Source organism: Nocardia sp. NPDC050408 (assembly GCF_044458905.1).
Lineage (GTDB): Bacteria > Actinomycetota > Actinomycetes > Mycobacteriales > Mycobacteriaceae > Nocardia.
The window spans coordinates 175021-290363 of record NZ_JBITIL010000005.1 but is presented as its reverse complement, the minus strand read 5'-3'; the positions used below and the strand labels follow the sequence as shown (position 1 = coordinate 290363).

The window sequence follows — 115343 nt, the reverse complement described above, 5'->3', positions numbered from 1 at the left end:
ATGAACTGCAGGCCGCCGCGGCCGATCGAGACCATCAGATTGGCGAAATTGCCCAGACCGAATGCGCGGTTGCCGAACAGCGACAGCTGGAACATCGGCTCGGCGACCTTGGTCTCCACCACGCAGAACGCCGCGAGCAGGGCGGTGCCGCCGATCACCGCGCCGAGCACCCAGGGGTTGGACCAACCGGTGGGATGTCCGCCATAGGGCTGGATGCCGTAGGTGATGCCGGTGAGCAGTGCGGTCAGGCCGAGGCCGAAAGTGATGGTGCCCGCCCAGTCGACCTTGCCCTTGGTTCGCGTGCCTACCTCGTGCAGTGAGCGGTAGGACCAGATCGAGCCGATCACCGCGATCGGCACGCTGACCCAGAACACCGCGCGCCAATCCCATTCCGACAGCACGCCACCGATGATCAGGCCGAGGAAGGAGCCCGCCACCGCGGCAACCATATTGATGCCGAGTGCGGTACCGCGCTGTTTGGCCGGGAAGGCGTCGGTGAGGATGGCCGCCGAATTGGCCGTCAGCATTGCGCCGCCGATGCCCTGCAGCACGCGCCAGACGATGATCCACATCGCGCCCGACCCACCGTGGGATGGATCGAACGACAGCGCGACCGAAGTAACCGCGAAGACCGCGAAGCCGAGGTTGTAGATCCGGACGCGCCCGAAGATATCGCCGAGCCGCCCGAACATCACCACCAGCACCGCGGTGACGAGCAGATAGCCCATCAGCATCCACAGCAGATAGCCGACATTGCCCGCTTCCAGCGGATTCAGTCCGATGCCTCGGAAGATCGCGGGCAGCGAGATCAGCACGATCGAGGCGTTGACCGCGCTGAGCAGCACACCGATGGTGGTGTTGGTCAGCGCGATCCATTTGTAGTTCGGATGGTCTCGGTCGTAGCGCAGGCGGCGGCGAATGGTCTGGACATCATCCAGATCGAGATCGGCGGATGGAATCGTCACGGTAGTCCCTTGCTGATTGTTACCTCAGGAAACTATATAGTTAGCCGATGTAACTATCAACTGGCCGCCCCACTCAATGGACTGGTCAGCTCTCCGCGGCCTTGCGGTAGCCGCGAACCGCGAAGGCGCCGAAGACCAGCGCAAGCCCTGCGGACCAGGCGACGGTCTGCAGCAGCGGGGTGGCGATGGGACCGCCGATCGTGCAGCCGCGCATTGCCTCGATGGCGCAGCTCATCGGCTGGACGCGCACCACCGGCTGCAGCCAACCCGGGTAGTTCTCCACTGGCACGAAGCCGGAATTGAAGAACAACCCGAGCAGCACGAGTGCCGAAAACAATTGCACGACCTTGTCGCCCGCCTTGCTGACGGCGACCGTGATCACCATGGTGGCGAAGCCGGGAATCAGCAGCACCGGAACCGCGAGCGCACCGAGCACGCCGGGCCAGCCCTGCTCGAAGCGCAATCCGAGCGCCACGCCGAGGGCGACCACGATGATCGTCGCGATCAGCGTCCGTCCGCATTCGGCGAGCAGTCTGCCGATCAGTCCGGCCGCGCGGTGCACCGGCAGCACCCAGATGCGCCGCAGCAGACCGCTTTCCCGCTCCGCGTACAGCGACAGTCCGGTGCCCATGGCACCGTACATCGCGCCGGTGACCGCGATCATCGGGACGAAACCGTAGATGGCGTCCACGCCGGACGATGCGCTGAGGAATTTGTGGAGCACCAGTTGGTACATCAACAGCAGCAGCACCGGCAGGATCAGCGTCGAGGTCAGCACCTCCTGCTCACGCGGCCAGCGGCGCAGCAGTCGGCCCGTTTCGACGAAGCTCTGGTCGATCAGTGTTTTCACGGCCGCCGCCTTTCCACCAAGACCGAGATCGCGGTGAACGCCATGATCAGACCGAGAATCCAGACCGCCGCTATCGCGACGGCCGAGGTGGATTCGCCATTGGCCAGATCGCGCAGGGCGGCAGCGGCCTGGGACACCGGCTGATTGCGGACGAAGGGCTGGATCCAACCCGGAAACCCCTCGGCCGGAACGAGACCCGTGGACATCATGATGAGCAGAAGTTGCGGTGCCAGCAGCGCGGATGCGCCGATTTCCGGCCTACCGGTGGCGACGCCGAGTGTGTCGGCGCCGATCACCAGTGCCACGGCAAAGGCCAGCGACAGTGCGATGAAGACGAGAGCCGCTGTACCGCTGTGGAATCGGAATCCGAAGATCGCGCCGATGACCAGCGCTCCGGCTAGTCCGGCCAGCGCGCGAACCAGGTTCGCGGACATTCGGGCGGCCAGCGGGACCCAGGATTTGACCGGCATGGATCGCATGCGGGTTCCCATGCCGCTGAAAGTGTCTCGGGCGGCGCGGTCGCCCGCCGACATGGCAGTGAAGAACATGCCCTGCAGCACGATTACCGGCAGCAGGTACTGAGCGTAGTCCGCGCCGGTCTGCTCCATCGACTTGCGCAGTGGGACATAGAAACAGACGAAGAAGATCATCGGCGCGATGAAGCCGAAGGGCAGATCACCCTCGCGGACCGCCGCGCGCACGGTGCGCCCGCTCAGCGCGGTCCATTGCATTCCGGCGGGAATGGTGACTGATTCGGTCATGCGGTCACCAGCCCCGGTTCATCGGTGGTGAGCTTGATGAAGACCTCGTCGAGTGAGGGTCTGCGCAGGGCGATATCGATGAGTTCGATACCGGCTTCGGTAATGCGGCGCAGCGCTTCGGCCAGTGTGGCGGCACCGTCGGGGGCCGGAAGCGAAACCCGGTCCTTGGATTCGGCGACCGTCACCGTGCCGAGGCCGCCCAGCGCGGTTACCACGGCGGGCAAGTCACCGGCATCGACCGGCACGACCTCACAGTAGCTCGAACCCGAACGTGCCTTGAGTTCGTCCGCGGTGCCCTCGGCGATCACGCGGCCCTTATCGATGACGATGATGTTGTCGCTCAACGCATCCGCCTCCTCGAGGTACTGCGTCGTGAGCAGGATTGTCACACCCTGTTCCGCGAGCGAACGCACCAGCGACCAAACCCTCTGTCTACTCACCGGATCCAGGCCGGTGGTGGGTTCGTCGAGAAAGACGACCTTGGGCAGGCGCACCAGGCCGCAGGCGATATCGATGCGCCTGCGCATACCGCCGGAATAGCCGCCGACGCGACGATCGGCCGCCTCGGTGAGATCGAACTGTTCGAGCAGTTCGGTGGCGCGGACCTTGGCCTGCTTCGGACGCAGACCCATCAGACGACCGAAGAGGACGAGGTTCTCCCGACCGGTCAGCACCTCATCGAGCGCCGCGTACTGGCCCGTGAGCATGATAGATGCCCGCACAGCCGCGGCCTCACGCACGACGTCGTGGCCCGCAACCAGGGCGCGGCCCGCATCGGGCTTGGTGAGCGTCGACAGGATGGAGACCGTGGTGGTCTTGCCCGCGCCGTTCGGACCGAGCACGCCGAGCACACTTCCGGCGGGCGCCGAGAAGGTCAGGCCGCGCACGGCATGGACGTCGCCGAAGGACTTGCGAACGTCCTCGACCACGATGGCGTTTTCGATCGCGTTCATCGTTCTCCCGGAGTTGCGCTTGGTATGGCGGCGGCCACTGCGGTAACGCAGCGCTGCCAGATCGTTGCGAAACGGTCGATCTCGGTGGTGTCGAAAAGTGCGTCGCTCCAGCGGAACAGGGTGGCCAGCTGGGGTCCGTCGGCGCCGGGGTAGACGGCGACGACGAGGTCGAGTGCGTAGCGCAGCGGCATTTCCGGTTCGGGGGCGACCGGAAGCCGTTGGTGCAGGGTGAGATCGGTGATCGGGGTCCATGGGCCCGATGTGCCTGCGGCGAGGTCCATTCGCCCCAGGTAGTCGAGCATTACCTGCGGGTCCGTGTGCGGTTCGGTGTCGCCGTAGCGAAGCAGGCCGTAGTCCAAGCCCTTGTTCGGGACGCTGTCCAGCTGTGCTGCGACGGCTTTCAGCAGGCCTGCTGCTTCGGCCGGATCGGATTCGGCGCGGGAGATGTCGAGTGTCGAGCCCGCACCGACGCGCAGTGGATAGACGGTGGTGAACCAGCCGACGGTGCGCGAGGTGTCGACGGTGCGCCAGGTGTCGGCGTTGCCGACGGTGGCATCCTCGCGGCCGTGGCCCTCGAGGGCGACCAGTGTGCCGGTCGAGCCGTCCTGGTTGCGTTGGGCTCGCCAAGTCGTGACCGCGATTGTCAGTGCGGTGAGCAGCAATTCGTGCATGCTGAGGTCGGTTCCGAGGCCGTCGAGGATGCGGCGGGTGATGTTTGTCGGCGTGAACGATGGCGTGAGGCGGTAGGAGGACCAGGTGTCTCGGGTCGGATCCGGGTGCCGCAGTCCGAGTTCTGGATCGGGGCCGGTTAATTGGTTGGTCCAGAAGTCACGTTGTGCTGTTACTTCAGGTGCGGTGCGGCGCTTGTCGAGTAGTTCCGCCCAAGTGCGATACCCAGTGAATTCTGGTGCGACAGTGAGGGTTTGCCCGTCAAGGAGATGCGACCACGCGTCGGCGAGATCCGCGAAGATGATGTGCCAGGAGACCGGGTCCACCGCGAGGTGGTGGATCGACAGCAACAGCACATCTGGGCCTGCGAAGCGGACGGCCTGAATCATGGTGCCCGTCTTCGGATCGATGCGGTCGATCGCCGCTCGCGCATGCTCCTCGAGTGCGGGGCCGAAGTCACCGGAGACCTGAACCTCGTGGAGGATATCAGCGGCGCGCACGCTGCCCTGTGCTCTGGTTTCGAACCTGTCTTCGGTCGTTGACAGTTGGCCGCGCAGCATGTCGTGTCCATCGAGGAGTGCCTGCAGCACCGCTTCCAACCCGACTCGATCCAACTCGGCGGGTAGCGATACCAGTGTGGAGAGTGCGAGCCTGCGGAAGCCGCCGTACTCGTACATCCAGGACATGATCGGTGTCGGGAGCACCGCACCGACCGCGGTTGGCGTGTTCTCCTGCTGTGCCGCACAGGAATCGATGGCGGCCGCCAGATCGCGGACGGTGCGGTTGGTCATGACCATGGCGGGGCTGATCGAGAGTCCCGCGCGTCGCACGGCGTTTACCAGGGAGATGGCGACAATGCTGTCCATGCCGAGTTCGATGAAATCGTCATCGATGCCGGGTGTGGTCCCGCCCAGTGTCTCCGCGAGCGCGCGGCACAGGGTTCGCTCGGTATCGGTGCTCGGCAGGGTGCGCTGAGCCGAACCTTGCAGCGCCTCCAGCCCAAGAGCATGCAGAGCGCGGACATCGAGTTTGCCGTTAGGGGTGACCGGTAGCTCGGGCAGCGAAATGACCCGCGCCGGAACCATATATGCAGGCAGGCGCTCGGCAAGTCCGGCGCGCAAGTTGGCCGAATCAGCACCGACCGCGAAGGCGAGGAGACTCGGGCCACTCGGCCGCCGCACAACCAGTACGGCGCCCGCGCGGACCTGCGGAAGCTGCAGCAAAGCTGTTTCGATATCGCCGATTTCGATCCGGTAGCCGCGAATCTTGACCTGGTCATCGATGCGGCCGCGGTAAGCGAGATCGCCATTCGGCAACTGCCGCACCAGATCACCTGTGCGATACATTCGGGCACCGGGTCGGAATGGGTCGGCGACGAAGCGGCCCGCGGTGATGGCGGCCTTGCCGATATAGCCGCGTGCCACCTGAGCGCCCGACAAATACAGCTCACCGATGACACCGCGCGGCACCGGCCGCAGCATGGCATCGAAGACATAGGCGGACATGCGATCCACCGGTCCGCCGATGGTGGGCTGGGCACTGCCCGACTCGCTGCGACCGGTATTCACCGTCGCGACCACCGCCTCGACCGTGGTCTCGGTGGGGCCGTAGCAGTTGTAGACCGCGGTGCCCGGCAGCGCGCGCAGTTGCTCCCACATGGGCGTACCGATGGCCTCGCCGCCGAGGGCGAGCACGGTCAGCCGCTCACCGTCCACTAGGCCGGCGGCCGAGAGCTGGGTGAACATGGACGGCGAGGTGTCGATCATATCGATCTCGTGCCGGACGATGCCGTCGACGAGGCCCTGCGCATCGCGCATTTCGGTCTCGTCGAACAGGTGGACGGCGTGGCCGTCGAACAGGCCGATCATGGGCTGCCAGGAGGCGTCGAAGCTCAGCGACCAGGCATGTGCGATGCGCAGTCGGCGGCCGAGTCGGGTCAATGCCGGGCGGTAGACGCGGTCGCGGTGGTCGGTGAAGTAGCTGGTCAGAGCGGCGTTCGTGGCGATGACACCCTTGGGTTCGCCGGTTGAGCCGGAGGTGAAGATCAAGTACGCGGCGGTCTGTGGGGGAACCGGGTGGTAGGACGGGATGGGGTGGTTTGCGATTCTTTCGGCTACGGCCGGCTCGTCGAGTACCAGAACGGGACGCGCGGTCTCGCCGAGCAGCGGGGCAGACTCGGCGACCGTCAGTACGAGTTTCGGGTCCGCCTGGCGCAGGATGGATTCGATGCGTGCTGCGGGTGCCGAGATATCCACCGGCACATAGGCTCCGCCGGCTTCCAGTACGGCGAGGATCGCGACGATAGACCTGCCCGATCGCGGTAGCGCAAGGGCGACAACGGTTTCCGGACCGATACCGCCGGCGATCAGCTCATTGGCCAGTTGCCCGGCGGCTGCACGCAATTCACGGTAGGTGTAGCGATCCGAACCGGCGCTCAGGGCGATCGCATCCGGAGTGTCGGCGACCTGGTTCAGGAAGAGCTCGTAAGCCGTCCCATTAGCGTCGACCTGCTTCGCGGCCACGGTAACCTTCTCATCGGCCAGCAGCAGGTCCAGCGAATCAGGGCTCGAATCACCATGATCGGGCAATTGACGCAGCACCGACAGTATCCGCTCGCCGATATCGGCGATCGGGAAGTGCGGCAGGGCTTCGGCAATCGCCTCGAGCATGACGACGAGTGTGCCGTCGTTCAAATGCGACACCACCGAAAGCGGATAGTGCACCAGACTTTCCATCGCCACTGGCAGGAACCGGGTGCCGCTCGCGGTGACGATCGGATCGGTGGCCGCACCGATGGGCGCGTTCTCGAAGACGAACAGCACGTCGAACAGCGCACCGTGACCGGCGGCCCGCTGAATGGTCGACAGGCTCACACATCCCGCATCCCGCATGGCCGCCGATTCGCGCTGTAGCTGCGCGCATTGCTCGGCGACGGTGCGGGTTCGGTCGATGAGGACGCGCGCGGGCACCGTATTGATGAACAGTCCGATCATCGTTTCGACGCCGGGCAGTGCATCCGGACGGCCGGAAATGGTGGTGCCGAAGACGACATCATGTCGATCGGTGAGTCTGCCGAGGACGACGGCCCAGGCGAATTGGACGACCGTGCTCATGGTCAGGCCGTTAGACCGTGCCCATCGCACCAGCCGCGCGGTTTCGGCATTGCCCAGGCTGAATCGGCTGCGGCGTGGAATCGCCGCGCCGATTTCGGTTGCCGCACTACCGGCCAGCATGAGCGGACCGCTCAGCGGCGCAAGGTATTCGGACCAGCGTCGGGTAATGGCCGCGGTGTCCTGCACGGCGAGCCAGCCGATGTAATCGCGGTACGGCCGTGCCGGTGGCAGCGAATCCGCCTGTCCCCCGGCTTCATACACCGCCATCAGCTCGCGGAAGAACACCGCGACCGCCCAGCCGTCCATCAGGATGTGGTGCGCGGTCACGATCATCCGGCGCCGCTCGTCGGGAAGCGTTACCAGCGTGATGCGCAGGGCCGGACCGCGAGAAAGATCGAACCGCCGTTGCCGGTCGGCCGCGGCGATGGTATCGAATTCCGCCGGAAGCGCCGAGATTTCGAACCAGGGCAGATCCACCCAGGTCGGGACGATCTGCACCGGCCTGGGCAGATCTTTATCCCAGAACGCGGCCCGCAGATTGGCGTGCCGCTGCAGGATTGCTTCGCTGCTGCGGCGCAACATCGGCACGTCGATCGGACCGCCGATATCGATGACGAACTGCATGGTGTACAGATCGACCCCGTCGGCGGCCAACCGCGCCAACGCGAACAGCCCCTCCTGTAGTGGGCTGAGCGCGAGCACATCCTCGATTTCGGCCGGGACGCTCCGGTCCACAGTCATCGCAACGCCTTTCGGCCCGAGGTCATCGTATCGCCGCACGTCGGGCCAGCCGCTCGGAAGTAGTCGCCTTTCATTGCGACTGCTTCCAAGCCGCGCCCAAGGCGACCAGCGCGTCCGAACTGAGGCCGGATACGCTCATCGCGGCATGTTGGCGCTGATCAGGTTCTGCTGGTTGGGCCGTATCGGGATGGCCGTCATCGCCGTTCGCGTCGGCTGCCACACCGAAGGTGTCGCCGATGGTCGTGGTCACCCCCGCAGCCACCGCCTCGTCGACCGCGGCCGCGAGTTCGGCGATGGTGAGGTGCTCGAATACCAGCTGTGGAGACAGTGGGAGGCCGAGCTGATTGGCGCGTGCCGACCACTGAATGGAGATCACGCTGTCGCCGCCGAGTGCGAAGAAGCCGTCATCGGCGGCGACATCCTCGATTTCCAGCAACTCCTCGAGGATTGCGATGAGCTGCTGCTCGGTCTCTGTCTGCTCGGCAGCGGAAGATGCTGTACCTGTGGCGGTTTCAACAGTGCCACCGGGCCTGGTCGCGAACACGAGTCGTCCTGCGGTGTCCCAACGCGCCCGCTGTTCGGTGCGGAACAATCGAGCTCCCGGCAGGTACGGGTCGTCGATGAATGCTTTTGCCGAATCCTCGACGTACCCCTCGGCAAGTCCGGCCCCACCGACGTACACGTCGCCGTCGACGCCGGGCGCAACCGGTCGCCGGGCTTGATCCAGCACCAACACCCGCGCACCCGGAATGGGACGCGCACGTCCGCTTCCGTCGACCGCCCCGCGCGCCACCGCGCCCGCGTACTCCGGAATCCGGAAGTCGAAGGTCGCGACCGAACCGGCCGCGAGCGCAGGCAGTAGATCGGGGAGTGCTGGGGGCCAATCGGTTCCGATGACCTCCCAGCTGCGCACCGACGGCAACATGGAGACGCCGGTCTGCACGAACCGCGACAGCGTGATGGGATCGGCAACCACATGGGTTACCGAATGTGCCCCGATCAGCTCGACCAGCGCGACCGGATCTTCGTGTTGCGGTTCGGTGGCGAGGATCAGCGTCGCCCCGTCGGCGAGCGCAGCCAGCAACTCGACCTCGATCTCGGGTCCGGACCAGGGTGCGGCGACCAGTCGAACATCCGCCGAACCCGTTGCCCGATCCAGCGATTCGCTGCGGCGATCAGCGGCGATGGCCCGTCGATCGGCAACCACGGCCGCCACAGCCTCGCGGCCGAGCACAACGTGCGAAACCGCGATAGTTCCATCGGTATTCGCTACCGCGTCCAGTGCGGCAAGCCGTCGCACCACCCCCGCCGCCGAAGCGCCATCGGGCACCTGTGTCACGCCTCGATCGAGCTGTTCGAATAGCTCGCCATAGGTGAGTGTCTCGGTACCGGAGCGCAGAGCGATCCGATCGGCCGGAACACCGCGACCACGCCGGATCAGCTCGGCAAGGCCCGGTACCCAGGTCAGCTCCACACCGGTGGCCCATTCACCGAGGACCCGTTGCCGCTCGGCGGCGGGCATCACGTCGAGTTCGCCGACGGTGCTGTCGGGAGTTTCGGCGAAGGCTGTGAGTACCCGAAGCATGCGCTGCGCGAACAACTCTCCGGTCGCGGGCTCATACAGATCGGTATTCACGATGACACTGGCATCGAAGCCGCCGTCGGATCCCGCGAAGAAATTGATGCTGAGATCCAGCAGCGAGGTGTCGAAATCCAAAGGCAATACCGTCAGTGCGGTGTGCGCGTCCAAACCCTGACCCGCGCCGTCCCAGTTCTCCTCGCGGAAGTGCATCATGGCCTGGAACAGCGGGTTCCTGGACCGGGACCGAGCCGGATTCAGCGCGTCGACCAGGCGTTCCATCGGGATATCCTGGTTGCTGTACGCGCCGAGTGCGGTATCGCGGGAGCGCTTCAGCACGGTCCGCAGCGTCGGCTCGCCGGATAGGTCATTGCGCAGCACCACCATATTGGCGAGCAGTCCGACCAACTCGGCCGCGGCCGGATCGACCCGACCCGCGATCGGCGTGCCGAGCGGAATATCCACACCCGCACCGAGTTTGTGCAGCAGCGTCGCGACAGCGGCCTGGTAGAGCATGAACTCGCTGCCCCCGCTCGCCTCGGCGAGCGCCTTCAGCTTGCCGCGCAGGGCGGCGGGGACCGCGAACGGCACTACATGTCCGTTCTTGCCGAGTATGGCGGGACGCGGGCGGTCCAGGGCGACATTGATCTCGTCCGGCAGGTCGGCGAGTGTGTCGCGCCAGTAATCCACCTGCGCACCGAGCGAATCGACCACATCGCGCTGCCACAGTGCATAGTCGGCGTACTGAATGTCGAGGGGCGTCCAGTCCGGAGCAGCGCCCGCGGTGCGAGCACGGTAGGCGGTGGCGAGATCGTCCAGAATCGTCCGGAACGACCAGTGATCGGCCACCAAATGGTGCACGAGCAGCGAGAGCACGTGAGTCCTGTTGTCCAGCATGAAGACTCGCGGTCGAATCAGCAGCTCGGTATCGACCGCGAAGCAGTGGCCACCGGCTGCGGCGAGTTCTGCGCGCAGTTTTTCCGGATCGTCCAGCTGCGTCACTGGCACAGCTATCGGCCCTGCGGGCAGCACCAATTGATATGGCACGCCGCCGTTCTCGGGAAAAACGGTGCGCAGCACCTCGTGCCGTGCAACGACGTCGGCGAGCGCGGCAGTCAGCGCATCGAGATCCAGCCGACCGTCGACCCGAACCGCGAATGGGATATTGCCGATCGCACTCGGTCCCTCCAGCTTGCGCTGGAACCACAACGCGAGCTGCGAGTACGACAGCGGAATATGATCGGGCCGTTCGCGTTTCAGCAGTGGGCGCACAGCGGCAGTGACCCGCGCCGGTGTAGCTTCGATCTGTGCGGCAAGTCCCGCGACGGTCGGGGTATCGAACGGTGCGCGCACATCGATCTCGACGCCGAATTCGGTGCGAATCCGCACGACCAGGCGGGTGGCAAGCAGCGAATGCCCGCCGAGTTCGAAGAAGGAGTCGTCCGCGCCGATCTGCTCGCGGCCGAAGATCTGCGCGAACAGGCCGGCCAGACGGATTTCGGTGGCGGTGCTCGGCTCCCGGTAGCGGTGGCTGGTGGCGCGTTCCGGATCCGGCAGCGCACGACGGTCGAGTTTGCCGTGTACGGTCAGCGGGATCTCGTCGATCACCGCGAAAGCGCTCGGCACCATGTAATCCGGCAGCGTCGCGGCGGCATGTCCGCGGACCTCGTCCATATCGAGCGTCGACGCCGAAAGCCCGTTGGCCGCAACCACATATGCGGCCAACATCGCACCGACCGCCGCATCCTCGACCGCGATGACGACACAGTGTCCGACACCCGGATACGACGCGATGGCCGCCTCCACCTCGCCGAGTTCGATCCGGAAGCCACGCACCTTGACCTGCTCATCGGCCCGGCCGACGAATTCGATCTCACCATTGGCATTGCGCCGGGCGAGATCTCCGGTCCGATACAGCCGAGCGCCCGGCGCGAACGGATCGGCGACGAAGCGCTCCGCTGTCAACCCACGCCGATTCAGGTAGCCTCGCGCCAATTGCGCTCCGCCCAAATAGATCTCACCGACAACACCCGGTGGCACCAGCTGCAGCGCCGCATCGAGCAGGTACACCGTGACGTTCTGATTCGGCACACCGATCGGCACGATCCGGGTGCCCTGCGGGCCTTCCACATTCATATGCGTCGCGCACACAACTGCCTCGGTCGGGCCGTAATGATTGCGCAGCTCGGCATCGAAGACACCGGCGAACTTGTCGGCCACCTCACCGGGCAGCGCCTCACCACCCACCGGAACATGCCGCAGCGCCCGCCATTCGCTCACCTCCGGCAGCAGCAGGAAGGTGCTCAACATCGACGGCACCATATGCAGCACCGTGACCCCGCAGCGGGTGATCAACTCGGCGACGTAGGGAATATCGCGGAAGGCATCGGGCTTCGGGATGACCAGCCGGGCGCCGAGCGTCAGCGTCACGAAGATATCGAGCAGGGAGGCATCGAAGCTGACCGAAGAGGACTGCAGCAGCCGGTCCTCGGCGGTCATACTCCATTCCGCGACGAAGCCAGCGAGATGTTCGGCGATCGCGGCGTGGGATACCGGGACGCCCTTGGGCTTTCCGGTGGACCCGGAGGTGTAGATGACATACGCGAGATGGCCGGGCAGCAGCGGCCGCACCCGGTCCGCATCGCCAGGATCGGTATCCGGGAGTCCGCCGGCCGCGGCTTCGGCGGTATCCAGTTCGACCCGACCGAGCACCAGTCGGGGTGCGGCGTCCTCGGTCAGGTAGTCGATGCGGTCGTTCGGGTAGGCCGGATCGATCGGTAGATAGGCCGCACCGGCTTTTAGCACGCCCAGCACCGCGACCACGAACTCCACCGAATTCGACAGCCGCAGCCCGACGATGTCTTCGGTACCGAGTCCCTGCCCGATCAGCCAGTGCGCCAAGCGATTGGCGCGCCGATTCAGTTCGGCGTAGGTGAGTTCGGTGTCGCGTTCCGCGGGGGCGACAATGGCGAGCGCATCGGGCGTTGCCGCGACCTGATTTTCGAAGAGCGCGACCATGGTGGTCGGTTCCGCCTCGACAATCGGGCCGTGCGACAGCGCGAGGATCGCGGCGCGATCGGCCGCGCCGAGCATATCGATATCACCGAGCCTGCGATCGGGATTCGCGAGTGCGTTGTCCAGCAACTGCAGGTAGTGGTCGAGCAGCTGTTCCACCAGGGCGCGGTCCAGATCGGCGATCCGGTATTCGGCCTCCAGATAAGCGCCATCGGCTTCCGTGACTACGGTCAGCCCCAGCGGAACCTGCGCCACCGCACTGCCGAGATCGAGCAGTGTCGCCTCGACACCTGCCAGGTCGAATCCCTGTGCGCTCCTGCGCACCCCGAAGCCGAGTCGGACCAGCTGTTCCAACCCGTCCCGGCCACCGATGCGATCCGGATTCGCCTCGCGCACAACGCGATCGATGCCGACATTCTGATGCGCGAAGGCACCGACGCAGGTGTCGCGAATGGTTTCGGTGAAGCGGGCGAAGTTGTCTTCGGCACCGATGGTGGCGCGCAGCAGCAGCGTATTGCCGAAATAGCCGATCAACGAGCCGGCGGCGGCATCGCGGCGCACGGTAACCGGGACCGATACCAGGAAATCCGTGGCCGCGGTGTAGCGATGGATCACCGCGTCATAGGCGGCCAGCCACACCATGAAAGGGGTGGCGCCGTGCGCACGCGCGAAGGCCTCCACGCGGCCGACGAGCTCCCCGGGCAGCGACAGGGTGCACCGGTCGGACTGCTTCGCCGCAGCCGTGGCGACCGTGGCTGGACCGGGGAGTTCCAGGGCTTCCGGTAGCGGGCGCAGGGTTGTACGCCAATAGTCGATATCGGTGTTGTCAGTGAGATCGCCGAAAATCGCGACGTCGACGAATTGCGCACGGTCGGACTGGACGGGCTCGGCACGGTAAGCGGCATTGAGCTCGGTGAAGAAGACAGCCCACGAGTCGTCATCCCAGCTGATGTGATGCGCTACCAGCAGCAAAGCGAATTCATCGGCACCGATGCGCACCAGGCTGACGCGCAACGGCGACTCGGTCGCGAGATCGAACGGTCGGCCGAATTCCCGGCGAGCCAGCACTTCCAGCCTGCGTGACCGGCCGGTCTCCGGCATATCGGTCAGATCGTGTGTCTGCCAAGACAATTCGAGATCCGAGCGGACGGTCTGGTACGGCTCGCCGTTCTCGTCCAACCCGTAGGTGGTGCGCAGAATGTCGTGGGCGTTTACCACGGCCGTGACCGCATCGCGCAGCCGTGCCTCGTCGAGCGCACCCGTCAGCCGATAGGCCACACAGATATTGAGGGTGGTGTCCTCCGGATCACGCGTCTGCAGAAACCACATGCGCCGCTGTCCGGCCGAAAGCGGATGACGTTCACCGGGTTTCGATCTCCGAATGGGCGCGGCCTCGGAAACCGGTGCGGTCAGCCCACTTTCGGCCAAACGCTGGCGCAGCAGCGCCTTCCGGCGGACCAGCACGCTGGCCGGCTCGTTGTTCGACATCGTCAATCCCTCGCCTAGACGTTGCTGTCGGCCATCAGGCGCACGACGTCGTCCAACGACGCGCCGCCCAGAATGGCCGCCACCGGAAGATCGCGGTTCAGTTCGGCCTGCACCCGCTTGCGGAAGTCCAACGCCTGCAGCGAATCCAGACCGAGCGCCACCAGCGGCACCGAGCTGTCGATGGCGTCGAGCCCATCGGCGCCCATCACCTTGCCCAGTTCGATGCGCACCTGATCGGACAGTGAACCGGCGGATGGCACGACCCCCTCCGGCACGACCACGACGGCAGGGGCAGCGACTCTGGGCTCGACCCGCGGCGGTGCCGGTTCCACTTGCGCGAGCACATCGGCGAGCAGCGGACCCCAGCCGACCGCCGAAATGATGTCGTTCAGCTGCGACCAATCGGCCGCCATCACAATGCGATTGCTGGGCCGTCCGATTTCTGCGTACTCGGTGAAACCGACGGCGAGCGCGTCACGCGGGTCCATGGACTGGCCGCCCGCGGCGGCGATCCGATCCACGCCGACCGCATGCAGTGGGCCTTCGAGATCCCAGATACCCCATTGCATCGCAACGGCATTCGTGCCAGCCGCACGCAAACGCATGGCCAGCACATCGAGCATGCGGTTGACCGTGGCGTAGAGAATCTGCCCGCGACCGCCGAAGGTAGCCGCCGCGGACGAGCAGATGACAATCCGGGCGTCAGCGGCCACCGGTAACAGCCGTAGCAGATGGTCGGTGCCGATGATCTTCGATGCCGCCATCTCGAACAGCTTTTCGGCGGTCACATCGGTGAGTTCGGCGCGCACATAGTTGACTGCGGCGTGTACCAGCATGGTCGCCGGTGTGTCGGCCAGCGCGGCGGCGAGCTCGCGCACGCTGGATTCGTCGCCGACATCGCACGCGAGAACCGCGACCGCGGCGGTGCCTACCTGTCGGATAACCCGCAATCGGCCTGCGACGGAATCGGTTTCGCCGGACCGGCTGAGCAGCGTGATCCGCCGCGCACCACGACCGGCGAAGTACTCGGCGAACTTCAGGCCCAGAGTGCCGGTCCCGCCGACGATGACGACGTGCTCGAGCTCCGCATCATCCGGAACTCCGCCAGCCGGTTCGAGTTCCACCTCGAGCCGCTTGGCATAGAGTCCGCCCGCGCGCAATGCCAGCTGCGGTTCGTCCTTGGCATGCAGCGCGCGCACCATCTTGGCGGCCTGCCCCGCATCGGCGGCGTCGAGGTCGAGGTGTCGGAAGGCGGTGCCGATATTCTCCAGTCCGATGCAGCGGAATCCGGCGGAGACCGCGCCGTGGAACAGGTGTGGTGCCGGGTCGTCGGCGACCGCGGCCTCACCGCGGACGGTCACCAGCCAGCAGTCGGTGACCGTGGCATCCAGAGCGGGCAGCCACCGCGCGTCATAGAACCGCGCCAGTTCCGCGATCGCGGCGGGCCCGTCCAGATCGGGCAACTCCGGCAGCAGCACGACGATCGAGTCGTAGTCGGCGGTGTCGGCGGGCCGATCGGGATCGTAAATCGCCGCGCCGCCGCCGTGATTATGAGCCGCGGTGCACAGCGCCGCCGCGAGTTCGGCGCACTGACCGGTGTGATCGACGACGAGCATTGTGCGCGGCGAAATCAGCGAACGACGCTCGAGCCGCACCCAGTGCTCCGCCAGCCGGGTCGCGGTGTGCTCGGGGGCGACCGGCGTCGTCGTCCGGTAGGGAGCCCACAGTCGCTGCGGATTCAGCACGGTATTGGGGAAGTCGCGCAGCGGCAAACGGACCGTGTCCGAATCGGATTCGACCCGCAATGCATCCCATCGGTAGTTCAGGTCGTGCACCGCGACGGTTGCCAGGTTGCGGGTGAACTCACCGAGTCCCGCCGCCGTGCGCAGCGAGGTTCCGATCACCCGGAATTCGCGCTGCGGCCGGGCCGGATCCGGACGCACCGTGCTCAGGTTCTCCTGAATGGCCAACTGCAGCATGGGATGTTCCGACATCTCGACGAAGGTGTCGACGTCGGCGGTGGCCGCCGTGATCGCCCGATCGAACCGGACCCGGTTGCGCAGATTCCAATACCAGTACTGGTCGTGCCGCAAATCGGGCGTAATTGTCGTGCCGAGTGTCGCACCGTAGCAAGGGATTTCGGTCGCGATGAAGTTCGGCCCGCTCATTTCGTCGCCGAGCGCCGCTTCCAGTCCCTTCCGATACTCGCTGACCACCGAGGTGTGCGCCGGATACGCGACGCGGATTTCCTTGGCGAACTGCCCCCGCGCGGTCGCGGTCGCCACCATATCGACGATGGTCTCGCGATCACCCGAAATGGCCAGGATATGTGCCGAATTGACCACCGACAGCTCGGCCCAGCCGGAGTGCCTGGCCAGCAGCGCCTCACACTGATCGCGGTCCATGCCCAGCACCGCCATCGAGTAGCCGCGCGGCGAAAGCTGATCGACGGCCAGGGCCCGATGCGTCACCGCGAGCACCGAATCCCGCAGCGTCATGATTCCCGATACCGCACCGGCGGCCAGCTCGCCCTGACTATGTCCGATCGTCGCGGCGGGTTCGACACCGGCCGCGCGCCACATGGCGGCCAAGGCGTACATCTGGAACATCAACGCAGGCTGGAGCACCCGCACGTGGTCTTCGAACCGATCATCGTCGCCGAGCAGATAGTGCAGCGGCTCCCGGTGACCGAAGCGCTCCTCGAAGATCGCGGTGCATTCATCTACCGCGCGACGGAAGCTCGGGGAGATCTCGTAGAAGAGTTTGCCCATGCCCGGCCGCTGACTGCCCTGTCCAGGGAAAACGAATCCGATGCCGCGCGCGGTGGCGACGCCGGCTGTCACCGCAGGATGTTCGGCGCCAGCGACGATCGCTCGCAACGCGTCGAGGAGGCAGTCGCGGTTGCCGACCATCGCGAGCGCCCGCCGCCGACGTGCCATCCGAGTGCGAAACAGCGTGTCCGCCACCCGCTCCGGGGTCACGCCGGGATGCCGCTGCAGGTATCCCAGAATCGCCGCCGCCTCGCCGCGCAGCCCATCTGCCGTATCGGAGGACAGCAGCACCGGGACGGTTCCGTCCGGAAGTCGGTAATCAGGCATCGATTTCCTCCAGCACGGGCATCGCCAAGATCGCGTGCGCATTGGTGCCCGCGACGCCGAACGAGGAGACGGCGCCGTAGCGGACGCCGTCGGCGGGGTCCCAGGGTTCGAGTTTCGTGGCCAACCGCAGGCTGGTGGCGTCCCAATCGACCTCGGTGGTCGGATTGTCCGCGTAGAGGCTCGGCGCGATCTGACCGTTCGCGCCGCTCAGCAGCATCTTGATCAGGCCGAGCACGCCCGAGGCGGCCTGTGCGTGGCCCATATTCGACTTCACCGAGCCGAGTCGCGGGCCATCGGTGCCGCGGTCGCCGCCGCCGTAGGACCGTGCGAGGGCGGTCAACTCGAGCGGGTCGCCGACCGGTGTTCCCGTGCCGTGTCCTTCGATCAGCCCGATGTCATCCGGCCGAATTTCAGCCGCCGCCAGGGTTTTCTCGATCAGCCGCTGCTGTGCCGCCGCGCTGGGTACCGCGAGCGGTGCCCCCTTGCCGTTGTGGTTGACCCGGGTGGCGAGCACGCGGCCGTAGATGCGGTGGCCGAGTCCGCGTGCGCGCGACTCGTGTTCGACAACGACCACACCGGCCCCCTCAGCCCACAGCGTGCCGGTCGCGTCGGCGGCGTAGGCGCGACAGTGTCCGTCCACGGCGAGCGCGTTGTTCTTGGCGAACTCGAAAAATGCCGCGGGCGAGCCCATGACACAGACGCCACCGGCCAGCGCCCAATCGCATTCACCGGCACGTACGGCATTGGCAGCCAGGTGCAATGCGGTCAGCGATGACGCGCAGGCGGTATCGGTGGTCAGCGAGGGCCCGATCAGTCCGAGACTGTGCGAAATCCGACCGGCCACCGCGCCGAGGGCCGTCCCGGTGGCCCGGTATCCGGAGTACTCGGTGACCACACCGGACTGCGGCCCGTATTCATTGATGGACGCGCCCATATAGCAGCCGACCTCGGCGCCATCCAGCGCCCCCGGATTGATGCCCGCGTTCTCCAGCGCCCGCCAGGCCACCCGCAGCGCGACCCGCTGCTGTGGATCCATCGAAATAGCCTCGCGCGGCGTGATACCGAAGAACATCGGGTCGAATTCGGTTGCCTCCGAGAGGAACCCACCGGCATCGGCGACCCGGCTCCACCCTGCGGTGCGGTGCAGCGCAAGCAACTCCTCGATCGGCCATTCCCGATCGCGCGGGAATGGTCCGATGAGTTCGCGCGATTCGGCAAGCGCCGACCAGAAGTCGGGCAGCGTCTCGATCCCGCCCGGCGCCTCGACGGCCATACCCGAGATGACGATCGGATCCGTTTCCGTACTCATCCGACGCGATCCAGCTCGGGCGCAAGCAATTCCGCGATACCGGCGGCATTGTCGTTCAGATAGAAATGCCCGCCGTCGAAGATGGTGACGTCGATTTCCTGTGCGCTGTGATTGGACCAGCCGTACAGCTCACGCGGCGTGATGAGGTGATCCTCGGCCCCGCCGAGCACGTGAATCTTGGCCTCCACTCGGACATCCACCGGGCAGCTATAGGCATCGAAGGCCCGGTAATCGGCCTTCACCACCGGCAGCGCCATCCGCATCACCTCGCGGCTGCCGAGCACATCCGCGCCGGTGCCCTCCAGCGCGCCGAGGTGGTCGAGGATCTGCTCGTCCTCGGTCGGATGCGGCGGCAAGTCGACCGCCCGACCCGGCGAGACCGCAGCGGACGGCGCGAGTAACCGCACCTCCAGTCCGGCCGCCTCGGCATTGCGCACCAGTTCGAAGGCCACCATCGCGCCCATGCTGTGGCCGAAGACCGTCAGCGGCAGACCGCGATTGTGTTCGGAGCTATGGAATTCCGCGAACGCACCGGCGGCGAGTTCGGGCAGCGTGGCGAGTGCCGCCTCGCGGGCGCGGTCCTGGCGACCCGGGTACTGGAAGATCAGGACGTTGAAGTGTTCGCTGAGCACCTTCGACAACGCGCGATAGGTGGACGCGCCGCTACCCGCGTGCGGGCAGATCAACAATGGCGGGCGTGCTGTGCCGACCTGCGAGCAGCCGCTAGCGGCGAAGCGGGGCTGGTGGAATTGCCGGATCCATCCGAGATTTGCTGGCATTTCTTGACTCCTGCGCTCCCGCCGGACGTCCCGGCGCAATGCTCGCGCCAGGCGTCATTCAATCGGCGGCGTACAACACCCCCCGGCTCGCTGCACTGATCTTTGGTTACTTCTGAACGGTCGCTCGATATTAGTGTAGCCTACCCTAACAAGTCTAGGTCGACTCCCCCTGCGTCACTGATCGGTGAGATACCCACCGCGCGTGAAGAATTCCGCGGCCGAATGGTCGGTGCCGTCCTCGGTGCGAATCCGGGTGAGCACCAAGCCGCGATTGCGCCCGCGATGGGCCTCCGGACCACAAACCACCGCGCCGCCACCCTCCTGCACGATCACCCGGCCGGGCGTCCCGCCGTAGCGCGCCTCGGAAACCGCCGCCTCGAGCACCTCGATCCGCTCGCCGCGGTAGTAGGTGAACGCGCGCGGGTACGGCTCGGACAGTGCGCGCACGAAACGCTCCAGATCGACGGCGGACCAGCTCCAGTCGATGCGGCTGTCCCGCTCGGAACGCTTGTGGAAGTAGGTGCGCTCGGATTTGCGCTGCGGCTTCCATTGCGCGGTACCGAATTCCAGGGCGTGCAGCGCTTCCCGCAGCGCGCCTGGGATGAGTTCCATACCGCGCAGCACCAATTCGGTACCGGTATCGGTGGGGCCGATGGGCAATGCGCGTTGCACCAGGATGTCGCCGGTGTCCAAGCCCTCGTCCATCCGATGCACGGTCAGGCCCGTCTCGGACTCGCCGCTGATCAACGCCCACAGCACCGGCGAGAAGCCGGTGAACTTGGGCAGCAGCGAATCGTGCAGGTTAAGGGTGCCGTGCGGAGGCAGGTTGTAGAGTTCGGCGGGCATCCAGGTGTACCAACTGTTCACCACGATGACGTCCGGTTCGGCCCGCTTCACCAGATCGATGGTCTCGGCATCGGCCCGTTCGGTCAGATGCACCGGAATGCGGTGCTCACGGGCGAGGTCCTCGACCGAATCCGACCAGATCCCCTTGTAGGAGTCGGCACTTGCCGGATGGGTGACCGCGAGCACGACCTCGTGTTCCGAATCGATCAGTGCCTGCAGGGTTTTACGGCCCCAGGTCTGGAAGCCGAACGAGACGATGCGCATGAAAACCTCACGTAGATGTATTTGGGGATATCGAGGCCGAGTCAGCCCAGTCGAGGGGCCGCACCCCGTCGCGCACCGACCACCTGACGCGCCGGCGCCGTACGCAATACCCGATCCGAGAGTTCGCCTAAGCAGCTGAGATTCGGGAACCCGGGCCCCTGCGCGATGGCCGCCATATTCGGCAGATAGAGCTTCGCGTCCAGACCGGAAACCGCCAGGTCGTAGCCGATCGAGGCCTCCAGCCTGGCTTGGGTCAACGGACCGCCGACGGCGAGTTCGAGTAGGTCGGCGGCATCGGAATCGAAGAGCTCCAGGAACCACAGCGGCTGCCCGCCGGTCGCGTCGACCACCAGGTCGAAGTTGTGCACTTGATCCGGACGGCGGTCATTGCGCAGCGTCACCGCCACGCCGTCGCCCTGTTCGGCCACCCGCACGACCCGCCCCTGCAGATGGTGCACGCGGTTGTCGCCGATCACGCTCTCCTGCACGCGAACCGAGAAGACGCCGCGGTCGGTGCGCCGGATGACATCGCGGCGCTCGTCCATGCTCAGCGCGTTCCACTTGGTCGGATCGCTGAAGAGCGCGTTCTCGAAATAGCTTTCACCGCGGGTGTAGATGGTGGCTTTGGGCGTGATCACCGAGATGGTCAGCATGTCGTGCCGGACCAACTCGTCCAGCGCCGAACCCGCGGTTTCGCCGCCGCCGATCACCGCGACCCGCGAGGAGACCGGCAGCGCGCGTTTGCCTGCCAGGTTCCAGAACTCGGCGATGCTGAGCACCCGGGGGTGTTCGGCCAGGGCCCGACCGCTGTTGCCCGGACCTGTGATCATCAGTGCGTCCGTATCGATCTGGGTGATCACAGCAGTGTTGTTTCGAGCGACCTGCGAACAGTCGCTAGCGGCGGCGTCGGTCACCGAAACCAACCACCCATCGGCCGCCGCGGCGACCGAATCCACTGTTCCGAGGACCAATTCGAGATCGATCGCGCGGGCCACCCACTGCAGATATTTGGCCCATACGTGGTGGTGCGGGCTCGGGCGGCCGCGGTCGATCCATTCGGCGTAGGTGCCGTGCTCGACCAGGAACGAGGTCCAGCTGTAGGCCATCATCGCCTCGTCGATGGCCCGGTTGTGCCCGCGCGCCCAGGTCGAGTGGTACGGGAACCCGATGTCCTTCTCCGGACTGGTTCCGAGCCGGTGCTGTCCGTCGGTCCAGCCGCCGCTCGGCAGCCAGTTGCCGCCGACGGCATGCGCCTCGACGACGATCACGCGCGGGGCAGCGAGCCCCAATTTCCGCAGGACGTGCGCTTTTGCCGCCACCGCAAGGGCTTTCGGCCCTGCTCCGACCACCAATAGTGTGTCCACGGTTCTCCTGCGTTCGATCCAGGGGCGGGAGCCAGGGTCACCTAACTTCCAACTTTCAGCTTTGCATAGGCTTACCTTATATTGCACTGTAGTGCCAGTCCCGGACCGGCACACTCCCGGCAAACGAACGATTGGATGATCCGATGCTCAGCACCAGAAATAGGCCGGTGGCACGCCTTGCCACCGCGGCCTTCTCGCTCACCGCGGCCGCCATGGTCGGCGCATTCGGCACCGTCGCCACCGTGGCCCCGGCCATCGCCGCGCCCATCGGCGCGCCGATGCGGACCGCCACCCCCGGCCTGGGCGAGTTGAAGGCCAAGCTGCAACTGGTGCTCAACACCGGCGCTTCGCGCTCCGCCCGCGCGGCCGAGCTCGAGGCGGGCGAGGCCGGTCTGAGCCTGGTCGACCAGGTCGGCGGCGCGATGGCCTCGGCCCCGCCGAGCTTCCGCTGGGATGTCCTCGGCCCGGTCAATGTCTCCGGCGATCTGCTCACCGCCCAGCTGACCACCGCCATCGACGGCTGGGACCCCTGGTACTTCGACCTGTCCTGGAAGCAGATCGATGGCACCTGGAAGCTGACCCGCGAGGCCGAATGCACCATCGCGAGCGTCGCGATGCTGCCCTGCAACCTGTAATCGCCTGCGCCACGCGCGAGTTGGCCCCGAGGTAGCTCACCACCCCGGGGCCACACGGCCATTCGGAGTCGTTTCATCGGACACCCCAGGACATCAGAGTATGTTTAGGCTAACCTTAGCTGCATGGGTAGAGGCTTCGAAGGGTTGCTGCTGAAGGCGTGGCGCGCCGAGGATTACCGGCTCACGGTGACTTCGACCGAGTACATCAGCGACAAATACATGCGGCTCGGATTCGATGCCGGCGGACTGCTCACCGATCATCCGGTGCACCCGACGCAATGGGTGCGGCTGTGGATTCCGAATGATGAGCGCGAGCACCAGCGTGGCTACACGCTGGTCGATCCCGATCCGGCCGGGAACAAATTCTCGATCGAATTCGCGGTGCACCACGGGCCCGCCTCGATGTGGGCGCAGCAGGCGGCCGTCGGCGACCAGATCGACGTCTCGGTGCTCGGCTCGGATTTCCAACTGCCCGAGCCACTCCCGAGCGAGTTCGTCATCTTCGGCGATACCGCATCGCTGCCCGCCATCAATTCGCTGCTCGACGCGATCGGCGATGTGCCTGCCCGGGTCTGGCTGGAATGGCAATACGAATCCGATACCGGGCTCCCGGTGCGCAATAAGCCGCACCACCAGGTGAAATGGGTGCAGCGGATCGATAACGGTCGATTGCTGCGCGAGCAGGCCAACGAAATGCAGTGCCCGAACGACGCTTTCGCCTGGGTCGCGTGTGACGGCCACACCACGCGTTCGATCGTCAAGGCGCTGAAGACCACCCACGGGCTGCCGAAAACCGCCATCAAATACCGCGCTTATTGGAAGTAGTCATCCTCGGGGATGACACCGGACTCGTATCCGATCCGGCGAGCCGTGGCTTCGTCGTACTCGCCATCGACCATCTCTACGAGGTGGCGGTCACCGAACTCGCGAATGGCACCGTCGCGAGCGGCCGCCGGTCACCCGAATATCCACCGCGTGCCCATCCCTTAGAGCGCATCTGGGAACTCGGGGTTCGGTGGCAGGCTGCTCGCCGAGGGCAGCAGTCGATCAGCCAAAAGTCCCTGGAATCGCGGGCAGGTCATGATGTCGTCGTACGGGCATTCGCCCTCGAGCATGTCGAGTGCGGCCTGCGCCCGGGCAATCCGTGCCAGCAGCCGCTCGCGGTGGCGGACCGTCACCTCATGACGGGCCGGTGCGGACCGAGCGGCCAGCATCGTGCGGATATCGGCGAGTCCGAAGCCCGCCTCCTTCGAGATCAGGATCGCCGCCACCCGGTGCAGATCCGCGTCGGTGTAGCGGCGACGGACACCCGCGCGGGCCGGTGTCAGCAGTCCTTCGGCCTCCCAATATCGCAGCACGTGTGTCGGCAAGCCGAACTGAGCCGCCACCTCGCCGATTGACTTCATGTCGACATTAAGTCGCACAATGGCGGCCATGTCCACATTGCTCACTCTGCTCGACACCTTCGATGACCTACCCCAGGTCCGTAACCTGCGAGAACACACCTACGAAGGGCTTGGCGACACCGTTGTCGACGTCGGCTGCGGGAGCGGACGCGCCGTCGGCGAGTTGGCTGCCCGCCGAGTGCGGGCCATCGGCGTCGACCTGGACCCCGCCATGATCGAGATCGCCAGCGAGCGCTGGCCCACAGGTGAGTTCCATATCGCCGACGCCACCGCGTTGCCTCTCGATGACGGCTCGGTCACCGGCTACCGCGCCGACAAGGTCCTGCACACCCTCGACGAGCCCGAGCGAGCCCTCGTCGAGGCCCGCCGGGTCCTGGCCGGCAACGGTCGCGCGGTGCTCATCGGCCAGGACTGGGACACCTTCGTGATCGACTCCGACGAGCCCGAACTCACCCGCACGCTGGTCCACGCTCGCGCGGACGGTATGCCCAACCCGCGAGTCGCCCGCCGATACCGGAACCTCCTGCTGGACAACGGGTTCGTCGAGGTTACCGTCGCTGTCCACACGATCGTGTGGACAGATGCCACGGCCCTGCCGGTGCTCGCCAGCATCGCAGGAGAAGGCACGTGGCTCGAAGACCAAGCCACCAGGGCACGCAACGATCGGCTGTTCGTCGCCGTCCCTATCGTTCTCGCCTCTGGGAGGCGCGGCGATTGAGAACCAGTTCGCCGTCGTCGGCGAAATGGCCTGCCATATCGGGACCCCACCCAGCCATCACCGGAGCAGCCAGTTACGAATTCGCTAGACCGGCGCGGGCTCCAATCGCCAACCGGTGGCTCGCGACCGCTCGTTCCAGAAGTCGGCATAGCGGCCGTCGAGCGCCAAAAGTTCGGCGTGCGTGCCACGTTCGACGATCCGACCACCATCCAGGAACAGAATCTGATCGGCATGCGCGATGGTGGCCAGCCGATGCGCGACGACGATTACCGTTTTATCCCTGCTGAGTTCGTGCATCCCGCGCACCACGACCGCCTCGCTGTGCGGATCCAGCGCACTGGTCGCCTCGTCGAGCAGCACGATCGGCGCATCCTTCAGCAGCGCGCGGGCGATCGAAACCCGTTGCCGCTCACCACCGGATAGCGTCGCGCCGCCCTCACCGACCGCCGTGTCGTAGCCGTCGGGCAGCCGCTCGACGATCTCGTCCACCCTGGCCGCCTCGGCCGCGCGCTGCAGTTCGGCGTCGGTGGCATCGGGGCGGCCGATCCGAATATTGTCCGCCACCGACTGATTGAACAGATAGACGTTCTGGAAGACGAGTGAGAGCTGGTCCAGCAGTGTCTCCGACGGTTGCTCGCGCACATCGTGTTCGCCGACCACGACCCGGCCCGCCTCGACATCGTAGAAACGTGCGGCGAGCCGCAGCAGCGTTGTCTTGCCCGCGCCGCTCGGCCCGACGATGGCGGTGGTGGTCCCGGCGGGCACCTCGAAGCTCAGCTGCGACAACACCGGGTCACCCGGCCGGTAGCCGAAGGAGACATTGTCGAAAACAACGGATGGCGCACCCGGCGTCACCGACGACTTCGCCTCGGGCAGTACGGGTTCGGCGAGCAGTCCGGTGACCCGGTCGGCGGCCGCCGCGGCCGACCGCAGCGCATTGCCCAGCTGCGCGGCCTGGTTCAGCGGTTCGATGAACCGGGAGCTCACCGCGATGAGCGCGATCGCGGCTGCCGCCGAAACGGCGCCGTCGGTAACCCGGCCCACCGCGATGTAGACCAGCACCAGGAACACGGCCTGCACGAACAGCGCGAATACGATCAGACCGGGCACCGATGCGAACATCAATCGGGTAATCGCCGAACGTTGTTGTGCCAGTGCGCTATCGAGTGCACGGTTACCTGGTCCCACCGCGCCGAAGGCTCGCAACACCGGCTGCGCCTGGGCGAATTCCACCACCCGCGAATCGGCTTCGGCCGCCGTCTCGTGCATCCGCGCGTCGGAGCGGGTGTAGGCACGATTGGCCAGTCCATTGACCACGAATAACACCGGTGCGGCGAGCAGCATGGCCAGCGAGATCCGCCAGTCGATGAACAGCATGCCGACCGCGACACCGAGCGGAACCACGATGCTGGTCAGCACCTTGGTCAGCAGATACGCGATGAGGCCCTGGATCTCGCGTACATTCTCGACCACGATCCGCGAGAGCGGTCCAGCACTGTGCGTCTCGAACCAGCCGAGCGGCAAGGCATTCAGATGATCGCCGAGCCTGGTCTGCAGTCCGCGCTGCATGCCGACTCCGATGCGCAGACCGATTACGGCCTGCAGATATCCGAAGACAACGACCCCGGCGACCGCGACCAACATCCACAGCGCCCAGAACCAGGCGCGGCCGAGATCGTTGTCGAACAATGCCTCCAACACCGGCACCAACAGCAGATATGCCACGGCCTGACTCAACGCCTGGGCGATGATGGCCGCCAACAGTTTCGGCGTCAGGTGGGTGAACTCCGCCGGAATCAGCCCGAGCACCTTGCGAATCATCGTGTCACCTCGACATTTTCGATCAGCGCGAGCGCGCCGAGAGCCGCCTCGTTGATTTCCCAGAGCCGCTGATAGGTACCGCCCGCATCGCGCAGACGGGCATGATCCCCCTGCTCGACCAGGGATCCGTTCGCCAGCACGAGAATTTGATCGACACCGGTGATGGTGTGCAGCCGATGCGCGATCACGAGCACCGTCCGACCCGCGACCAGCGCTGCGAGCGCATCCTGCACAGCCGCCTCGGATTCCGGATCCGCGAAGGCGGTCGCTTCGTCGAGGACCAGCACCGGGGTATCCGCGAGCAGCGCGCGGGCAATCGAAAGTCGTTGTGCCTCACCGCCAGATAGCGTCGCATCGACGCCGATCTCGGAGTCATAACCACGCGGCAGCGCCAGAATTCGGTCGTGGATCTGGGCCGCCCGCGCCGCCTGCTCCAGCGCGGCATTATCGGCATCGGGGCGGGCCAGCCGCAGGTTCTCGCGAATGCTGCCGCGGATCATGCGCACATCCTGGAAGACGAATCCGACAGTGCGGTAGAGCTCCTCGGTCGAGAAATCGCGAATATCGCGGCCCGAAATGGTGATTCGCCCGGCGCCGACGTCGTAGCAGCGCGGCAGCAGCTTCGCGAGCGTCGACTTACCCGACCCGCTCGGCCCGACCAGCGCGGTAATCGTGCCCGACCGCAGTTCGAGGTCGATCTCGCGCAGCACCTGATGATCCGCGCGATAGCCGAAGCTCACGCCCTCGAACCGCACCACACCCGCGGTCACCGGTTCGGGAGCCGAAGTTGCCTCGGGCACAGTCAATTCGGGCGTCTGCTGCAGTTCGTACAGTCGCACCGCGGCCGCACCAGCGGCCCGCAGTGCCTGAGATCCGTACCCGAGACCGAGCAGTGCACTACCCAGACCGAGGCCGACGAGCAAGAACGGCAATACATCCAGTGGCGCGACCCAATCCAGCCCCACCGCGGTGAGCCCCGCGATCACCACCACAAGCATCACGGATACCGGCATGACCACGATGTCGGAGGCCGACTGGATGCGAATGATCGGCATCTTCAACCGATTCAGGCTATCGGCCTGGCCGTCCACCGCCTCCTGGAATACCGTGTGCGCCTTACCCGCTTGCCCGAATGCCCGCACCACCTGGATGCCGTCGACGAATTCGATGGTGGCGTCCTGGGTTCGGCGTTCCCAGCGGGTATAGACGGCCATGCGATCGCGGCCTTCCTGGTCCATCATCCGGCTGAACAACACCATGTAGGCGATCAGCGGAATCAGCAGTGCCAGCGTGAGTCGCCAGTCGACGGTGATGAGGTAGCCGAGGGTGACCAGCGGCACGGTGAGCGCGCCGACGAACTCCAGTCGCGCATGCGCGACCAGATAGTGCAGCGCCTCGACATCGTCCTGCAGATACTTCTTCACCTCGCCGGAGGACCGCTCATCGAACCAGCCGAGCGGCACCCTGGTCAGCTTGGCCGCCAATAGTCGACGCAGCGTCAGCTGGTATCCGGCGTCGACCAGATGCGACCAGGTCAGCGCCGCCGCCTGCAGCAGCCCGCGCGCGAGGAGCACCAGCACGGCGATCAGCAGCAGTCGCCACACCCGATCGGTATCCACCTGGTCGGCGAGCAGTTCCCGGCAGGCCGCGACAATCAGCACGAACGGCACCACGGTGCCGACCGAGGCAATGGCCACGATGATGCTGGCGAGCGTCAATGTGGCGCGCACGGGCGCAAGGATCTCCTTGCGCGCCGCGGTTTCCTGCCGCTTTCGCGCCTTCAGCACCGTCTTCGGCGGCCGGTTTCCGGTTTCCTCCACCGTCATCTGCCTTGCCCCTCTCGCCCCTTCGCGGAGCCTCTTGCCGGAATCGGCACCCATCCTCACACAAGATGGGCCGAGAAGATAGGTTAGGCTAAGTTATCTAGTGGTGGTTCCAGCCGAGGTCACGTCCGATCAGCTTCTCGTTCCACGGGCGATAGAACTCGCGTAGCCGGGCCAGCGGGCCACCGCATTGACGTACACGCCGGTGCCGAGCATCGGCACGGATGGCAGCGCGGTCGGTGGCGGCGGCGCGGAGACCACTGAACCCGGCTGTCGAGACACAGACGACGATGCACCCCATCTAGGCGACTTCACTAGACCGCCAACAAGGGATGCGCCAGCCACCGCTGCTCAGCGGTCGAAATCCCGCACCGGGCAGGACACTTGCCGACGAGCTCGATGCGAAGCTCGCACGGTGGGATCTCGCCGCCGGCGCCGATTTCCACGGACACGAGCGGTGGTGAGAAGCGACCGGATCGGATGCTGCGGGAAACCACCCACTACTCAATACCGAATGACCGGTTCTCATAGCGCACTTGGCAACACATTTTCGACGTGCCGGGGAAGCCTGTGTGAACGGCCGACTTTCCCAGCAACTTTCGCGCACGAGCATTACTAGCTTTGGCATCTACACAGATTGCGACTGCGGTTGGAGTTGTGAAAATGTTTGTCACGACAATTATTTCGAATTTCGGCGATTGCTACCGCGACCCCGGCACCTTGTCCGAAGTGCAGGCGCACCGGGCGATGCAGGTGCACTTGTATTGCAGCGTGGACAGCTGCAAGGTCCGCCGCCGCGCCAGGCAGACGCTCGTCGAGTCCCGGCGAATGGTGCTGGACGAACGTGCCGAGCCGTAGTCGCCGTGGCACATCTGCGCCGACGCGGAATCGACTGCACCGCGTCGGCGTTGCGACAGCTATGACCACCACCGAACCCGATCGCTCCGCCACGCCCGTCGTCGACACCGGCACCGCATTCGGTGCCAGGGTCGCCGCCCGCCTGGAACGCGAGAATGTCATCTGGCTGAACACTGTCGGCCGCAGCGGAACACCGCAGCCGAATCCGGTGTGGTTCCAATGGCGCGACGGCGAATTCCTGATCTTCAGCCAGGCCGATAAGTCGAAGTTGCGCAATATCGCCCGCAATCCACGGGTGTCGCTACATCTCAACAGCACCGAGACCGGCGGCGACGTGGTGATTCTCACCGGCACCGCGCGCATCGACGAAGCCGGGCCCACCCCGGCGGAAGTCGCCGCGTTCACCGAGAAATACACCGAGGGACTCGCCTCGCTTCCGATGACCGAGGAACAGTTCCACGCCGAATACTCGGTCGCGGTGCGCGTCACGCCGGATCGGCTGCGTGGATTCTGAGCCCGACCCGGCCGTGAGCTGGGGCTTCGTCGCCGACTAAGGTCATCGGTGATGAGACGCAGGCAGCAGCCGCCGTTGCCCAAGCGGCACGGCCTGGATCCGGCCCGGCTCCGCCTGCCGGAGCAGGGCGATTGGGCGACCATTCGCGACCATTTGGTGGACCGGCTGCCTCGCGTCCCCGCCACGCGGATCGATGAACTGCTGGATGCGGGCGGAATCGTCGATCTATCCGGTCCGGTCGCGCCGGACGCGCCGTATGTGCCGGGCGGCGCGGTCTGGTTCCATCGCGACCTACCGGACGAGACCGAAGTGCCGTTCGATATCCCGATCGTCTACCGCGACGACGATCTGCTCGTCGTCGACAAGCCGCATTTCCTGGCGACGATTCCGCGTGGCCAGCACATCCTGCAGACGGCGTTGGTGCGGCTACGTCGCCAACTCGACCTACCCGATCTGATTCCGGCGCACCGACTCGACCGCGTCACGGCGGGGCTGGTGCTCTTCGTGATCAATCCGGCCCGGCGTGGGGCCTATCAGACGATGTTCCACAAGCGCACGGTGCGCAAGGAGTACGAGGCCATCGCCCCATTCGATCCGGAGCTGACGCTGCCGCGCACGGTACGCAGCCGGATCATCAAGGAGAAGCAGGTGCTCGCCGCACAGGAGGTGGCTGGCGAGCCCAATGCGGAGACCTGGATCGAGTTGCTGGAGCAGCGCGACGGACTAGGTCGCTACCGGCTACGGCCACTGACCGGGCGCACCCATCAGCTGCGGCTACATATGAATGGGCTGGGCATTCCGATCCTCGGCGACGACTTCTACCCGGTACTCACCGACAAGTCTGTGCACGACTTCACTCGGCCCCTGCAACTGCTGGCCACATCGCTCGAATTCACCGACCCGGTCAGCGGCGAACCGCGCCGGTTCGACAGTGCTCGGACGCTGCAGGCATGGGCGGATCCGCAGGGTTGGCGAGGTCGGAATTAACGCCGACGGTGCGTAGCGCGAAACAAGCTACGACCATGTTGATGACGCAAACCCCCGAAGCCGAACCCGTCGCGCCAGTTGCGGGCATCCGTAAACTGGGCCGGGTGCTTCAACAGGACCTCGACGAAGCGGCACCGCCCCGCCACAAACTGCACGCCTATCTCGACGTGGCCGTTGTGGTGATCGTCCTGGCCGGCACGAATCTGATCGCCCACTTCACCACCGCATGGGCGAGCATCCTTACCGTTCCGATCGCCGCTGTGGCGTTGCTCGCGCTCATGCGCCGACGCGGACTCGGCTGGGCCGAACTCGGACTCTCACCGCGGCACTGGCGACGCAGCACGCTCTGGGCGCTCGGTGCGGCCGGCTTGGTGCTCGCCGTGGTCGCGATCGGGGCGCTGCTGCCGATCACCCGGCAGTTCTTCCTCGCCGACCGCTACGCCACCATCTCCGGCGCACTCATCGCATCGATGATCGTCATCCCGCTGCAGACCGCGATTCCGGAAGAACTTGCCTTCCGCGGCGTCCTGCACGGCACGCTCGACCGCGTCTACGGCGTCCGCGGCGTCTTCGCGGCGGGCTCGCTGCTGTTCGGCCTCTGGCATATCGCCTCCTCGCTCGGACTGACTGCCAGCAACCGCGGCCTGACCGGCTTCATCGGCGGTGGCACGGCCGGTCAGATCATCGGCGTCCTGCTCGCCGTTTTCGCCACCGCCGCCGCGGGCGTCGTCTTCACCTGGCTGCGCCGCCGCAGCGGCAGCCTCCTGGCCCCCATCGCGCTACATTGGTCGGTCAATGGCGCAGGCGCATTGGCCGCCGCCATCGTTTGGCACACCACCCTCACCTGAACCCGGATCGAGCGTAAATTCCGAGCATGCCCCTCGGACACCTCGGCATCAACGTCGCCGTCTCACTGCGGCCCGATCCTATTACGACGAGCTGACGCCGCTGCTCGACTACGCGCCGCTGCTCAGTGCGGCCGACCAATTCGCCTACTTGCCCGCCGACAACAGGCCCGGCACGTATATCTTCTTCTACCCCCGACGTCCCCAGCTACGTGCGCACCGCTCCCGGCCTGCAATACATCGCCTTCATGGTCCATACCCGAGCTGCTGTCGACCGCGTACACGCGTGGGCCACCACCCGAGGCGACGAAATCATCCACGCCCCACAAGAATTCCCCCCGTATCGGCCCCCGTACTACGCCCCTTCCTGGACCGGCCCCGATGGCCTCGTGCTCGAGGCGGTCTGCCACACGAACGCATGACGCCGTAGGACGACAGGGCGTCCGATTCGCGCATTTGTTCGAGTTTTCGGAGTGCGCAGCATTGACCTCGGACGGGTAGCGGTTTAATCTCGGTGCGATCACACATATGTTCGAGCATGTAGGTCTGCGTCGGTATGACACCTGCTATGACACCTGCTCCTGGGAAGGCTCGCGATGCGCGACAAACAGTCGACCGGTAGGTCCGAGATTGCCGCATTGGCCGAGCGGGTCGCGAATGCGCGGGGTCGGTTGCCGCTGCAGGATGACGCGGCGCTGGTGCAGGCGTTATCGGATGCCGAGATCGATGCGGAACGTGAACTCGCGCAATGGGTTCGGACGCAACGACGGGGACAGCGGAAACGGGCGGTCCAGGACGAACTCGCGGCGGAGAAGCGTAACCGGCGGACCATGTCCGCCATCCAGCGCGCCGATGACGCGGACGCGCGCTGGCATCGGCGGGCGCTCGCGGCGCGACGGCGGGTCTCGAATCAGGATGCGCGCCTCGCCCAGTTGTACCGCCGGGCCGAATGGTCCTCGCGCGCATTGATCGCCGTCGTGGTGCTCGGCATGGTGTGGGCCGGGGTGAATGTGCAGCACAACCTGGTGCCCAGCGGGAATATGGCAGATCCCCTGTACTGGTTGAGCTATGGCATCGAGGCGATGATCTCGATCCCGATCATCACCATCATGGTGGCCGCGACCACGGCCGCCCGCTGGGGCCGCGAACTCGACCGCGGCAAGGTCGTCTTCTTCGAAACCGCGCTGCTCGGCACGACCATCGCGCTCAACGCGGGCCCGCATCTGGCTGCCGGATCCTTCGGCCAGGCCGCCGAATACGCGATCGCCCCGGTCATGGTCGGCGTCGTTATCTGGTTGCACGCCTGGGTTTCCGCGCGTTACGCCCTGCTCATCGACAGCGTTCCGATGGTCGAGGACGAACCCGACCTGCCGCCCCGGCATCGGGTCACCACCGAACGCGGCGCACCTGTCGACACCTTCCGCGACGAACCCACCGACCGTCGAGAACTGCTCGCCGCCAAGGGTTTCGATCCCCTGCTCGACCAAGCCGGCGTCCGCTTCCCGGTCGATATCGATCCCCACGTCGCCGAGGCGGCGATGCGCGCCGCCCAACCCGACACGGTTCCCGTCTCACGCCTCGATTGCACGGAAACCCTGGTGTACCACGCGCAAAGCACGCGCTCGACCAACGGCCGTCTCACCCAACCGATCCCGAGCGAGGACTACCGGTCCAGGCACTCAGCGCATGGGTCGGATTCGATCCATGACACCGCGCGCACCTTTACCGACGCCAACGGCACACGGCCTGCGCATGCATCGGCCGCTGCCGCGAACACCTTCGACGAAAACGCATTGCACGCCGCCGAAGTCGATCAGCACATTGCACCCGGTGCCGCCGCGAGCGCCAGCCAGCGCTCGCCTCATGGCACCGTGCGTGTCCAGTCAGCGACGGCACAGGTACCCGCTCGCGACGCGCACACGAGCGTTACCCCAGCCGGATTCGATTCAGCGACCGCGGCGACGGCTGCCGACGCGCGTATTGCCCCTGGTGCCACCAGATTCGAGTCCGATACCGCACCTGCTACCACTGCCGATGAGCACACGACTTCCGCCGCCACAGGTTTCGCCCCCCAGACGGCTGCACCGAATGCTGTCAGCACACGCAACGAGCACACGGCCGTTGCCGACACCGCATTCGCCTCCCAGACCGCTGCCGATGAGCGCACAGCTTTCGCTGCCGCAGGCTTCGCCCCCCAGACGGCTGCACCGAATGCTGTCAGCATGCGCGACGAGCACACGACTGTTGCCGCAACCGGATTCGATTCCCAAGCTGCGGTGACTGCTATCGATGAGCGCGCGGCTGCCGCCGATATCGCTACCACGTCCGCGGCTAATGCTTCCGCTGGCGACGAGGTCACGGCCTCCGAGAAAAGCGGCGGCGATGCCCGGACGGCACCTGTGACCGCCGATCACGCGGCTTTTTCTGCCTCAGGCATCGACGTCCGGACCGCGACGGCGGCTGACTCCAGTACTGAGCGGGAGCGCACGCCCCCCGGTGCCACAGGCTTCGAGCGCGATACAACAACAACAGCTTCCGTTCGCGATGAGCGTTCCACTCGCGACGCGAGCACGACAGCTATTGGCGCAGAGGTCGAATCGCAGAAGGCCGCAACACGCCCCGCAGCGCAATCGCAGCTGAGCATCTTCGATACGGCGACTGTCGAGCCAGCACTGCAATCCAGTGATGACACCGCCCACACACCACGGGGCCGCGCACAGGCCGACAAGAGTCGCGCCACGGTTTCACGCACCGCGGCGACAGCAGGCACGGGCACGGGCACGGGCACGGGCACGGGCACGGGCACGGTAGCTGACACTCCCCGCCCCACGAAGTCCAGCATTCGCACCGAAACCCCCACGCGCACAAGTTCACCCGCCGATCCCCAGGGTGCCGCCCGTAGTTCCGTGGCACCCACCCCGGCCGAACGAATCACGCGAGCAATGGAGGTTCCCCTCCCTTCGAGCGCGGGCAACACCGCAACAGATCCCCAGGCGCAGACCGCAGAGGACGAGGCCGAGGTCAGGAAACTCGTTCCGGATGAAGCACCGCGCCGCACCACCAGCGAGGTGATCAGCGAAGTCGTGCAATCACTTTCGGCGGAGGACCTGCTGACCGAGAACCTCGGCTCCGAGAGCGATGATGTCGAGGTATGGTCGGTCGCCCGCGCGATCGCGGGCCGCGGCCTCTCGGTCATCCCGGTGGAACAACTCGCCGAAATCCTCATGCTCGCCGACCAATCATGGACCCCGACCAGCATCGGCGCAGAAGTCGGCCTCTCCCGCACCGCCATCGCCCAAGTCTTGGAATTCGCCCGACGAGTCCGCCGCCCCTACGCGATCAGCAGCTAGCGAGACCCCGCCGCCGCGACCTCGGCGGCGGGTTCGAGCACGTATGCGTGAACGGTGCCCCCGTCGGTAGCGACCGTTCGCGACATGTCGCCTGTCGACACTGCGGGATATTGCGTGTCAACGAAATCACCGATAGCGGCCGATTAAGCACTGCGGCAGACTCGATACCGTCGCCGCCGAGCGCAAGGATCTGCTCGTGTGAGCGCATTGCGGCAGCGCACATTCCGCGACGGCGAGCGAGCAGCGGGTGGTCCGGGGGACTTGGCCTGGCTGTCACATTGACCGAAATGCAGGTGCTCGGGACCCGCGAGATGTCGGACCTCAACTAATTAGCTGACCCACCATCTGGCCGACTGGACTTTCACCGACGTCCGACCCCACCTCACCGCAAACGAACTGATCGGTGAGATACGCGACGAAATCGACCGGCTGAACGAGCGACCGAACTCGACCGGCCGATGCCTCGCCGCACCGACTGGCCGCAGATCCGTGTCGCGGTCATGGCTCGACTGATACGCGCGAAATTCGACCAGCACCCCGAGATCGCCGCCGTCCTTCTCGGCACCGCACCGATCCGATACTCCGACTCGACGTCACCGCACTGGGACGAGCGGGGCCGCGACTGGACCGGTCGACTCCTGGAACTGACCCGTTCCGAGCTGGTAATCATCAGCAATGCATGAGACGAAAGGCCGTCCGACTTGGATATCCCAAGTCGGACGGCCCTGTTCACTCAACGGCTGAACTACCGGCGTTCCCCGGTAGACGCTGCCCCTAGTTGTTGTACGTATCCGAGTACGCGTACTGATCCGAGCGCGCATCCTGCGATTGCCCCTCGGACGCACCCTTCGAATCCCGGTCTCCATGCCCCGGCCACCAGGCCCGGTGCCCGATCAGCGCCGTCACCGCCGGGGTGAAGAACATCGCCATGACGAATGCGGCGATCGCGATGCCCACCGAGATCGCAAAGCCCATCTGCGACAGCACATTATTGCCGGCCAGCATCATCGAGGCGAAGGTGCCCGCCAGGATCACACCGGCCGCGGCGACCGTCGGACCGGTATGCCGAACCGCGAGGGCCGCAGCCTGTTTCGGCTCGTTTCCGGCCCGCGCCTCCTCACGCAAGCGAGCGACCATCAGAATGTTGTAGTCGGTACCGAGGGCGACCACGAACAGGTACATGATCACCGGCAGGGTGAAGATCAGTCCGGAATTGCCCTGGAGGTGCTGGAAAACCAGTACCGCGGCACCGAGCGTCGCGGCGAAGCCGAGGAAGACCGAGACCATCAGGTACCACGGTGCCACCAGACTGCGCAGCAGCAGCGCGAGCACGATCATGATCAGAATCGCCGCCACCGGGAACACGATCTTGTAGTCGTGGACCATCGCGTCCTGGAAGTCGACGTACACCGACGAGATGCCACCCACCACAGCGGTAGTGCCCGTGGGTGCCGACGAATGCGCGGCCGCACGCAGCGGATCACGCACCGTATCGAGCGCGGCATCCGATTCGGGCGCACCAATGAGGGTCACCTGGAAGTCGGCGGCCAGTCGGTCACTCGATACCGTCGGCGCGCCGACCTGACTCACACCCGGCACCGCCGCGAGCACGGCACGGTAGGCGGTGAGCTGGTCATCGTCGAGCGGTGCGCCGGTGTCCGAACGCAACAGCACTTCGGACGGTTGGGTCGCCCCGGCGGGCATCCCCTTGAGCAATTCCTTGTTGTAGACCGTCGATTCGGAGGAATCCGAGGTCGAGCCCGAGCTCAGATCGAACGTCGGATGGAAGCCGAACGCCAACACCCCGAGGGCCACCAGTAGCCCACCGGATACCGCCGCGAACGCACCGGGCCGCCGCCCCATCGCCGCGCCGGCCGCGCTGAAGCGCGCACCTTTCGGCTCCTGCTGCCACGCCTTGGACGGCCAGAACACCTTGGTGCCCAACAGCGAAACCACGGCGGGCACCAGCGTCAGCCCGGCCAGCAGCGCCACCGCGACGGCGATGGCCAGCGCGGGACCGAGCGCACGGAACATGCCGAGCGTCGACAGGGTCAGCGCCATGAATGCGATGATCACCGCACCCGCCGCCGAGGTGATCGCCTCGCCGACCTTGGTGACCGCACTGACCATCGCGGTCTTCGGATCCTCGCCGGCCCGCAGTCGCTCCCGGTACCGGAACATCAGGAACAGGATGTAGTCGGTGCCGACACCGAAAAGCACCACCAGCAGAATGGAATTCACCGAACTGTCGACCTTCAGATCGAAGGCCTTGCTGACCATCGCGATCAGGCCGCCGACAGTGCTGGAGATCGCGCCGATCACGACGATCGGCAGTAGCGCGATCACCGGACTGCGGAAAATGATCAGCAACAGCACCAGAATCAGCACCACTGTCGCGATACCGATAATGGCCATACCCTTTTCACCGGACTCGGTCTGATCCAGCATCTGCGCCGCTTGACCGGTGACGCCCGCCTTCAGATCCGTGCCCTGCACCTGATCCCGCAATGCGTCTCGCAGTTTCTCGACCGCATCGCTCTGCGTCGTATCGCCCGCATTGGTCACCTTCGTCATCTGCACGGCGGCGATCTGCACCAAGCGGTTCTCCGAGGCCGGAACGGCCTGGATGCCGATGACATCCTTGATTCTGTCGCCATTGAGCTTCGACGCGATTGCCGTCACGCTCGCCGAATCGGCCTCGGTTAGCGGTGCGCCGTCCGCGCGGACGAAGACCAGTAGCGCTGCGGGGGCCTGCTGCTGTGGAAATGCCTGCTGCTGCAATTGCATTGCCTGAATCGACTCGTAATGCGATGGCAGGAATTCGGATTGGTCGGTGGTCGATTTCAGTTGCGGCGCCGAGGCCACCACCGCGATCACGATGAACAGCCAAAGACCGATCACCTTCCACGGGTTGTGCACAACGATCGCGCCCAGTCGAGCGAACATGTGGGAGAAGTCCTTTCGAGGTCCGAACGAGCGGACCGGTCTCAGATGTCGAGTTCGTCGATCTTCGGACTCGTCGCGGTGTCGACGAGTTCGCGGTAGATGCGGGCCGGAACCCGCCCGGCGAGTTCCTCGACCGAGTCGACGATGTCCACCGTGTAGTCGCCCCAGGTCTGGTCGTCGACGTCGAAGATCTCGCGCCAGTTCTTCAGATCCCTGGTCCAATTCGTGAATGCGAAGTCCATCCAGTCGGCCTGCTGCCGGTGCACCACGTATTTGCCCTTGCGGCTCAGGTAGACCCGGATCACCGCGAGGCCCGACTTGGTGAATTCCCGTGCCTCACCGAGCTTTCGCCCGACGAAACGCTGCCTGTGCAGGCCGCCGGGACCGGTTTTGAGCAGCACATCGCGCATATCCGATGCGCTCTTATCAATATTGACCGTGACAGTGTCGGCCGGTGTGTGCGGATCCGCGTTCATGATTCCCCGTCCCATTAATAGATATGCAATAAAGCATGAGATCTACGCCAGCGGACCCCGATTCGGTCCGCTGCGATGAGTTGATCTGCTGTTTTCCGGTCCCCTCGAGCAGGCTCGTCAGCTTCCGTCGGGAATCACTATAAGTAGATGTATACGTATAACGCAAGGCCTGCATCGAGCGGCTTCAGATCGCGCCGACCGGCCGCCGCTCCCGGTCGACCCGACGCACCACCTTGACCAGCAGCAACAGTCCGATTCCGAGTCCGAGCCCGAGTACCGCGGCCGCCGCGAATCCCGCCGGGAAACCGCCCGCGTCGATCGCAACCCCGCAGAGCGAACTGCCGATGCCGTTGCCGAGCGTCATCGCGGCGCCGTGCCAGCCGATCGCCTCGCCGCGCCCGCCCTCGGGAACAATTCGACTCAACTGATCGACGGATGCGACAAGCGTTGGCGCACAAAGCGCTCCGGCGATGAGTCCGGTCACGCCCAGCGATAGCGGACCGACAGCGAAGCACATCGGAATGGTGACGGCGCCGAGCCCGGCGAGCAGCACATACGTCGAAATGGATCGATGCAACGCGCCGTAGACGAGCCCACCGACCAGCGAACCGAAACCCCAGACCGCCATGACCACGCCGAGCCATCGCTGCGCGCCGAACTCGCGAATCGCGGATACGAATGTCAATTCCGACCCCGCGAGCACCGCGATCGCCACACACGCGCCGATGCACAGCGCGACGAACTCGACCCGGAACCATTCGCGCCGCGGCACCGTCGCGGCCTCGGCCTTGTCATCCCCGCCTTTGACATCGCAGCGCAGCGGCGGATTGCGGACCCACACAAAGACTCCCGACAACACCAGCGCCATCTGCATCCCGAAGAGGGTGAGCGTCGTCGACCAAGCCGTCGCGGCGGCGACACCGAGCACCGGCCCGACCATGAACGCCATCTCCACCGAAACCGATTCCAGTGCCAGCGCCGGTTGACGGCTCTGCTCGGTCGTCGCCGCGATCACGGCCTGCCGCACTACCGTGAAGATCGGAATATCGAAAAGCCCGGCGACCGCCGCGAGCACCAACAGCGCCGCATACCCCACAAACGGCGCGATCGACCAACACACCGCCCCGACCACAATCGACGGCAGAATCGTCCGACGCAATCCGAACCGATCCAGCATCCGCCCCCGCCAGGGCCCACTCGCCGCAACACACAGCGTCACAACTGAACTCAGCGCGCCCGCCTGCCCATACGACCCGTGCAACGTCTGCACCACATGCAACGCGAGCAACACCGCCCCGGCGAAAAACGGAATGCGAACCATCACCCCCAGTAGCAGCACACTGCGCACCGCCGAATCCGCCAACACCTCCCGATAGGCCCGCACCCGACCGAGCGTCCCACGCCCACCCACCCCACGCCACCAATTAATCCCATGATTCGATCTACAGCGCACCAATGTCGCCAGTTCAGATTCGCACGTACCCAAGCCTTTCGGATCCGGCCGAATCGCTCAGACGTGATCGCGGCCTAATAGCGCAGTAGCTCGACGCAGTACACGAGAATCCAGCTGACCCAGCCGAGCCATCCGATGAGGCCGATGAGTGCGCCGCGGCTGGTTCCATTCGCGTTGTAGGGGCTGGTCGACGCGGAGATGAACAGTAGTGCGGCGCTGACGTATCCGAGCGACGCGTGCCAAACGGCGATAAGTCCGGTACTCACTCCGGCGGCGGTGAAGCCAAGCATCGCCATGGCGAGGAAGACCTGGTTGAACCCGAAGAGCACGTTGCTCAGCGCCCACAGGCCTGCCACCGAATCACGGTCACGCGAAGCGGCCGCGGCCATGCCGAATCGGAGTGCCTCGACGCAGGTGAACGTGACGTTCTGCATGAGCACTCCGGCGAAACCGACCAGGGCCCACGCCTGCGGTCCGGACCCGCCCTGCCAGAGCACCGATAACAGCCCGGCGGCGAAGACGGTGAGGCACACCCACCCGGCCGGAGCCGCGACCGACGGTTTGCGCAGTGCGCCGCCGACGGAGGCGAAGGATGCGACGACGGTGTCGAAGCCATCCCTCGACACTGGACGCGGTAGTCGGCCGCGCACATAGACGGCGTTGATCACGACCGCCAGCAGCACGAATCCGAAACCGCCCAGGCCTGCCAATGCGGTGAACTCCATGAAGCCACATCCTTCTACAATTAGGTTTAACGAGACTATATTGAATGTAGTTAGCAACAACCCAGGAGGACAATGGAAGCGCAGCCAGACCGACGCCGCTACGACTCGCTGCGCCGACTGACGCAGGCCAAACAGACGCACGCCGAGATCGCCGAGGCCGCGCGCCGATTGTTCGTCTCCCAAGGCTGGACGGCCACCACGGTGCGCGAGGTGGCGCGCGAAGCGGGGGTTTCGGTGCCGACGGTGTATGCGGCATACGGGAGCAAGAAGGGATTGGTCCAAGCCCTGGTCGATGCGGCCGACCTCGCGGCCGACCCGGCACGGATGGTCGCGGAGTTGGAAGCCACCCCCGACCCCGAAAGCCAGCTCGCGGGAATGGTCGGCTATGACCGCAGGCTGTTCGAGCGCGCCGGAGATCTCATCGCATTGTTACGCGAGGCGGGCCGCGTCGAATCCGATCTGGCCGCTGTGTATCAGCAAGGCAGGCTCCTGGCTGATCGAACTCGCATCCAAGTGTTCTCTACCTGGCCCGACAACACCCTGCGCGTAGACCTCGACCTCCCCACCGCTGTCGACATCTACGCCGCCCTGTGCAATATCGACGTCTACACCACCCTCACCACCGAACGCCGATGGCCACCGCAACGCATCGAACATTGGTGGACCCAAGTCCTGACCCGCGAACTCCTCAACCCGCACCGCCCATAGGCGAGCGCGAGGGCAGTGGCACAAATGCAGCGCAGCTAGCCGATTCGCGGTGCGGACTAGAATCAACGAGCTGGACACCTCACGGCGCAGACTCGCCGTGCTCTAGGTACCGGGTCACAGCTTCGGCACGTGCGACACCGGCTTGCCGCAGACGTCGGGCGAGAGAGTCTTATCACCTTCGCCCTCGCTCGGTGCCCAGTCGTGGACGAGCAATCGCTTTGGTAGGCGGTCGATTCCGAGCTCTTCACGAACCTCGCGGCGGCACGCCGATGCGGGTGCTTCACCCGGCTCTACATAGCCACCGGGTATATCCCAACCATTGCCATAGGTCTTGTGTACCAACAGCACCTCGTCGCCGCGCACGAAAAGCGCTCCCGCCGCCAGCCGTGCGCGCGCAAAATGATTGTCCTCGTCGGTCATTGGTTCACCTCACGACATGCATCCGTTGGGCCAAGGATTGCAAGACGAACGAAGGACCGCCGTGCGCATTGCGCATCCAGGTGAGTACGAGTTGTCGGCTGAGGTAATGGTGGCGAACTTGTTCCGGTGCCGCCTGCTCGGCATCGAGTAGGGCCGATACCGAATCCTGTTGGCGACCTGCCAAATTGAATGCACGCGCAAGCTCGAGCTGGTGCCGAATCCGGCGCTCCACCGGCAGGGCGGAGGTATCCAGCCCGGGACCCAACCGAAGCGCGATCTGCACATCGCCGAGTTCCATCGCGGTGTTGACTCTGAATGATCCGAACCGCTGAGCAAATATGAAAAAGGCCCGCTTCCCAAATGGGAAGCGGGCCTTTGCTTTACCGCCGGAAAAGGCTGACCGTTTCGAGCGACCTGCAAGCAGTCGCTACGGTTACTTGGCCTTCTCCAGGACCTCGACCAACCGCCAGTGCTTGGTGGCCGACAGCGGGCGGGTCTCCATCAGCTGGACGCGGTCGCCGACACCGGCGATCTCGTTCTCGTCATGCGCCTTCACCTTGGTGGTGGAGCGAATGATCTTGCCGTAGAGCTTGTGCCGCGTGCGGTCTTCCAGCTCGACCACGATGGTCTTGTTCATCTTGTCCGAGACCACGTAGCCGATGCGGACCTTGCGGGTGCCGCGCTTGACCTCGGGGGTCACTTTCTCTTCACTCATGCCGCATCTCCCTTGCCAGCGGGTGCCGAGGCCAGGCCGAGCTCGCGCTCACGCATGACCGTGTAGATGCGCGCGATCTCGTGACGCACGACGCGCAGGCGACGGTTGTTGTCCAACTGACCCGTCGCCATCTGGAAGCGCAGATTGAACAGCTCTTCCTTCGACTCGCGCAGGCGGGCGACGAGCTCCTCTTCGTTGAGCTCGCGGAGCTCTGCGGCCGGTGTACCGGTAGCCATCAGAACTGCTCCTCCCTGGTCACGATCCTGCACTTCATGGGGAGCTTGTGCATCGCGCGGCGCAGGGCCTCACGAGCGATCTCCTCGTTGGGGTAACTCATTTCGAACATCACGCGTCCGGGCTTGACGTTCGCGATCCACCACTCCGGCGAGCCCTTACCGGAACCCATGCGGGTTTCGGCCGGCTTCTTGGTGAGCGGGCGATCCGGGTAGATGTTGATCCAGATCTTGCCGCCACGCTTGATGTGGCGGGTCATCGCGATACGCGCGGACTCGATCTGCCGGTTGGTGACGTAGGCGGGCTCGAGAGCCTGGATGCCGAATTCACCGAACGCGACCGAAGTGCCGCCCTTGGCCATGCCGCTGCGGCTCGGGTGATGCTGCTTCCGGTGCTTGACCTTCCGTGGCATCAACATGCGTCAGCCCTCCTGTGTTTCTGCCGGGGCGTCGGCAACCGCGGTAGCAGCGCCGGCACGCCCGGCCTCGGTGCTGGTCGCGGTGGTGCCTGCGGAACCGGACCGACGCGGGCGGCTCGGCCGCTCCCGACGCTCGCGGCGGTCACCAGCGGCGGGCGCGGCCGCAGCCGTGACCTCACGCTTGCCACCGACGATGTCGCCCTTGTAGATCCAGACCTTCACGCCGATGCGACCGAAGGTGGTCTTGGCCTCGTAGAGGCCGTAGTCGATGTCCGCGCGCAGCGTGTGCAGCGGGACGCGACCCTCGCGGTAGAACTCCGAGCGCGACATTTCGGCGCCGCCGAGGCGGCCCGAGCACTGCACCCGGATGCCCTTGACGTTCGGCGAACGCATGGCCGACTGGATGGCCTTGCGCATCGCGCGACGGAACGCCACACGGTTGGACAGCTGCTCGGCGACACCCTGGGCAACGAGCTGCGCATCCGACTCGGGGTTCTTGACCTCGAGGATGTTCAGCTGCACCTGCTTCTTGGTGAGCTTCTCCAGTTCGGCGCGAATGCGATCGGCCTCGGCGCCACGGCGACCGATGACGATGCCGGGACGCGCGGTGTGGATGTCGACGCGAACCCGGTCACGGGTGCGCTCGATCTCCACCTTGGAGATGCCCGCCCGCTCCATGCCAGTGGCCAGGAGCTTGCGGATGGCGACGTCTTCCTTCACGTAGTCCGCGTACTGCTTGTCCGCGTACCAACGCGACTTCCAGTCGGTGGTGATACCGAGGCGGAAGCCATGGGGGTTGATTTTCTGTCCCATTTACTTTGCCCCTCCCTTCCGGCGGTTACGAGTGGATCCACCGGCGGTGGGCACGCTCTCGACCTCGATGGTGATGTGGCTGGTGCGCTTGCGGATCCGGAACGCGCGGCCCTGGGCCCGCGGCTGGAAACGCTTCATGGTCGCGCCCTCGTCGACGTAGGCGGTCGAGATCACCAGGGTCGACGGGTTCAGGCCGAGGTTGTTCTCGGCGTTCGCCGCGGCGCTGGCCACGACCTTGGCGACCGGTTCGCTCGCGGCTTGCGGCGCGAACTTCAGGATCGCGAGGGCGTCCTCGACCCGCTTGCCGCGGACCAGGTCCACGACACGGCGAGCCTTCATCGGGGTCACGCGAACGTGCTTGGCGGTCGCGCGCGCAGTCGGGTTCTGAGTCTCAGTGGTCATCGCCGCTTGCTCTTCCGGTCTTCCTTGACGTGGCTCTTGAACGTCCTGGTGGGCGCGAACTCACCCAGCTTGTGGCCGACCATGGACTCCGAGACGAACACCGGCACATGCTTGCGGCCGTCGTGGACGGCGAAGGTGTGTCCGATGAAATCGGGGATGATGGTCGAACGACGGGACCAGGTCTTGATGACCTGCTTGCTGCCCTTTTCGTTCTGAACGTCCACCTTCGCGAGGAGGTGGTCGTCGACGAACGGGCCTTTCTTGAGGCTACGTGGCATTTCTTACCTCCTCCTTCAGCGCTTCTTGCCGGTCTTGCGACGGCGGACGATGAGCTTGTCGCTCGGACGGTTGGGCTTGCGGGTACGGCCTTCCGGCTGACCCCACGGCGAGACCGGGTGGCGACCACCGGAGGTCTTGCCTTCACCACCACCATGCGGGTGGTCGACCGGGTTCATGACGACACCACGGACCGTGGGGCGGCGACCCTTCCAGCGCATGCGGCCGGCCTTACCCCAGTTGATGTTCGACTGTTCGGCGTTGCCGACCTCGCCGACGGTGGCGCGGCAGCGCACGTCGACGCGACGGATTTCACCGGAGGGCATACGCAGCGTGGCGTAGGGGCCTTCCTTACCGAGCAGCTGGACACTCATGCCGGCGGCGCGGGCCATCTTGGCGCCACCGCCCGGACGCAGCTCCACGTTGTGGATCGTGGTACCGGTCGGGATGTTGCGCAGCGGCAGGTTGTTACCCGGCTTGATGTCGGCGGTGGGGCCGGACTCGATCGGGGTGCCCTGCACCACGCCCTTGGGGGCGATGATGTAGCGCTTCTCGCCGTCCACGTAGTGCAGCAGCGCGATATTGGCGGTGCGGTTCGGGTCGTACTCGATGTGCGCGACCTTGGCCGGGATGCCGTCCTTGTCCAGGCGACGGAAGTCGATCAGACGGTAGGCACGCTTGTGGCCGCCACCGCGGTGACGAGTGGTGATGCGACCGTGCGCGTTGCGGCCACCCTTGCTGTGCAGCGGGCGGATCAGCGACTTCTCGGGGGTCGACCGAGTGATCTCAGCGAAGTCCGAGACGCTGGAGCCACGACGGCCCGGCGTAGTCGGCTTGTACTTACGGATTGCCATGAGTTCTTCTCTGCTTTCTGGATTCCCAGGCGCTTACGCGACCGGGCCTCCGAAGATCTCGATGGGCTTGCTGTCGGCCGAGATGGTCACGAGCGCGCGCTTGGTGTCCTTGCGCTTGCCGTAACCGAAGCGGGTCCGCTTGCGCTTGCCCTGACGGTTGGCGGTGTTGACGCTGGTCACCTTCACGCCGAAGACCTTCTCGACGGCGATCTTGATCTGCGTCTTGTTGGAATCCGGGTGCACGATGAAGGTGTAGGTACCTTCCTCGATCAGTCCATAGGACTTCTCCGAGATGACCGGCGCCAGCAGAATGTCGCGGGGGTCGGCGATCGTGGTCACTTGCTCTCCTCCTGTGCGGATTCGGCGGGGCCGTGCACGAAGGCGTTCAAGGCCTCGACGCTGAACACCACTTCGTCGCTCTCGAGCACGTCGTAGGTGTTGAGCTGATCCGGCGCGATCGGGTGCACGAACTCCAGGTTCTGCACGCTCTTCCAGCCCGCGACGTCCTCACGTCCGAGGACGAGCAGGAACTTCTTCCGGTCCGAGAGCTCGGACAGGAACGACTTAGCGGTCTTGGTCGACGGGTTCTGACCCGAGACCAGTTCGGTGATCACGTGGATGCGCTCGTTGCGCGCACGATCCGAGAGAGCTCCACGCAGCGCGGCGCGGATCATCTTCTTGGGGGTGCGCTGGCTGTAGTCGCGCGGCTGCGGACCGTGCACGGTGCCACCACCGGCGAACTGCGGCGCGCGGGTCGAACCCTGACGGGCGCGACCGGTGCCCTTCTGGCGATACGGCTTCTTGCCACCACCGGAGACCTCGCCGCGCGTCTTCGTCGAGTGCGTGCCCTGGCGTGCGGCAGCGAGCTGCGCGATGACGACCTGGTGCATCAGCGAGATGTTCGCGGTGACATCGAAGATCTCGGCGGGGAGCTCGACGGTGCCGTTGGTCTTGCCGCCGAGTTCCTTGACCGGGAGGGTCAGATTGGTCTTCTTCTCGACGCTGGTCATGCGTGCGCACCACCCTTCACTGCGCTCTTGACGGTCACGACGCTGCCCTTGCGACCGGGGATCGCTCCCTTGATGAGCAGCAGGCCGTTCTCGGCGTCCACCTTGTGAACCGAGAGGTTCTGCGTGGTGACGCGGTCGTTACCCATGCGACCCGACATGCGCATGCCCTTGAACACGCGGCCGGGGGTGGCGCAACCACCGATGGAACCCGGGCGACGGTGCACCGCCTGGGCACCGTGCGAGGCGCCCTGACCACGGAAGCCGTGGCGCTTCATGGTGCCTGCGAAGCCCTTGCCCTTGCTGGTGCCGGTGACGTCGACGTAGGCGCCCTCTTCGAAGACATCGGCGTTGATCTCCTGGCCGACCTCGAAGGTGGAGGCGTCCGCGACCCGGATCTCGGCGACGTGGCGGCGCGGAGTGACACCGGCCTTGGCGAACTGACCGGAGACCGGCTTGTTCACCTTGCGCGGGTCGATGGCGCCGAAAGCGACCTGGACGGCGCTGTAGCCGTCGCGCTCCACGGTGCGGATCTGGGTAACGACGTTCGGTCCGGCCTTGATGACGGTCACGGGGACGACGCGGTTCTTGTCGTCGAACACCTGGGTCATGCCGAGCTTGGTGCCCAGGATGCCGGCCGCTGGCCTGTTCTTGTTGTCAGTCATATCTCGAGTCCCCGTCACTGAATGTTGACGTCGACGCTGGCCGGCAGGTCGATGCGCATGAGGGCATCAACCGTCTTCGGCGTCGGGTCGAGGATGTCGATCAGCCGCTTGTGCGTCCGCATCTCGAAGTGCTCGCGCGAGTCCTTGTACTTGTGCGGCGAACGGATGACGCAGTACACGTTCTTTTCGGTCGGCAACGGCACCGGCCCGACCACACGGGCCCCGGTGCGGGTCACCGTCTCCACGATCTTGCGCGCGGACGCGTCGATCGCTTCGTGGTCATAGGCCTTGAGCCTGATGCGGATCTTCTGTCCCGCCACGCTAAGTGTCCTTTTCTCCGCTTATCGTTCGTGGTCCGGAAGCCGGCTTCCGTACCACCTTCAATTGCACAGCCCGAACACACGAAGACGTCCCAGCCCGAGTGGATCAGGCCCGGAGGAGGCAGCCTGCGCAACCACGCAGGTCCCCCGCTCGGGCAGATCCAACACAGTGAGACCGCGACCGGGCACCGCCCGATCCTCGCCGCTGTTCATCTGTCATGGTTCTCCGGTCCACGCGGTCGGGCGTGTCGCCCCTCCGCTCATTCCTCGGCCCCGGTTCGAAACTTCACCTGGCCTGGAACGTTTGTCCCGGACGCACCCACGCTGGATGTCCAGCGAGGTACACGATTGGGTGTTGCTCGCCTCACCACCCGCCACAACCGTCGAACGGCATGACCCGGTGCAAGGCAACCCGAACAGTATGCCCGACCGCGTTGGCGACTTCAAATCCGCCCCCCGCCAATGACTCCTCAGCAGGTCAGGTTGTGAATCCCGGGCGCGCCCCGGTCGCTACCCGCACGAACTTACTTCCGAGTAAGATAAGGGCATGACGAAACCGACCGCGACCCATCGGATCTGGAACAAACTTCCGGACAACCGGCTCGGGCACACCCTGTTCTCGCTCGGCATGGTGGCCCGGGTGCCCTACTTCGGCACGGTGCTGCCGAGCGTCGTGCGTTTGGAGCCCGGACTATGCGAGGTGACCTCGCCGAAGTGGTTCGGCATCCACAACCACCTGGGCACATTCCATGCGATCGCGGCCTGCAATCTGGCCGAGGTGGCGATGGGAATGCTCAGCGAGGCCACGGTGCCCGATACCCACCGCTGGATTCCCAAGGCCATGAATGTGGAGTACCTGGCCAAGGCCGAGACCGGTCTGCGCGCAGTGGCCGAGCTGGCCGAGGTACCCGACTTCACCCAGATCACCGAGGGGCAGGAGCTGACCGTCCCGGTCTCCATCTACGACAAGCACGGCCGCGAGGTGGTGCACGCCGACATCACCACTTGGATTACACCCAAGTAGGCAACACCGTGAACGCGGCGAAGTCCCAACGCCGACGCGGCCGGTGCCCTGCGCCAGCGAGGTACACACCCACTGCGCGACCTACACACTATTTTCAGCGGGTGTGCAGGTCACACGGGGGTGTGCGGTTGGCCGCACCTACGGGGAGCATTGTTGCGGGCGAACGGGGGGAGCGGATTGAATGCGGAATATGAGCGACAGGGCGGTCCGGGAATTCGACCTCTGCGTGGTCGGGCTCGGACCGACCGGTCGGGCGCTGGCGCATCGGGCGATGCTGGCCGGGTTCCGCGTCGCCGCCGTCGATCCGCGGCCGGACCGGCTCTGGATGCCCACATTCTCCTGCTGGATCGATGAGCTGCCGGAGTGGTTGCCGTCGAGCGCCATTGCCGCGCGCATTCCGAAGCCGACGGTCTGGACGAAGTCCGAGCATCGGATCGACCGCCCCTACTGCGTGCTCTCGAAGACCGGACTGCGCGATGCCCTGCCGCTCGACGACGCCACCGTCATCGCCGGGCGGGCCACTCGCGTCGAGGCCAATGAGCTGGAGCTCGCGGACGGCACGACTTTCAGGGCCACAACAGTTTTCGATACCCGCGGGCTGCCGACACTCGGACGGCGTCGAGCCGCCAGCGCGCACGGCATCTTCGTCGACGCCGAAACCGCCGCGCCCATGGTGACCGAAGGCGAGGGACTGCTGCTGGATTGGCGTGCGGAGAACGGCGCGGGACCGAATGAGCCGCCGTCGTTCCTCTATTCCGTCCCGCTCGGTGACGGCACAGTGATCTTCGAGGAGACCAGCCTCGGCCTGCGCGGCGGCATGCCGCAGCACGAGTTACGCAGGCGCACCCTGAATCGTCTCGCCGCACACGGCATCCGACTCAAAGGCGACGAACCGACCGAGGCTGCGCACTACCCACTCGACCAGCCACCGCCGAAAAAGGGTACCGCCCAGGCGATTCCTTTCGGCTCCCGCGGCGGCATGATGCATCCCTGCACCGGCTACAGCGTCGCTGATTCGCTGGCTTTGGTCGACACCGCCGTCGAAGCCCTGCGACAAGGCCGTGACCCCATCGCCGAACTCTGGCCACTGCAGGCCCGACTGGTGTACTGGATGCGCATGCGCGGCCTCTGGGGCATGGGCCGCCTGACGACCGAACAGTCCATCGCCATGTTCGACACCTTCTTCCGCGCCTCCCCCCGCGGCCAGCGCGCCCTGCTCTCCGCCCACGACGACTACACCGCGCTCGGCGCCGTCCTCTTCAACACCGTCGCCCGCACCTGGCCGTTTCGCTGGCGCTACGACCTGGTCGGCTGGACGAACCGGAACCGCTGGGCCGATTTCGAATTCGCCGCAGCCGAACGCGAGGAAGGCCGGATCGGCTGACCCGGACCCGCGAGCCATCCGAACCCGCGGGGACCCGATACGTCAGGCGCCGGTTTCGGCGGCGCGCTGGTAGCCGCGGATCGCGGGGTACGCGAACACGACGATGAGCCCGAACACCCAGGCGATGGTCTTCAACAGTGGGTCGGCGACGGCACCGCCGTAGGACAGTCCCTTCATCGCATCGATGGCGCAGCTCATCGGCTGATTCGCGACCACGTCCTGCAACCAGGTCGGGTAGGCGATCACCGGCACGAACCCGGAATTGAAGAACATCAGCAGGGTATTGACGATGCCGATAATGCTGACCAGCATGACGCCCTCGGTAATGGTTGCCAGCGCCGTGACCAGCACCGCGAAGCCGACGCCGAACAGCACCGGAATGCCGATCAACGCGATGGCCGCCAGCGGACCCTGCCCGAAGCGGAAACCGAGGCAGAAGCCGACCACGATCACGAACAGCGTGGTGACCAGCACGCGGACCGCTTCGGCGCAGAGCCTGCCCGTCAGTCCGGCCGCCCGGTGCACCGGCATGGTCCAGAACCGACCGAGCAGTCCGGTGTACTTCTCGCCCTTGAAGCCGAGCGCGCTGACCACCGCACCGGACATCGCCGCGACCAGCGTGATCAGCGCGACCTGTCCGTAGATGCTCGGTTTACCGGTGGCCGCGGTAATCGAATTGCCGAGCACGACACGGAACATGAACAGTGTCAGCGCCGGATAGATCAGCGTCTGGATGGTGGTCGCGGGATCGCGCGCCCACACCAGCAGCAACCGCCTGCACTGGATCAGGCTGTGCGCGATCCAGGTCGACAGCGCGCGTTCGGATGGCGTGGCCACCCGCGGCAGCGGGTCGAATCCGTCCACCTCGATGCGCTCCAAGGTCTCGACCGAACTCATGACCGCCTCACACTCGCCCAGATCGCCAACGGGGTGAAGACGATCGCCATACCGCCCAGCCAGGTCAGCGGCACCCACAGCACATCCCAACTCACCCCGTCATGCGCCATATCGCGCAGCGCGAAGGAGAACTGGGAGATCGGCTGATTGCGCACGAACGGCCGGATCCACATCGGAAAACTGCGTTCCGGGACGAATCCGCAGGACAGCATGCCGAAGATCAAGGTGGGCAGCGTCAATGCCTGACTCAGCGATTCCGGACTCTTGGTCAGGCTGCCGAGCGCGTCCGCACCGAGTGCGAGGACGGTACCGACCGCGATCGAGAACACACAGAACAGCACGGCCTGACCGAGTCCGGCAATGAAATGGAAGCCGATCATGTAGCCGAAGATGATCGCCGCGGTCAGCGCGGTCAGCGAACGCACGAGGCCCGCGCCGATGCGAGCGCTCAATGGCACCAGTGCGCCGATCGGCATCGTTTGTAGTCGGGTGCTCAGACCGGTCAGCGCCTCGTATGCGGACAGCTGCGCATTCGACATCATCGTGAACGCCATGGTCTGCAGCACGATGATCGGCATGACGAACTGGGCGTAGTCGATACCCTGGAACTTCATGACGAACCGCAGCGGCAGATAGAAGCCCAGGGTGAACACCAGCGGGGTGACCATCGCGACGATCAGTTCGCCCTTGACGGCCATGGTCCGCACAATGCGTCCGGCCAGCGCGCGCCACTGCGCGAAGTAAGAGAGCCTGGCCACGGGCAGCTCGGCGAAGAGCAGCGCCGAATCGGCCCGCTCGACGGTTCCGGAACTCACTAGTGGCCGCCCGAATGGCCGGTGATGGAGAGGAAGACATCGTCGAGCGACGGCCTGCGCAGTGCGATATCGGCCAATTGGATCCCGGCGGCATCGAGCCTACGCAATGCCTCCGACAGCGTGGCCGCGCCGTCGGGGGCGGGAATCGAAATCCGGTCGCCGCCATCGATATCGGCGAGTACGGCGGCGGGCACCAGATCACCGAGTGCGTTGGCGGCCTTGCCGAGCTGACCCGGAACCAGTGGGACCACCTCGCAGTAGCTGCCGCCGGTCTTCTCCTTGAGTTCGTCGGCGGTGCCCTCGGCGATCACCGTGCCCTTATCGATGACGATGATGTTGTCGCTGAGCACATCGGCTTCCTCGAGGTACTGCGTGGTGAGCAGCACCGTGATGCCCTGATTCTTCAGCGCGGTCACCAGATCCCACACGCCCTGCCGGCTGCGCGGATCCAGACCGGTGGTCGGCTCGTCGAGGAAGACCACCTCCGGCCGCACCACCAGTCCGCAGGCGATATCGACCCGACGACGCATACCGCCGGAATAGTGGCGCACCGCGCGACGGCCCGCGTGCACCAGGTCGAATTCCTCGAGCAGGGTGTCGGCGCGCTTGCGGGCGGCCGATTTGCCAAGTCCCATGAGTCGGCCGAACAATTCCAGGTTCTCCCGGCCGGAGAGGTTCTCGTCGAGCGCGGCGTACTGGCCGGTCATCATGATCGAGCGGCGCACACCCGCCGGATCCTTCAGCACATCGTGGCCCGCGACCACGGCGGTGCCGGAGTCCGGGCGCAGCAGGGTCGACAGCACTTTCACCATGGTGGTCTTGCCCGCACCGTTGGGCCCGAGGATGCCGAGCACACTCGCCCGCGCGGCGGTGAAGCTGATGCCCTGCAGCGCGTGCACATCGCCGAATGACTTCCGGACATCCGCAACCGCGACCGCCGCGTCACCACCATCGACGGGTGGTGGCTCGCTGGTATGCGAATCCGCTTGGTTCAAACTCGGCATCAACTCTCCACTGTGTCTGATCGGCGGCGTTCGCGGGGCCGGGGCGGCGACCGCGGGTCGCCAAAAGCGTGGGCATGAATACGTCCCGGTTGGTGATCCCTGTCGCCACGCGTGATGTTACCGGCAGAGCCATCCCTGCAGGGCAGACCGCGCCATACCCAGCGGACTGCAGCCTAAGTGTGTGCTTACTCACATTTCTTTCCGCCGACCCACCCGACCGGAGAACGCCGCTGGTGACGGCCCTCGAGGGGCAGCGTAGGGGCGGTAGCGACACCTTGTCCGGCCGTCGCGGCGCCCATAGTCTGCTAGACGGGGGAAACGCACTCACTCGTTTGCGGCAGCGCTGCTTCGCCAAGCGTTCAGCGACCTGCGGCGGATCGACCCTGCGAGAGGTGACCATGGCCGAGACCGCGCAGCCGAGGCTGGCAGCGCATACGGGAGGATCGGGCCGACCGAACGTGCTGACGTCCTATGACCCGCGCACCGGCGAAATCGTCGGCAACTACGCCGTGATGGGCGCGGGCGAAATCAACCGCACCGTACGCGCCGCACGCTCCGCTGAAAAGTGGTGGGCGGAGCTGGGATTCAGCGCCCGCAAACGCTGGCTACTGGATTGGAAGCGCAGTATCGCCAGGCGCGCAGGCGAATTGGTGGAAATCCTGTGCGAGGAAACCGGAAAACCGGAGGCGGACGCGGCAATCGAGGTGATGCTCGCCGTCGAGAATCTGGATTGGGCGGCCCGCAATGCCGCACGCGTGCTGGATCGACGCAAGCTCGGCGCCACCTGGCTGACCCGCAATCAGCACGCCTCCGTCGGCTATCTGCCGCTCGGCGTGGTCGGCGTGCTCGGGCCGTGGAACAACCCGGTCTTCACCCCGATGGGCTCGATCGCCTACGCGATGGCCGCGGGCAATGCCGTGGTGTTCAAACCCGATGAACTCACCACCGGCGTCGGGGTCTGGCTGGCCGACAGCTGGAACAAACTGGCGCCGAATCAGCCTGTGCTGCAGGTCGTTACCGGGGATCACGCCACCACCGCGGCTCTATGTCGGGCAAAGGTGGACAAAATCGCCTATGCCGGTTCGGATGCGGGCTCACGCGAGGTGATCACGCTGTGCGCGCAGACCTTGACGCCGGTGGTGGTCGAACGGAACGGCAAGGGCACCATGGTGGTTCACGTCGACGCCAAACTCGACGAGGCCGCCGAGGCCGCGGTATTCGGCGCGATGGCCAATGCGGGCCAGAACTCCACCGGCATCCAGCGGGCTTATGTCGCCAACTCCGTCTACGACCGATTCCTGGAACTGGTGATCGAACAGGCGCGGCGGCTGCGGCCCGGTGCGGATAAGCGCGCGTCCTACGGTCCGATGATTCTGGAATCGCAGGTCGAGGTGGTGCGCAAGCAGGTGCGCGACGCAGTGGCCAAGGGCGGGCGCGCGGTGGTCGGCGGACTGGATTCGATTCGCGACCCCTATATCGAACCGATCGTCTTGGCCGAGGTGCCGGAGGAGAGCCTCGCGATCACCGGCGAAGGCATCGGGCCATTGCTGATCGTCAACAGGGTCGCGAATATGGACGAGGCGGCGCAGCGGATCAACGCGGTCGGCAATGGTGTCGCGGTGTCGGTGTTCACCCGGGATGTGCACGGTATCGAATCCTTCGCCGAGCAACTGCGGGTTGGCGTTGTGACCATCAATTCTTCGACCACGTATGCCGGGATTCCGGCGCTACCCTTCGGTGGGGTCGGTGAATACGGACAGGGACACCATCACGGCGATCAGGGACTGCGCGAGTTCAGCCGGACGTTGGCGATCGCACGCAAGCGGTATCGGGCCCCGGTCAATCTGTCCACCTTCGACCGGCACTCACGGCATCTGCGCACGGCCAAAGCGATCTTCCGGATGCGTCACGGAGGTGTTTGATTTGCCGCGCCTGCGGCGCGACCCGTTCGCGGCCCATGGTGTCTCGCGTCCGTGCCGTCGAGACTCGCTCCATCGGGGTCGTAATGGCGGGCCCTACAGCACCTGATGCACGCGCGTGCTGCAAGGGCGAGTCCCGCGCCTGCAGCGCATACGCTTCGACAACTCAGAAGCGAGACCGGCCGCGAACGCCGCTCGTAAGACACGCTCCGTTGGGGGCGACGATCGTGCGAGCGTCAGCCCAGAAGGACGGCCTCCATCAGGGCGCAGACTCGGGCCAGTTGTTCGGGGCGTGGGTCGAATTTGGTCAACCGGCCCACGTCGATCACCTGAGCGATGGCGGCATGCACGCGAAAGCGCGCCTCCACCGAGTCGCCGTCGAGCAGGTTGGCCCACTCCAGCACGTTCTGGCGCTGGATGGCGCGCAGCTTGTGCTGTTCGGCCTGCGGCAGGTTGCTGAATTCGGCGTAGTAGACCGGCATGATCTCCGGCATCGCGAAGGTGAGCCGGGCCTGGCGGTAGGCAATGCGCCGCACCGCGTCCGGACGGCTGGTGGCCTCGGCCAGCGCCTCGGTGATCGCGATGGCCACCCGGTCGCCGGTGCGGTGGAAGGCGGCGGCGAGTAGATCGGCCTTGCTGCTGAAGTACCGGTAGACGCTGGAGGCGTTGATGCCGACGGCCGCGCCGATTTCCTCGATGCTGGCCTCGTGATAGCCCTGGCGACCGAAGATCCGGATCGCCTCGGTGAGCAGCTGTTCGCGTTTCGAGGTGACCGGCAGGCCGCGGGTGGCCGGTCCGGGCGTGGGCTCGGTCGGTGCGGGCGGCAGTTCAGCGCGCAGGATCGACCAGCTCATCTCGCGCAGCAGTGGCATCAGCCGGGCGGTGGCGAGCGTGGTGCGATGCGAGGAGATGCTGGCGATGGCGCTCAGCACGCCAGCGGCGAGCATTGCCACGTCGGCGGGCGGTGCGCTGGGACGCAGCTGTCGGATCGGTTCGGCGAGCGTCGCGTTGAGCGCGTCGTAGACCTTCCTGATCCGGGCGCGGTCGTCGGCCTCCAGGTAGCGCCGCTCCCAGCGGTACAGTCCGGCCTCGCGACGAATATCGATGGTGTGTTCGCTGATCGCCTTGATCAGCGCGTCGAGCCGGGATTGCGGCTCCAGATTCGGATCGTCCGCGGCGCGCGCGACCTTCAGCAGATGCAAGGCACCTTCTTCGGCGGCCGCGACCAGCAGCGCGTACTTGTTCGCGAAGTGGCGATACAGCGCGGGCCCGGAGATGCCGACCTCCGCGGCGATCTCGTCGACGCCGACCGGGTAATACCCGCGTTCGCTGAATGCACGCGCGGCGGCCCGGATGATCTGGACCTTGCGATCCTTCGGGCGACGCCGCACCGTCTGGGCCGGCTCCGCCCCCGTCCTGTTCCCACCCGCGTCGGGCCGCGCGGAAGCGAGACCGACCTCGCTGCGATCCGCGACCATGTAGCTCTCCGTTCCGGTGCGGCGCCGTTGGTTGACAGCGCCGGACAAATCATCCTAAGTTAACCACAATTCGCAAAGTTAACCACCATTCATGGGAATGCCCCGCCGGATTCCAGACCAGGAGCACCAAATGAGCAACCCCGATTCCGCGACCACATCCGCGGGTTTCAGTGCCGTCAATGACGGCAAGGTGCTCCGGGTCACGCTCACCAAGCCCAAGCGCAAGAACGCCATCGACTACGACACCATGGTCGCCCTCGGTGACACCTTCCTCGCCGCCGCCGAGGACCGTTCGGTGCGGGTGATCGTACTGACCGGCGAGGGCGGCGACTTCTGCACCGGCGCCGATCTTGCCGCATCGGCCGCCGAGGCGCAGCGCGGGATCACTTCGGACATGGTGATGGATGCGGCCAACCGGCTCGTGAAAGCGATTGTGGACGCGCCGATTCCGGTCATCGCGCGGGTCAAGGGCGCGGCCGCGGGTGTTGGTGTCGGCATCGCGCTGGCCGCCGACCTGGTCTACGCCGCCGAGGATTCCTATCTGCTGCTCGCCTTCATCAATATCGGTCTGATGCCCGACGGCGGTGCGGCAGCCATGGTCGCCGCCGCGGCCGGCCGACCGCTGGCCGCGGAAATGGCTCTGCTCGGCGAGCGACTCCCCGCGCCGGCGGCCAAGGCGGCCGGACTGTTCACCGCCGTGGTCCCGCAGGACGAACTCGACGCCAAGGTCGAGGCCGCGGCCGCCAAGATCGCCGCGGGCCCGCGCCGCGCCCTCGAACTCACCAAGAAGGCATTGAACGCCGCGACACTGCCCGCCTTGGACGCCGCGCTCGCCGCCGAAAAGTCCGGCCAGAGCGAACTGCTCCAGTCCCCCGACTTCTTCGAGGGCGCGACCGCCATGCTCACCAAGCGCAAGCCGGTCTTCGCCGACTGATCGGGTCGGCGAGCGAGCATCGAACCGAGCTCGGTGCGGGGATCGTCAGCGTCCCACGGCTTACCGCTGCCTAGCGAGTGATGCGCGGGGGCCGCGCCGACCACAGGTGCGGCGACCGTCCCGAGGGCGGAGCGTGATCCCGGACACAAGCGTGCCCGCACGAGCGACTATGTTGATCGGCTATGGCTTACCTGGTTACCGGAGCAACTGGGTTCATCGGTCGATTTCTTATTCCCGAGCTGCTGAAACGGGAGCGGGATATTCATGTGCTGGTCCGGCCGGGGGATGATTCGGCGGACCGGTATACCTGCTGTGCTCGGGAATGGATGGGCGGGGAGCGGGTGCGGGCGGTACACGGGGATATGGGAGCGCCCAGGCTCGGCATCGATCCGGCCTGGATCGCCGAGCATCGGGGCTCGATCGAGCATGTCTTCCATCTGGCGTCGAGCTATGACCTCGCCGAACGCGGCGACGGCACCAGACATGTCGTCGATGTCGTGCAAGAGTTGAAAGCCACTCTGCTGCACCATGTCTCGACGGTGGATGTGGCGGGCGGGTTCGACGGCCTGTTCACCGAGGATATGTTCGACGAGGGTCAGGTGCTGAGTTCGCCCATGCAGCGGGCGAAATTCGAAGCCGAGAAGATCGTGCGCGAATCCGGGTTGGGCTGGCGGATCTATCGGCCCTCGATCGTGATCGGACATTCGCGCACCGGTGAGATCGATCGAATCGAAGGGCCCTACTACTTCTTCCGGCTGCTGCGGATGGCCGCGCAGCTGCCGAGGATCCTGCCGGTGCTGGTGCCGAAGCTGGGTGAAACCAATATGGTCCCGGTCGATTTCGTGGCTCGCGCACTGGCCCACATCGCACACCAGCCCGACTCGAACCACACCACCTACCACCTGGCCGATCCGCGCCGACAGAGCGCGGCCGAGGCGCTGAATCTGTTCGCCGACGAGGCCGGTGCGCCGCATCTGGTGGAGGTGATGCCCAAGCGCACCCTGGAGATGATGCTGCGCGTTCCCGGCACGAGCTGGCTACTACCCCGCGTCGGCGTCCCCCAGGATGTGTTGGAGCACAGCGAATTCAGCTGCTGGTTCGACTGCCGCAACGCCACCGCCGCACTGGCGGGCACCGACATCAAGGTGCCGCCCCTGGCCGCATATGCTCCGGTGATCTGGAAGTACTGGATCGAAAACTGGGTGTGATCAGCCCGCCTGCTCGTATTCGGCTCTGGCCGCGTCGATTTCGTCGATGTGCTCGATGGCCCAGGCCCGCAGCACATCGACGGCGGCACTCAAGCTATGGCCGAGCGGTGTCAGCGTGTATTCGACGGTGACCGGCACGGTCGGATACACCGTGCGCGACACCATGCCGTCGCGTTCCAGACCGCGCAACGTCTGGGTGAGCATCTTCTGCGTAATGCCCTGCACCTGCCTACGCAGCTGCGAGAAGCGCAGCGTTCCCGGCTTCAGGGCCAGCAGCACGAGCCCGGTCCAGCGTTCACCGAGCCGATCGAACACCGCGCGGGACGGACAGTTCAGGTTGAAGATGTCGTATGCCATGAGATCGTTGGTATCCACCAGGTACCTATACCACTAATTACTGCCTTCTTTCATCTGGAAACCAGCCCTCTTAGTGTCGTTTTCGTAGCAATGACCAGGAGGAAGTCAGATGAAGGCCCTTGCAGCAACCGGTGATCCGACCTTGGTGCGGTTCGTCGAGGTCACCGAACCCACGGCCGCCCCCGATGCGGCGGTCATCCGGGTCGAGGCGTTCTCGGTGAACCGCGGCGAGATTCTCGCCATGACCGGTGCCTACGGCACGCCGACCGTACCGGGCACCGTCATGGGACAGGACGTTGTCGGCCGGGTCGTCGCGGCCGCCGCCGACGGATCGGGGCCCGCCGTCGGAACCAGGGTGGTCGGCCATGCCGAGGGCGGCGGGTGGGCCGAGCGGGTAGCCGTCCCGACCTCCGCACTGGCCGAACTGCCCGACACCCTTGCCGCCACCAGTGCGGCCGCCTTGCCGCTCGCGGGTTTGACCGCATTGCGTCTGCTTCGGCACGTCGAGGCCCCGGCGGGCAAGCAGGCGCTGATCACCGGCGCATCCGGCGGCGTCGGTCATTACCTGGTGGAATTGGCAACGGCCGCAGGCATTTCGGTGACGGCGGTGGCAGCATCGCCCGAACGCGGCGCCCGGCTGGCCGAACTCGGCGCGGCCGTCGTCCATGATGTCGCGGACGCCGACGGTCGCTTCGATGTCATCTTCGAATCGGTCGGCGGCGATGTCTTCGCCGCCGCGCTCGCCCGGATCGCACCCGGCGGTACCGTGCTGTGGTTCGGTCAGGCCAGCCTGCAACCGATCCGGCTCAGCTTCTTCGAATACCTTGCGGTCACACCGTTCACGCTGCGGCATTTTCCGCACTGGGTCGCCGACACCACCGATGCCGAGGATCTGCGCGTGCTGGTCGACCTGACGGCTACCGGTCGCCTGCATCCGGAACTCGGTAGGGTCGCCGACTGGGCCGAAACGGCGAGCGTGCTCACCGATCTGAACAACCGCCGGATCCGCGGCAACGCGATCCTCACCATCGCCTGAAGGAGCGAGCGATCATGTCGACCACCGAGCAGACCCGCGCCACCATCCTGGCCTATATCGAGGCACTCGGATCCGGTGACGCCGCACGCGCCGCCGGGTTCTTCACCCCGGATTCGACCTGGACCCTGTTCGGCGAGCTGCCGACCGCGCGCACCTGGACCGGCCCCGAGGAGATCTTCGGGCAATTCGTCGCGCAGATGATCGAGCGGATGGACGTGTCGCAGCCGATCGGACAGGAGGTGCGGACCGTGCTGGCCGACGGTGCGCAGGCGGTCGCCGAATGGACCACCCGCGCGACCACCAAGGCGGGCGAACCGTATGCCAATAATGTGGCGATCGTCTTCCGGGTCGAGGACGGCAAGATCGCCGAAGCCCGTGAGTATTTCGATACGGGCTATGCCCAGCGCACGCTGTTCGCCTAGTTGCCCGTGACGGTCAGGTAGATAAGGGCCACGTTCAGCAGGCTGATGATGATGGCGACGAGCCAGGCCAGGCCGGTGGTTACGCGATGGTTGACGTCGGCGCCCATCAGGATGCGGTCGCTGGTGAAGCGGACCAGGGGGATCAGGGCGAAGGGGATGCCGAAGGACAGCACTACCTGCGAAATGATCAGTGCGCGAGTGGGATCGATGCCGATCGCCAGGATCAGGATGGCCGGGATCAGGGTGACCAGCCGCCGAACCAAGAGCGGAATCTTACGGTTCAGCAGGCCTTCCATGATCATTGCCCCGGCATACGCGCCGACCGACGTCGATGCCAGCCCGGAGGCCAGCAGGCCGATCGCGAGCAGTAGCGCGGCGACGGGACCGAGCGCATCGCCGACAGCGGCGTGCGCACCCTCGAGGGTGTCGACATTCTCGCGGCCGCGCAGGGTATTCGCGGCCATCAGCAGCATGGCCATATTGACCGTGCCCGCGAGCACCATGGCCAGTCCGACGTCGTATCTGGTGACCCGCAGCAGCCGTGCCCGCAGCGGACCCACTTCGGGCTGACCGTGCCGATCACGGGCCAATCCGGAGTGCAGGTACACCGCGTGCGGCATGACGGTCGCGCCGATCATGGCCGCTGCGAGCAGCACACTTTCAGCGCCCTGGAACCGCGGCAGCAGACCACCGACGGTGCCGGAGACCGACGGCGGCGAAATCACCACGCTGGCCAGGAAGCCGATGGCGATGACGGCGAGCAGACCGGTGATGACCCGCTCGAACGGCTTCTGCCCGCGCTGGTTCTGCACCAGCAGCAGTGCCATCGAAACCACACCGGTGATCAGTCCGCCGAGCAGCAGCGGCAGATCGAACAGTAGCTTCAGCGCGATCGCGCCGCCGACCACCTCGGCCAGGTCGGTGGCCACCGCTACGGTCTCGGCCTGCACCCAATAGGCAAGGCGTACCGGACGACTCGACTTGTACCGCACCGCCTCCGGTAGCGACATCCCGGTGACCAACCCCAGCTTCGCCGATAGGAACTGCACCAGTCCGGCCATCACATTGGCCATCACGATGACCCACACGAGTAGGTAGCCGAACTGAGCGCCCGCGCTGATATTCGACGCCACATTGCCGGGATCGACATAGGCGATGGCCGCTACGAAGGCTGGACCGAGCAAGACGGTGACGGATCTCGCCCGGGTCGTCACGTTCCGCGCCGACTCGACCAGGGTTGTACTCATAGAACAGAATTTTACGGGTTCCCGAACTTTTTGTTTAGCACTATCTATATAAAACAGACCGCCCCGGTTGTGTACAAGGTCACAATCGGGGCGGTCGGTTGGGAAGCGCGGGGATCGACTCAGAGACCGAGGCCCTTGGCGAGGGTGGGCCAGGAGGCGTGCAACTCGTCATTCCAGTAGCCCCAGGAGTGGGTGCCATTGGGACGGAAGTTGAAGGTGGCGGGGATGCCCAGCGAATCCAGCTTGGCCTTCATGTTGTTGGTGCAGTAGTTGGTGCCCGCCTCGATGACACCGCCGATCAGGATCTGGTTGGCCAGACCGCCCGAGCCGGGCAGTGCGTACTGACCGTCCAGGGTGTCGTACGGGCCGGGCAGACCGTTGCCGGTCGAGATGTAGAGGTCGGTGCCGCGCAGACCCTCGGCGTTCACGTAGGGATCGTTCGCCGTCCACTCCGGCCCACCGATCGGGCCCCACATGTTCTCGACATTGCCGCCGCCCCAGGTCTCGACGGTCAGCCTGACGAACTCCGAGCCGACCGGATCACTGGTCTGGGCGCAGCCGCTGTAGGCCGCGGCGGCCTTGTAGAGGCCCGGCTTGGCGATCGGCAGCGCGAGCACGGTGGTGCCCGAGGTGGACAGCCCCGCGATCGCGTTGGTGCCGTTGGTACCGAGCGCGCCGTCGATCAGCGGCGGCAGCTCCTCGGTGAAGAAGGTCTTCCACTTGTTGCGGCCGAGAACCGGATCGTCCTTGATCCAGTCGGTGTAGTAGCTCCACTTGCCGCCGATGGGCTGCACCACATTGACGTTCTTGTCGCCGAGGAACTTCAGCGCATCGGTCTTGGCCACCCAGGACGCGCTGTCCTCACCGCCGCCGGCACCGTTGAGCAGGTAGAGCACCGGGCGCGGCGCCGAGGCGTCGGCGGGGCGCTGCACGTCGACCGGGAAGGTCCGGTCCATGGCGGCGGAGTAGACATACAGGCGGATGCTGCGGTCGCCCTTGTACTCCGCCTTGGTGATCTTCGAGCCGTCCGGCGCGACCGGGTTCGCCAGCAGCGTCTTGGAATCCATGATCGGATCAGCCGTCGCGGTAGATGCGCCGAAGCCGGACATGACCCCCGCGAATACCGCGGTTGCCGCGATCACCGCCGCCGCACGTGTGCCGCGACGCCGGATCAGACTACGCATCAATTTCACACCTTCACTTCGTATTGTGATTACGGTAGGGCTTCCCCTTGCCGCGGGCATGCACCGCGGCCGACCATACGGCCTATTTAGTCGTGACGATAGTGGACATCGTTACCGCAATGTTGCTCCATCATGCCTGAACGGCCGGAATGTGATTATGGTCGCCCCGGATATCGCTGACCGTATTCGGCCAGCCCGCCGAGGGCTCGGATCCAATGTTCGGCGAAGGTCTTGACCTCGTCACCGCCGAATACCTCGGCCGCGTAGTCGAAGCGAACGAGCAGGCCCTCGGCGGTGGCGTCAGCGGTGATATCGAGCAGCAGATCCCCGGCCGGTGCGTCGGTGTGCACGCGCGCCGGGCGCAGATCTCGATAACGCAATCCGCACCGGCCGGTGGGGAGTGCGCTCAGGGCGGCGGCGGTATCCGGATTGAGATAACGCAGCAGGCCGTACCCGACGCCATAGGACGGCACGGCACCGGTGAGCCGTTTGACCTGCTCGATCGCGACACCCGCCGCGTGACCACCGACCAACGCCTCCTGGATGTTCACCCCCGCCAACTGCAGCGGGAGCGGGTAATCGGTGGTGAAGGCGCCGACGAGGGTATCGGCCTCGGCCATCGCCCGGCTATCGGCGTGCAGCCGGACCACCGGGCCGATGGCTTCGGTGACGGTTTCGCCCGCGGAGGTGATCTGGGCGAGCGCGAGGGCGGTGAGCAGGACTTCGTCGACGCTGACACCGTGTGCGGCGGCCGCGGCGACGACGGCGGCGGTGCCCTCGGTGGTGATCGTCAGCGAGACCCGGCGCCGCGAGCGCAGGTTCTTGTTCGTGGCACCTGCCTTGGCGGCGGGAACCACGCTCAGGGTGTGGTGCCACCACGCCATTTCCTCGATTGCCGCCGGGCCGCTCGCACCCTCGGACAGGACTCTCAGCAAGTCGGATAGTCCGGACTCGGGAACGGCGGGCGTGCGGTGTCTGCCGCGCGACCAGGCCAGTGACAGCTTGTCGATGATGGTGCGCCAGGAGGTGTCGTCCACGACGAGGCCATTGGCGACGATGACCATGCTCGTGGGCACCTCGCGGCCGCCGACCAGTACGAAGCGGATATTGCGGCCATGTGCCGGATCGAGTTCGCTGGCGACCGCGCGCACCACATCGTCGACCGGCGGCGGGGTCTGATCGATGCCGTACTCCAGGCCGAGGAAGGCCTCGTCGAGCCGCTGTGCCTCGGCCGGGATCTCGAAGACCGGATCAGTACCCGCACCGTCGCGGTGCAGGCGGACCCACAGCATCGGATGCTGTTCGAGCACCGTATCGACGGCGAATTGCACCGCCTCCGGTGAGTAGTTGGGCGGGATCTCGAGGGTGACGACGCGCAGTTCGACGCCGATATCCAACAGCCGCACGGCATTCGGGGTCAGCGATAGCGGGATGGGCGCGTCGTCGGGTTCGTCCGGGCGGTGCGGGACGGCGAATTCGATCGGGTCGTCGTCGTGGATGACCGCGAACGGGACGCGCTCGGGTTTCTCGGCAATCTCGGGTTCGTCGTCGTCGAGATCCAGTGCCGGGGCCTCGACCGTCGGGGGCAGCTCATCGGGCGCGGCCGTGTCCTCGGTCGGTTCCGGGACATCGATAGGTATCGGGACCAGGACCGATGTCGGGTAGTCGTGGTCGAACGCGGCCGGATCGGCGAGCGGTGCCGCGTACTCGTATCCCTCCGGTACGGCGGCGGGTTCGACCGGCGCGAATGCCTCGGCTTCGGTTGGCTCCGCGGCATCCTCGACCGGCTCCGGCGCTGCGAGCAAGGCGGCCAGGACCGGTCCGATTTCGGCGAAGGCCGCCGGAGACGTCATCAGCTCGTGGGTCGCCTCGACCGGATGCTCGTTGATCGTGCCGTCGACGTACGGCCGCCAGGCCCGGGATTCGGCGGTGTGGCCGGCGGCGCTGAAGAACTCGAGCGTGCCGTGGAAAACCTTGTGCTGATGGTTGATTCCGAGCTCTACCGAGCGCACCGCACCGCGGTAGCTCTGACGCAGTCGGTCCGGGGTCAGCAGCGCCAGTTCCGGCGGGATGTTGGCGTACAGCACCGCGAGCGCCTCTTCGGTGAGGTTGCGGATATTGCTGTCGCCCAGCATGTCCGGGCCGATGCCGAGTTCGGCGAAGGCCGAGCGCAGCTCCGCCCAGAAGTCGGCGATATTGCCGCCGGTGCGACTGTCCAGCATGGCGAGTAGCGCGACTTCGGCACCCGCGGACTGCAATTCAACCGCGACCGCATGGGCCAGCGCACCACCGAGCGACCAGCCGAGCAGCCGATACGGCCCCTCGGGCTGCACCGCGCGGATCTCCTCGACATAGCGCCGAGCCATCGCATCCAGCGAATCCGGCCGGAAGTCGGATTCGGACAGCGCGGGCGATTGCACACCGAAGATCGGGCGGTCGGCGGGCAGATACTGGGCGAGACCGGTGTAGCACCAGGACAATCCGGCCATCGGATGGATACAGAACAGGGCTTCGCCGGTGCCGTACCGGATCGGCAGCAGCACATCGAGTGCGGCCTCGGCGTTCAACCCGTATTCGTGGGCCTCGGTGTCATCGGCCGCCATGATGCGCTGGGTGAGCGCGGTGACGGTCGGATCGGTGAAGAACCACTGCACCTGGACCGCGATACCGGTCAGCTCGCGCAGCCTGTGCACCGCGCGCATGGCGGCCAGCGAACTGCCGCCGAGTGCGAAGAAATCGTCATCGGAGCCGACCCGATCGATGCCCGATCTCCGGAGATCCAGTACCTCGGCGTATACGTCGGCGACGGCCTGTTCCTGCGCGGTCGAGGGCGCGCGGTAGGGGCGCGGGGCGAGCTCGGGTGCGGGCAGCGCGGCGCGATCGAGCTTGCCGACCGGGGTCAGCGGCACCATATCGAGTACCACCACCGCCGAGGGCACCATATGCCGAGGCAGGCTGCGCGCGGCGTATTCGGTGAGCGCACCGGTGTCGATGGTCCGCCCCGCTACCGCAAGCACATAGGCGACGAGAATCTTCTCGTCCGTTGGGGTTTCCCGACCGATCGTGACTGCGAATTCGACATCGTCGTGGCCGCCGAGCACCGCGTCGATCTCACCGAGTTCGATGCGCATACCGCGGATCTTGAGCTGGAAGTCCGTGCGACCGATGTATTCGAGCTCCCACTCCCCCGGTTCGCCGACCCAGCGCACCAGATCACCGGTGCGATACATCCGCGCACCGGGCGGACCCCACGGATCGGCGACGAAGCGTTCCGCGGTCAGCGTCGGACGGTCGTGATAGCCGCGTGCCAGTGCGGTGCCACCGAGATATAGCTCGCCGACGGCACCGGGCGGCACCGGGCGCAGCCGCGAATCCAGCACCACCATCGGCGTTCCCGGCACCGGGCCGCCGATCGTGATGCGCCCTCCGGCGATCATCTCGCTCCAGGACGCGGCCACCGTCGCCTCGGTCGGCCCGTAGCCGTTGATGAAGTGCCGTCCCGGTTGCCATCTGGCGACCAGCTCGGGCGAGGTGGAATCGCCACCGCAGCACAGGTATCGGAATTCGTCCAGACCGGCCGGATCGACCGTGCCGAGGACAGCGGGAGTGAAGATCGCGTGCGTGACCCGCTCGGTGCGCAGCAGCGCCGCCAGATCCGGTCCGCCGAGGATGGTGGACGGCACGATGACCAGCGTCGCGCCGTTGTGGAAGGTGCAGAGCCACTCCAGAATCGACGGATCGAAGCTCGGCGAGCACAGATGCGCGAACCGATGCTGCGGGCCGAGCTGGAATACGGCGCTGGCGTTCTCGACGGCGCCCCCGACGCCGACATGGGTGACGGTGACGCCCTTCGGTGTGCCCGTCGAGCCGGAGGTGTAGATGACGTACGCCGGATGCTGCGGCAACAGTGTCGCCAGCCGCTCGGCATCGGTGATCGGCGCTGGCGACTTACTGGCGACGGCGGCATGGATCGCGGGATCGTCGAGCTGTAGCCAGCTGGTTTCGGTCGACTCGTCGGGCAGCCGCTCGCTGTAGGTGGAAGTGGTGATGCCGAGGACGACACCGGAATCGGTCACCATTTGCCGGATCCGGTCCGTCGGATACGTCGGGTCGATCGGCACATGCGCGCCACCGGCCTTGGCGACCGCCCAGAAGGCCGCGACCATCTCCAGCGAACGCGGGAAGGCTAGTGCGACAAGGCATTCCGGGCCGACACCGCGATCGATCAGCACCCGAGCCAGTCGCGAGGAGTATTCGTCCAGTTCGCGGTAGGAGATCGAGCGACCGGCCGTGCGCACCGCGACATGTTCGGGATCGACGCTGACCGCGCTGGTCAATAGGTCCGGCAGCAGCCGGACGGCGGGCGGCTCACCCCTCCGCACCGGTGTCAGAGCCTGCTCTTCGGCCGCGCCGAGCAGCCGCAGGTCACCGATCGGGGCGTCCGGGCGTGCGACGATCTCGGTGAGCAGCCGGGTGAACCGGGCGGCGAACATCTCGATCGTCTTGTCGTCGAACAGATCACGCGCGAAGTTGAACTCACCGCGCAGGCTTTCCGCGGCGGTACCGGGTGCCCACATGGTCAGCGAGAGATCGAATTTCGCGGTGTCGACGGCGAAATCGAAGGTCTGCGCGCGCAATCCGGGCAATTCGAAGGTGCTGGTCGGCAGGTTCAGATACGACATCGACACCTGGAACAGCGGGTGCCGAGCCGTGGAACGCGGCGGGTTCAGCAGTTCGACCAATCGCTCGAACGGCAGGTCGGCATGTGAAAAGGCTTGCAGGTCAGCGTCTTTGGCGTTGGCGAGCAGGTCACCGAAGGTGCGGTCGTCGGGCACCCGCAGTCGCAGCACCAGCGTATTGACGAACATGCCGATCATGTCGTCGAGTTCGGCCGCGCCACGACCGGCCACCGGGGTGCCGATGGCGATATCGTCGGTGCCGGACATGCGCGCCAGGAATACCGACAGCGCGGCGTGCACCACCATGAACATGGTGGCGTTGTGTCGGCGAGCCAACCGCACGAGACCGGCGTGCACCAGCGGATCGATCTCGAATTCGTGGCGCCCGCCGGTGAAGGTCCGCAGCGCCGGGCGCGGCCGATCCGCAGGTAGATTCAGTCCATCGGGCAGATCCGCCAGTGCGGTCCGCCAGTATTGGGCCTGTGCCGAGATCAAGCTCTCCGGATCATCCTCTGAGCCGAGCACCATACGTTGCCAGACACTGAAATCCGCGTACTGTACCGGCAGCGGCGACCATGAGGGAGGTTCACCCGCGCTGCGGGCGGAGTAGGCCAGCATGACATCGCGGACCAGCGGCGACATCGACCAGCCGTCGGCGCCGATGTGATGGGCGACGAATACCAGGATGTGATCACCGGTATCGAGCCGGAACAGGGTCGCGCGGAAGGGCACCTCGACCGTGACATCGAAGCCCGCCGCGACGATCTCCTGCACCTGCCGCACCGCATCCGATTCCGCGATCGGAATAGGGACCAGATCGATCGGCGCCTCGTTGGGTGCGAGCACCTCTTGCACCGGCCCATCCGCGGTCAGCGGGTAGACGGTGCGCAGCACCTCGTGCCGCGCAACCATATCCTCGACCGCCGAACCCAGTGCGGCGATATCGAGTTCGCCGGACAGCCGGACCGCCACCGGGATGTGATAGGCCGCCGAGCCGGTATCGAACTGGTTGATGAACCACATCCGCAACTGCGCCAGCGACAGCGGGACCTGCTCCGGCCGCAGCCCGGCCAGTAGCGGCTGTCGCCGACCGGAACCGGCATGGGTCTCGACCTTGGCGGCGAGTCCGGCCACGATGGGTGTCTCGAAGATCGCGCGCACCAGCACCTTGGTATCCAGCGCGTCGCCCACCCGGGCCGCCACCTGCGTGGCCAGCAGCGAATTGCCGCCCATGGCGAAGAAATCGTCATCGCGCCCGACACGCTCGACACCGAGCACCTCGCCGTAGACACCGGCCACGATCTCCTCGACCGGGGTGGCAGGGGCGCGGAAGACTTGGGTCTCGAACTCCGGATCGGGCAGCGCGGCACGATCCAGCTTGCCATTCGCATTGCGCGGCAAGGACGTCAGCGTTACGAACGCATTGGGCATCATGTACGACGGCAGCACCGCGGCCAGCGCGGCCTTCAGTTCGGCGGCCTCGACCGAGCTCGCCTCGTCGGCCGGTACGACATAGGCCACCAGCCAATCACCGATCCGTGCATCGGATTTGACGAGCACCGCGGCCTGCGCGATCTCGGGCCGGGCGAGCAGCGCGATCTCGATCTCGCCGAGTTCGATGCGGAAACCGCGGATCTTCACCTGGAAGTCGGTGCGGCCGTGGTACTCCAGTTCGCCCTGCTCATTCCAGGACACCAGGTCGCCGGTCCGGTACATCCGGGCACCGGATTCGAACGGGTTGGCCACGAACCGTTCCGCGGTCAGATCGGTCCGTCCGAAGTAGCCGCGCGCCAATTGGGCACCAGCCAGATACAACTCGCCGGATACGCCGACCGGCACCGGCCGCAGACGCGAATCCAGGACGTAGACATGGCTGTTCCACTGCGGCCTACCGATCGGCACGGTAACCGTGTCGGCGTCGGTCACCCGATGGTTGGTGATGGAGACCGCGGCCTCGGTCGGGCCGTACAGGTTGAACAGGTCCGCGCCATTGTCCTGACGGAATCGCTGTGCGGTGGCGGCCGGTAGCGTCTCACCGATGGCCAGCACCCGGCGCAGTGATCGGGACAGGTGACCCGTCGACAGCGCGTCCAGCATCGAGGGCACGACATGCAGGGTCGTCACCGACTCGCGAGCCATCAGTTCGTTCAGATAGGCCGGATCCCGATGACCATCCGGAGCGGCGATGACCACCGTGCCACCGCATACCGCCGCCGTCCAGAACTCCCAGACCGAAAGGTCGAAGGTGGCCACCGTCTTGAGCAGCACCACCTCGTCGGCTCCGAGACCGAATTCGGCTGTCTCCCAGAGCAGTTGGTTGACGATCGCGCCGTGCGCCACCGCCACGCCCTTCGGCTGCCCGGTCGAACCCGACGTATAGACCACGTACGCGGTATTGCTCGGCAGCAGCGCACCGCGGCGTTCATGCGCGGCGAGCGGCGCGTCCGAGTAGTGCAACAGGTCGAGCTCATCGATCGTGACGGAATCGACGACATCGGTATGGAAGCCGTCGTGTACGGAGCTCAACAGGCAGACCGGTCCCGCGGTCCGCAGGATGTACTCGATGCGTTCGGCGGGTTGATCCGGATCGATGGGCACATACGCCGCACCGGACTTCGCCACGGCGTACATCGCGACGATCAGATCGACGCAACGGCGGATGCCCAATGCCACCCGGTCCTCCGGGCGCACGCCGCGTTCGATCAGATACCGCGCCAACCGGTTCACCCGGGCATCGAGTTCGCCGTAGCTGAGCTTGCGTCCCGGCTGATCGGATACCACCGCCACCGCATCCGGGTCGGCGGCCACGGTCGCATCCAGAAGTGACACCAGGGTCGCCGTCGTATCGATCGGGTGTGCGGTGGCATTCCAACTCGCGAGAATCCGCGCACTCTCGTCACCGGCGAGCAGTTCGATCTCGCCGACCCGCACCGACACATCGGCGAGTACGGCATCGAGTACCCGGACGAACCGGTCGGCGAAGCCGCGCACTGTCGTCTCGTCGAACAGGTCGCTGGCATAACCGAAGTCGGCCACCATCCCGGCGGGCGCGCCGTCGTCGGTGTAGCGGTCGGTCAGTGAGATGTGCAGATCCGTCTTGGCCAGCTGCAAATCGAAATCGACCGGCGCGACGGAAAGTCCGGGCAGCTCCAGGGTAGTTTCGGCCAGGTTCTGGAAGGAAAGACCCACCTGGAACAGCGGATTGCGGGCGATCGAGCGAACCGGATTCAGCGCCTCGACGATTCGCTCGAAGGGCACATCGGCATTGGCGAAGGCCTCGAGATCGCGCTCGCGCACATCGGCGAGCAGAGCGGCGAAGCTATCACCGGGACGCACCCGCGTCCGGAACACCAGCGTGTTGACGAACATGCCGATCAGGTCATCGAGTTCGCGCTCACCACGACCCGCGATTGGCGTGCCGACCGCGATGTCGTCGGTGCCCGACAGACGTGCCAGCAGCACCGCGAGCGCCGCATGCACGACCATGAACAGCGAGGCGTGGTTGGCCCGCGCCAGCGCATGCAGTCGCGCGTGCCGGTCCGCCGAGATCGCGAACCGCACCGACCTGCCCTGGAACGACTGGGCCGGCGGGCGCGGGCGGTCGGTCGGCAGCTCCAACTGGTCCGGCAACTGCGCCAAGGTTCGCCGCCAGTAGGCGATCTGCTGGGCGGCGGGCGATTGCGGATCGTCCTCGTCACCTAGCGCCTCGCGCTCCCACAGCGCGTAGTCGGCGTACTGCACCGGCAGCGGCTGCCACAGCGGCGCCTGCCCGTGCATCCGCGCGGCATAGGCGACCATCAGATCGCGGGCGAGCGGACCCATCGATGCGCCGTCGGCCGCGACATGATGCACGGTCAAGGCGATCACATGCTCGCGCGGCGCCAGGCGGAACAGTGCGACCGCGATCGGAACCTCGACGGTCACATCGAAGGTCAGCACGGCGAAGTCGATGAGCCGGCGCACCAGTTCGTCCTCGGCCACATCGACCGGCACCATGGCGAACCGCGTATCCGGCACCGGATGGATCACCTGATGCGGCCGCCCACCGATGCTCGGATAGGTGGTCCGCAGTACTTCGTGCCGGGACAGCACATCGCCGATGGCCAGCCCGAGCGCCGCCGCATCCAGCTCACCGGTGAGCCGCACGGCGAGCGGAATATTGTCCACCGCCGAGGTCTCGGTATCGAACTGGTTGAGGAACCAATACCGCTGCTGCGCCAGCGACAGCGGAATCAACTCGGGCCGCTCCCCCGCGACCAGCCGCGGTCGACTCCGGCCGGATCCGGCGGTCCGCTCGACGACGGCGGTGAAGGCGCCGACCGTCGAGGCATGGAACAGATCGCGGACCGCCAACTGCGTGTCCAGCGCGGCATCCAGCCGGGCGGTGACCTGGGTGGCCAGCAGCGAATTGCCGCCGAGCTCGAAGAAGTCGTCGTCCAGGCCGACGCGCGCGACACCGAGCACATCGCCGAAGGTGCCCGCGACGATCTCCTCGACCGGTGTCGTGGGTGCGCGGAATACCTTCGCCTCGAATACCGGCGCGGGCAGCGCCCTGCGGTCCAGTTTGCCCATGGGCGTCAGCGGCACCTGGTCGAGCACCGTGATGGACGCGGGCACCATATGTGCGGGCAATTTTCGCTCTACCAGGGCCTTCAGCTCCGCCATATCGACGTTCCGCCCGTCGACGGGGTGCACATACGAGGCCAATACGGTGGTACCGCTATCGAGTTCGTGCCCGACGGTCACCGCGAAATCCACACGATCGTATGCACCCAGTACCGCGTCGATTTCGGTGAGCTCGATGCGGAAGCCGCGGATCTTCACCTGGGAGTCGTTGCGGCCGAGGTACTCCAGTTCACCGGTCGCGGTCCAGCGCACCAGATCGCCGGTGCGGTAGAGGCGGGTGCCCGGTTCGAACGGGTTGGCCACGAATCGGGTCGCGGTGAGCGCCTGTTGGCCCAGGTAACCGCGCGCCAGTTGCGCACCGGCGACATATAGTTCGCCGACCACCCGGTTCGGCACCGGCACCAGCCGATCATTGAGCACATAGGCGGCGATGCCGTGGATCGGCGGACCGAGGGTCACCGGCTCCCACGGCACCATCGGCGCGGTGATATTGGTGGCGATGGTGGCCTCGGTGGGACCGTAGGCATCGAAGAATTCGCGCAGCAGCCCGCCCGCGATCGGTAGTACCCAGCGCCGCACCAACTGCGGCGGACAGGCCTCACCACCGGTCACCACGACCCGCAGTTCGTCGAGTCCGTCGGGCTCCACCGAGGCCAGAGCCGCAGGCGTCACGAAGGCGTGGGTCACCCGCTCGCGCCGCAGCACCGCGGCCAGTTCCGCGCCGCCGTAGACAGTCGGCGAGACGACCACCATGGTGGCCGCACCGCCCAACGCCAGCAGCAGTTCCAGCACCGACGCGTCGAAGGACGGGGAGGCGAAATGCAGTGTCCGGGCCGAACTCGTCACCCGGTATCGGGTCCGCTGCTCATCGCAGAAGCCGGATAATCCCTGGTGGGTGACCACGACGCCCTTGGGGACGCCGGTCGAGCCGGAGGTATAGATGACGTAGGCCGGATGTGCCCCGTGCAGTGGTCGCACCCGATCTTGATTGGTCACCCGGTCCACCGGATACCGCTGCAGCAGTTGCGCGGTGATGGGGTCGTCGAGGACCAGCCATTCGGCGAAATCGGGCAGGCCGCGGCGAACCGCGCCGACGGTCAGGCCGAAGCTCACAGCCGAGTCGGTCAGCATGTGCGCGACCCGATCCGCCGGATAGTGCGGGTCTACCGGCACGAATCCGGCGCCGGTCTTGGCCACCGCCCACACCGCGAGTACCGAATCCACCGATCGCGGAACGGCCACCGCGACCAGATCCTCCGGCCCCACACCACGATCGATGAGCAGCCGGGCCAGCCGGGTCGAACGCTCATCCAACTCGGCATAGCTGAGCCCACCGGAAGTGGTATCGACATCTGCGAATACGACGGCGAGGCCGCCGGGATTCGCCTCGACGGCGGCCGCCATCAACTGCGGCAGGGTGATGACGCGCGTCCGCTGTGTCCGTGTCCGAGCCGGCCGCACCCGAGCCTGGCGCGTCACTGGCTCACCGCTTGCGACTGCTCGCAGGTCGCTCGAAACAACGCAGCTTCCTCATGCCGACGTTGTGCAACCACCCGAAACATGAAGGAGCTCACCTACCCTGTAATCCCTAAAAAGTGCTCCCCTCCCAGCGCTTGCTCAGAAGCATCGCATGGTCAGACCCCGATCGTAACCGCAATGGCCGCTTGTTCCCGCCGACGATCCACCTGCGTTCCCCGGCCGATCGCTACCGCTCAGGGGTTTCGAGCAGCTCAGCGAGCCGGGGACCGATCTCGGTCAACGCTTCAGCAGAGGTCATCAACTCGTGCGTCGACCCGATCGGGCGATCGATGATCTCATCGGAGACGAAAGGCTGCCAGTCGGCGGGGGTGCGATCGCCTCTGGCCTGGGCATCTACCGTGGCGCTGAAGAACTCGAGTGTCCCCTCGAATACCCCTGGCCGGTATTGCGACTGCAGCTCAACCGTGCGCACCCGATCCTGTCCCACCGACCGGTATCCCGGCATAGGAACTTTCCTCCCCTCGCTCATCGCCACTACCCGGACCGGTTGCTACCGGCAACGACCCGTGCGAGCACCTGCCGCCGAATCTTCCGGGTGGAAGATCAACCCAGGTCCGGGACGCCCAATAGCGCACCGAGGTCGACTACAACCGGGACGGCCCCGAATTCCGGCGCGGGCGCGCCATCATCGAGCACCACCGCGTGCAGATCCTCCAGCCCCGTCACCTCGACCGGCCCGAGCCCGGCCCGATCGATGAACAGATGCGTCACCCATTCGTCGGCCAATAGTGCCGAAAGCGTTACGTTGTCCAGGTTACCGGCGGTCACCACAACCGACGCGCCGTTCTCACCGGCCGCGACCACTTCCAGCAGCGCCGCCGCCGAATCCGCGCGGCCGTGCCGGAACAGCCTGGACTCGAAGGTCAGCTCAGTGCGGGCTCGCAGCCGTTTGGTCGCGACGGAAATGTCGTTGTAGGACAAGGTAACTCCGGCGACGAAGGCCGGATCCTCACCGCGCAGCGCCTGGGTCCGGTTAGCGTAGGTCACCGGTCGCGGCGATTCGGCGGCTATCTCGGCGAGCACGTCCGGATCGTCCAGAACCAGCCAGTCGACACTGCTATCGGCGGGCCATGCACCGGCGGTAAGTCCGACCTTGACCTCGAGACCAACCGGTAGCGGACCGTTCAGGCCGGTCACCGGGGTCAATGCGGCACCGGCCTTGAGCACCGCCCAGGTGGCGACCACCGCGTCCACCCCGCGATCCAGCCGGATCACGACCCCGGTGCGCGGACCGCAGCCGCGGCCGATCAACACCCGCGCCAGTCGCGAGGACCGCGCGTCGAGATCCTGGAAGGACACCGCGTCCTCGCCGAAGACCACCGCGGGCCCGTCCGGATCCTCCTCCACCGCGGCGGCCAGCGCCTGAGTCAGGGCCGCACCGCTGGTGAGCGGTACGCCGTCGGCGGCGGGCTCCAGCACGGTTTCCGGCGCGGCCAACGCGCGATCGCGTTCGGCGGCATCGAGGATATCGATATCGCCCACGCTGACCTGCGGGTCCGCGACGACGGCGGCGCAGATCCGGGTCAGCCTGCGACCGAATGCCTGCACCGTCGATGCGTCGAAAAGGTCTGTGGCGTAATTGAATACCGTGACCAGCTCGCCGGGTGCGCCGTCCGCTCCGTGCCGTGGCTCGACGGTCAGCTGCAGATCGAACTTCGCCGCGACCGCACCGGTATCCAGTGCCGCGACCGTCAGACCTGGCAACTCCAGCTTCGGCGGCTCGAGATTGTCGAAGGACAGCACCACCTGGAACAGTGGGTTGTGCGAGGTCGCGCGGTTCGGCAACACCGCCTCGACCACCCGCTCGAACGGAATATCGGCATTGCCGAAGGCCGAGAGGTCGGTCTCGCGAACATGTTCGACGAGCGCGTCGAAGGTGGTTGCCGATTCCGTCGTGGTGCGCAGCGCCAAGGTGTTGACGAACATGCCGACCAGATCGTCGAGCGCGCGCTCACCGCGGCCCGCGATGGGAGTGCCGATCGTGATATCGGAACTGCCCGACAGCCGCGCCAGCAGCACCGCGAGCACAGCGTGCACCACCATGAACAGCGACGAATTGTGCTCCCGGGCAATGCGAATCAGTCCAGCGTGCACCTCGGGCGAAAGCGTGAAGGCCGTCGACGCACCGCGCATGGACGGCACGGCCGGCCGCGGCCGATCCAGCGGCAGCTCGAGCGCACCGGACAGTCCGGCCAATTGCTCGCGCCAGTAGGCCAATTGCTGTGCGGCTACGGAGTTCTCGTTGTCATCGGTGCCGATGACCTCGCGCTGCCAGATCGCGAAGTCGGCGTACTGCACCTCGAGCGGTGTCCAGGTCGGGACATCACCGGCACAGCGCGCGGCATAGGCGAGCATCAGGTCACGGGCCAGCGGTGCCATCGAGGCGCCGTCGGCCGAAATGTGGTGCACCACCATAGCGAGCAGATGACGCTCCGGGGTCCCACGCAGCAGCACGCCGCGCACCGGAACCTCTCGGGTCACATCGAATCCGGTCGACATCAGCTCGGTGATGCGGACGATCGGATCGCGGCTCGACTCGACCGCGAGCCCGCCCGGCCAGGCCTCGGCGACCGGCAGGATCTCCTGGTACGGCAGCCCGCCCGGTCCCGTCGACGGGTAGCGGGTGCGCAGCGCCTCGTGCCGTTCGAGCACATCGGCGATGGCATCGCGCAACGCTTGCACATCGAGTGCACCGGTCAGGCCGATGCCGAGCGGGATGTTGTAGGCCGCCGAGCGGGTATCGAACTGATTGAGCACCCACATGCGCTGCTGCGCCAGCGATAGCGGCACTCGTTCCGGACGCGCCGTCACAACCAGCGGGGTACGGGTTCCGGTCGAGGAGCCGGGCACGATTCGTGCGGCCAGTGCCGAAACGGTCGATGCCTCGAACAGTTCGCGCACCGAGACATTCGCGTCCAACGCTTCGTTGATTCTGCTGACCGCCCTGGTAGCCAGCAGTGAGTTACCGCCGAGGACGAAGAAATCGTCGTCCAGGCCGACATCGCGCACACCGAGCAGTCCGGCGAATACCCCGGCGACGGCCTGCTCGATCGGGGTCTGCGGGGCGCGGTAGATGGCGCTGCTGACGAATTCCGGTGCGGGCAGCGCCTTTCGGTCGAGCTTGCCGTTCAGGGTCAACGGCAATGTGTCCAGTACGACGATCGCGTCCGGAACCATATAGCTGGTGAGGAATTCGGCGATCGTGCTGCGCAACTCCGCGCCCTGCACCTGCGAATCCACCTCGGCCACAACATATCCGACCAGGCGATCACCCGCGTGTTCGTCGGAACGCACAAGCACCACAGCCTGGCTGACCGAGGGCTGGGCAAGCAGCGCCGATTCGATCTCACCGAGTTCGATGCGGAAGCCGCGCAGTTGCACCTGCTGGTCCGTGCGCCCGGCGTATTCGAGATTCGCGTGGCCCGCGAAACCAGCCCAGCGACCGAGGTCGCCGGTGCGGTACATGCGAGATCCCGCCGCCCCGAACGGATTCGCCACGAAACGGGTCGCGGCCAGACCGGGCCGACCGAGGTAGCCACGAGATAACTGCGCACCGCTGACATGGATTTCGCCCGCCACCCCGACCGGAGCCGGATGCAGCCGATCATCGAGCACATAGCTCTCCAGCCCGGGCAGTGCACGACCGATGGCACTGGCCGGATTCTCGGCGAGCTGCTCATCCAGCGCCAGGAACGACACGTGCACCGTGGTTTCGGTGATGCCGTACATATTGACCAGCCACGGCGCATCGAAGGGGTGCCGCTCGTACCAGCGCCGCAGCTGACGCAGGTCCAGTGCCTCACCACCGAATACGACATAGCGCAGCGCGAATTTGCCCTGGTCTCCGGCATGCGAGGCCCGGTCGGCCTCGGCGAGCTGGTAGAACGCGGACGGCGTCTGGTTCAGCACGGTGACCTGTTCGCGAATCAGCAAGTCGCGGAACTGTTCCGGGGAACGGGAGGTCAGGTAGTCGACCACTACCACGGTGCCGCCATTGGCGAGCGCGCACCACAGTTCCCACACCGAGAAGTCGAAGGCGAAGGAGTGGAACAGCGTCCACACATCGGTGTCGTCGAACTCGAACATCAACTGGGTGTTGGCGAACAGCTCGACCACATTGCGATGTGAAACGCCGACGCCCTTCGGAACACCCGTGGAGCCCGACGTGTAAATGACGTAGGCCAGGTTGTCCGGACGCAGCCGGGACGTGCGCTCGATATCGGTGATCGACGATTCGCCGAAGCCCGCGGTTTCGTCGAGCAGCACCACCGGAACGTCTGTCGCCGGAATGTCGCCCAGCAGATCCGATGTGGTCAGCACACAGGTCGGCTGCGCGTCGGTGAGCATGAACTCGAGTCGCTGCGCCGGATACGTGATGTCGATCGGAAGATATCCAGCACCGGCGGTGAGCACACCGAGCAGCGCGACGGGCAGCTGCTCGGACCGCTCGACAGCAACGGCAACCAGCGCTTCCGGTCCCGCGCCACGCGCCATCAGCGCCCGCGCCACCCGGTTCGCGCGCCGCTGCAATTCACCGAAACTCAGTGCGGTATCACCGAATCGGACCGCGATCGCATCCGGGCGGCGGTGCGCCTGTGCCAGGATGAGGTCGACCAGCGTCACATCCGGCACCATCGCGCCAGCCGAATTCCATTCGTGCAGAACCAGATCGCGCTCGCCGGGCGCGAGCAGATCGATATCGCCGAGCACCGCATCGGAATCGGCGGCCACCGCGGACAGCACCCGCAGGAAGCGATCGGCGAAGTCCTGCACGGTGGCGGCGTCGAACAAGTCGGTGGCGTAGGTGAATGTCGCCGACATGCCTTGCGCCGCAGTGTCCGATTCGCGGCGCTCCCGGTGCCCTCCGTGGATACGCTCCGCTACCGCCTCCGGGCCCGACGCTCGCGCCGCAGTGTCCGATTCGCGGCGCTCCCGGTGCCCTCCGTGGATACGCTCCGCTACCGCCTCCGGGCCCGACGCTCGCGCCGCAGTGTCTAATTCGCGGCCCTCCCGGTGCCCTCCGTGGATACGCTCCGCTACCGCCTCCGGGCCCGACGCTCGCGCCGCAGTGTCTAATTCGCGGCGCTCCCGGTGCCCTCCGTGGATACGCTCCGCTACCGCCTCCGGGCCCGACGCTCGCGCCGCAGGGTTCTCCGCGATCTCGAGCTGCAGATCGAACTTGGCCAGCGCCACCCCGTGTTCCACACCCGCGACCGTCAGGCCGGGCAACTCCAGTTCGGTGCGCGCCAGGTTCTGGAAGACCAGCATCACCTGGAACAGCGGATGCCGCGCGGTCGAGCGCACCGGATCGAGCAGTTCGACCAACCGCTCGAACGGCACGTCGGCGTGTCCGAAGGCCGCGACATCGACCTTGCGCACCGCACGCAGCAGATCGTCGAAGGTCATGGCGGGATCGATCTCGGTGCGCAACACCAGGGTGTTGACGAACATGCCGATCAGATCGTCCAGTGCCGCCTCACCGCGACCGGCGACCGGGGTGCCGATCGCGATGTCGCGGGTGCCCGACAGCCGGGCGAGCAGTACCGCGAGCGCGGCGTGCACGACCATGAACAGCGTCGAATTATGTTCGTGCGCGAGTCGATCGAGTCGGGCGTGAATGTCGGCATCGATGTCGAAGGCGACGACGGCACCATTGTTGGATGACGTGGCGGGGCGCGGCCGATCCGCGGGCAGATCCAATTGTTCCGGCAGCGCGGCCAATTCGTTGCGCCAGAACTCGATCTGCTGCGCGAAGACCGATTCCGGATCGTATTCGCTGCCGAGGGTTTCGCGCTGCCAGAGGGCGTAGTCGGCGTATTGCACCGCCAGCGGCGGCCATTCGGGCCGCCCGCCGCGCACGTGATCGGAGTACGCCGCCATCAGATCGCGGGCCAGCGGGCCGAGCGAGAAACCGTCCCCTGCGATGTGGTGCACCACGCACACCAGCACATACTCGGATTCGCCGAGCTGGAACAGCCGCAGGCGCACCGGCGGCGCGGCCGTCACATCGAATCCGCCCAGCACCTCGATACTGATCAGATCCGAAAGTTCTTGTGTCACAGCGGTGGTCACCGGAAGGTCGGGTACTGCGCGCGCATCGGTGATCGGCAGGACGACCTGGAAGCCCTCACCATCGATGTCCGGATAGATAGTGCGCAGCACCTCGTGCCGCTCGATCAGATCGCGGGCCGCCGCGCGCAATGCGTCGACATCCAGTCGCCCGGACAGTCGCACCGCCAGCGGAATGTTATTGACCGCGCTGGCCGTATCGAAACGGTTCAGGAACCACATCCGCTGCTGCGCATACGATAGCGGAATCCGGTCGGGCCGGGTCTGAGCGGTCAGCGCCCGTCCGACGGCCGAACCCGCGTGCTGCTCGACACGTTGGGCCAGTAGCGAAACCTTCGAGGCCTCGAAGATCAGCTGCACCGGCACCCGGAGACCGAGTGCGAAACCGATGCGCGCGGCGGCTTGGGTGGCCAGCAACGAATTGCCGCCGAGTTCGAAGAAGTCGTCATCGACACCGACGCGTGCGTCCGTATCGGGACCGAGCAGCAATGCCGCGAATACATCGGCGATGATCTCCTCGACCGGCGTTGCCGGAGCGCGGAACTGACGTGCCGCGAAGACCGGATCGGGCAGGGCCGCCCGGTCCAGCTTGCCGACCGGGGTCAGCGGAATCTCGCCCAACACCATGATGGCGGCCGGAATCATGTAGTCCGGCAACGATTCCCCGATATGCGCGGCAAGCTGACCGGTATCGAGGGTGGCACCCTGGCGCGGCATTACATACGCGACGAGGGCGGTCGTACCCGAGGGCAGCGTCTTGCCGAGCGTGGCCGCGAAGTCGACATCCGGATGTGTAGTGAGCGCGCTATCGATCTCGCCGAGTTCGATGCGCAGACCACGGATCTTGACCTGGAAATCAGATCGGCCGAAGTACTCCATCAGGCCGGTTTCGTTGCGCCGCACCAGATCTCCGGTGCGATAGAGGCGCGCACCCGGATTATCGACCTCCGCGCCGAACGGGCTGGCCACGAAGCGTTCTGCGGTCAGCGCCGGTCGACCGAGGTAGCCCTGTGCGAGTACCGCACCCGAGACGTAGAGCTCACCGACGACACCCGCGGGCACCGGCCGCAACCGCGCATCGAGAATGAAGGCGCCCACGCCCGCGATGGCCGAGCCAATGGTGACGGGCTCTCCGGCCGCGATGGCCTCGGTGGTGGTGACCATGACGGTCGCCTCGCTCGGCCCGTACGCATTGAATACCGAGCGGCCGTTATCCGCCCAGCGCGCCACCAACTCCGCGGGCAGTCGGTCCCCGCCCGCGACCACGACCTGCACGTCATCGAGATCGGCCGGATCCAGCGATTCCAGCGCACCCGGGGTGATCAGCAGATGGGTAACCTGCTCCCGGCGCAGCAGATCCGCGAGTTCGACACCGCCGAATACCGTCGGCGGCGCGATGACCAGCGTCGCGCCCACCGAGAAGGTGAACAGCGTCTCCATCATCGAGAAGTCGAAACTGGGCGAGCTGAGATGTGAGACGCAGGAATCCGCGTCGATCAGATAGTGCTCGCCGATTGCCGCCAATCCCGCCAGACCCGTGTGGGTGACCGCCACCCCCTTCGGCTTACCACTGGAACCGGAGGTGTAGATGACGTAGGCCGGATGGTTTTCGTTGACAGCCCGCACCCGATCGGCATAGGAGACCGGGTGATCGGGCCGGGCGGCGATGCGCTCGGAAACCACCGGGTCATCCAATTCGATCCAATAGGCCGAGGTGCCGAGCTTGGCGCGATGCGCCGAGGTGGTCAAACCGTGTGCGGCACCCGAATCGGTGACGATGTGCTGGATCCGCTCCGCCGGATAGTTCGGATCGACCGGCACATAGGCCGCACCCGTCTTCGCGATTGCCCACAGCGCGACCATCGATTCGACCGAACGGGTAATGCCCATCGCCACGTAATCGCCCGCGCCGATGCCGCGGTCGATCAGCTCGCGCGCGACCCTGGACGAGCGGGCATCGAGTTCGCGATAAGTGAGTTCACGCTGGTCCGCGGGATCACCGGTCGGATTGAAACGCAGTGCGATCGAGGTGGCCGCGGACTCCACCGCGGCCGTGAGCAGCTGAGCGAACAGCGGGCTGCCCGACCTACGTCGGCGACTACCTCGGGCGGAACGACGAGCAGTTTCCATTCGGGTGTAATCACCTCTCGGGTCGAGCTAAGACCTGCCCCCGACCCCGTCAAAGGCGTCGTGCACCTGGGGCCAAACCAGTCCGAGTCATCATATAAGTCTTGCAACATGCACTGATACGCCTGCGCCTCAGACGGTGCAGACGTGACAGCTATGTATCGGTCTCAGACGGTAGATGTTGCGACGCCCCACGCCCAGTGAACTACGTCACATAGCAGATGTGCATCGCCAGCGCGGATTCCCCATTGAAGAAACCCACCCGCACCTCATTCGTCGAGCCACCGCTCGATCTGGTCGAGGTCCGCGGCCGAATAGGTAGTCGCGCCGTCTTCGGCGTCGAGAAGCATCCAGTCGTAGGGCACCGTGGAAGCGCGTTCGAGCCGATACCCCGCCCGTCCCGCTCGGGCCGTGAGTTGCCGAATCCGCACCGCCGTGGGTTCGGTCGGCACCAACCGAAGCCGCCTGTCATCGTCCACTAGGCGAACCGTCCTCGTGAATTTCTCGGAGGCGGAGTGAATTCCGCCCAGTACTCATGCCGAATCGCATCCCACAACCGAGACAGCTCCGGAAATTGCTCTCGCATCTGCGCCAAGTCCGGTGCCGCAGCCGCCGTGCACGAAACCAACGGTTCCTCGGCCCCATTGCGTCCCAGCATCATTCGAATGTCGTGGTGGTCTATCCGCCACTCGGCCAGCCAGCCGTCTACCTCGGTGCGACGCGCGCCCACGCCTCCCCCTGCCCGTGCGGATCGCCTGCCAGGGACTCGAGCCTCTCCAGCACCTCACGCAATGTCCGCACCGACTGGCCGCCGGACGGTAGCGCGTCGACCTAGGACGCTCTCGGGAAATCGATCCCTCTGGCGGCGGCGCGTTCACGCGGGCTCATCGACTGCGGAACCAGCCGTCCGGCGAGAACGAGCGTCTGATACGCCGCCGATTTCCACACGCACCGGTTGATTCGGCACGCGCGATGCCGTTGCCACAGCCCATGCGCCAGCATCACATCCGCCGCATCGCACAGCGGTGGCACGGCGACGAGTACGGGCCGCAATTGCTTCGCCTCCTTCCGTCTCGCGCGCATCAGTTCGCACGCCACGCACGTTTTTGCCCACGATTTCGTGCCTGGCGTGAAAACACCTGCGCGGCAGAGGGTTCAGCGCATCAGGGACTTCCGGTCATGAGTCGGATGCGGATTTCCACCACAGCTCGGTCAGCAATTGCCGATTTCGGCGAGTCCAGCAGCGGCCGTCATCTGCCAGTGACTGGCCGATACTCCACGGCTGACCACCGCCCCCTCGACCCCCACCACCCTCATGGACGGCCCCAGGTTGGACACATGATCACGTGGAAACTGGGGCGGCATCGCCCGAGAAGCCACCGCCACCAGCGCCACCTGATCTTGATCGTTGGGCGAGGTGCGGAGGGTCGCCAGAGGTTCGAGCGGGCGGGTTGGGGGGTTGTCGGTGGGGGTGGGGATAGTGGGGGGATGGGGGTATTGGATGAGCCGTTTGTGGGGTCTTGGGCGGTGGCGGCGGGGTTGGTTACGCGGTGGGAGCTGCGGCACAACTTTGTGCGGGTGTTTCCGGATGTCTATGTGCGCAAAGGGTGCTCGCTCGATGCGAGAGGGCGCGCCCGTGCCGTTGCGCACTGGGCGAAGGGTGATGGTGTGCTGATCGGGTGCTCGGCGGCCGCCATGCACGGCACTCGCTGGCTCGATGCAGATCAAGCAGCAGAGATCGCCAGGCGCGGACACTGTCGTCCGCCCTGCGGGATTCGTGCCGTCCGCTCGGTTATCGAGCCGAGCGAATGCTGTGAGGTCGACGGGTTCACGGTCACAACACCGGCGCGCACTGCATTCGACCTCGGTCGGCGGCTGCCACGCGAGCGGGCCGTACCGATCCTGGACGCACTGTGTGCGGCTACCGGACTCGAACCAGGTGAAGTCGCGGTCTTGGCATCGAAACATCCGGGCGCACGTTTCCTCAACCGTTTGCGCACAACGCTCGCCGTCGCGGATCCAGGCGCCGAATCCCCACCCGAGACCCACACACGCTTGCTCCTGATCGACGACGACTTACCCCGTCCCGCAACACAATTAGTGATCCGCAATCACTACGGCGAATTCGTCGCGCGCGTCGACCTCGGTTGGCGCAAATGGCAGGTAGCCGTCGAATACGACGGCGCCCAACACTGGACCGACCCCACCCAGCGCACCAAGGACATCGACCGCATAGCCCGCATCGAAGCCCTGGGCTGGCGCGTAATCCGCATCAACGCAACCCTCCTCTACGACCGCCCCCACGTAGTCCTCGACCGCGTCCGCACCGCCCTCACCACCCAAGGTGCACAACTGAACAAATGATCACGTAGAAACCGGGGGCGGCAAACCCCGAAAACCCACCGCCCCCGTCATCCTCAACCGCACCCACACCGCCCTCACCCCAACGTGCACAACTGAACAAATGATCACGTGCCGGATTCCGAGCATGCGGATCGGCCGCCGTTGACGCGGGCCGTGCGCCCGCAGCGCATCCCGCTGTCATTGACGCAGCGTCGGATGTGGGTACTCAACCAGGTCGATACAGAATCCCCGTGGAAACCAGGGCGGCATCCCCCGAGAGGCCAGCGCCGGAGTTTTCGCCACCCGCGCACCGCACCGCCCCAACCCGATCGGTCTGCACCACATCCATATCCGCACCGTCAGCGCATGTCCGCAACCTCGAAGCCGTGCACGGCACACCGATCCTCGACCTCAAACCCCTCCTCACCTCCAATCGCTGACGTGGCTGCGAGTTTCAGTCACGAGTCCGCGCTGCGACTTCCCGCCAAATGTCGGTCAGCACCCGGCCGATTTCGGCGAGTCCGTCGGCGGCCGTCATACGCCAGTGGGTGGTCGGCACCGCGCGGTTATCCACGGTTCCGTCGACCACATCAACCCAGATTCCCGCGCCGATCGAACCGGTGGGGTCGTCGAGCGCCGCAGTGAAGTAGATGACGTCGCCGTGGAATCGAACAGGCTGATAGGCGTTGCGCAACACAACCGAATGCACAGCCGTATCCAGCACCCGGGTGAACCGCTCGGAGCCGAAGGAGGCGAACGGCTCCGGCAGTTCGACCAGCCGCTCGGCGAGTTGTGCCAAGTCAATATCGGCGGCGAAGCCGAGGTCACCGGCCTGTTCGCCGAGCAGGCCACCGATCAGCTCGGCCACCGGCACGGGTGAGCCCGCGCCCTGCGCGCGTTCGTCTGGCGGATCGGCCATATAGCTGTCCATCACCGCGAGCGTGGCCACCCGCTGTCCGGCCCGCTGCAATTGCACCGCGATCTCGTGCGCGAAGACACCGCCCATCGACCAGCCGATCAGGTGATACGGCCCAATCGGCTGGACCGAGCGGATCGCATCGACATAGATCGCGGCCCACTCCTCGATCGTGTCCGGCAGCTCTGCCGGTGCGGCCAGGGTGGGTGCTTGGATGCCGTAGATCGGCCGGTCGGAATCGAGGTAGGCCGCCAGTCCCGCGAACGACCATACGATGCCGGAGACCGGATGGATGCAGAACAACGGATCGGCGGTACCCGTCGCGCGCAGCGGCAGCACCACATCGAAGGCCACCTCGCCCTCGACCTGCCCACCCGCCCGGCGGGCCAGCTCGGCCAAGAAGTCCGACGGGGTCGGTGCGGTGAATACCCGCATAACCGGGATCTTTTCACCGAGAAGCGAGCTCAGCCGTGCCGTCAGCTTCGTGGCGATCAGCGAATTGCCGCCGCGCTCGAAGAAGTTGTCGTCCATACCGAATCGGTCGAGGTCGAGCACCTCCGCGAAGGCGGCGGCGACGGTTTCCTCGATCGGCGTTGCCGGTGCACGGTACTGCCGTGCCTCGAACGCGGGCTCCGGTAACGCGCGCCGGTCCAGCTTGCCGTTCGGGGTCAGCGGCATGACATCGAGCACCACGATGGCGGCGGGAACCATATAGCCGGTGAGGAATTCGGCCACCTGCACCCGCAATTCATCCGGATCGATGCCGGCACCGGCTGCGGGCACCACATACCCGACGAGCTGATCCCCGAGACGTTCGGTCGAGCGGACCAGCACCACCGCTTGGCTCACGCCCGGACAGCGCAGCAGCGCGGATTCGATCTCGCCGAGTTCGATTCGGAAGCCGCGCAACTGAACTTGCTGATCACTGCGCCCGGCGTAGGCGAGTCCGGCCTGGCCCCAACGACCAAGGTCACCGGTGCGGTACATACGAGATCCGGGTGCGCCGAAGGGATTCGCGACGAAACGTGTCGCCGCCAGCCCCGGCCTGCCGAGGTATCCCCTGGACAGCTGAGCTCCGGCCACATAGATCTCCCCCGGTGTTCCGACCGGCACCGGATGCAAGCGCTCGTCGAGCACGTAGCCATCCAAACCCGGCAGCGCCCGTCCGATCAGGCTGTCCGGACTGTCCGCGATCTGCTTGTCCAGCGCAAGGAACGACACGTGCACCGTGGTTTCGGTGATCCCATACATATTCACCAGCCGCGGCGCATCCGCGTCATGGCGCTCATACCAGCGCCGCAACTGACGCAGATCCAATGCCTCGCCACCGAATACGACATGTCGCAGCGCGAATTCGCCATCGACATCGGAGGCGGCCCGATCGGCCTCGATCAGCTGATAGAAGGCCGACGGTGTCTGGTTCAGCACCGTCACCTTCTCGCGAATCAGCAACTCGCGGAACAGTTCCGGTGCCCGTGAGGTCGCGTAGTCCACCACGACAACCGCACCGCCGGTGGCCAAGGCGCACCACAGCTCCCACACCGAGAAGTCGAAGGCGAAGGAGTGGAACAGCGTCCACACATCGGTCTCGTCGAAACCGAACAGCGGCTGGGTATTCGCGCACAGCTCGACCACATTGCGGTGCGCCACACCAACACCCTTCGGCACGCCCGTCGAACCCGAGGTGTAGATGACGTAGGCGAGATGATCCGGTAGCAGTGGCGCGATACGGTCGGCGTCGCTGACCGGACGATCATCGAATTCCGTTGTCTCTTCGAGCAATATCACCGGCAGCTCGCCGACCGGCACATCGGCACGCTGCTGCGCGGTGGTGAGCACACAGACCGGAACCGCATCGGAAAGCACGAAGGCCAACCGCTGCGCCGGATAGGTGATATCGATCGGCAGATACGCCGCACCCGCAGTGAGCACGCCGAGCAGCGCGACCGGCAGCTCCTCGGTACGCGGAACCGCAACGGCCACCAGCGATTCCGGACCGGCACCGGCGGCAATGAGCGCCCTCGCCACCCGGTTCGCCCGCCGCCGCAGCTCCGCGAAGCTCAGTGCGGTATCGCCGAAGCGAACCGCCACCGCATCGGGCCTGCGCCTGGCCTGATCGGCGATCAGCTCGGGGAGTGTCGCGGCGGGCACCCACGCACCGCGCGAATTCCATTCGTGCAGCACCCGGGTGCGTTCGTTCGGTCCGAGTAGCTCGATATCACCGACGGTCACCGCGGCGTCGGCGACGACCGCGGTGAGGATCCGGGCAAACCGATCAGCGAAGCCCTGCACGGTGACCGCGTCGAACAAGTCTGTCGCATAGGTGAATTCGGCCAGCACGCCCTGGGTTTCACCGCGCGGACCGATTCGCTCGTTCAGCGAAAGCCGCAGGTCCACCGTGAGCGGATCCGTTGCGGCGCTGCGCTGCCCCATCGCGACCTGGAACAGCGGATGCCTGCCGGTCACCTGGACCGGATCGAGTATCTCGACGAGTTGCGCGAATGGCACATCGACGTGCGCGAATGCGGCGGCGTCGACCGGGCCGACCGCGGCGAGCAGTTCATCGAAAGTCGCACCCGGGTGGTATTCGGTCCGCAGCACCACGGTGTTGTCGAAGGTTGTCCCAGGGACCCCGGCCGCGTCGGTCGGACCGACCGCGGCGTTCAGTTCACCGAAGGTCGCACTGGGATTGCTATCGGTGCGCAGCATCACGGCGTTGTAGAGGGTTGCCCACGAGGCCGGTGTACCGATCGCGATATCGGTCGTGCCGGACAACCGCGCCAACAGCACCACGAAAGCCGCATGCGACACCACGAATACCGAGGTATTCCTGGTCTCGGCAAGCCGACGCAGTTCGTGGTGCAGGTGTACACCGATCTGCAGCACGACCTGCCCGCCGTCATAGGAGGGCACGGTCGAACGCGGACGATCCATGGGCAACATCAACTCATCCGGCAGTCCTGCCAGCGTGCTGCGCCAGTATCGAACCTGCCCGAGTACGTCGGACCCCACACCGTCACGCACGGTTGCAACCGAATCCGCGGTGACGAATTCACCCAGCACAGTGCGCAACCGCTGGGTCAACGCCTGCGCCGCCGAATCCGCGACGGCATCGCCGCGATACAGCACCTCCACCCGCAGCTCGGCAGCCAGTTCCGCTCGGACGGTAACCGGATAGTGGGTGTAGTCGACCGAACTCACGCCACCGACCACCAGCCCGTCGACCGCGCTACCCGCCTGCCGCAGGCCATCGGCATCGATCGGATACGACTCGTAGGCAACCAGCGTGTCGAACAACTCGGTGCCGCCCGCGATCGCCTGGACATCGGCCAGCCCGAGATAATGATGCTCCAGCAGTGCAGCCTGCCCGGCTTGCAGCTCGGTGAGCAGCTGCGAAACCGTTGTGGCCGAATCGAATCGGACGCGCACCGGGATGGTGTTCACGAACAAACCGACCATCGCGTCGACACCGTCGAGCTGCGGTGGACGTCCCGAAACGGTGACGCCGAAGACCACATCATCGCGGTCGGTGATACCGGCGAGGACCACACCCCACGCCGCTTGCAGCACCGTATTGACGGTGACCTCGGTCGCCGCGGCGAAGGACGTCAGCGCGGCCGTCTCGGTCGCCGACAGTTCGAATGCGGACCTGCCGAATCCATCGGCCGGCGCTGTGGGCCGCACCAACACGGGCGCGAGCAGCGTCGGCGCGAGCTTGGTCAGCGCGGTTTCCCACGCACGCAGTGTGACTTCACGGTCCTGGCGCGACAGCCACGCCAGATAATCGCGGTACGGCCGCGCGGCGGGCAGCAGCGCGGTATCGCTCCTGGTCGCATAGAGGATCAGCAGATCCTTCATCAGCAGCGGCATGGACCAGCCGTCGAGCAGGATGTGATGCGCCGTCAGCACCAGGTGCGTGCGCCCGGATGCGGTGCGGTACACCGTGAATCGCAGCAGCGGCGCCAGCGCGGAATCGAATCCGGTGCGCTGGTCGGCGGCGAGCAGATCTGGCAGGTCAGCGTCGGGCACCTCGGCGACCACTCGCCACGGCACCCGAACCCCTTCGGCAATGAGCTGCACGGGTTTGCCGTTCGCGCCGAAGGCAAAGGCGCTGCGCAGATTCGCGTGCCGGTCCAGCGCCGCCTGTGCGGCGCGGCGCAGGCGGTCGAGTTCGAATTCGCCCGAGAGTTCGACCGCCACCTGAATGACGTAGGGGTCCACCGACTCGGCCAGCATTTCCATCAGGAACAGCAGGCCGGTTTGCAGCGGCGACAGGGGCAGTACCTCGACCAGGCCCGGGTAGTTCGCCCGCCAGGTGTCGAGTTCGTGTTGGGTGGTCGATATGAGCGGCACATCTGATGGTGTGAGACCACCGGCATTCGGGTCGGCTACATGCCGGGCCACCGCCGTCAGGGCGGTGAGCCAGTCGTCGGCCAGTTCCTGTACTGCCGCCGCGTCGAGGATTTCACCGGCGTACTTGAAGGCCACATCCATCCGCGGTCCGGCATCGGTGTCGACGACGATCGCATTGATATCGACCACGGCCGATGCGGGCAGCGCCGGATCCTGGCCGTCGTCGAGGTCACCGAGGTCACCGGACGGGAGCCAGGCCGGATCGGTCAACTCCGGTGCGCCGCCGGTGGATACCCGGCCCAGATAGTTGAAGCCGATCTGCCCGATATCACCGGCCAGACTCGAATTCGACTGGCGCAGTAGCCCGAAGCCGATACCCCGATCCGGAACCGCGAGCAATTGCTCCTTCACCGACCGCAGCACCGCCGCGGTCTCGTCGGCAACGCCGGTGAGATCGAGCGCCACCGGATACACGCTGGTGAACCAACCGATCGTACGAGTCAGATCGGCGCCGGGCACAGTCGCTTCCTCGCGGCCGTGACCCTCCAGTCGAATCCTGGTGACCGGGAGGGCGATACCGCGTCGCGCCCGCCAAGTACGCACCGCCATGGCCAGCGCCGCGAGCAGACCGTCATTGACGCCGCCCCGGTACAGCGCGGGCACCGTGGTCAGCACCGCATCGGCCACATCGACAGGCACCTCGACCGTCAACTGCCGCACCGACGCGTGGGTATCCACAGTGGGATCGAGCGCACGTGTACCGAGCAAGGGATCCGGTGTGGCCAGCACGGTACGCCAGTAGTCGAGCTCGGCCATCCGCGACGGCGAGCCCGCTGCTTCGACGAGACCGTGCGCCCAACGCCGGAATGACGTTCCGACCGGCGGCAACGCGATGGCCATCCCGGCGCTGCGCTGTGCCCATGCGGTGATGAGGTCCGGGATCAGAATCCGCCACGACACGCCATCGATCACATAGTGGTGCGCCGCGAAGACCAGTAGATCGCGTGCATTCGACCTGCGCAGCCAGCTGAACGCGACCATCCGCCCCACGGCCGGATCCAGTGCCGCCAGCGCGGAAGCCACGGCGGCATTACCGATTCGGTTGAGCTCGGCCTCGTCCGGTACGTCCACCTCGGACAAGAGCGCCGACGCGTCGAGCGTTCCGGGCGCGGCCACCTGCTGCCACCACCGGCCGTCGACCTGCCATACTCGCCCGCGCAACATGTCGTGGTGGTCGAGTACGGCGGTGAGCGTGGTGGTCAGTCCGGTGCTGTCGATGCCTTCCGGCAGCGCGAGCACGAGGGTCTGCGCGAATCGGCCGAATGAACCGTTCTCGAGGAAGCCCGCGAGCACCGGGGTGAGCGGGATATCGCCAACCCCGCCACCGGGCAACTCCGCCAGCACGACGGGCGCGGGATCCGTGCCGAGCACCGCGACCCGCGCTAATCCGGCGACGGTCTTCTGCTCGAAGACATCGCGCGGCGTGAAACCGATTCCGACCGACTTGGCCCGCGAAACCAACTGGATCGAGACGATGCTGTCACCGCCGATGGCGAAGAAGGAGTCATCGGCTCCGACCTGGCGCACGCCGAGCACCTGCGCGAACAACTCGGCGATCCGCGATTCCAGCGGGCTGGAAGGTGCCCGCGACACCGTGACTGCGAACTTCGGTTCGGGTAGTGCGTTGCGGTCGAGTTTGCCGTTGGTGGTCAGCGGCAACTCGTCGAGGACGACGATGGCCGAGGGCACCATATGCGAGGGCAGTACCCGCGCCGCGAATTCGGTGAGTCGGTCGGGCTCGACGACACGGTCGGCCACCGGGAGCACGTACGAGACCAATACCGTTGCTCCAGCGGCCGTCTCACGGCCGAGGGTGACCGCGAATTCGATATCCTCGTGGCTGCCGAGCACCGCGTCGATCTCACCGAGTTCGACACGGAAGCCGCGGACCTTCACCTGGAAGTCGCTGCGCCCCACATAATCCAGCTCCCACGTTCCCGCCGGAGTCGCGGACCAGCGGACCAGATCGCCGGTGCGATACATCCGGGCACCCGGCTCACCCCACGGGTTGGCGACGAAACGCTCCGCGGACAGCCCGGCTCGATTGCGGTAACCGCGCGCCAGCGCGCCGCCCGCCAGATACAGCTCACCCGTCACGCCGGGCGGTACCGGGTTCAACCGCGCGTCCAGCACCAGCGCGGACATACCGCGCACCGGAGAACCGATCGTAATATGCTGTCCCGCAGTCAATTCCGCATACGACGAGATAATGGTCGTCTCGGTCGGGCCGTAGCCGTTGTAGTACCTGCGACCGGGCTGCCACTTGGCCAGCAGTTCCGGTGTGGTGACATCGCCACCGACGGAGAGCATTTCGAGGTGGTCCAGACCGGTCGGATCCACCGTGCCGAGGACCGCCGGGGTGATGATCGCGTGCGTCACCTGTTCGGTGCGCAGCAGGTCACCGAGCTCGTCCCCACCCGGCACGGTGGACGGCACGATCACCAGCGTCGCACCGACCGAGAAGGCGCACAGCCATTCCAATACCGACGGGTCGAAGCTCGGCGCGCAGATATGCAGGAAACGGCGTGTGGGCTCGAGCCGGTACAGCTCGATCGCATGGTCGAGCAGACCGCCGAGTCCGGCGTGGGTCACCGTGACGCCCTTGGGCACACCGGTCGAACCCGACGTATAGATGACGTAGGCCGGGTTGTGCGGACGCAGCGGGATGATCCGATCGGCGTCGGTGATCGGCGCGGCGGATCGGTTGGCGCACAACGCTTCCATTGCGTGGTCGTCGAGCGCGAGCCACTGCAGGTCATCGGGGAGCTCTGCTTTGTATTCAGTCGAGGTCAGTCCGACGACCGCCGCCGAGTCGGTCAGCAGATGCCGAATCCGTTCCAGCGGATGGTTCGGATCGATCGGCACATGTGCGCCACCGGCCTTCGCGACGGCCAGCACCGCCGCGACCATCTCGTAGGAACGCGGCAATGCCAGCGCGACAAGACTTTCCGGACCGACGCCACGTTCGATCAGCACCCTGGCCAACCGCGACGAGTACCGGTCGAGTTCGCGGTAGCTGATCGATCGGCCCGCATACCTGACCGCGGTACGGTCCGCACCGTGGCGCAGTCCGCGCAACAGCAGATCGGGCAGCAGCCCACCCGCCATCAGATGATCCGGGTGCACGCGGGTCAGAAATTCGACTTCGGATTCGGCCAGCAGCGGCAGATCACCCACCGGCGTCTCCGCATCCGCGACGATGGCGGTGAGCAGCCGCGCGAACCGATCCGCGAAGACGCGAACCGTCGCGTCGTCGAAAAGGTCGCGCGCATAGGTGAACGCGGCGAACATGCCCGCACTCGACTCGCGAATCGCCAACGACAGATCGAATTTCTCGGTAATGATATCGAAATCCACTGGAGCGACCCGCAACCCGGGCAGCTCGAACGAGTTGTCCGGCAGGTTCTCGAACGAGAGCGCCACCTGGAACAGCGGATGCCGTGCCGTCGATCGTGCCGGTTCGAGCAGGTCCACCAAACGCTCGAACGGAATATCCGCGTGCGCGAAAGCCTGTAGATCCACATCCTTGGCGTGGGCAAGCAGTTCGGCGAAGGTGCGGCCACCCGGGACCTCGGTGCGCAGTACGAGAGTATTCACGAACATGCCGATGACATCGTCGAGTTCGGCCTCACCACGCCCTGCGACCGGCGTACCGATGGCGATATCGTCGGTGCCCGACAGGCGCGCCAGCAGTACCGCGAGCGCGGCGTGGACCACCATGAACAGGGTCGCATTGTGATCGCGGGCCAATCGCAGTAGCGCCACGTGCAACTGCGCATCGATCGGGATATCGCACCGGCCGCCGACAAACGACGGGACGGCAGGCCGAGTCCGATCCGATGGCAGGTTCAGCTCATCCGGCAGCTCGGCCAGGGCCTGTCGCCAATACGACACCTGTTGTCCGGCAAGTGAATCCGGATCGGATTCCGCGCCGAGTACGGCCCGCTGCCACAGCGCGAAGTCGGCGTACTGCACCGGCAATGGCGTCCAGTTCGGAGCGGATCCGCCGGTGCGCGCGATATACGCCAGCATCAGGTCACGGGTCAGCGGCCCCATGGACCAGCCATCCGCGCTGATGTGATGGGCCACGAGCACCAGCACGTAGTCGCTGTCGCAGCGCAGCAATTCGGCACGCACGGGCACGTCGGCGGTGACATCGAACCCGGTGCCGACCAGCTCGACGATCCGATCGCGCAGCTCACCCGCAGTGATGTCGACGACCGTAAGATCCGGAACCGCCTGTCCCACAGGCAGAATTACCTGATACGCGACACCGTCGCGCGACGGATACACGGTGCGTAGCACCTCATGCCGGGCCACCACGTCGGCGACCGCCAATCGCAGTGCATCGATATCGAGTGCACCGGACAATCGCACCGCGACCGGCACGTTGTAGGCGGCCGATTCGGTATCGAACTGGTTCAGGAACCACATCCGCTGCTGTGCCAGCGACAATGGCACCCGGTCCGGTCGCCTGCCCGCGGCCAATCGCGGCCGCCGACCGGAGCCGACCCGATTCTCGACCCGGACCGCCAATGTCGCGACGGTGGGCGCCTCGAACAACACCCGCACCGGCACCTGCGTATCCAGCGCGGCACCCAGCCGCGCCACCACCTGGGTGGCGATCAGTGAATTGCCGCCGAGTGCGAAGAAGTCGTCATCGATCCCGACCCGATCCACCCCGAGTACATCGGCGAACACCCCGGCGACAATCTCCTCGATCGGTGTCGACGGCGCACGGAACACCTGGGCCTCGAACTCGGGCGCGGGCAGAGCCTTTCGATCCAGCTTGCCGTTGGCGTTGCGCGGCAGCGCGGGCAGAACCACGTAGGCGGCGGGCACCATATAGGACGGCAGCACGCGGGCCAGCGCCGACTTCACCTGTGCCACATCGACATCGACGCCCGCCAGATAGGCGACGAGCCGATCACCGGTCCGCTGATCCGCGTCCGCGATAACTGCCGCCTGCGCGATCTCCGGCAGCGCGACCAGGGCCGCCTCGATCTCACCCAATTCGATCCGGAAGCCACGGATCTTCACCTGGAAGTCGGTGCGCCCGCGATACGCCAGCTCACCGTGAGCATTCCAGGCCACCAGATCACCCGTGCGGTACATGCGCGCACCCGACTCGAACGGATTCGCCACGAACCGCTCCGCCGTCAGATCGACCCGCCCGAAGTAGCCGCGCGCCAACTGCGCACCGGCCAAATACAACTCACCCGAAACACCGACCGGCACGGGACGCAACCGCGAATCCAAGACATAGACCCGGCTGTTCCATTCCGGCGCACCGATCGACACCGATACCGCATCTTTGTCGGTCACCCGATGATTGGTGACCGACACCGCAGCCTCGGTCGGCCCGTACAGATTGAACAGTTCCTTCTGCGGATAGGTGTCCCGGAACCGCTGCGCCAGCTCTGCGGGCAGTGCCTCACCGATCACCAGCACCCGCCGCAAGGTGAACGGCAGCCGACCGGTCAACAGCGCGTCCAGCATCGACGGCACCACATGCAGCGTGGTCACCGACTCCCGCGCCATCAGATCGTTCAGATAGTCCGGATCGCGGTGCCCGTCCGGGTGGGCAAGCACCAATCGCCCGCCGAATACTGCCGCCGACCAGAACTCCCACACCGACAGATCGAAGGTGGCGGCCGTCTTCAGCAACATGGCATCACCTGGTCCGACCCCGAATTCAGCGGTCTTCCAGAGCAATTGGTTGACGATCGCGGCATGCGAAACCGCGACGCCCTTCGGCCGCCCGGTCGAACCCGAGGTGAAGATCACGTACGCGGTATTCGCCGCGCGCAACGGCCTGACCCGCTCATCATCCGCTATCGGTGTCGCGGGCAGCCAATCGAGGTCGAGCCGGTCCAGTCGCACCACCGGGGCCAGCTCCGTATCGAAACCCGCTGCGGCATTGGTCAATACGCAGACCGGCGCCGCGGTACCCAGAATGTAATCGGTTCGCGCCGCGGTCTGGTCCGGATCCACCGGCACATACGCGGCACCGGCCTTGGCCACCGCGTACATCGCGACGACCAGATCCACCGACCGGCGCAAGGCGAGCACGACCCGCGACTCCGGACCGACGCCCCGCGAAATCAGGTGTCGTGCGAGGCGGTTCACCCGCGCATCCAGTTCCGCATAGGTCACCGGTTCGCCGTCCGCGCCCATCAGCGCCACCCCGCCCGGTGTGGCGGCCACAGTCGCATCCAAGAGCGACACCAGCGTCGCCGCCGCATCCACCGCATGGTCGGTCGCATTGCGACCGGATACCAGCTCGGTCCGTTCCGCGGCGTCGAGCAGTTCCAGCTCACCGACGACCGTGTGCGGCGCCGCGGCGATCTCACCGAGCAACCGCGCGAACCGAGCCACGAAGCCCCGCACCGTCGGCTCGTCGAACAGATCGTGCGCATAGGTGACGGCACCGCTGATTCCCGCGGGCTGCCCTGTCTCGTTGTAGTGATCGCCGATGATCCAGTGCAGATCGAACTGCGATACCGCGGCATCGAAGTCCACCGCCGAGACGGTCAATCCGGGCAGCTCCAGACTCGTCGCAGCCAGATTCTGGAACGACAATCCCACCTGGAACAGCGGATGCCGCGCGGTCGAGCGGACCGGATTCAGCACCTCGACGAGTCGTTCGAACGGCACATCGGCATTCGCGAAGGCCCCGAGATCCGTCTCACGCTGCCGCGCGAGCAGTTCGGTGAACGGTCCGGATTCATCCACCCGGGTCCGGAACACCAGGGTATTGACGAACATGCCGATCAGCTCGTCCAGCGCCGCCTCACCGCGACCGGCCATGGGCGTGCCGACGGCAATGTCATCGGTGCCCGACAATCGGGCCAGCAATACCGCCAAGGCCGCGTGCACGACCATGAACAGTGTCGCGCCCTCGGCGCGCGCCAATTCGACCAGCGCCCTATGGGTTTCGGCATCGATATGCACCGGAACCTTGCCACCGGCGAACGACTGCACCGGGGGCCGCGGCCGATCCGTCGGCAGCTCCAGTTGATCGGGCAGCTCCGCGAGTGCATCACGCCAGTAGGCAATCTGTCCGGCTGCCAACGACTCCGGATCATCCTCACTACCCAGCAACTCGCGCTGCCAGATGCTGTAGTCCGCGTATTGCACCGGCAGCGGTGTCCAGCCGGGCACGGAACCAGCCGTCCGTGCGGCGTAGGCGGTCATCAGATCACGCGTCAACGGCCCCATCGAGGTGCCGTCACCGGCGATATGGTGCACCACCAGCGCCAACACGAATTCGGCGGGCGAATCCTCGACCTCGAACAAGCCGACCCGCAGCGGCACTTCTGCGGTCACATCGAATGTCGTGGAAAGCAGTTCGCGCACAGCGGATTCGAGCTGCTGAGCGGCAACGGTCTGAACCGTCAGCTCCGGCACCGATTCGTCCGCGGGCAAAATCAGCTGTTCCGGACCGGCATCGGTGTGGGGATACACCGTCCGCAGAACCTCGTGTCGCGCAACCAGATCTGCGACCGCCGCCCGCAGCGCGGCCACATCGAGCGCACCGCTCAACCGCACCGCGATCGGAATGTTGTAGGCCGCCGACGCGGTGTCGAACCGGTTCAGGAACCACATCCGCTGCTGAGCCAGCGACAGCGGAATCGCCTCCGGACGGGGACCGGCAACCAATGCCTTGCGGTCACCGGCACCGGCATGTTCGGTCACGGCGGCGGCCAGTCCGGCGACGGTCGGTGTCTCGAAGAGCAGACGCACCGGGATCCTGGCATCCAGCGCAGCGCCGAGTCGCGCCATCAGCTGGGTGCCGATCAGTGAGTTGCCACCGAGTTCGAAGAAGTCGTCATCGGCACCGACCCGCACCTCGAGCGCAAGTACGTCGGCAAAGAGTTCGGCAACTACCGGCTCGATAGAACCCGACGGCGCGCGGAAAGTCTTGGTGCGTAACTGTGGTGCGGGCAGCGCCTGTCGATCCAATTTGCCGACCGGGGTCAGCGGGATCTCGTCGAGCACCATAATGGCGCTCGGCACCATATGGGCGGGCAGTTTGCTTGCGGCCAACCCGGTCAGTTCCGCCGTATCGATCGCGGCACCGGCGACGGCACGCACATACGACACCAGAATCGTTGCGCCACTGTCCTGTTCGTGACCGATGGTGACCACGAAATCGACGCCGTCGTGCGCGGCGAGCACCGCATCGATCTCGCCGAGTTCGATGCGGAAACCACGGATCTTCACCTGGAAATCATTGCGCCCCAGGTATTCCAACTCCCGCTCGGCCGTCCACCGCACCAGATCGCCGGTGCGGTAGAGCCGCGAACCCGGCGCACCGAACGGGTCGGCCACGAACCGAGCGGCGGTCAGACCCGGCCGGTCGTGATAGCCACGGGCCACCTGCGCACCGGAAATATAGAGCTCGCCGACAACCCGACCCGGCACCGGCGCGAGCTCCTCGTCCAGCACATATTCGGTGATCCCGCGGATCGGCGCACCGATGGTCACCGGTTCGCCCGGCACCAGCGGCGCGCTGATATTCGTCATGATCGTGGTCTCGGTCGGGCCGTATCCATTGAAGAATTCCCGGGTGCGGCCATCCGCGATCGGTAACACCCAGCGCCGCACCAACTCCGGTGGACAGGCCTCACCGCCCGCGACCACTACGCGCAGCTCGTCCAGTCCATCTGCGGGCAGCGAGGCGAGCGCGGCCGGGGTGATGAAGGCATGCGTCACCCGCTCCCGGCGCAACAGTGCGGCCAATTCCGCGCCGCCGTACACCGTCGGTGCCGCCACGACCATGGTCGCGCCCCGACTCAGCGCAAGCAGCAACTCCAATACCGATGCGTCGAAGGAGGGCGAGGCGAAATGCAGTGTGCGCGAATCGGCGGTCAGCGTATAACGCTCGCGCTGCTCATCACAGAAATTCGACAACCCCGCCTGGGTGAGGACCACCCCCTTGGGCGTTCCGGTCGATCCTGAGGTGTAGATGACATAAGCCGGATGCTCGGCCCGCAGTTGCCGGATCCGATCCGCGTAGGTGATCGGTTCCGCCGAATATGCCGCGATGTCGGAGGTATCGATGGCGACCCATTCCGGGCCGTCCGGCAGATCCGCCGCCGCGACGGTACAGTCCAGTGCCGCAACCGTAAGCCCCAGCGCCGCACCGGAATCCGACAGCATGTGCGCGACGCGATCGGCGGGATAGTTCGGGTCAACGGGTACGAATCCGGCACCGGCCTTAGCGATCGCCCACACCGCGACAATCGATTCCACCGACCGCGCAATGCCGACCGCGACCAAATCCTCCGGGCCGATACCGCGCTCGATCAGCAAGCGCGCCAAGCGGTTCGACCGATCATCGAGTTCGGCATAACTCAGCTGCGCCAATGTCGCTGTGGCATCCGCGAACACGACCGCGGGTCCGGTCGGATTACCCTCCACGGCGGTGGTGAGCAATTGCGGCAAGGTCTTGATCCGTGGGCGTCGAGCCCGGTTGGGCCGCTCGCGATTCGGCCGCGTCATGCGCCCAACCCCTGTCGCGCACCGCGCGCGAACGCCAACACACCTTCGAACAAGCCGAGCATCTCCGGGACTACTTCCTAGCGTTTGTCGTTACATCTCACCCCCCCAGGCACCGTCATGTACTCAGCTCGACACCACCGGCAGCAGTTCATCCAACGGCACTATCTCGGCCGATTCGGGCACCACGACCTCGGCGGAGGTGACCTGCTCGAGCACCACCGCCCGCAGATCCGCCAGCTGGGCGGTATCGATGGCGGCCAGTGTGGCCCGATCGGCGATCAGATGCGTCACCCACCCCTCGGCGAGCGAGGCACCCAAGTCTTCGACGCTGCGTAGCACGATCCTGGGCACCACGATCAGTCCGGCACCGGTCGCACCGGCGCTCACCAGCTCGAGCAGCATCGCCGCCGAATCGGACCGGCCGTGCTGGAAGGTGCGCGATTCGAAGGTCAGGCCGGTGCGCAGGCGCAGGCGATCGGCCGCGGTGGCCAGCTCGTCGTAGCTCATCCGCACCCCGGTCGCGGCAATGACGAGGGCCGGATCGGATCCGCTGAGCACCCCGGTCCGATTGGCGTGGTTGACCGGTCGCAGCGACTGCGCGGAGATTTCGGCACTGGTCGCGGCATCGTCGAGACGCAGCCATTCGATGCCGTCACCAACCGGACCCGCACCAATGGTCAACCCGACCCGCACCGAAGGCTCATCCGGTATCGAAGCTTCCGCGGGCAGCAGTACCAGCGCCGCACCCGCCTTGAGTACCGCCCACGCGGCCACCGCCCAGTCGGCACCGCGATCCAGCCGGATCGCCACCCCCGCCCCCGGACCGCATCCACGCCCGATCAGCACCCTGGCCAGCTGAGACGACTTGGCGTCGAGTTTTCGGTAGGGCATTTCCTGCTCGCCCCACACCAGCGCGGGTGCGTCCGGATCGTCCTCCACGGCGGCGGTCAGCAGGTGGGTCAGCTCGGTGCCATCGGTGGTCGCCGTGGCATCGGTCGCGGTGGGCACCAGATCCTGCTCGTCGACAATATCGATGCCGCCGATACGCACGCCCGGATCGGCGACTACCGCGGTCAGAATGCGCTCCAGCATGCGTCCGAGTCCGCGCACCGTCGATTCTTCGAAAAGGTCTGTGGCGTAAGTGAATACCGTGACAAGCTCGTCCGGCGTCCCATCCGCCCGCAGGCGCGGTTCGACGACCACCTGCAAATCGAACTTCGCGACGACATCGCCCGCATCCAATGCCGCGACGGTCAGTCCCGGCAGTTCCAGACTCGGTTGTTCGAGATTCTGGAAGACGAGCATTACCTGGAACAACGGCCGCCCCGGGGAGACCACCTCGACCACCCGCTCGAACGGCAGATCCGCATGCGCGAATGCGGCCAGATCCGTCGCACGCGTCTGCTCGACCAGCTCGTCGAATGCCATGCCGCGCTCGACCGATGTGCGCAGCGTCAGCGTATTGACGAACATGCCGACCAACTCGTCCAGCGCCCGCTGACCACGCCCGGCAACCGGCGTGCCGATGGCGATATCCGAACCACCCGACAGCCGGGCGAGCAGCACGGCCAGCGCCGCGTGCACCACCATGAACACCGAGGATCGATGCTCGCGTGCAATCCGGATCAGACCCTCGTGCACCTCGGCCGGCATGGTCCAGCCGATCGCCGCGCCGCGGCCCGACGACGCTACCGGACGTTGCCGATCCAGCGGCAGCACCGGTGCGTTCGAGAGTCCGGCGAGCTGCTGACGCCAGTACGCCAATTGTCCTGCGGCCACCGAGTTCTCGTCGTCATCGGTGCCGATGACCTTGCGCTGCCAGAGCGCGAAATCCGCGTACTGCACCGGCAGTGGCGACCAGCCGGGTGCCGCACCACCGACGCGGGCGAGATATGCGGTCACGAGATCACGGGCCAATGGGGCAAGCGAGGCACCGTCGGCCGAAATGTGGTGCACCACAACGACGAGCACATACTGGTCCCCGTCGGCCAATAGCCGAGCCCGCACCGGAACCTCTTCGGTCACATCGAATCCGGCCGACACCAGCTCGACGACCCGACCGAGCACATCGGTGACGGTCTCGACCTCCAGTCCATCGGGCAGCACCTCGGCGGCAGGCAGAATCTCCTGATACGCCTGTCCGCCGGTACCCGCCGTCGGGAACCGGGTGCGCAGCGCCTCGTGTCGCACCAACACGTCCTCGACGGCCTGTCGCAACGCCGCGACATCGAGCTCGCCGGTCAACCGGATCGCGAACGGCAGATTGTATGCCGGAGATTCCGGATCGATCCGATTGAGCACCCACATCCGTTGCTGGGCAAGGGAAAGCGGCACCAGCTCCGGGCGCTCGGTTCGGGTGAGCGGTACCCGCTCGGCGGTGGAACGGCCCGCACCGGGGATGATTCCGGCGGCGAGTGCGGCGACAGTCGGGGTCTCGAACAGGTCGCGCACGGCGACACCAGGGGAATGGCCGCCGGTGGGGTTGGTAAATACAGCATCGAGCGCATCGTTGATACGCGCGACGACCCGGGTGGCCAGCAGGGAATTACCGCCGAGTGCGAAATAGTCGTCATCGAGGCCGACCCGCTCGATGCCCAGCACCTCGGCGAAGACGGCGGCGACGATCTCCTCTGTCGCAGTGATCGGGGCGCGGAACTCGCGTGCGGCGAAGGTCGGCGCGGGTAGTGCCTTGCGATCCAGTTTGCCGCTGGTGTTGAGCGGGAAGGCATCCAGCACCACAATGGCGGCCGGAACCATATACGCCGGAAGCACTTCGGCCACCGCGGCCCGCAACTCCTGCGGTTCGACCTGTTGCCCCGGCCGCGGCACCACATATCCGACCAGCTGATCACCGGTCGCCACCAGCGCCGCAGCTTGGCTGACCGAAGGTTGGGCGAGTAGCGCGGTCTCGATCTCGCCGAGTTCGATGCGCTGACCACGGAACTTCACCTGGAAGTCGCTGCGGCCCAAGTACTCCAACCGGCGCGGATCTTCCCGCCACACCACGAGGTCACCGGTGCGATACATCCGAGCCCCAGCGGTGAACGGGTCGGCGACGAAACGATCCGCCGTGAGATCCGGTCTTGCGACGTACCCGCGCGCCAGCTGCACCCCGGCCAAATACAGCTCACCGACCGCTCCCGCCGGCACCGGTCGCAATCGCGAATCCAGCACGTAGACCTGCGAATTCCACTGCGGCAGGCCGATCGGCACGGTGGTCTGCTCGCTCGCGGACGCGCGCCATGCGGTAATCGACACCGTCGCCTCGGTCGGCCCGTACAGGTTGTGCACAGCCGCATCCGATACCGCACCCAGCGCGGTCACCGTCTCCGGCGGCAATGCCTCACCGATCACGAAGATATCGCGCAGTGTCGGGCAGGACCCGGGAGGTAGATGTGCGGCGAATACCGTCAGCATGGACGGCACGAAGTCGGTGACAGTGACACGTTGCGCGGCAATCGTTTCCGCGAGATACACCGGATCGCGGTGACCGTCGGCAGTGGCCACTACCAACTTCGCACCGGCCCGCAACGGCACGAAGTACCCCCACAGGGACACGTCGAATGTGGTGGCGGTCTTCTGCAGATACACATCGTCGGAACCGAGCGGGTAGTGCGCGAGCATCCACTCGATCTGGTTATTGATGGCCGCGTGGGTGACCGCAACACCTTTCGGGCGGCCGGTGGAACCCGAGGTGAAGATGACGTACGCGGGATTATCCAGCGAAACCGGACGCAGCAGTTCCGTCGGCAGCACCGGATCGCCCGAGAATGCTGTCAGCTCACCGGTATCCAGGTAAACGAGCGGCGTATCCGATACCTCGACGACATCCGCGGTCGTGGTCAGCACACAGACGGGTGCGGCGGTATCGAGAATATGCGCTATCCGCTCCGCCGGATGGTCCGGATCCAACGGCACATACGCACCACCGGCCGTGACGATCGCATACATGCCGACCACCAGGTCGATCGAACGCCGAACCGCCAGTCCCACTAGTGCTTCCGCACCGACGCCCCGCTGGATCAACCGCCGTGCGAGCCGATTGACCCGCTCATCGAATTCGCGATAGGTGAGCTCGATCCCCTCGTAGGCCACCGCGATCGCATCCGGATGTGCCTGCACGGCACGGCGATATCCGTCGAGCAGCAGTTCCGGGACGACCGGGTGCGCGGTGTCGTTCCAGTCCCGCAGCATCCGCTGCCGCTCGGCGGGCGCGAGCAGTTCGATTTCCCCGACCACCCGGTGCGGATCCTCGGCCACCGCCGCCAGCACCCGATTCAGGCGCTGAGCGAACCCGGCCACCGTAGCTTCGTCGAAAAGGTCGGTGGCATAGGTGAACGATGCCGCAAGACCGTTCGCCGCACCATGGTCCTCGCGCGGCACGACGGTCAGCTCGAGATCGAACTTCGCCTGCACCACACCCAGATCGATGCCGGAAACGGTGAGGCCGGGCAACTCCAGCTCGGGCCGCTCCATGTTCTGGAACGTCAGCATCACCTGGAACAGCGGATGCCGGGCCATCGAACGCACCGGGTCGAGCAGCTCGACCAATCGCTCGAACGGCACATCCGCATGTCCGAAGGCCGCCACATCGGCGCGCCGGAAGTTACGCAGCAAATCGTCGAACGATAGTTCGGGGTCGACCTCGCCGCGTAGCACCAGCGTATTGACGAACATTCCGATGACATTGTCGAGTGCGGCATCCCCACGACCGGCAACAGGGGTTCCGATGGCGACATCGGTGGTTGCCGCCAGTCGGGACAGCAGCACCGCGAGCACCGCGTGCACCACCATGAATAGCGTCGAATGATGCTCGCGGGCAATCCGTTCGAGCGCGGTATGCACCTCGGCGTCGATCTCGAAAGCGAAGACGGCGCCGCTACTGGACAGCACCGCCGGACGCGGCCGATCGGTGGGTAGCGCCAATTGCTCGGGCAGTCCGGCCAATTCGGTGCGCCAGAAGGCGATCTGCTGCGCCAGCAGCGATTCCGCGTCGTCCTCCGCGCCGAGCATCGCACGCTGCCAGATCGCATAATCGGCGTACTGCACGTCGAGCTGCTGCCACTGCGGCCCGGCACCGCGCACCCGAGTCGAATAGGCGGACATCAGATCCCGCGCCAGCGGCCCCATGGAGAAACCGTCGGCCGCGATGTGGTGCACCACGCACACCAGCACCTGCTCGGTCTCACCCAGCTTTACCACGCGCAGCCGGATCGGCGGCGCGACGGCGACATCGAAACCCGCGACGGCGGCGCTGATGACCAGCTCGGGCAACTCGGCCGCGCTCGCGGACACCACCTCGAGCTCCGGCACCGCGCGAGCATCATCGATCGGCAAGACGACCTGCATCCCCGCGCCATCGATCTCCGGATACACCGTACGCAGTACCTCGTGGCGCGCCACCAGATCGCGCGCCGCCGCACGCAGCGCCTCGACATCGAGCACCCCGGACAAGCGCACCGCCAGCGGAATGTTGTTGACACCGCTGGTCGGATCGAAGCGGTTCAGGAACCACATGCGCTGCTGTGCGTAGGAGAGCGGAATCCGATCCGGGCGCGGTTGCGCGCGCAAAGTATGTCCGGCCGCCGCAAGTACTGTCACGCGCTGCGCGAGTTCGGCGACTCCGGGTGCCTCGAATACCAACTGCACCGGCACCCGGGTGCCCAGCGCGGTACCGATGCGCGCGGCGGCCTGCGCGGCCAGCAGCGAGTTGCCGCCGAGTTCGAAGAAGTCGTCATCAACACCGACTTCGAAGAAGTTGTTATCAACACCGACTTCCACACCGTCGGCACGCAATAGCTCCGCGTACACCTCGGCAACAACCTGCTCTTCTCGTGTGGACGGCGCACGGAACTCCCGCGCCTCGAAAACCGGATCGGGCAGCGCGGCGCGGTCCAGCTTGCCCACCGGCGTAAGCGGTAGTTCGTCGAGTACCACAATGGCCGTGGGCACCATGTACTTCGGCAGCTTTCGCTCCAGCGTGGCCACGAGCTCGGCGGTATCCACGATGGCATCGGTGCGGGGCAGCACATAGGAGACGAGCGCGGTCGTCCCAGAAGGCAATGTCTTGCCGAGCGTGGCCGCGAAATCCACATCCGGATGCGTGGTGAGCGCGTTATCGATCTCCCCGAGTTCGATGCGCAGACCGCGAATCTTCACCTGGAAATCGGACCGGCCCAGGTACTCGAGCACACCGGTTTCATTGCGCCGCACCAGATCTCCAGTCCGGTACAGTCGCGCACCCGGCGCACCGGCTTCCGCGCCGAACGGACTGGCCACGAACCGTTGCGCGGTCAGCTCGGGACGTCCGAGATAGCCCTGTGCGAGCGCGGGTCCGCCCAGATACAGCTCGCCGACGACTCCCGATGGCACCGGCCGCAAGCGCGAATCGAGCACAAAGGCCCCGACCCCGGCGACGGTGCCGCCGAGCGTGACCGGTGTGCCGGGTTCCATCTGACCGGTCGTGACCATGACAGTGACCTCGGTCGGGCCATAGGCATTGAAAACGGCCCGCCCGTCCCGCGCCCAGCGCTCGACGAGTTCGGCGCCGAGCTTGTCGCCACCGGTGACCACGACCCGCAGTTCGTCCAGTCCGGCCGGATCGACCGATCCCAGCGCACCCGGAGTGATCAGCAGATGGGTGACCCGTTCCCGGCGCAGCAGATCCGCGAGTTCGGCACCGCCGAATACCGTCGGCGGCGCGATCACCAGCGTCGCACCCGCCGAGAACGTGAAAAGTAGCTCCATCAGCGAGAAGTCGAAGCTCGGCGAACTCAGATGCGTCACCCGCGAATCGTCGTTCAGCGCATACCGCTGACCGATCGCGGCCAACCCGGCCAACCCGGCGTGCGTCACCACGACGCCCTTCGGTCGCCCGGTGGAACCGGAGGTGTAGATGACATAGGCCGGATGCCGCTCGTCCAAACGCCGCACCCGATCGGCATAGGAAACCGGCCGCTGCGGCTGTGCGGCAACCCGCTCGGCCACAACGGGATCATCGAGCTCGACCCAATCAACTGATGTGCCCAGCGCCGCGCGATGCGCCGCAGTGGTCAGACCGAGCGCAGCGCCGGAGTCCGCGACCATGTGCGCGATTCGCTCCGGGGGATAGGCCGGATCGACCGGGACATAGGCCGCACCCGTCTTCGCGATCGCCCATACCGCGAGCACGGACTCGACCGAGCGGGCCAGCGCGGTAGCGACAATGTCACCGGGTCCGATGCCCCGCGCAATCAGTTCCCAGGCCAGCCGCGAAGACGCCTCGTCGAATTCGCGATAGGTCAACTCACGCTGGTCGGCCGGATCGCCGGTCGGGTTGAAGCGAACCGCCACCGCATCGGCGGCGGATTCGACGGCCGCGGTGAGCAGCTGTCCGAAGAGTGGGGCGCTGGCACGGCGCCGACGGTTGGTCCGAACAGATCGACTCGCTCTATCCATTCTCAACCATTAACCTTTCACATCTAACATACGCCAGAGGCGATCTGCCGCACGCGGAATTCCGCCGCCGCATTCGCTTCCTGCGCAATGCAATCGGGTAACCGTAGCGATGAGAGCTAACTGTCCGCGAACACGAAGTGCATGGCGCTAGCTCCGAATCCGTTGTGACACAAGCCCTCAAACTTCCCGGGACATTGATCGTTCAGCATTCGTCCCATGTTGTCCACTCGAGCGTTCACTTGCCAGTGCTACAGCCATCCGCGCCTGGTCGCCTGCACGCCCGCTTGGAACCGGGTGCTCGCACCGAGCCGCTCCAGCAGCCGCGCGGTGCGCCGGACCACGGTTCGACGGGACATGCCGAGTCGGCGCGCGATGGTGTCATCGGTCGCACCCAGGCCCATCAGGGTCAGAATCGCTTTATCCCGCTCGTCGAGTTCGTCGGCGGCCGGATTCACCGAAATCGGCGCCGCCAGCGACCACAGCACATCGAAAGTCTTCACCAGCAACCGCAATCCGGGCGATCCGGTAATGCGCAAACCCATCGGATCCGGGCGGCGCTCATCCGCGTGCAACACCAGGCTCGCCCGCTCGTCATCGCTGATGATCAGCTTGAACGGCGGCTCGGGCAGGGTGCGCGCCTGTGCCCCACTGGCATTGGTGGACAGCGCGTGCCGCAACCTTTCGGCATCCTGGTAAATAGTATCCTGATATAGCGTCTGGTAGCGGATGCCGTCACCGATCCGAGAGCGCTTGAGCAGGAACAGTTGTCGCTCGCGTTCCGGATCGCTGAGATAGGGACCGCGTTCGATCACCTTGACCGTGTGGCGGGCCGAGGTCTGGACCTCCTCGAAATCCGCGAGCATTTCCAGGCGTTCGAAAACCGGCACGATCGCGCCATTGGTGCGCGGTGAGCGGCGCACCGAGCGGAACGTCTCGCTCAGTCGCGCAGCCGCGGCGTGCATCTGGTTGATCTCGTGCTGCCTGCGCCGCGCCTCGGCCTCCGATAGCGATTCGGGGGCGTGCGCGTCCCAGATGGCCTCGCCGTCGGCGGAGAGTTGACCGACCGCGGCCTGCAGGTCGGTCAATACCTCCAGCGATGCGGCGGCGGTCTCCTTCGAGACGCCCAGATATTCGGCGACCTCGCCCAGGCTGGATCGCGGATGATGCACCAGCACGGCGTAGGTTCGCCCATGCGGTGATCCAGGCTCGAAGATATCGCCCAGCGCAGTCACAAAGCGAGCCTAACGACCGTACGGTCCCCACGGGGCCGTTGTGATCGTCGGAATATCAAGCCGGACAAGAAAATCAGTGCGCCGACGGGCCCCACTGCAGCGGCACACCCTTGGCCGCCAAGTACGGCATCGGGTCGACCTTGTTGCCGCCCTGATCCCAGATCTCCAGGTGCAGATGCGGTCCGGTCGAATTGCCGCGGTTGCCGACGGTGGCGATGACATCGCCCGCATTCACCCGCTGCCCGGCATGCACGAACATCTCATTGACGTGGCCGTAGACCGCGATGGTGCCGTCGTCCTGCTGGACCCGCACCCACAGGCCGAAGCCGGAAGCCGGGCCCGCCTCGATGACGGTGCCGCTGCTCACAGAGTGGATCGGCGCGCCGAGCTGATCGGCGAAGTCGAGGCCGTAGTGGAATTCGCCCCAGCGGGAACCGAATCCGGAGCTGATCTCACCGGCCACCGGACGCACCGCGGGTGCCGGGGTGAACTGCTGCTGCGCGCCCTTGAGGACCTGTTCGACCTGGGCGAGCGGGCCCGCGATCTCCGGCGGCAGATTGCTGATGCCGAACGGAGTGGGGACGGGGTCCGCGATCGGCGCGGCCACCGGAGTGGCGAGGGCCTGCGCGGCTTCAGCGACCGGGGCAGCGGCCTTGACCTCTTCGACGGGTAACTCGGCCGTGCCCTTGAACGTGATGGGCGCGGCGGCTTCCTCGTCCCCGTCGTGCGCACCCGGCAGGAGTGGGGCGGCAATTGCAGGCGCGACCTGGGCTGCGGTGCCGATGAGGGCGCCGGCTGCGACGGCGACACCGGCCGCGACCTTCACCCTGTCGCTGGTCGACGGCCCGGCGCGATGCCGCGTCGGCCGACCCGCAACGCCGTCGCCGATGAGGCTCATGACGGTTATGGAACTGGGGCCTACCCGATGCTGCGACAAAGCTGGTCCTAGCGCTCGACCTACAGTTGCTCAACGGCTTCGGAAAGTTTGTAACGTTTCGGCATCCGTTGTGACGGGAACTCTACCCCGCCGTGACCATTTCGCAACCTTCTCGGCAAAAGTCGCCGTTTAGGGCCTGGTCAGACGCCTGGGCCGGTATCACGATGCCGTGACCGATACGCCACAATGGACCGGTGATCCTCAACGAGTTGAGCGTTCCGATCGTGCTTGCGCCGATGGCGGGCGGGCCATCAACGCCGGAGTTGACGGCGGCGGTCTCCGCGGCGGGCGGGCTCGGCCTGCTGGCCGCCGGATACCTGACCGCGACCGATACCGCGGCGCGACTCGCGGCCACCCGAGAACTGACCACCGCGCCGTTCGGCGTGAACCTCTTCACCCCGGGCTCCACCACCACGCCCGCGGATTTCGCCGATTACCTCGCCGAATTGGGCCACACCCACGAGGTCGGCACGCCGAAGTACGACACCGACGATTGGGACGCCAAGCTGGAGCTGCTCATCAAGGCGCCGGTCGCGGTGGTCACCTTCACCTTCGGCTGCCCGAGCGCCGACGAGGTCGCGCGGTTGCACGAGGTCGGTTCGGAAGTGTGGGTGACGGTCACCTCGGCCGCCGAGGGCCGCATCGCGGTCGCGGCGGGGGCCGATGTGCTGGTCGCCCAGGGCGCGGAGGCGGGCGGGCATCGCGCCACCTTCATCGATCGCGTCGCCGATGACGCCACCGATCCGCTCACCTTGCTCGCGCTGCTGCAGATTCTGCGCGCGACCGTCGACCTGCCGATCGTGGCCACCGGCGGCATCACCACCGGTGCCGGGATCGCGGCGGCGCTCGCGGCCGGTGCGGCGGGCGTGCAGCTAGGCACCGTCTTCCTGCGCTCGCCGGAGGCGGGCACCAATCCCGTGCACCGCGCGGCGCTCGGCGCCGACACTCCCACCATGCTGACCCGCGCCTTCACCGGTCGCCGGGCGCGTGGGCTGCGCAATCGGTTCATGGACGAACATTCCGCGACGGCACCGGTCGCATATCCGGAAATCCATTACGCCACAGCGCCATTGCGGGCCGCCGCACGAACAGCGAGCAATCCGGACGATGTGAACATGTGGGCTGGCCAGACCTACACGCTGGCACCCGAGCTACCGGCTGGTGAACTGGTCCGCACCTTGGCCGCAGATGCGAAAACCGCGCTGACCACAGCACTTTCGGGACGAATCCAGTCTTGTTGACAACAGTTTCCGTTTAGAATCGAGGGGCATCGCAACAGCCATCCAGGTCAGGAGAGCGCTATGTCCCTCGATGTTCCAACCGCCCTACTCGAACGCGCCGAACGCGGCGAGGTCGACGACGCCGACTTCGTCGAGGTCGTGCGGGTCTCCCTCCCCTACGCCTGGGAGGTCGTCAGCCGGGTGGCACGTGAGCTGCGTTCCGGCACAGCCGAATTCGCCGACAATGTCGTTCCACCACCCGACGAGGTGGCCCGCGGACAACTCCTGCGCGCCATGGCCTCCGATGCCATCCGCGGCGGCCTGGAACGCCATTTCAAGGTGAAGCTCGCCTTCCAGAACTGCCACCGCGTAGCGGCCTTCCCAATCGCCGCCGTCGGCGGCGAAACCTACTCCACCTTCATCGGGACTCGCGCCCAACTGCTCAATCAGAGCCCGGAACTCCGCAACTGCTAGTCCCCCAGTCCAGATAGCTTCTGCCGTATCGAGCCTTGGCTCGGAGGGGCCATCGAACGCAGCATCGACTGCCACATCACCATGCTCGGCGAGCAGCGGAGCGGGTGGGCGGCAAGCTATCTGGACGGGCACTAGTCCCGAGGCCGCCAAAGTCGGCGCGGTCGAGATATCGGCCGCGTCGGCTTTGCGTTTGCGCGCAGCGTAGCGGGCGTGATCACGGGCTGGTGATATCTAGTTTTGAGAATAGATATCACCGATCGGGAGGTTCACGATGGCGCGAACAAGTGATCGATCTCGACAATGCCCCCTAACCGGGCAGATCGGTACGTGGGCGCCTCTACCAGTTGGAACACCGTCAACGCAGCCCTACACGAAATCATCGATCGCCTCGGCGAGCGGCTGCTGTCGCGCGAATGCGCGAGATGGTCACACCGGGCGAGATCGACTTCTCAATCCCCGAAGCGGGAGCGCGTCGTACCTGATATCACGCGTAGTGTGAACTGGCATGAGCGGCAACGATCTTCGCGACGAGATCGATCGGCGGCTGCATCCCTGGCTGCCGCAACTCGGCTCCGATCGCGGTGCGTACACCAACCATGTGCTGCGGGTGCTGGAGCTATGCGATCTGTTGGACAGTGGCGCGGGCAGCTTGCCGAGCACTCGCGAGGAGTTCCGTACTGCCGCGGCGTTTCACGATCTGGGGATCTGGACCGCGGGCACCTTCGACTACCTGGCTCCCTCCGCCGACCTGGCACTGCAATGGCTCGACCAGATCGACCGCCCCGACTTGGCCGATCTGGTCGTCGCGATGATCGACGAGCACCACAAAATTCGATCCGCGGGTCCAGCCACCGACCCGATCGAGATCTTCCGCCGAGCCGATGCGATCGACGTCGAATACGGCCTGCTCGGCCGCTTCGGGATACCTCGCTCCGCCTACCGCGAACTGGCGAAGCGGTACCCCGACAAGGGCTTCCACCGCCGGTTGGTCCGACTGGCCGCTGAACGAATCCGGACGCACCCCACGTCACCACTGCCGATGCTGAAGTGGTGACGCGGGTTCGGCGTTCTAGGACAGTGTGGTGACGGTCAGGTCACCGTCGGCGTACTGGGCGCGCAGGCGCTTCTTGTCGAATTTGCCGACGCTGGTCTTGGGGACCTCAGCAATGAAGGTCCACCGTTCCGGCAGTTGCCATTTGGCGAATTTGTCGGCGAGGAAGTCGCGCAGTTCCTCCGGTTTGGTCTCGGCCCCCTCGGCGAGCACGATCGCGACGAGCGGGCGCTCGTCCCACTTCTCGTCCGGCACACCGATAACCGCGGCCTCGGCGACGGCCGGGTGCCCCATGACCGCGTTCTCCAGATCGACCGAGGAGATCCATTCGCCGCCGGACTTGATGACATCCTTCGAGCGATCGACCAGGGTGAGATAGCCGTCCGGGCTGATCTTGCCGACATCGCCGGTGCGCAGCCAGCCATTGTCGAACTTATCGGGATCGATCACCGCGCCATCCGGCGAGTAGTACGACCCGGTAATCCAGGGACCGCGAACTTCCAACTCGCCCAGCGACTCACCGTCATTGGGGACCACGCGGCCGTCATCGCCGACCAAGCGGGCCTGCACGCTCGCCGGGAAACGGCCCTGGGTGAAGCGGTACTCCCATTCGTCCTCGCCGGTCACCCCGGCGGGCGGATGCGCGACACTGCCGAGGGGGGAGGTCTCGGTCATTCCCCAGGCGTGCAGGATGCGAACGCCATGCTTTTCCTCGAAGGCGCGCATCATCGACGGCGGCACCGCCGAACCGCCGACGACCACCGAACGCAGATGCGAGATGTCCTGCGGCTTGGCGGCCAGTCCGGCGAGTACGCCGCCCCAGATGGTCGGAACCGCGGCGGCGAAGGTCGGCTTCTCGACAGCCATCAGCTCCAGCAGCGGACCGGGCTGCAGGAAGCGGTCGGGCATGAGGACATTCGCACCCGACATCAGCGCCGCATAGGGCAGACCCCAGGCATTGGCATGGAACAGTGGGACGATGGCGAGCACATAGTCGCGGTTGGAGAAGCCCATGCTGGTCGGCTGGCACACCTGCATGGCGTGCAACCAGTTGGAGCGGTGCGAATACACCACACCCTTGGGGTCGCCGGTGGTGCCGGAGGTGTAGCACATTGCGGCGGCGGATCGCTCATCGATCACCGGGTAGTCGAAGGTATCCGGCTGCGCGGCCAGCAATTCGGTGTAGGAGTGCACCTGGACGCCCTCGGGGGCCTGCAGCGCGGCGGCATCGCCATTGGCCACGATGACGTGGCGGACGGTCTTCAGATTGGGCAGGTACTGGGCGAACATCGGCACCAGCGTGCCGTCGACGATCACCACCTGATCCTCGGCGTGATTGGCAACGAAGACGAGTTGCTCCGGGAAGAGCCGGATATTGAGCGCGTGCAGCACCGCGCCCATCGCGGGTACCGCGATATAGGCGACCATATGCTCGTTGTTGTTCCACATGAAGGTGCCGACCCGATCGCCGTCACCAATCCCCAAGCCGCGCAACGCATTTGCCAGGCGAGCCGATTCGGTTCCGAGCTCGCGGTAGGTCATGGTGCGTACGCCGGTGCCGGTCCAGGTCGAGACGGTGGAATCGCCCATGAACGTCGATGCGTAGCGCAGCAACGTCGCCAGCGACAACGGCTCGTCCTGCATGGTGCTCAACATCGGTACTCCTTTTCTTCGGTGGCTACGGCGGCCTGCCGACCATGAGCCACATCACACCGGGGATGCTACCCAAGAGTAGGACGCCCCAGCGGCCCCCATCGCCGATACATCAGCAGGCAGGTGCCCTCAGTTTGTCCACCCGGCCGCGATCTCGCGAGGCGAGTCGAAAGGCGGTCCCCAGGGGTTTGGGTTCAAGCACGGCGGATTCACTGAGAGCCGCCATCCGACTTACGCTCGACGGCCTGTCAGACCGCGGAGTGAGCGGGGTAGGCGTGAACGAGGACGGTGTCGAGTTTGGGCACGGCATGGGTGAGGGTGTGCTCGGCACCGTGCGCCAGGCGGTGGGCGTCGGCCAAGGTGATGGTCGGAGCGACATCCAGTTCGACATCCGCGTGCAGGCGGTGGCCGATCCAGCGCATCCGAAGGCTGCGCACGCCGAGCACACCGGGTTCGGCGACCAACGCCCGCTCCGCGGTACTCACCAGGGCGGGCTCGACGCCATCCATCAAGCGGCGGAACACATCTCGCGCGGCTGTGCGCAATACCGCCAGGATCGCGACCGTAATCAATAGTCCGACAAGCGGATCGGCGAGCGGAAAGCCGAGCGCGACACCGCCCGCACCGACCAACACCGCCAAAGAGGTGAATCCATCTGTCCGCGCATGCAATCCATCGGCCACCAGCGCCGCCGAGCCGATCCGACGCCCCACTCTGATCCGATACAGCGCAACGGTCTCGTTGCCGACAAACCCGATGAGCCCCGCCGCCGCAACCCAACTCAGATGCTGGATCTGCACCGGCTCGATCAGCCTGCGCACCGCCTCGTACCCGGCGATGATCGCGGACAACGTGATCATCCCGACCACGAACAACCCGGCCAGATCCTCGGCCCGCCCGAACCCATAGGTATACCGCCGCGTCGCCGCCCGCCGACCGAGCGCGAACGCGATCCACAGCGGCACGGCAGTCAGCGCATCGGAGAAGTTGTGAATAGTGTCCGCCGCCAACGCAACCGAACCGGAAACCACCACGATCAACACCTGCAGCACCGCGGTCAGCCCGAGCACCGCCAGGCTGATCTTCACCGCCCGAATTCCGACAGCACTGGACTCCAACGCATCGTCGACACTGTCGGCGGCATCGTGACTGTGCGGCACGAAGATCTCGCGCAGCGCACCCCGCAATCCACCCGGATGGTCGTGGTCACGATGCGCCCCGTGGGTGTGGTCATGACCATGGCCCGCACCCTGCGCATTCCCGTGGTCGCGGTCCGCGTCCTGCGTGTGTCCACGGTCCGCACCCTGCGCATGGTCGTGGTCATCACCGGTACCGTGCACATTCCCGTGGTCGCCGTCCGCGCCCTGCGCTTGCCCGTGGTGGTAACGGCGCGAAATGCTTTGCCAGCGTTCGGGATTGCGTTCGTGACTCATTCCGCCACCGCCTGATCGCGAGCAGGCAGTTCGCGTACGGAACCAGCGCCGCGGTGATGCGCGGGTACGCCGGGGCCCGCGTGTTCGGCGTTGTACACCGCATCCACGACCAACTGGCGGACGTGTTCGTTCTCCAGGCTGTAGAAGATGGTGGTTCCGGCACGGCGGGTCCGAACCAGCCGAGCCATGCGCAGCTTGGCCAGGTGTTGCGATACCGAGGGGCCGGGTTTGCCGATGTGATCGGCCAGATCGTTGACCGAGAGTTCCCGGTCGACCAACGCCCACAGGATCTGTACGCGGGTCGAATCGGCCAGCATGCGGAAGACCTCGACGACAAGACGGACCTGGTCCTCCGCGATCGATGGTCGCAGCGGCTCACTATCTGCATTCATACGCAGATAATAGAACTATGCTGCCTTCGATGGAACCGGCCCCTTCGGATCGGCCCGACGGCGACACCCTCTGCTCGGCCGCCGACAGACCGGTCAACCTCAGCTCATTGGTTCAGCGTCAGTACCGACGGGCACCCGCGTAGGGCATCGAGGACATCGGCGACATGATCACACCGGTCCCATAGGTGGATGCGTGGATGACCTTGCCGTCACCGGCATAGAGGGCCGAGTGGCTGCCGTCGTAGAAGGACACCACATCACCGGGCTCCAACTCGTCCCGGGAAACCGGGGTGCCCGAGGAAAGCTGCTCATAGCTGGTGCGCGGCACCTTCACCCCGGCCTGCCGGTACGACCACTGCACCAACCCGGAGCAGTCGAAGGCATCCGGCCCCGTCGCGCCCATGCTGTAGTCGGTGCCGACCTTGCCGCGTGCTGCCTCGACGGCGATCGCGCCGTGCGTGCGTTCCGGCGACACCGCGGGCGCGGTTGTCGTGGGAGGTGGCTTGATGCCGAGAACACCGCTGAGGAATGCGAGTTCGCTGCGGAACATGTCTGCGGGGACCGTAATCCCGGTTCCCGGAATCGTCGCCGGAAGCTCAGCGCCGGGCACCTCGGTGGGCACCGGCGGGGCGGAACGTTCGCCCCACGGAATAACGAAAGGCAGTGAGCGTTTCACTCCTGGAGCCGCATGCGGCCCGTCCCGTTCCGCACCGGGTATCGCGAGCGGAGCCGGCCGCTCCAACCCGAGCACCCCGATGGGTATCGAGATTTCCGCACCCGGAAGCGCCAGCGGGATCGAAAGTTCCTGCCCGCGGATCTCGACAGGCGCGACCCCGGAGACACCGATGAGATTCTCGACCGCGGGGATCACTGGGAGCGCCGACCACTCGACACCCATGGCCCGCAGCGGAACCGCGAACTCAGGACCTGAAACTGTCAGCGGCTCAGAAAGCTCCTTGCCCGGCACCGCAACAGATGCGGCCCCCGAAGGAGCAATAGAGTTCTCAACCGCAGGAACCAGCGGAAGCATCGCCCGCTCGATACCCAAAGCCCGCAACGGCACCGCAAGTTCAAGACCCGAAAGCGGCGCAGCGAGCTCCTTGCCCCGCACCGCAACAGATGCGGCCCCCGAAGGAGCAATAGAGTTCTCAACCGCAGGAACCAGCGGAAGCATCGCCCGCTCGATACCCAAAGCCCGCAACG

General features: G+C 66.0%; 73 protein-coding genes and 1 pseudogene (1 of these 74 running past the window's edge). 22 read left to right on the top strand and 52 right to left on the bottom strand.

What is annotated here, in order from left to right:
• From ACIBJI_RS17800 to ACIBJI_RS17750, 11 genes are all read right to left on the bottom strand, one after another.
• A protein-coding gene (locus tag ACIBJI_RS17800) for an MFS transporter (protein WP_397084920.1) crosses the window boundary here: on the bottom strand, positions 1-965 show its 5' portion. The gene continues 805 nt to the left of window position 1, outside the view; only the first 965 of its 1770 coding nucleotides appear in the window; its start codon is at positions 963-965; the stop codon falls past the left edge of the window.
• 85 nt (positions 966-1050) lie between these two features.
• Positions 1051-1815, bottom strand: coding sequence for an ABC transporter permease (locus ACIBJI_RS17795; protein ID WP_364355470.1), 765 nt, complete (start codon positions 1813-1815; stop codon positions 1051-1053).
• Positions 1812-2576 (bottom strand): ABC transporter permease, encoded by a 765-nt coding sequence (locus ACIBJI_RS17790; protein WP_364355473.1) that lies wholly within the window; start codon positions 2574-2576, stop codon positions 1812-1814. The genes ACIBJI_RS17795 and ACIBJI_RS17790 overlap by 4 nt, the downstream gene beginning before the upstream one ends.
• Positions 2573-3529, bottom strand: coding sequence for an ATP-binding cassette domain-containing protein (locus ACIBJI_RS17785; protein ID WP_364355476.1), 957 nt, complete (start codon positions 3527-3529; stop codon positions 2573-2575). Before ACIBJI_RS17785 ends, ACIBJI_RS17790 begins: the two co-directional genes overlap by 4 nt.
• The gene (locus tag ACIBJI_RS17780; RefSeq protein ID WP_397084918.1) at positions 3526-8052 is read right to left on the bottom strand and encodes an amino acid adenylation domain-containing protein; all 4527 of its coding nucleotides are present in this window, start codon (positions 8050-8052) and stop codon (positions 3526-3528) included. Before ACIBJI_RS17780 ends, ACIBJI_RS17785 begins: the two co-directional genes overlap by 4 nt.
• Positions 8053-8122: 70 nt before the next feature.
• Positions 8123-14134, bottom strand: a complete 6012-nt coding sequence (locus ACIBJI_RS17775; protein ID WP_397084916.1) for an amino acid adenylation domain-containing protein — start codon at positions 14132-14134, stop codon at positions 8123-8125.
• 14 nt (positions 14135-14148) lie between these two features.
• Entirely contained in the window at positions 14149-17232 is a 3084-nt protein-coding gene (nbtC, locus tag ACIBJI_RS17770; RefSeq protein ID WP_397084914.1) for a nocobactin polyketide synthase NbtC, read from the bottom strand.
• The gene (locus ACIBJI_RS17765; RefSeq protein ID WP_364355488.1) at positions 17225-18541 is read right to left on the bottom strand and encodes a polyketide synthase; all 1317 of its coding nucleotides are present in this window, start codon (positions 18539-18541) and stop codon (positions 17225-17227) included. Before ACIBJI_RS17765 ends, nbtC begins: the two co-directional genes overlap by 8 nt.
• Entirely contained in the window at positions 18538-19320 is a 783-nt protein-coding gene (locus tag ACIBJI_RS17760) for an alpha/beta fold hydrolase (protein ID WP_364355491.1), read from the bottom strand. The genes ACIBJI_RS17765 and ACIBJI_RS17760 overlap by 4 nt, the downstream gene beginning before the upstream one ends.
• Before the next feature lie 174 nt (positions 19321-19494).
• Positions 19495-20430 carry a methionyl-tRNA formyltransferase gene (locus tag ACIBJI_RS17755; protein ID WP_364355494.1) on the bottom strand — a complete coding sequence of 312 codons (936 nt, stop codon included), beginning with the start codon at positions 20428-20430 and terminating at the stop codon, positions 19495-19497.
• Positions 20431-20471: 41 nt separating this feature from the next.
• Positions 20472-21794, bottom strand: a complete 1323-nt coding sequence (locus ACIBJI_RS17750) for a SidA/IucD/PvdA family monooxygenase (RefSeq protein WP_364355497.1) — start codon at positions 21792-21794, stop codon at positions 20472-20474.
• Positions 21795-21937: 143 nt separating this feature from the next.
• Here ACIBJI_RS17750 and ACIBJI_RS17745 point away from each other — a divergent pair, with 143 nt between their 5' ends.
• Both ACIBJI_RS17745 and ACIBJI_RS17740 read left to right on the top strand, forming a co-directional pair.
• Positions 21938-22429 (top strand): hypothetical protein, encoded by a 492-nt coding sequence (locus ACIBJI_RS17745; protein WP_364355500.1) that lies wholly within the window; start codon positions 21938-21940, stop codon positions 22427-22429.
• Positions 22430-22552: 123 nt separating this feature from the next.
• Positions 22553-23254 carry a siderophore-interacting protein gene (locus ACIBJI_RS17740; protein WP_364355503.1) on the top strand — a complete coding sequence of 234 codons (702 nt, stop codon included), beginning with the start codon at positions 22553-22555 and terminating at the stop codon, positions 23252-23254.
• Between the two features lie 161 nt (positions 23255-23415).
• Here the strand turns inward: ACIBJI_RS17740 and ACIBJI_RS17735 are convergent, their stop codons facing one another.
• Positions 23416-23835, bottom strand: a complete 420-nt coding sequence (locus ACIBJI_RS17735; RefSeq protein ID WP_364355506.1) for a MerR family transcriptional regulator — start codon at positions 23833-23835, stop codon at positions 23416-23418.
• A 28-nt stretch (positions 23836-23863) separates the two neighbouring features.
• On the opposite strand from ACIBJI_RS17735, the gene ACIBJI_RS17730 reads away from it, so the two are divergent.
• A complete protein-coding gene (locus ACIBJI_RS17730; protein WP_397084910.1) occupies positions 23864-24553 on the top strand; it encodes a methyltransferase domain-containing protein in 690 nt (229 codons plus the stop codon).
• Positions 24554-24637: 84 nt separating this feature from the next.
• Here the strand turns inward: ACIBJI_RS17730 and ACIBJI_RS17725 are convergent, their stop codons facing one another.
• The 3 genes from ACIBJI_RS17725 to ACIBJI_RS17715 all read right to left on the bottom strand — a co-directional run bounded on the left by ACIBJI_RS17725 (position 24638) and on the right by ACIBJI_RS17715 (position 28498).
• The gene (locus ACIBJI_RS17725; RefSeq protein ID WP_397084908.1) at positions 24638-26374 is read right to left on the bottom strand and encodes an ABC transporter ATP-binding protein; all 1737 of its coding nucleotides are present in this window, start codon (positions 26372-26374) and stop codon (positions 24638-24640) included.
• Positions 26371-28200 carry an ABC transporter ATP-binding protein gene (locus tag ACIBJI_RS17720; RefSeq protein ID WP_397084906.1) on the bottom strand — a complete coding sequence of 610 codons (1830 nt, stop codon included), beginning with the start codon at positions 28198-28200 and terminating at the stop codon, positions 26371-26373. The genes ACIBJI_RS17725 and ACIBJI_RS17720 overlap by 4 nt, the downstream gene beginning before the upstream one ends.
• A 97-nt stretch (positions 28201-28297) precedes the next feature.
• Positions 28298-28498: a hypothetical protein gene (locus ACIBJI_RS17715; RefSeq protein WP_397084904.1), complete on the bottom strand. Its 201-nt coding sequence runs from the start codon at positions 28496-28498 to the stop codon at positions 28298-28300.
• Positions 28499-28860: 362 nt separating this feature from the next.
• On the opposite strand from ACIBJI_RS17715, the gene ACIBJI_RS17710 reads away from it, so the two are divergent.
• The 6 genes from ACIBJI_RS17710 (at position 28861) to ACIBJI_RS17685 (ending at position 35434) form a co-directional block, all read left to right on the top strand.
• Positions 28861-29055, top strand: coding sequence for a hypothetical protein (locus tag ACIBJI_RS17710; RefSeq protein ID WP_364355521.1), 195 nt, complete (start codon positions 28861-28863; stop codon positions 29053-29055).
• Positions 29056-29116: 61 nt separating this feature from the next.
• Positions 29117-29569 carry a TIGR03667 family PPOX class F420-dependent oxidoreductase gene (locus ACIBJI_RS17705; RefSeq protein ID WP_397084902.1) on the top strand — a complete coding sequence of 151 codons (453 nt, stop codon included), beginning with the start codon at positions 29117-29119 and terminating at the stop codon, positions 29567-29569.
• A 51-nt stretch (positions 29570-29620) separates the two neighbouring features.
• Positions 29621-30556: an RluA family pseudouridine synthase gene (locus ACIBJI_RS17700; protein WP_397084900.1), complete on the top strand. Its 936-nt coding sequence runs from the start codon at positions 29621-29623 to the stop codon at positions 30554-30556.
• Positions 30557-30597: 41 nt separating this feature from the next.
• A complete protein-coding gene (locus ACIBJI_RS17695; protein WP_396957396.1) occupies positions 30598-31404 on the top strand; it encodes a lysostaphin resistance A-like protein in 807 nt (268 codons plus the stop codon).
• Positions 31405-31997: 593 nt separating this feature from the next.
• Positions 31998-34751 carry a hypothetical protein gene (locus ACIBJI_RS17690; RefSeq protein WP_397084897.1) on the top strand — a complete coding sequence of 918 codons (2754 nt, stop codon included), beginning with the start codon at positions 31998-32000 and terminating at the stop codon, positions 34749-34751.
• Positions 34752-35251: 500 nt separating this feature from the next.
• Positions 35252-35434 carry a hypothetical protein gene (locus ACIBJI_RS17685; protein WP_396957394.1) on the top strand — a complete coding sequence of 61 codons (183 nt, stop codon included), beginning with the start codon at positions 35252-35254 and terminating at the stop codon, positions 35432-35434.
• 91 nt (positions 35435-35525) lie between these two features.
• Here the strand turns inward: ACIBJI_RS17685 and ACIBJI_RS17680 are convergent, their stop codons facing one another.
• The 4 genes from ACIBJI_RS17680 to ACIBJI_RS17665 form a co-directional block, all read right to left on the bottom strand.
• Positions 35526-37697, bottom strand: a complete 2172-nt coding sequence (locus ACIBJI_RS17680) for an MMPL family transporter (protein WP_396957393.1) — start codon at positions 37695-37697, stop codon at positions 35526-35528.
• A gap of 41 nt (positions 37698-37738) precedes the next feature.
• Positions 37739-38173: an EXLDI protein gene (locus ACIBJI_RS17675; RefSeq protein WP_396957392.1), complete on the bottom strand. Its 435-nt coding sequence runs from the start codon at positions 38171-38173 to the stop codon at positions 37739-37741.
• 184 nt (positions 38174-38357) lie between these two features.
• The gene (locus ACIBJI_RS17670; RefSeq protein WP_397084895.1) at positions 38358-39584 is read right to left on the bottom strand and encodes an MFS transporter; all 1227 of its coding nucleotides are present in this window, start codon (positions 39582-39584) and stop codon (positions 38358-38360) included.
• Between the two features lie 116 nt (positions 39585-39700).
• Complete coding sequence (locus ACIBJI_RS17665) at positions 39701-40351, bottom strand: 2-oxoglutarate/malate transporter (protein WP_397084893.1); 651 nt, start codon at positions 40349-40351, stop codon at positions 39701-39703.
• Between the two features lie 72 nt (positions 40352-40423).
• On the opposite strand from ACIBJI_RS17665, the gene ACIBJI_RS17660 reads away from it, so the two are divergent.
• Positions 40424-41059, top strand: coding sequence for a TetR/AcrR family transcriptional regulator (locus ACIBJI_RS17660; RefSeq protein WP_397084891.1), 636 nt, complete (start codon positions 40424-40426; stop codon positions 41057-41059).
• Positions 41060-41173: 114 nt separating this feature from the next.
• Here ACIBJI_RS17660 and ACIBJI_RS17655 read toward each other — a convergent pair whose 3' ends face one another.
• The 13 genes from ACIBJI_RS17655 to rpsJ all read right to left on the bottom strand — a co-directional run bounded on the left by ACIBJI_RS17655 (position 41174) and on the right by rpsJ (position 47183).
• Entirely contained in the window at positions 41174-41479 is a 306-nt protein-coding gene (locus tag ACIBJI_RS17655) for an NUDIX hydrolase (protein ID WP_364355551.1), read from the bottom strand.
• 4 nt (positions 41480-41483) lie between these two features.
• A complete protein-coding gene (locus tag ACIBJI_RS17650) occupies positions 41484-41777 on the bottom strand; it encodes a hypothetical protein (protein WP_364355554.1) in 294 nt (97 codons plus the stop codon).
• Between the two features lie 135 nt (positions 41778-41912).
• Positions 41913-42194, bottom strand: coding sequence for a 30S ribosomal protein S17 (rpsQ, locus tag ACIBJI_RS17645; RefSeq protein WP_040686553.1), 282 nt, complete (start codon positions 42192-42194; stop codon positions 41913-41915).
• Positions 42191-42430, bottom strand: coding sequence for a 50S ribosomal protein L29 (rpmC, locus tag ACIBJI_RS17640; protein WP_040686552.1), 240 nt, complete (start codon positions 42428-42430; stop codon positions 42191-42193). The genes rpsQ and rpmC overlap by 4 nt, the downstream gene beginning before the upstream one ends.
• Positions 42430-42846: a 50S ribosomal protein L16 gene (gene rplP, locus ACIBJI_RS17635; protein WP_014981662.1), complete on the bottom strand. Its 417-nt coding sequence runs from the start codon at positions 42844-42846 to the stop codon at positions 42430-42432. Before rplP ends, rpmC begins: the two co-directional genes overlap by 1 nt.
• Before the next feature lie 3 nt (positions 42847-42849).
• Positions 42850-43659, bottom strand: a complete 810-nt coding sequence (rpsC, locus tag ACIBJI_RS17630) for a 30S ribosomal protein S3 (protein ID WP_040686551.1) — start codon at positions 43657-43659, stop codon at positions 42850-42852.
• Positions 43660-44061, bottom strand: coding sequence for a 50S ribosomal protein L22 (rplV, locus tag ACIBJI_RS17625; RefSeq protein WP_364355561.1), 402 nt, complete (start codon positions 44059-44061; stop codon positions 43660-43662). It abuts the gene before it with no gap.
• Positions 44058-44339, bottom strand: coding sequence for a 30S ribosomal protein S19 (gene rpsS / locus ACIBJI_RS17620; RefSeq protein ID WP_040686549.1), 282 nt, complete (start codon positions 44337-44339; stop codon positions 44058-44060). The genes rplV and rpsS overlap by 4 nt, the downstream gene beginning before the upstream one ends.
• 15 nt (positions 44340-44354) lie before the next feature.
• A complete protein-coding gene (rplB, locus tag ACIBJI_RS17615) occupies positions 44355-45191 on the bottom strand; it encodes a 50S ribosomal protein L2 (RefSeq protein ID WP_364355565.1) in 837 nt (278 codons plus the stop codon).
• Between the two features lie 33 nt (positions 45192-45224).
• Positions 45225-45530 carry a 50S ribosomal protein L23 gene (gene rplW / locus ACIBJI_RS17610; RefSeq protein ID WP_040686547.1) on the bottom strand — a complete coding sequence of 102 codons (306 nt, stop codon included), beginning with the start codon at positions 45528-45530 and terminating at the stop codon, positions 45225-45227.
• A complete protein-coding gene (gene rplD, locus ACIBJI_RS17605; RefSeq protein WP_364355568.1) occupies positions 45527-46201 on the bottom strand; it encodes a 50S ribosomal protein L4 in 675 nt (224 codons plus the stop codon). Before rplD ends, rplW begins: the two co-directional genes overlap by 4 nt.
• Positions 46198-46863 (bottom strand): 50S ribosomal protein L3, encoded by a 666-nt coding sequence (gene rplC, locus ACIBJI_RS17600; protein ID WP_040686545.1) that lies wholly within the window; start codon positions 46861-46863, stop codon positions 46198-46200. The genes rplD and rplC overlap by 4 nt, the downstream gene beginning before the upstream one ends.
• Positions 46864-46877: 14 nt before the next feature.
• Positions 46878-47183, bottom strand: a complete 306-nt coding sequence (gene rpsJ / locus ACIBJI_RS17595; RefSeq protein ID WP_003938093.1) for a 30S ribosomal protein S10 — start codon at positions 47181-47183, stop codon at positions 46878-46880.
• Positions 47184-47730: 547 nt separating this feature from the next.
• On the opposite strand from rpsJ, the gene ACIBJI_RS17590 reads away from it, so the two are divergent.
• On the top strand, positions 47731-48207 hold the full coding sequence (locus ACIBJI_RS17590) for a hotdog fold domain-containing protein (protein WP_364355573.1): 477 nt from the start codon (positions 47731-47733) through the stop codon (positions 48205-48207).
• 190 nt (positions 48208-48397) lie between these two features.
• Entirely contained in the window at positions 48398-49591 is a 1194-nt protein-coding gene (locus ACIBJI_RS17585; RefSeq protein WP_397084889.1) for a lycopene cyclase family protein, read from the top strand.
• A 42-nt stretch (positions 49592-49633) separates the two neighbouring features.
• Here ACIBJI_RS17585 and ACIBJI_RS17580 read toward each other — a convergent pair whose 3' ends face one another.
• From ACIBJI_RS17580 to ACIBJI_RS17570, 3 genes are read right to left on the bottom strand one after another with little or no spacing between them, the layout of a single operon-like run.
• Positions 49634-50488: an ABC transporter permease gene (locus tag ACIBJI_RS17580; protein WP_396957389.1), complete on the bottom strand. Its 855-nt coding sequence runs from the start codon at positions 50486-50488 to the stop codon at positions 49634-49636.
• Positions 50485-51267 carry an ABC transporter permease gene (locus tag ACIBJI_RS17575; protein ID WP_396957611.1) on the bottom strand — a complete coding sequence of 261 codons (783 nt, stop codon included), beginning with the start codon at positions 51265-51267 and terminating at the stop codon, positions 50485-50487. Before ACIBJI_RS17575 ends, ACIBJI_RS17580 begins: the two co-directional genes overlap by 4 nt.
• A gap of 35 nt (positions 51268-51302) precedes the next feature.
• Positions 51303-52307 carry an ATP-binding cassette domain-containing protein gene (locus tag ACIBJI_RS17570; RefSeq protein WP_364355582.1) on the bottom strand — a complete coding sequence of 335 codons (1005 nt, stop codon included), beginning with the start codon at positions 52305-52307 and terminating at the stop codon, positions 51303-51305.
• 398 nt (positions 52308-52705) lie between these two features.
• On the opposite strand from ACIBJI_RS17570, the gene ACIBJI_RS17565 reads away from it, so the two are divergent.
• Entirely contained in the window at positions 52706-54229 is a 1524-nt protein-coding gene (locus ACIBJI_RS17565; RefSeq protein WP_364355621.1) for an aldehyde dehydrogenase family protein, read from the top strand.
• A gap of 233 nt (positions 54230-54462) precedes the next feature.
• Here ACIBJI_RS17565 and ACIBJI_RS17560 read toward each other — a convergent pair whose 3' ends face one another.
• The gene (locus tag ACIBJI_RS17560) at positions 54463-55704 is read right to left on the bottom strand and encodes a TetR family transcriptional regulator (RefSeq protein ID WP_364355585.1); all 1242 of its coding nucleotides are present in this window, start codon (positions 55702-55704) and stop codon (positions 54463-54465) included.
• Positions 55705-55834: 130 nt separating this feature from the next.
• Between ACIBJI_RS17560 and ACIBJI_RS17555 the strand changes: the two genes are divergently transcribed.
• Positions 55835-56638 (top strand): enoyl-CoA hydratase-related protein, encoded by an 804-nt coding sequence (locus ACIBJI_RS17555; protein WP_364355588.1) that lies wholly within the window; start codon positions 55835-55837, stop codon positions 56636-56638.
• 182 nt (positions 56639-56820) lie between these two features.
• Entirely contained in the window at positions 56821-57846 is a 1026-nt protein-coding gene (locus ACIBJI_RS17550) for an SDR family oxidoreductase (protein WP_396957388.1), read from the top strand.
• On the opposite strand, the gene ACIBJI_RS17545 is transcribed toward ACIBJI_RS17550, so the two are convergent.
• Complete coding sequence (locus tag ACIBJI_RS17545; protein ID WP_364355594.1) at positions 57847-58221, bottom strand: helix-turn-helix domain-containing protein; 375 nt, start codon at positions 58219-58221, stop codon at positions 57847-57849.
• 91 nt (positions 58222-58312) lie between these two features.
• Here ACIBJI_RS17545 and ACIBJI_RS17540 point away from each other — a divergent pair, with 91 nt between their 5' ends.
• Both ACIBJI_RS17540 and ACIBJI_RS17535 read left to right on the top strand, forming a co-directional pair.
• The gene (locus tag ACIBJI_RS17540) at positions 58313-59239 is read left to right on the top strand and encodes a zinc-binding dehydrogenase (protein WP_364355597.1); all 927 of its coding nucleotides are present in this window, start codon (positions 58313-58315) and stop codon (positions 59237-59239) included.
• Between the two features lie 14 nt (positions 59240-59253).
• The gene (locus tag ACIBJI_RS17535) at positions 59254-59661 is read left to right on the top strand and encodes a nuclear transport factor 2 family protein (protein WP_364355600.1); all 408 of its coding nucleotides are present in this window, start codon (positions 59254-59256) and stop codon (positions 59659-59661) included.
• Here ACIBJI_RS17535 and ACIBJI_RS17530 read toward each other — a convergent pair.
• The 7 genes from ACIBJI_RS17530 to ACIBJI_RS17500 form a co-directional block, all read right to left on the bottom strand.
• Positions 59658-60908, bottom strand: a complete 1251-nt coding sequence (locus ACIBJI_RS17530) for an Nramp family divalent metal transporter (RefSeq protein ID WP_364355603.1) — start codon at positions 60906-60908, stop codon at positions 59658-59660. The two genes, ACIBJI_RS17535 and ACIBJI_RS17530, sit on opposite strands and share 4 nt — an antisense overlap.
• A gap of 119 nt (positions 60909-61027) precedes the next feature.
• Positions 61028-62017: an alpha/beta hydrolase family protein gene (locus ACIBJI_RS17525; RefSeq protein WP_364355624.1), complete on the bottom strand. Its 990-nt coding sequence runs from the start codon at positions 62015-62017 to the stop codon at positions 61028-61030.
• Positions 62018-62247: 230 nt separating this feature from the next.
• Positions 62248-72876: an amino acid adenylation domain-containing protein gene (locus tag ACIBJI_RS17520; RefSeq protein WP_397084887.1), complete on the bottom strand. Its 10629-nt coding sequence runs from the start codon at positions 72874-72876 to the stop codon at positions 62248-62250.
• 226 nt (positions 72877-73102) lie between these two features.
• Positions 73103-73381, bottom strand: a complete 279-nt coding sequence (locus ACIBJI_RS17515) for a hypothetical protein (RefSeq protein WP_364355609.1) — start codon at positions 73379-73381, stop codon at positions 73103-73105.
• Positions 73382-73479: 98 nt separating this feature from the next.
• The gene (locus ACIBJI_RS17510) at positions 73480-81135 is read right to left on the bottom strand and encodes an amino acid adenylation domain-containing protein (RefSeq protein WP_397084884.1); all 7656 of its coding nucleotides are present in this window, start codon (positions 81133-81135) and stop codon (positions 73480-73482) included.
• Positions 81136-81401: 266 nt separating this feature from the next.
• Positions 81402-81611, bottom strand: coding sequence for a hypothetical protein (locus ACIBJI_RS17505; protein ID WP_397084882.1), 210 nt, complete (start codon positions 81609-81611; stop codon positions 81402-81404).
• Positions 81612-81963: 352 nt separating this feature from the next.
• Positions 81964-82215: a hypothetical protein gene (locus ACIBJI_RS17500; protein WP_397084880.1), complete on the bottom strand. Its 252-nt coding sequence runs from the start codon at positions 82213-82215 to the stop codon at positions 81964-81966.
• 405 nt (positions 82216-82620) lie between these two features.
• Here ACIBJI_RS17500 and ACIBJI_RS17495 point away from each other — a divergent pair, with 405 nt between their 5' ends.
• Positions 82621-83496, top strand: a complete 876-nt coding sequence (locus tag ACIBJI_RS17495; RefSeq protein WP_397084878.1) for an endonuclease domain-containing protein — start codon at positions 82621-82623, stop codon at positions 83494-83496.
• A gap of 217 nt (positions 83497-83713) precedes the next feature.
• A pseudogene (locus ACIBJI_RS17490) lies at positions 83714-83827 on the top strand (TrmO family methyltransferase); the annotation flags it as partial.
• 102 nt (positions 83828-83929) lie between these two features.
• Here the strand turns inward: ACIBJI_RS17490 and ACIBJI_RS17485 are convergent.
• The 4 genes from ACIBJI_RS17485 to ACIBJI_RS17470 form a co-directional block, all read right to left on the bottom strand.
• On the bottom strand, positions 83930-98311 hold the full coding sequence (locus ACIBJI_RS17485) for an amino acid adenylation domain-containing protein (protein ID WP_397084876.1): 14382 nt from the start codon (positions 98309-98311) through the stop codon (positions 83930-83932).
• A 123-nt stretch (positions 98312-98434) separates the two neighbouring features.
• On the bottom strand, positions 98435-105748 hold the full coding sequence (locus ACIBJI_RS17480; RefSeq protein ID WP_397084874.1) for an amino acid adenylation domain-containing protein: 7314 nt from the start codon (positions 105746-105748) through the stop codon (positions 98435-98437).
• Between the two features lie 248 nt (positions 105749-105996).
• The gene (locus tag ACIBJI_RS17475; RefSeq protein ID WP_364347339.1) at positions 105997-106980 is read right to left on the bottom strand and encodes a LuxR C-terminal-related transcriptional regulator; all 984 of its coding nucleotides are present in this window, start codon (positions 106978-106980) and stop codon (positions 105997-105999) included.
• A 73-nt stretch (positions 106981-107053) separates the two neighbouring features.
• On the bottom strand, positions 107054-107878 hold the full coding sequence (locus ACIBJI_RS17470; RefSeq protein ID WP_364347336.1) for a M23 family metallopeptidase: 825 nt from the start codon (positions 107876-107878) through the stop codon (positions 107054-107056).
• A gap of 233 nt (positions 107879-108111) precedes the next feature.
• Here ACIBJI_RS17470 and ACIBJI_RS17465 point away from each other — a divergent pair, with 233 nt between their 5' ends.
• The 3 genes from ACIBJI_RS17465 to ACIBJI_RS17455 all read left to right on the top strand — a co-directional run bounded on the left by ACIBJI_RS17465 (position 108112) and on the right by ACIBJI_RS17455 (position 110665).
• The gene (locus ACIBJI_RS17465) at positions 108112-109158 is read left to right on the top strand and encodes a nitronate monooxygenase (RefSeq protein ID WP_397084871.1); all 1047 of its coding nucleotides are present in this window, start codon (positions 108112-108114) and stop codon (positions 109156-109158) included.
• Between the two features lie 60 nt (positions 109159-109218).
• Positions 109219-109611, top strand: a complete 393-nt coding sequence (locus ACIBJI_RS17460) for an SCO5389 family protein (RefSeq protein ID WP_397084869.1) — start codon at positions 109219-109221, stop codon at positions 109609-109611.
• A gap of 505 nt (positions 109612-110116) precedes the next feature.
• On the top strand, positions 110117-110665 hold the full coding sequence (locus ACIBJI_RS17455) for an HD domain-containing protein (protein WP_364347324.1): 549 nt from the start codon (positions 110117-110119) through the stop codon (positions 110663-110665).
• A gap of 15 nt (positions 110666-110680) precedes the next feature.
• Here ACIBJI_RS17455 and ACIBJI_RS17450 read toward each other — a convergent pair whose 3' ends face one another.
• The 4 genes from ACIBJI_RS17450 to ACIBJI_RS17435 form a co-directional block, all read right to left on the bottom strand.
• Positions 110681-112318 carry a long-chain fatty acid--CoA ligase gene (locus ACIBJI_RS17450; protein ID WP_396957379.1) on the bottom strand — a complete coding sequence of 546 codons (1638 nt, stop codon included), beginning with the start codon at positions 112316-112318 and terminating at the stop codon, positions 110681-110683.
• A gap of 245 nt (positions 112319-112563) precedes the next feature.
• Positions 112564-113748 carry a cation diffusion facilitator family transporter gene (locus tag ACIBJI_RS17445; protein WP_397084867.1) on the bottom strand — a complete coding sequence of 395 codons (1185 nt, stop codon included), beginning with the start codon at positions 113746-113748 and terminating at the stop codon, positions 112564-112566.
• Positions 113745-114140: a metalloregulator ArsR/SmtB family transcription factor gene (locus ACIBJI_RS17440; protein ID WP_364347312.1), complete on the bottom strand. Its 396-nt coding sequence runs from the start codon at positions 114138-114140 to the stop codon at positions 113745-113747. Before ACIBJI_RS17440 ends, ACIBJI_RS17445 begins: the two co-directional genes overlap by 4 nt.
• Positions 114141-114258: 118 nt before the next feature.
• Positions 114259-115343: C40 family peptidase (locus tag ACIBJI_RS17435; RefSeq protein WP_397084865.1), on the bottom strand; the 1085-nt coding region annotated here is incomplete at its 5' end.

What these genes read in the sequence shown, in the direction of transcription:
- ACIBJI_RS17790 (WP_364355473.1), bottom strand. Translation starts at nt 2,576, where the DNA reads ATGACCGAATCAGTCACCATTCCCGCCGGAATGCAATGGACCGCGCTG.
- ACIBJI_RS17785 (WP_364355476.1), bottom strand. Translation starts at nt 3,529, where the DNA reads ATGAACGCGATCGAAAACGCCATCGTGGTCGAGGACGTTCGCAAGTCC.
- ACIBJI_RS17780 (WP_397084918.1), bottom strand. Translation starts at nt 8,052, where the DNA reads ATGACTGTGGACCGGAGCGTCCCGGCCGAAATCGAGGATGTGCTCGCG.
- ACIBJI_RS17775 (WP_397084916.1), bottom strand. Translation starts at nt 14,134, where the DNA reads ATGTCGAACAACGAGCCGGCCAGCGTGCTGGTCCGCCGGAAGGCGCTG.
- nbtC (WP_397084914.1), bottom strand. Translation starts at nt 17,232, where the DNA reads ATGCCTGATTACCGACTTCCGGACGGAACCGTCCCGGTGCTGCTGTCC.
- ACIBJI_RS17765 (WP_364355488.1), bottom strand. Translation starts at nt 18,541, where the DNA reads ATGAGTACGGAAACGGATCCGATCGTCATCTCGGGTATGGCCGTCGAG.
- ACIBJI_RS17760 (WP_364355491.1), bottom strand. Translation starts at nt 19,320, where the DNA reads ATGCCAGCAAATCTCGGATGGATCCGGCAATTCCACCAGCCCCGCTTC.
- ACIBJI_RS17755 (WP_364355494.1), bottom strand. Translation starts at nt 20,430, where the DNA reads ATGCGCATCGTCTCGTTCGGCTTCCAGACCTGGGGCCGTAAAACCCTG.
- ACIBJI_RS17745 (WP_364355500.1), top strand. Translation starts at nt 21,938, where the DNA reads ATGCTCAGCACCAGAAATAGGCCGGTGGCACGCCTTGCCACCGCGGCC.
- ACIBJI_RS17740 (WP_364355503.1), top strand. Translation starts at nt 22,553, where the DNA reads ATGGGTAGAGGCTTCGAAGGGTTGCTGCTGAAGGCGTGGCGCGCCGAG.
- ACIBJI_RS17735 (WP_364355506.1), bottom strand. Translation starts at nt 23,835, where the DNA reads ATGAAGTCAATCGGCGAGGTGGCGGCTCAGTTCGGCTTGCCGACACAC.
- ACIBJI_RS17730 (WP_397084910.1), top strand. Translation starts at nt 23,864, where the DNA reads ATGTCCACATTGCTCACTCTGCTCGACACCTTCGATGACCTACCCCAG.
- ACIBJI_RS17725 (WP_397084908.1), bottom strand. Translation starts at nt 26,374, where the DNA reads ATGATTCGCAAGGTGCTCGGGCTGATTCCGGCGGAGTTCACCCACCTG.
- ACIBJI_RS17720 (WP_397084906.1), bottom strand. Translation starts at nt 28,200, where the DNA reads ATGACGGTGGAGGAAACCGGAAACCGGCCGCCGAAGACGGTGCTGAAG.
- ACIBJI_RS17715 (WP_397084904.1), bottom strand. Translation starts at nt 28,498, where the DNA reads ATGGGGTGCATCGTCGTCTGTGTCTCGACAGCCGGGTTCAGTGGTCTC.
- ACIBJI_RS17710 (WP_364355521.1), top strand. Translation starts at nt 28,861, where the DNA reads ATGTTTGTCACGACAATTATTTCGAATTTCGGCGATTGCTACCGCGAC.
- ACIBJI_RS17705 (WP_397084902.1), top strand. Translation starts at nt 29,117, where the DNA reads ATGACCACCACCGAACCCGATCGCTCCGCCACGCCCGTCGTCGACACC.
- ACIBJI_RS17700 (WP_397084900.1), top strand. Translation starts at nt 29,621, where the DNA reads ATGAGACGCAGGCAGCAGCCGCCGTTGCCCAAGCGGCACGGCCTGGAT.
- ACIBJI_RS17695 (WP_396957396.1), top strand. Translation starts at nt 30,598, where the DNA reads ATGACGCAAACCCCCGAAGCCGAACCCGTCGCGCCAGTTGCGGGCATC.
- ACIBJI_RS17690 (WP_397084897.1), top strand. Translation starts at nt 31,998, where the DNA reads ATGCGCGACAAACAGTCGACCGGTAGGTCCGAGATTGCCGCATTGGCC.
- ACIBJI_RS17685 (WP_396957394.1), top strand. Translation starts at nt 35,252, where the DNA reads ATGGCTCGACTGATACGCGCGAAATTCGACCAGCACCCCGAGATCGCC.
- ACIBJI_RS17680 (WP_396957393.1), bottom strand. Translation starts at nt 37,697, where the DNA reads ATGTTCGCTCGACTGGGCGCGATCGTTGTGCACAACCCGTGGAAGGTG.
- ACIBJI_RS17675 (WP_396957392.1), bottom strand. Translation starts at nt 38,173, where the DNA reads ATGAACGCGGATCCGCACACACCGGCCGACACTGTCACGGTCAATATT.
- ACIBJI_RS17665 (WP_397084893.1), bottom strand. Translation starts at nt 40,351, where the DNA reads ATGGAGTTCACCGCATTGGCAGGCCTGGGCGGTTTCGGATTCGTGCTG.
- ACIBJI_RS17660 (WP_397084891.1), top strand. Translation starts at nt 40,424, where the DNA reads ATGGAAGCGCAGCCAGACCGACGCCGCTACGACTCGCTGCGCCGACTG.
- ACIBJI_RS17655 (WP_364355551.1), bottom strand. Translation starts at nt 41,479, where the DNA reads ATGACCGACGAGGACAATCATTTTGCGCGCGCACGGCTGGCGGCGGGA.
- ACIBJI_RS17650 (WP_364355554.1), bottom strand. Translation starts at nt 41,777, where the DNA reads ATGGAACTCGGCGATGTGCAGATCGCGCTTCGGTTGGGTCCCGGGCTG.
- rpsQ (WP_040686553.1), bottom strand. Translation starts at nt 42,194, where the DNA reads ATGAGTGAAGAGAAAGTGACCCCCGAGGTCAAGCGCGGCACCCGCAAG.
- rpmC (WP_040686552.1), bottom strand. Translation starts at nt 42,430, where the DNA reads ATGGCTACCGGTACACCGGCCGCAGAGCTCCGCGAGCTCAACGAAGAG.
- rplP (WP_014981662.1), bottom strand. Translation starts at nt 42,846, where the DNA reads ATGTTGATGCCACGGAAGGTCAAGCACCGGAAGCAGCATCACCCGAGC.
- rpsC (WP_040686551.1), bottom strand. Translation starts at nt 43,659, where the DNA reads ATGGGACAGAAAATCAACCCCCATGGCTTCCGCCTCGGTATCACCACC.
- rplV (WP_364355561.1), bottom strand. Translation starts at nt 44,061, where the DNA reads ATGACCACTGAGACTCAGAACCCGACTGCGCGCGCGACCGCCAAGCAC.
- rpsS (WP_040686549.1), bottom strand. Translation starts at nt 44,339, where the DNA reads ATGCCACGTAGCCTCAAGAAAGGCCCGTTCGTCGACGACCACCTCCTC.
- rplB (WP_364355565.1), bottom strand. Translation starts at nt 45,191, where the DNA reads ATGGCAATCCGTAAGTACAAGCCGACTACGCCGGGCCGTCGTGGCTCC.
- rplD (WP_364355568.1), bottom strand. Translation starts at nt 46,201, where the DNA reads ATGACCAGCGTCGAGAAGAAGACCAATCTGACCCTCCCGGTCAAGGAA.
- rplC (WP_040686545.1), bottom strand. Translation starts at nt 46,863, where the DNA reads ATGACTGACAACAAGAACAGGCCAGCGGCCGGCATCCTGGGCACCAAG.
- ACIBJI_RS17590 (WP_364355573.1), top strand. Translation starts at nt 47,731, where the DNA reads ATGACGAAACCGACCGCGACCCATCGGATCTGGAACAAACTTCCGGAC.
- ACIBJI_RS17585 (WP_397084889.1), top strand. Translation starts at nt 48,398, where the DNA reads ATGAGCGACAGGGCGGTCCGGGAATTCGACCTCTGCGTGGTCGGGCTC.
- ACIBJI_RS17580 (WP_396957389.1), bottom strand. Translation starts at nt 50,488, where the DNA reads ATGAGTTCGGTCGAGACCTTGGAGCGCATCGAGGTGGACGGATTCGAC.
- ACIBJI_RS17570 (WP_364355582.1), bottom strand. Translation starts at nt 52,307, where the DNA reads ATGCCGAGTTTGAACCAAGCGGATTCGCATACCAGCGAGCCACCACCC.
- ACIBJI_RS17565 (WP_364355621.1), top strand. Translation starts at nt 52,706, where the DNA reads ATGGCCGAGACCGCGCAGCCGAGGCTGGCAGCGCATACGGGAGGATCG.
- ACIBJI_RS17560 (WP_364355585.1), bottom strand. Translation starts at nt 55,704, where the DNA reads ATGGTCGCGGATCGCAGCGAGGTCGGTCTCGCTTCCGCGCGGCCCGAC.
- ACIBJI_RS17555 (WP_364355588.1), top strand. Translation starts at nt 55,835, where the DNA reads ATGAGCAACCCCGATTCCGCGACCACATCCGCGGGTTTCAGTGCCGTC.
- ACIBJI_RS17550 (WP_396957388.1), top strand. Translation starts at nt 56,821, where the DNA reads ATGGCTTACCTGGTTACCGGAGCAACTGGGTTCATCGGTCGATTTCTT.
- ACIBJI_RS17540 (WP_364355597.1), top strand. Translation starts at nt 58,313, where the DNA reads ATGAAGGCCCTTGCAGCAACCGGTGATCCGACCTTGGTGCGGTTCGTC.
- ACIBJI_RS17535 (WP_364355600.1), top strand. Translation starts at nt 59,254, where the DNA reads ATGTCGACCACCGAGCAGACCCGCGCCACCATCCTGGCCTATATCGAG.
- ACIBJI_RS17530 (WP_364355603.1), bottom strand. Translation starts at nt 60,908, where the DNA reads ATGAGTACAACCCTGGTCGAGTCGGCGCGGAACGTGACGACCCGGGCG.
- ACIBJI_RS17525 (WP_364355624.1), bottom strand. Translation starts at nt 62,017, where the DNA reads ATGTCCGGCTTCGGCGCATCTACCGCGACGGCTGATCCGATCATGGAT.
- ACIBJI_RS17515 (WP_364355609.1), bottom strand. Translation starts at nt 73,381, where the DNA reads ATGCCGGGATACCGGTCGGTGGGACAGGATCGGGTGCGCACGGTTGAG.
- ACIBJI_RS17510 (WP_397084884.1), bottom strand. Translation starts at nt 81,135, where the DNA reads ATGGAAACTGCTCGTCGTTCCGCCCGAGGTAGTCGCCGACGTAGGTCG.
- ACIBJI_RS17500 (WP_397084880.1), bottom strand. Translation starts at nt 82,215, where the DNA reads ATGCGCGCGAGACGGAAGGAGGCGAAGCAATTGCGGCCCGTACTCGTC.
- ACIBJI_RS17495 (WP_397084878.1), top strand. Translation starts at nt 82,621, where the DNA reads ATGGGGGTATTGGATGAGCCGTTTGTGGGGTCTTGGGCGGTGGCGGCG.
- ACIBJI_RS17485 (WP_397084876.1), bottom strand. Translation starts at nt 98,311, where the DNA reads ATGACGCGGCCGAATCGCGAGCGGCCCAACCGGGCTCGACGCCCACGG.
- ACIBJI_RS17480 (WP_397084874.1), bottom strand. Translation starts at nt 105,748, where the DNA reads ATGGATAGAGCGAGTCGATCTGTTCGGACCAACCGTCGGCGCCGTGCC.
- ACIBJI_RS17470 (WP_364347336.1), bottom strand. Translation starts at nt 107,878, where the DNA reads ATGAGCCTCATCGGCGACGGCGTTGCGGGTCGGCCGACGCGGCATCGC.
- ACIBJI_RS17460 (WP_397084869.1), top strand. Translation starts at nt 109,219, where the DNA reads ATGTCCCTCGATGTTCCAACCGCCCTACTCGAACGCGCCGAACGCGGC.
- ACIBJI_RS17455 (WP_364347324.1), top strand. Translation starts at nt 110,117, where the DNA reads ATGAGCGGCAACGATCTTCGCGACGAGATCGATCGGCGGCTGCATCCC.
- ACIBJI_RS17450 (WP_396957379.1), bottom strand. Translation starts at nt 112,318, where the DNA reads ATGTTGAGCACCATGCAGGACGAGCCGTTGTCGCTGGCGACGTTGCTG.
- ACIBJI_RS17445 (WP_397084867.1), bottom strand. Translation starts at nt 113,748, where the DNA reads ATGAGTCACGAACGCAATCCCGAACGCTGGCAAAGCATTTCGCGCCGT.
- ACIBJI_RS17440 (WP_364347312.1), bottom strand. Translation starts at nt 114,140, where the DNA reads ATGAATGCAGATAGTGAGCCGCTGCGACCATCGATCGCGGAGGACCAG.